Source organism: Mesorhizobium sp. 2RAF21, assembly GCF_052115345.1.
Lineage (GTDB): Bacteria > Pseudomonadota > Alphaproteobacteria > Rhizobiales > Rhizobiaceae > Mesorhizobium > Mesorhizobium terrae.
Window position 1 is genome coordinate 166,956 of sequence record NZ_JBFRGM010000010.1, and the last position, 85,961, is coordinate 252,916.

Annotated in this window: 88 protein-coding genes (1 of these 88 only partly in view); 56 read left to right on the plus strand and 32 right to left on the minus strand. The window is 62.2% G+C overall.

What is annotated here, in order from left to right; genetic code table 11:
- The 5 genes in view from hmgA to AB4136_RS18010 are tightly spaced (at most 13 nt apart) and all read left to right on the plus strand, a layout consistent with a single transcriptional unit that may run on beyond the window.
- Positions 1 to 52: the end of a homogentisate 1,2-dioxygenase gene (gene hmgA, locus AB4136_RS17990; protein WP_024926132.1), read on the plus strand. Its footprint begins 1,262 nt before the window's first position; only the last 52 of its 1,314 coding nucleotides appear in the window; its start codon lies beyond the left edge, outside the window; it ends in the stop codon at positions 50 to 52.
- Entirely contained in the window at positions 49 to 948 is a 900-nt protein-coding gene (locus AB4136_RS17995; RefSeq protein ID WP_024926133.1) for an MBL fold metallo-hydrolase, read from the plus strand. The genes hmgA and AB4136_RS17995 overlap by 4 nt, the downstream gene beginning before the upstream one ends.
- Positions 945 to 1,958, plus strand: coding sequence for a fumarylacetoacetate hydrolase family protein (locus tag AB4136_RS18000; RefSeq protein ID WP_137900503.1), 1,014 nt, complete (start codon positions 945 to 947; stop codon positions 1,956 to 1,958). Before AB4136_RS17995 ends, AB4136_RS18000 begins: the two co-directional genes overlap by 4 nt.
- Positions 1,959 to 1,971: 13 nt before the next feature.
- The gene (locus AB4136_RS18005; protein WP_024926135.1) at positions 1,972 to 2,520 is read left to right on the plus strand and encodes a hypothetical protein; all 549 of its coding nucleotides are present in this window, start codon (positions 1,972 to 1,974) and stop codon (positions 2,518 to 2,520) included.
- 12 nt (positions 2,521 to 2,532) lie between these two features.
- Positions 2,533 to 3,069: a DinB family protein gene (locus AB4136_RS18010; protein ID WP_024926136.1), complete on the plus strand. Its 537-nt coding sequence runs from the start codon at positions 2,533 to 2,535 to the stop codon at positions 3,067 to 3,069.
- Positions 3,070 to 3,093: 24 nt separating this feature from the next.
- Here AB4136_RS18010 and hppD read toward each other — a convergent pair whose 3' ends face one another.
- Positions 3,094 to 4,206, minus strand: a complete 1,113-nt coding sequence (hppD, locus tag AB4136_RS18015) for a 4-hydroxyphenylpyruvate dioxygenase (protein WP_024926137.1) — start codon at positions 4,204 to 4,206, stop codon at positions 3,094 to 3,096.
- Between the two features lie 123 nt (positions 4,207 to 4,329).
- Here hppD and AB4136_RS18020 point away from each other — a divergent pair, with 123 nt between their 5' ends.
- On the plus strand, positions 4,330 to 4,812 hold the full coding sequence (locus tag AB4136_RS18020) for an Lrp/AsnC family transcriptional regulator (RefSeq protein ID WP_373426413.1): 483 nt from the start codon (positions 4,330 to 4,332) through the stop codon (positions 4,810 to 4,812).
- Positions 4,813 to 4,824: 12 nt separating this feature from the next.
- On the opposite strand, the gene AB4136_RS18025 is transcribed toward AB4136_RS18020, so the two are convergent.
- On the minus strand, positions 4,825 to 5,163 hold the full coding sequence (locus AB4136_RS18025; RefSeq protein WP_024926139.1) for a TIGR01244 family sulfur transferase: 339 nt from the start codon (positions 5,161 to 5,163) through the stop codon (positions 4,825 to 4,827).
- Positions 5,164 to 5,294: 131 nt separating this feature from the next.
- Entirely contained in the window at positions 5,295 to 6,296 is a 1,002-nt protein-coding gene (locus AB4136_RS18030; RefSeq protein ID WP_024926140.1) for an aldo/keto reductase, read from the minus strand.
- A 116-nt stretch (positions 6,297 to 6,412) separates the two neighbouring features.
- Here AB4136_RS18030 and AB4136_RS18035 point away from each other — a divergent pair, with 116 nt between their 5' ends.
- Positions 6,413 to 7,309: a LysR substrate-binding domain-containing protein gene (locus AB4136_RS18035; protein WP_024926141.1), complete on the plus strand. Its 897-nt coding sequence runs from the start codon at positions 6,413 to 6,415 to the stop codon at positions 7,307 to 7,309.
- A 10-nt stretch (positions 7,310 to 7,319) separates the two neighbouring features.
- Here the strand turns inward: AB4136_RS18035 and aztD are convergent, their stop codons facing one another.
- The 4 genes from aztD to aztA form a co-directional block, all read right to left on the minus strand.
- Positions 7,320 to 8,528, minus strand: a complete 1,209-nt coding sequence (gene aztD, locus AB4136_RS18040) for a zinc metallochaperone AztD (RefSeq protein ID WP_024926142.1) — start codon at positions 8,526 to 8,528, stop codon at positions 7,320 to 7,322.
- 131 nt (positions 8,529 to 8,659) lie between these two features.
- Entirely contained in the window at positions 8,660 to 9,607 is a 948-nt protein-coding gene (gene aztC / locus AB4136_RS18045) for a zinc ABC transporter substrate-binding protein AztC (RefSeq protein ID WP_024926143.1), read from the minus strand.
- Between the two features lie 20 nt (positions 9,608 to 9,627).
- Positions 9,628 to 10,503, minus strand: coding sequence for a zinc ABC transporter permease AztB (aztB, locus tag AB4136_RS18050; RefSeq protein WP_024926144.1), 876 nt, complete (start codon positions 10,501 to 10,503; stop codon positions 9,628 to 9,630).
- Positions 10,500 to 11,345 (minus strand): zinc ABC transporter ATP-binding protein AztA, encoded by an 846-nt coding sequence (gene aztA, locus AB4136_RS18055; protein ID WP_024926145.1) that lies wholly within the window; start codon positions 11,343 to 11,345, stop codon positions 10,500 to 10,502. Before aztA ends, aztB begins: the two co-directional genes overlap by 4 nt.
- Positions 11,346 to 11,594: 249 nt before the next feature.
- Between aztA and AB4136_RS18060 the strand changes: the two genes are divergently transcribed.
- Complete coding sequence (locus tag AB4136_RS18060) at positions 11,595 to 11,936, plus strand: RidA family protein (RefSeq protein WP_024926146.1); 342 nt, start codon at positions 11,595 to 11,597, stop codon at positions 11,934 to 11,936.
- A gap of 15 nt (positions 11,937 to 11,951) precedes the next feature.
- On the opposite strand, the gene AB4136_RS18065 is transcribed toward AB4136_RS18060, so the two are convergent.
- Both AB4136_RS18065 and AB4136_RS18070 read right to left on the minus strand, forming a co-directional pair.
- On the minus strand, positions 11,952 to 12,986 hold the full coding sequence (locus AB4136_RS18065) for an alpha/beta hydrolase (RefSeq protein ID WP_024926147.1): 1,035 nt from the start codon (positions 12,984 to 12,986) through the stop codon (positions 11,952 to 11,954).
- 99 nt (positions 12,987 to 13,085) lie between these two features.
- The gene (locus AB4136_RS18070) at positions 13,086 to 13,910 is read right to left on the minus strand and encodes an SDR family NAD(P)-dependent oxidoreductase (protein WP_024926148.1); all 825 of its coding nucleotides are present in this window, start codon (positions 13,908 to 13,910) and stop codon (positions 13,086 to 13,088) included.
- 216 nt (positions 13,911 to 14,126) lie between these two features.
- Here AB4136_RS18070 and AB4136_RS18075 point away from each other — a divergent pair, with 216 nt between their 5' ends.
- The 6 genes from AB4136_RS18075 (at position 14,127) to AB4136_RS18100 (ending at position 18,596) form a co-directional block, all read left to right on the plus strand.
- Positions 14,127 to 15,161 (plus strand): cysteine synthase A, encoded by a 1,035-nt coding sequence (locus AB4136_RS18075; protein WP_024926149.1) that lies wholly within the window; start codon positions 14,127 to 14,129, stop codon positions 15,159 to 15,161.
- Positions 15,161 to 15,904 (plus strand): alanyl-tRNA editing protein, encoded by a 744-nt coding sequence (locus AB4136_RS18080; protein ID WP_024926150.1) that lies wholly within the window; start codon positions 15,161 to 15,163, stop codon positions 15,902 to 15,904. Before AB4136_RS18075 ends, AB4136_RS18080 begins: the two co-directional genes overlap by 1 nt.
- Before the next feature lie 35 nt (positions 15,905 to 15,939).
- Positions 15,940 to 16,794: a 3-mercaptopyruvate sulfurtransferase gene (gene sseA, locus AB4136_RS18085; protein WP_024926151.1), complete on the plus strand. Its 855-nt coding sequence runs from the start codon at positions 15,940 to 15,942 to the stop codon at positions 16,792 to 16,794.
- A 5-nt stretch (positions 16,795 to 16,799) separates the two neighbouring features.
- A complete protein-coding gene (locus AB4136_RS18090; protein WP_024926152.1) occupies positions 16,800 to 17,360 on the plus strand; it encodes a GNAT family N-acetyltransferase in 561 nt (186 codons plus the stop codon).
- A gap of 95 nt (positions 17,361 to 17,455) precedes the next feature.
- Complete coding sequence (locus AB4136_RS18095) at positions 17,456 to 18,013, plus strand: OmpA family protein (protein ID WP_024926153.1); 558 nt, start codon at positions 17,456 to 17,458, stop codon at positions 18,011 to 18,013.
- 112 nt (positions 18,014 to 18,125) lie between these two features.
- Positions 18,126 to 18,596 carry a DUF1203 domain-containing protein gene (locus AB4136_RS18100; protein WP_024926154.1) on the plus strand — a complete coding sequence of 157 codons (471 nt, stop codon included), beginning with the start codon at positions 18,126 to 18,128 and terminating at the stop codon, positions 18,594 to 18,596.
- A 202-nt stretch (positions 18,597 to 18,798) separates the two neighbouring features.
- Here the strand turns inward: AB4136_RS18100 and AB4136_RS18105 are convergent, their stop codons facing one another.
- The 4 genes from AB4136_RS18105 to AB4136_RS18120 form a co-directional block, all read right to left on the minus strand.
- Positions 18,799 to 19,590 carry a molybdopterin-binding protein gene (locus tag AB4136_RS18105; protein WP_024926155.1) on the minus strand — a complete coding sequence of 264 codons (792 nt, stop codon included), beginning with the start codon at positions 19,588 to 19,590 and terminating at the stop codon, positions 18,799 to 18,801.
- A gap of 1 nt (position 19,591) precedes the next feature.
- A complete protein-coding gene (locus AB4136_RS18110; RefSeq protein WP_024926156.1) occupies positions 19,592 to 20,470 on the minus strand; it encodes a cytochrome b/b6 domain-containing protein in 879 nt (292 codons plus the stop codon).
- 117 nt (positions 20,471 to 20,587) lie between these two features.
- Complete coding sequence (locus AB4136_RS18115; RefSeq protein WP_024926157.1) at positions 20,588 to 21,268, minus strand: DUF1345 domain-containing protein; 681 nt, start codon at positions 21,266 to 21,268, stop codon at positions 20,588 to 20,590.
- 15 nt (positions 21,269 to 21,283) lie between these two features.
- The gene (locus AB4136_RS18120) at positions 21,284 to 21,757 is read right to left on the minus strand and encodes a YaiI/YqxD family protein (protein ID WP_024926158.1); all 474 of its coding nucleotides are present in this window, start codon (positions 21,755 to 21,757) and stop codon (positions 21,284 to 21,286) included.
- Positions 21,758 to 21,828: 71 nt separating this feature from the next.
- On the opposite strand from AB4136_RS18120, the gene AB4136_RS18125 reads away from it, so the two are divergent.
- Positions 21,829 to 22,173 (plus strand): cupin domain-containing protein, encoded by a 345-nt coding sequence (locus AB4136_RS18125; protein ID WP_024926159.1) that lies wholly within the window; start codon positions 21,829 to 21,831, stop codon positions 22,171 to 22,173.
- A gap of 171 nt (positions 22,174 to 22,344) precedes the next feature.
- Positions 22,345 to 24,357: an acetyl-CoA carboxylase biotin carboxylase subunit gene (locus AB4136_RS18130; protein WP_024926160.1), complete on the plus strand. Its 2,013-nt coding sequence runs from the start codon at positions 22,345 to 22,347 to the stop codon at positions 24,355 to 24,357.
- A gap of 50 nt (positions 24,358 to 24,407) precedes the next feature.
- Here AB4136_RS18130 and AB4136_RS18135 read toward each other — a convergent pair whose 3' ends face one another.
- Together AB4136_RS18135 and AB4136_RS18140 are read right to left on the minus strand one after the other, a co-directional pair.
- Positions 24,408 to 24,623 carry a hypothetical protein gene (locus AB4136_RS18135; RefSeq protein ID WP_244431280.1) on the minus strand — a complete coding sequence of 72 codons (216 nt, stop codon included), beginning with the start codon at positions 24,621 to 24,623 and terminating at the stop codon, positions 24,408 to 24,410.
- Positions 24,624 to 24,864: 241 nt separating this feature from the next.
- Entirely contained in the window at positions 24,865 to 25,092 is a 228-nt protein-coding gene (locus AB4136_RS18140; RefSeq protein ID WP_024926162.1) for a hypothetical protein, read from the minus strand.
- A 271-nt stretch (positions 25,093 to 25,363) separates the two neighbouring features.
- Here AB4136_RS18140 and dnaE point away from each other — a divergent pair, with 271 nt between their 5' ends.
- The 3 genes from dnaE to AB4136_RS18155 all read left to right on the plus strand — a co-directional run bounded on the left by dnaE (position 25,364) and on the right by AB4136_RS18155 (position 30,284).
- Positions 25,364 to 28,843 carry a DNA polymerase III subunit alpha gene (dnaE, locus tag AB4136_RS18145; RefSeq protein WP_137901734.1) on the plus strand — a complete coding sequence of 1,160 codons (3,480 nt, stop codon included), beginning with the start codon at positions 25,364 to 25,366 and terminating at the stop codon, positions 28,841 to 28,843.
- Between the two features lie 61 nt (positions 28,844 to 28,904).
- Positions 28,905 to 29,702 (plus strand): potassium channel family protein, encoded by a 798-nt coding sequence (locus AB4136_RS18150; protein WP_137901733.1) that lies wholly within the window; start codon positions 28,905 to 28,907, stop codon positions 29,700 to 29,702.
- Positions 29,703 to 29,777: 75 nt separating this feature from the next.
- Positions 29,778 to 30,284 (plus strand): hypothetical protein, encoded by a 507-nt coding sequence (locus AB4136_RS18155; protein WP_137901732.1) that lies wholly within the window; start codon positions 29,778 to 29,780, stop codon positions 30,282 to 30,284.
- Positions 30,285 to 30,350: 66 nt separating this feature from the next.
- On the opposite strand, the gene AB4136_RS18160 is transcribed toward AB4136_RS18155, so the two are convergent.
- Together AB4136_RS18160 and AB4136_RS18165 are read right to left on the minus strand one after the other, a co-directional pair.
- A complete protein-coding gene (locus tag AB4136_RS18160; RefSeq protein WP_024926166.1) occupies positions 30,351 to 31,232 on the minus strand; it encodes a DMT family transporter in 882 nt (293 codons plus the stop codon).
- 75 nt (positions 31,233 to 31,307) lie between these two features.
- Positions 31,308 to 32,636: a DNA polymerase IV gene (locus AB4136_RS18165; RefSeq protein ID WP_137901731.1), complete on the minus strand. Its 1,329-nt coding sequence runs from the start codon at positions 32,634 to 32,636 to the stop codon at positions 31,308 to 31,310.
- Between the two features lie 64 nt (positions 32,637 to 32,700).
- On the opposite strand from AB4136_RS18165, the gene AB4136_RS18170 reads away from it, so the two are divergent.
- Both AB4136_RS18170 and AB4136_RS18175 read left to right on the plus strand, forming a co-directional pair.
- Positions 32,701 to 33,276, plus strand: a complete 576-nt coding sequence (locus tag AB4136_RS18170) for a GNAT family N-acetyltransferase (protein WP_024926168.1) — start codon at positions 32,701 to 32,703, stop codon at positions 33,274 to 33,276.
- A gap of 149 nt (positions 33,277 to 33,425) precedes the next feature.
- Entirely contained in the window at positions 33,426 to 35,036 is a 1,611-nt protein-coding gene (locus tag AB4136_RS18175) for a hypothetical protein (RefSeq protein WP_441931542.1), read from the plus strand.
- Positions 35,037 to 35,144: 108 nt separating this feature from the next.
- Here AB4136_RS18175 and AB4136_RS18180 read toward each other — a convergent pair whose 3' ends face one another.
- Together AB4136_RS18180 and AB4136_RS18185 are read right to left on the minus strand one after the other, a co-directional pair.
- Positions 35,145 to 35,798 carry a hypothetical protein gene (locus AB4136_RS18180; protein WP_024926170.1) on the minus strand — a complete coding sequence of 218 codons (654 nt, stop codon included), beginning with the start codon at positions 35,796 to 35,798 and terminating at the stop codon, positions 35,145 to 35,147.
- Entirely contained in the window at positions 35,795 to 36,097 is a 303-nt protein-coding gene (locus AB4136_RS18185) for a DUF3572 domain-containing protein (protein ID WP_024926171.1), read from the minus strand. Before AB4136_RS18185 ends, AB4136_RS18180 begins: the two co-directional genes overlap by 4 nt.
- 240 nt (positions 36,098 to 36,337) lie before the next feature.
- Here AB4136_RS18185 and AB4136_RS18190 point away from each other — a divergent pair, with 240 nt between their 5' ends.
- A complete protein-coding gene (locus tag AB4136_RS18190) occupies positions 36,338 to 36,709 on the plus strand; it encodes a response regulator (protein ID WP_024926172.1) in 372 nt (123 codons plus the stop codon).
- 33 nt (positions 36,710 to 36,742) lie between these two features.
- On the plus strand, positions 36,743 to 38,116 hold the full coding sequence (locus tag AB4136_RS18195; RefSeq protein WP_024926173.1) for a PleD family two-component system response regulator: 1,374 nt from the start codon (positions 36,743 to 36,745) through the stop codon (positions 38,114 to 38,116).
- Between the two features lie 398 nt (positions 38,117 to 38,514).
- Here AB4136_RS18195 and rpmG read toward each other — a convergent pair whose 3' ends face one another.
- Both rpmG and AB4136_RS18205 read right to left on the minus strand, forming a co-directional pair.
- On the minus strand, positions 38,515 to 38,682 hold the full coding sequence (gene rpmG, locus AB4136_RS18200; RefSeq protein WP_006201775.1) for a 50S ribosomal protein L33: 168 nt from the start codon (positions 38,680 to 38,682) through the stop codon (positions 38,515 to 38,517).
- 155 nt (positions 38,683 to 38,837) lie between these two features.
- Positions 38,838 to 40,736: an LTA synthase family protein gene (locus AB4136_RS18205; RefSeq protein WP_373426399.1), complete on the minus strand. Its 1,899-nt coding sequence runs from the start codon at positions 40,734 to 40,736 to the stop codon at positions 38,838 to 38,840.
- A gap of 273 nt (positions 40,737 to 41,009) precedes the next feature.
- Between AB4136_RS18205 and fabD the strand changes: the two genes are divergently transcribed.
- The 7 genes from fabD (at position 41,010) to gmk (ending at position 47,382) form a co-directional block, all read left to right on the plus strand.
- Positions 41,010 to 41,951 (plus strand): ACP S-malonyltransferase, encoded by a 942-nt coding sequence (fabD, locus tag AB4136_RS18210; protein ID WP_137901729.1) that lies wholly within the window; start codon positions 41,010 to 41,012, stop codon positions 41,949 to 41,951.
- Positions 41,952 to 42,003: 52 nt separating this feature from the next.
- Positions 42,004 to 42,741, plus strand: a complete 738-nt coding sequence (gene fabG / locus AB4136_RS18215) for a 3-oxoacyl-[acyl-carrier-protein] reductase (protein ID WP_137901728.1) — start codon at positions 42,004 to 42,006, stop codon at positions 42,739 to 42,741.
- A gap of 206 nt (positions 42,742 to 42,947) precedes the next feature.
- Complete coding sequence (locus tag AB4136_RS18220) at positions 42,948 to 43,184, plus strand: acyl carrier protein (protein ID WP_006203723.1); 237 nt, start codon at positions 42,948 to 42,950, stop codon at positions 43,182 to 43,184.
- Positions 43,185 to 43,218: 34 nt separating this feature from the next.
- The gene (fabF, locus tag AB4136_RS18225; RefSeq protein ID WP_024926177.1) at positions 43,219 to 44,481 is read left to right on the plus strand and encodes a beta-ketoacyl-ACP synthase II; all 1,263 of its coding nucleotides are present in this window, start codon (positions 43,219 to 43,221) and stop codon (positions 44,479 to 44,481) included.
- A 116-nt stretch (positions 44,482 to 44,597) separates the two neighbouring features.
- Entirely contained in the window at positions 44,598 to 45,812 is a 1,215-nt protein-coding gene (gene mltG / locus AB4136_RS18230; protein WP_024926178.1) for an endolytic transglycosylase MltG, read from the plus strand.
- 22 nt (positions 45,813 to 45,834) lie between these two features.
- On the plus strand, positions 45,835 to 46,725 hold the full coding sequence (locus tag AB4136_RS18235) for a YicC/YloC family endoribonuclease (RefSeq protein ID WP_137901727.1): 891 nt from the start codon (positions 45,835 to 45,837) through the stop codon (positions 46,723 to 46,725).
- A 3-nt stretch (positions 46,726 to 46,728) separates the two neighbouring features.
- Positions 46,729 to 47,382: a guanylate kinase gene (gene gmk, locus AB4136_RS18240; protein ID WP_024926180.1), complete on the plus strand. Its 654-nt coding sequence runs from the start codon at positions 46,729 to 46,731 to the stop codon at positions 47,380 to 47,382.
- A gap of 23 nt (positions 47,383 to 47,405) precedes the next feature.
- On the opposite strand, the gene rsmA is transcribed toward gmk, so the two are convergent.
- The 6 genes from rsmA to lptF form a co-directional block, all read right to left on the minus strand.
- Positions 47,406 to 48,230, minus strand: a complete 825-nt coding sequence (gene rsmA / locus AB4136_RS18245) for a 16S rRNA (adenine(1518)-N(6)/adenine(1519)-N(6))-dimethyltransferase RsmA (protein WP_024926181.1) — start codon at positions 48,228 to 48,230, stop codon at positions 47,406 to 47,408.
- Positions 48,227 to 49,255, minus strand: a complete 1,029-nt coding sequence (gene pdxA, locus AB4136_RS18250; RefSeq protein WP_024926182.1) for a 4-hydroxythreonine-4-phosphate dehydrogenase PdxA — start codon at positions 49,253 to 49,255, stop codon at positions 48,227 to 48,229. The genes rsmA and pdxA overlap by 4 nt, the downstream gene beginning before the upstream one ends.
- Before the next feature lie 6 nt (positions 49,256 to 49,261).
- The gene (locus tag AB4136_RS18255; RefSeq protein ID WP_024926183.1) at positions 49,262 to 50,194 is read right to left on the minus strand and encodes a peptidylprolyl isomerase; all 933 of its coding nucleotides are present in this window, start codon (positions 50,192 to 50,194) and stop codon (positions 49,262 to 49,264) included.
- 100 nt (positions 50,195 to 50,294) lie between these two features.
- Complete coding sequence (locus AB4136_RS18260; protein ID WP_036254018.1) at positions 50,295 to 52,682, minus strand: LPS-assembly protein LptD; 2,388 nt, start codon at positions 52,680 to 52,682, stop codon at positions 50,295 to 50,297.
- A gap of 32 nt (positions 52,683 to 52,714) precedes the next feature.
- The gene (gene lptG / locus AB4136_RS18265) at positions 52,715 to 53,800 is read right to left on the minus strand and encodes an LPS export ABC transporter permease LptG (RefSeq protein ID WP_024926185.1); all 1,086 of its coding nucleotides are present in this window, start codon (positions 53,798 to 53,800) and stop codon (positions 52,715 to 52,717) included.
- Positions 53,797 to 54,996, minus strand: a complete 1,200-nt coding sequence (gene lptF, locus AB4136_RS18270) for an LPS export ABC transporter permease LptF (RefSeq protein ID WP_024926186.1) — start codon at positions 54,994 to 54,996, stop codon at positions 53,797 to 53,799. The genes lptG and lptF overlap by 4 nt, the downstream gene beginning before the upstream one ends.
- Before the next feature lie 383 nt (positions 54,997 to 55,379).
- On the opposite strand from lptF, the gene AB4136_RS18275 reads away from it, so the two are divergent.
- The 6 genes from AB4136_RS18275 to AB4136_RS18300 all read left to right on the plus strand — a co-directional run bounded on the left by AB4136_RS18275 (position 55,380) and on the right by AB4136_RS18300 (position 60,144).
- On the plus strand, positions 55,380 to 56,873 hold the full coding sequence (locus tag AB4136_RS18275; RefSeq protein ID WP_024926187.1) for a leucyl aminopeptidase: 1,494 nt from the start codon (positions 55,380 to 55,382) through the stop codon (positions 56,871 to 56,873).
- A gap of 4 nt (positions 56,874 to 56,877) precedes the next feature.
- Positions 56,878 to 57,327, plus strand: coding sequence for a DNA polymerase III subunit chi (locus AB4136_RS18280; RefSeq protein ID WP_024926188.1), 450 nt, complete (start codon positions 56,878 to 56,880; stop codon positions 57,325 to 57,327).
- An 85-nt stretch (positions 57,328 to 57,412) separates the two neighbouring features.
- Positions 57,413 to 58,012: a hypothetical protein gene (locus AB4136_RS18285; RefSeq protein ID WP_441931543.1), complete on the plus strand. Its 600-nt coding sequence runs from the start codon at positions 57,413 to 57,415 to the stop codon at positions 58,010 to 58,012.
- A gap of 17 nt (positions 58,013 to 58,029) precedes the next feature.
- Complete coding sequence (locus AB4136_RS18290) at positions 58,030 to 58,884, plus strand: 23S rRNA (adenine(2030)-N(6))-methyltransferase RlmJ (RefSeq protein ID WP_137901726.1); 855 nt, start codon at positions 58,030 to 58,032, stop codon at positions 58,882 to 58,884.
- 91 nt (positions 58,885 to 58,975) lie between these two features.
- On the plus strand, positions 58,976 to 59,413 hold the full coding sequence (locus AB4136_RS18295; protein WP_024926191.1) for a hypothetical protein: 438 nt from the start codon (positions 58,976 to 58,978) through the stop codon (positions 59,411 to 59,413).
- Between the two features lie 134 nt (positions 59,414 to 59,547).
- Positions 59,548 to 60,144: a glutathione S-transferase family protein gene (locus tag AB4136_RS18300; protein WP_024926192.1), complete on the plus strand. Its 597-nt coding sequence runs from the start codon at positions 59,548 to 59,550 to the stop codon at positions 60,142 to 60,144.
- Positions 60,145 to 60,270: 126 nt separating this feature from the next.
- Here the strand turns inward: AB4136_RS18300 and AB4136_RS18305 are convergent, their stop codons facing one another.
- On the minus strand, positions 60,271 to 60,933 hold the full coding sequence (locus AB4136_RS18305) for an outer membrane protein (protein WP_024926193.1): 663 nt from the start codon (positions 60,931 to 60,933) through the stop codon (positions 60,271 to 60,273).
- 396 nt (positions 60,934 to 61,329) lie between these two features.
- Between AB4136_RS18305 and AB4136_RS18310 the strand changes: the two genes are divergently transcribed.
- The 5 genes from AB4136_RS18310 (at position 61,330) to AB4136_RS18330 (ending at position 65,568) form a co-directional block, all read left to right on the plus strand.
- The gene (locus tag AB4136_RS18310; protein ID WP_024926194.1) at positions 61,330 to 62,097 is read left to right on the plus strand and encodes an SDR family oxidoreductase; all 768 of its coding nucleotides are present in this window, start codon (positions 61,330 to 61,332) and stop codon (positions 62,095 to 62,097) included.
- Positions 62,094 to 64,142: an excinuclease ABC subunit UvrC gene (gene uvrC, locus AB4136_RS18315; RefSeq protein ID WP_024926195.1), complete on the plus strand. Its 2,049-nt coding sequence runs from the start codon at positions 62,094 to 62,096 to the stop codon at positions 64,140 to 64,142. Before AB4136_RS18310 ends, uvrC begins: the two co-directional genes overlap by 4 nt.
- A 103-nt stretch (positions 64,143 to 64,245) precedes the next feature.
- On the plus strand, positions 64,246 to 64,833 hold the full coding sequence (gene pgsA / locus AB4136_RS18320; RefSeq protein WP_024926196.1) for a CDP-diacylglycerol--glycerol-3-phosphate 3-phosphatidyltransferase: 588 nt from the start codon (positions 64,246 to 64,248) through the stop codon (positions 64,831 to 64,833).
- 11 nt (positions 64,834 to 64,844) lie between these two features.
- The gene (gene moaD, locus AB4136_RS18325; RefSeq protein ID WP_137901725.1) at positions 64,845 to 65,096 is read left to right on the plus strand and encodes a molybdopterin converting factor subunit 1; all 252 of its coding nucleotides are present in this window, start codon (positions 64,845 to 64,847) and stop codon (positions 65,094 to 65,096) included.
- 4 nt (positions 65,097 to 65,100) lie between these two features.
- Positions 65,101 to 65,568 carry a molybdenum cofactor biosynthesis protein MoaE gene (locus tag AB4136_RS18330; protein ID WP_024926198.1) on the plus strand — a complete coding sequence of 156 codons (468 nt, stop codon included), beginning with the start codon at positions 65,101 to 65,103 and terminating at the stop codon, positions 65,566 to 65,568.
- A gap of 140 nt (positions 65,569 to 65,708) precedes the next feature.
- On the opposite strand, the gene ndk is transcribed toward AB4136_RS18330, so the two are convergent.
- Both ndk and AB4136_RS18340 read right to left on the minus strand, forming a co-directional pair.
- The gene (gene ndk, locus AB4136_RS18335) at positions 65,709 to 66,131 is read right to left on the minus strand and encodes a nucleoside-diphosphate kinase (RefSeq protein ID WP_024926199.1); all 423 of its coding nucleotides are present in this window, start codon (positions 66,129 to 66,131) and stop codon (positions 65,709 to 65,711) included.
- Positions 66,132 to 66,214: 83 nt separating this feature from the next.
- A complete protein-coding gene (locus AB4136_RS18340; protein ID WP_024926200.1) occupies positions 66,215 to 66,907 on the minus strand; it encodes a glutathione S-transferase family protein in 693 nt (230 codons plus the stop codon).
- Positions 66,908 to 66,980: 73 nt separating this feature from the next.
- Between AB4136_RS18340 and AB4136_RS18345 the strand changes: the two genes are divergently transcribed.
- The 5 genes from AB4136_RS18345 (at position 66,981) to AB4136_RS18365 (ending at position 72,088) form a co-directional block, all read left to right on the plus strand.
- Entirely contained in the window at positions 66,981 to 67,490 is a 510-nt protein-coding gene (locus AB4136_RS18345; RefSeq protein ID WP_024926201.1) for a DinB family protein, read from the plus strand.
- Positions 67,491 to 67,844: 354 nt separating this feature from the next.
- Positions 67,845 to 68,438, plus strand: coding sequence for a hypothetical protein (locus AB4136_RS18350; RefSeq protein WP_441931544.1), 594 nt, complete (start codon positions 67,845 to 67,847; stop codon positions 68,436 to 68,438).
- Between the two features lie 201 nt (positions 68,439 to 68,639).
- Positions 68,640 to 69,905, plus strand: a complete 1,266-nt coding sequence (locus tag AB4136_RS18355) for an MFS transporter (protein WP_024926203.1) — start codon at positions 68,640 to 68,642, stop codon at positions 69,903 to 69,905.
- A 102-nt stretch (positions 69,906 to 70,007) separates the two neighbouring features.
- Positions 70,008 to 71,885 carry an ABC-F family ATP-binding cassette domain-containing protein gene (locus AB4136_RS18360; RefSeq protein ID WP_024926204.1) on the plus strand — a complete coding sequence of 626 codons (1,878 nt, stop codon included), beginning with the start codon at positions 70,008 to 70,010 and terminating at the stop codon, positions 71,883 to 71,885.
- A gap of 26 nt (positions 71,886 to 71,911) precedes the next feature.
- On the plus strand, positions 71,912 to 72,088 hold the full coding sequence (locus tag AB4136_RS18365) for a hypothetical protein (protein WP_161773090.1): 177 nt from the start codon (positions 71,912 to 71,914) through the stop codon (positions 72,086 to 72,088).
- A gap of 116 nt (positions 72,089 to 72,204) precedes the next feature.
- Here the strand turns inward: AB4136_RS18365 and AB4136_RS18370 are convergent, their stop codons facing one another.
- The gene (locus AB4136_RS18370; RefSeq protein ID WP_024926205.1) at positions 72,205 to 73,152 is read right to left on the minus strand and encodes an AraC family transcriptional regulator; all 948 of its coding nucleotides are present in this window, start codon (positions 73,150 to 73,152) and stop codon (positions 72,205 to 72,207) included.
- Positions 73,153 to 73,297: 145 nt separating this feature from the next.
- Complete coding sequence (locus AB4136_RS18375; protein ID WP_024926206.1) at positions 73,298 to 74,047, minus strand: IclR family transcriptional regulator; 750 nt, start codon at positions 74,045 to 74,047, stop codon at positions 73,298 to 73,300.
- A gap of 162 nt (positions 74,048 to 74,209) precedes the next feature.
- Here AB4136_RS18375 and AB4136_RS18380 point away from each other — a divergent pair, with 162 nt between their 5' ends.
- The 10 genes from AB4136_RS18380 to AB4136_RS18425 all read left to right on the plus strand — a co-directional run bounded on the left by AB4136_RS18380 (position 74,210) and on the right by AB4136_RS18425 (position 85,621).
- A complete protein-coding gene (locus AB4136_RS18380) occupies positions 74,210 to 75,610 on the plus strand; it encodes a transaminase (RefSeq protein WP_024926207.1) in 1,401 nt (466 codons plus the stop codon).
- A 3-nt stretch (positions 75,611 to 75,613) separates the two neighbouring features.
- A complete protein-coding gene (locus tag AB4136_RS18385) occupies positions 75,614 to 76,411 on the plus strand; it encodes an SDR family oxidoreductase (RefSeq protein WP_024926208.1) in 798 nt (265 codons plus the stop codon).
- A complete protein-coding gene (locus tag AB4136_RS18390; protein ID WP_024926209.1) occupies positions 76,408 to 77,181 on the plus strand; it encodes an SDR family NAD(P)-dependent oxidoreductase in 774 nt (257 codons plus the stop codon). Before AB4136_RS18385 ends, AB4136_RS18390 begins: the two co-directional genes overlap by 4 nt.
- A gap of 51 nt (positions 77,182 to 77,232) precedes the next feature.
- Positions 77,233 to 78,897 carry an amidohydrolase gene (locus AB4136_RS18395; RefSeq protein WP_024926210.1) on the plus strand — a complete coding sequence of 555 codons (1,665 nt, stop codon included), beginning with the start codon at positions 77,233 to 77,235 and terminating at the stop codon, positions 78,895 to 78,897.
- A complete protein-coding gene (locus AB4136_RS18400; protein ID WP_024926211.1) occupies positions 78,884 to 79,981 on the plus strand; it encodes a CobW family GTP-binding protein in 1,098 nt (365 codons plus the stop codon). Before AB4136_RS18395 ends, AB4136_RS18400 begins: the two co-directional genes overlap by 14 nt.
- A 28-nt stretch (positions 79,982 to 80,009) precedes the next feature.
- On the plus strand, positions 80,010 to 81,194 hold the full coding sequence (locus AB4136_RS18405; RefSeq protein WP_036254024.1) for an ABC transporter substrate-binding protein: 1,185 nt from the start codon (positions 80,010 to 80,012) through the stop codon (positions 81,192 to 81,194).
- Positions 81,195 to 81,254: 60 nt separating this feature from the next.
- A complete protein-coding gene (locus AB4136_RS18410; RefSeq protein ID WP_024926213.1) occupies positions 81,255 to 82,124 on the plus strand; it encodes a branched-chain amino acid ABC transporter permease in 870 nt (289 codons plus the stop codon).
- Entirely contained in the window at positions 82,111 to 83,826 is a 1,716-nt protein-coding gene (locus AB4136_RS18415) for a branched-chain amino acid ABC transporter ATP-binding protein/permease (protein ID WP_024926214.1), read from the plus strand. The genes AB4136_RS18410 and AB4136_RS18415 overlap by 14 nt, the downstream gene beginning before the upstream one ends.
- Positions 83,823 to 84,515, plus strand: a complete 693-nt coding sequence (locus tag AB4136_RS18420; RefSeq protein WP_024926215.1) for an ABC transporter ATP-binding protein — start codon at positions 83,823 to 83,825, stop codon at positions 84,513 to 84,515. The genes AB4136_RS18415 and AB4136_RS18420 overlap by 4 nt, the downstream gene beginning before the upstream one ends.
- Before the next feature lie 170 nt (positions 84,516 to 84,685).
- Entirely contained in the window at positions 84,686 to 85,621 is a 936-nt protein-coding gene (locus AB4136_RS18425; protein WP_024926216.1) for a sensor domain-containing diguanylate cyclase, read from the plus strand.
- Positions 85,622 to 85,961: the final 340 nt, after the last annotated feature.

The following is an 85,961-nucleotide window of genomic DNA, read 5'->3' on the forward strand; positions in this document are numbered from 1 at the left end:
GAAGGATCTGAAAAAACGCTTCAACGGCACGCCGGAGGGCGACTGGTCTTGAACGTGGGGCAGCGGAAAGGCCGGCTGGTCCTCCTCGGGTCCAAGGGCGGGCCGGCATTGCGACCCGGCGGCCCGTGGCCGACATCGTCTTTGCTTGAATTGGGCGGTCGCTCGATCGTCGTCGATTGCGGGCTGGGCGTGGCACGCGGCCTGACCGATGCGGGCCTTGGTCTCAAGACGCTCGATCTCATTTTCATCACCCATTTGCATTCCGATCACTATCTGGAACTCGGGCCGCTTTTGCACACCGCATGGACGGCCGGTCTCGCCACGCCGGTCACGGTCTTCGGTCCGGTCGGCATCGGACGCTACTGGCGGCTGTTTTGCGACGCGATGGCCTTCGACATCGATATCCGTATCGAGGATGAAGGCAGGCCCGATCTGCGCGCGCTCGTGTGCGTCGAGGAATTTGCCGAGGGGCGTGTTTTCGAAACGGACGGATTGCTGGTTACGGCCATGCGCGTCGACCACCCGCCACTGGTCGATTGCTTTGCGCTGCGCTTCGAAGGCGAGGGGCGCGGCATCGTCTTCTCCGCCGACACTGCCTGTTTCCCGCCGCTCGCCGATTTCGCAAGGGGCGCCGATATTCTCGTGCATGAAGCGATGCTGGAGGCCGGCGTCGACCGCCTCGTGGCGCGCACGGGCAATGGTGCGAGGCTGAAGCAGCATCTTCTGGCCAGCCACACATTCGCCGAGGACGCAGGCCGCATTGCTACAGCGGCAAATGTCGGTCGCCTCGTGGTCAACCACCTGATCCCGGCCGACGATCCCGCCATTGGCGAGGCCGACTGGGTGGCCGCCGTCAGGAAAACATGGGCGGGCGACTTGACGATCGCGCGTGACGGGCTTGTTGTGGGGTTGGGCGCCGGAAGTGCGTCGGGAGAGGAGATTGCATGAAGCTTGCCACATTGAAGGACGGGTCGCGCAACGGAAAACTGGTTGTCGTGTCCCGCAACCTGACGCGTTTCACCGATGCCTCGTTTCTCGCGCCGACCCTGCAGGCCGCACTCGACGACTGGCGTCGCATCGCGCCGCATCTGTCGGCACTGGCGGAAACGCTGGAACACGGCTCCGTCCCATCCGAGCGCTTTCACGAGCATGACGCGCATTCGCCGCTGCCGCGTGCCTATCAATGGGCGGACGGCTCGGCCTATGTCAATCATGTCGAGCTTGTGCGCAAGGCACGTAATGCCGAGATGCCGGCCAGCTTCTGGACCGACCCGCTGATGTATCAGGGCGGCTCGGACACCTTCATCGCGCCGCGCGATCCGATCCGCATTGCCGACGAGGCCTGGGGCATCGACCTCGAGGCCGAAGTCGCCGTCATGGTGGATGACGTCCCGATGGGGGCAAGCAAGGACGAGGCGCGCAACGCGATCCGCCTCATCATGCTGGTCAATGACGTGACGCTGCGTGGGCTCACCGCCCCGGAACTCGCCAAGGGGTTCGGTTTCTTCCAGTCGAAGCCTTCGTCGGCCTTTTCGCCGGTGGCGGTCACCCCCGACGAACTCGGTGGAGCGTGGGACGGCGGCAAGTTGCATCTGCCGCTGTGCGTCGATCTCAACGGCAAGCCGTTCGGCCGCGCCGATGCCGGCGTCGACATGACCTTCGATTTCCCGGCACTGATCGCGCACGCAGCCAAGACCCGCCCGCTTTCGGCGGGCACCATCATCGGCTCGGGCACAGTTTCCAACAAGAAGGATGGCGGCCCGGGCAGGCCCGTTGCTGACGGCGGCGCCGGCTATTCCTGCATTGCCGAGCAGCGTATGATCGAAACCATCGAGAGCGGCGAGCCCAAAACCCCGTTCCTGCGTTTCGGCGACACGGTGCGCATCGAGATGAAGGACAAGGCCGGACATTCGATCTTCGGCGCGATCGAGCAGAAGGTGGAAAAATACGAGAATTGACGGGGGCGGTGAATTGGTAGAATCCGAGGACGATTCCGCAAGAACCTACCTGGCTACAACCGCCTTCCTGAATGTCTTTTGTGTCGTCTTCATCCCGGCGGGGCTGTTTTTTGCGCACGCCGGGCTCGTGGCGAGGTGCGTCTCCTTCTTGGCTTTTGCAGCCTTTTCTACATTCAGCCTTTTTGTGCTTGTACGCAATTTCCTCAAGGAGGGGCGCCGCCGGCTCTCGGTATTTGCCGCTGCCAGTTTTATCGCCATGGTCATCATTGGTTGGCTTTGTATTTGGCCAAGCGTGCCCAGAACGTGGGCGGTAATCCAAGCCTATAACTTCATCGAACCGGCGTTGAGTTTTGTAGCCAAACAGCACAACCGAGCGTTGGATAGGCTTGTGGGGTACTTATTCCTGACTTCCGCTGTCATTGGCTATTTGCTCTTGTTTCTTCCCATAATGCTTGCCGCCATCGCCAACCAGCAATGGTCAGAGACGAAATCTACCCTCTCAGCGCGCTTGAAGATCATTGGTGTGGTTTTGGGTAACTCAACCAAGCGTGGTGGGATGTAGCGGAACGTGGCAATGAATCTACTCGACCATTTCCGTCGCATGGCCGCCAACAATCTCTGGTCCAATGACCGGCTCTACCGAGCGGTGACGGCGCTGAAGCCGGGAGAATTCGACGCCATGCGCGCCGGCTTCTTCCCGTCGATCAAGGCGACGCTCAACCACATTCTTTCGGTCGATCTCTATTATCTCGATATGGTCGAGGAGGGCGGTGTTGGCTTGGCCGTCTTCGATGCCTGGACGGATTTCGAGGACCCCGCTAAGTTGGCGGCTGTACAGGCCGAGGCCGACCGACGGCTGATCGTCTTTTGCAACGAGTTGAACAAGTCTGGCCTTGAACGCCGCGTGCCGACCGACCGTGGCGATGACGGCATCATCCCGGAGCGCATCGGCGACCTGCTGGCGCATCTGTTCCTGCACCAGATCCACCATCGCGGGCAGGTGCATGCCATGCTGTCGAGCACTTCGGTCAAGCCGCCGCAGCTCGATGAGTTCCTGCTCGACTTCGATATCAAGCTCAGGAAAAGGGAGGTCGAGCGCTTGAAACTCTGATCCGCTCGACCTCGTTGTTTCGGACTATTCGGCCGCCTGAACCTTCAGCACGCCGCGCTTGATCTGGTCCTGCTCGATCGATTCGAACAACGCGCGGAAATTGCCCTCGCCGAAACCTTCATCGCCCTTCCTCTGGATGAATTCGAAGAAGATCGGGCCGATCACGGTCTTGGAAAAGATCTGCAGCAGGATCTTGGTCATGCCGCCGTTCACCACGCCTTCGCCGTCGATCAGGATGCCGTGTTTCTTCATGCGCTCGATCGGCTCGTCATGGCCGTTCACGCGCGCATGAGACATGTCGTAATAGGTCTCCGGCGGACCGGGCATGAACTTCAGCCCGTTGGCGGCCAGCTTGTCGGTGCCGGCATAGATGTCGTCGGTGCCGACCGCGATGTGCTGGATGCCTTCGCCGTTGTACTTCTTGAGATATTCGGCGATCTGGCTGGTGTCGTCCTTAGATTCATTCAGCGGGATGCGGATCTTGCCGCAGGGCGAGGTGATCGCACGGCTGACCAGGCCGGTGATGCGGCCGTCAATGTCGAAGAAATGGATCTGCGTGAAGCCGAACAGGTCGCGGTAGAAATCCCACCACTTGTCCATGTTGCCGCGGTAGACGTTGTGGGTGAGGTGGTCGAGGAAATAGAAGCCGACGCCAGCCGGCTTCGGGTCCTTCTCGCCAAGCCAGTCGAATTCCGCATCATAGGTCGAGCCCTTGGCGCCATATTTTTCGACAAAATAGAGCATGGAACCGCCGATGCCGACGATGGCCGGCACGTTGAGCGTCTTGTCGTTGCCTTCATAAGGCGTGGCGCCTTTGGAAAGGGCGTGCTCGAAGGCATGCTTGGCATCGACTACGCGCCACGCCATCGACGGCGCGCATGGGCCGTGTTGGTCGACGAAGCGCATGGCGTGCGAGCCGGGCTCCGCATTGAGGATGTAGTTGATGTCGCCCTGGCGCCAGACCGAGATCTTCTTGGTCTTGTGCCTGGCGACTTCGCTGTAGCCCATGCGGGTGAACAGCTCGACGAGCTTTTCGGGCTCCGGATGGGCGAATTCGACGAATTCGAAACCGTCGGTACCGGCGGGATTGGCTTCGCTGATGGTGGCGGGTGGGGCGTCGTGCGGGAAGGGACCCATGGCATATCCTCCGGTTCGTCTCGACCCCTTTGGGGTCAGCTGCACCAATTATAGTGCCGGCGGCCCGCACGGTGCTTGCATTCACGCGCTTCAGGCGCGCATTATGTGCGCACTTCGTGCATGATGGTGGCAAAAATGGCGTCAGATACGCGCATCGATCAATTTGACCGCAAGATATTGGCTCTTTTGCAAGCCGACGCGCGGCTCACTAACAACGACCTGTCGGAGCGGGTGAATCTTTCGGCGTCGCAATGTTCGCGTCGTCGCCAGCGGTTGGAAGAGGAGGGTTACATCCGTAACTACCGGGCCGTGCTCGACCGCGACAGGCTGGGTTTTTCACTGGTCAATGTGATCACGGTGACGCTGGCCACGCACAATCGCGACAATGCCCGTCGCTTCGCCGAACTGATCATGCGTTTGCCGGAAGTGCAGGAAGCGCACGCGCTGACCGGCGAGATGGATTATATCCTCAAGGTGGTCACGCCCGACCTGAAATCGCTATCGGAATTCGTCAACAACGAACTGCTGCCGCACGAATCCGTGCAGCATGTAAAGACGGCGATTGTGCTGGAAACACTGAAGGAGAACGGCGCTCTGCCGATCTAGGAGAGTGCCGGGTCAGCCCTTCATCTGTTGTATCGCTGCGTAGAGATTGGTGCAGCGGGTGCCGGAGCGACAATAGGCGAAGACCGGGCGGGGCAGGGCGTCCAGCGCCTCGGCCTGCTCCTCCACATTCTGCATGGTCATCTGGCCGCTGACAACCGGCACCCAGCGGAACTCCAGTCCGGCGGCCTCGACCGCCGTCTTGATCGTGTCGGCGCTCGGCTGGCCAGGATCTTCATTGTCGGGTCGGTTGCAGATCACGCTCTTGAAACCGGCTGCCTTGATGGCCGCCACGTCTTCGACGCTGATCTGCGGCGAGACGGCATAGTTGTCAGCGATCTGGCGGATGTTCATGGGACTGCTCCGGGGAGGAATGGCATGTTTGCCCTGTCATGCCATTCCGCGCGGGCGGTCGCAAGCTTGGCCCGTTATGATAGCGACCGACGTCCCGCAGGGCATCGGTGCCTGGTTCGGATCGGAACAGCTCAGGCCGCGCGTTCGCTGTCCAATGACGCCATCTGAAGTTCGTTGTAGCGCGAGCCGGCCGCGGCGCCCTTGGGGGCTGCCTGTTCGATCGCCGCGATATCGGCCGCCGTGAGTGTGAAATCGAGCGCGCCAAGTGCCTCGGTCAACCGGTCGCGACGGCGCGCGCCGATCAATGGCACGATGTCGTCGCCTTTTGCCAACACCCAGGCGATGGCGATCTGCGCCACGCTGGCGTTCCTGCTTTCGGCGACCTGGCGCAGCGCCTCGACAAGGACGAGATTGCGGTCGAGATTGTCGCCCTGGAAGCGCGGACTGCGGTTGCGGAAGTCGGCGCCGGTCATGGTTTTCGTCTTGTCCCAATGGCCGCTAATCAACCCGCGCGACAGCACTCCATAGGCGGTGACGCCGATGCCAAGTTCGCGGCAGGTGTCGAGGATGCCGTCCTCGATGCCACGTGACAGCAGCGAATATTCGATCTGCAGATCGACGATGGGATGCACCGCCGCCGCGCGGCGGATCGTTTCCGAGCCGACTTCCGACAGGCCGATATGCTTGACGTAGCCGTCCTTCACCAGGTCGGCGATGGCGCCAATCGTTTCCTCGATCGGCACATTCGGGTCCAGCCGCGCCGGGCGGTAGATATCGATCGCCTCGACGCCGAGCCGCTTCAGACTATAGGCGGCGGCCGTCTTCACCGCTTGGGGGCGGGCATCGTAGCCCAACCAGTTTCCATCTGGACCGCGCTGCGCGCCGAACTTGACGCTGACCCTCACGGGGCCGGCGCTGCGTGTGGCGAGCGCTTCGCCGATCAGCATTTCATTGTGGCCCATGCCGTAGAAGTCGCCGGTGTCGAGCAAGGTGATGCCGGCGTCCAGCGCTGCATGCAACGTTGCCAGGCTCTCGGTGCGATCGGCCGGACCATACATGTCGGACATACCCATGCAGCCGAGCCCAAGGCTCGATACGACAAGTCCGTTCTTTCCCAGTGTGCGTTCGCGCATGGTGTCTTCCTTTCGCGGTTGATGGCTTTCGATTGAGCCTTGTCCGCAAAGATGGCACATGCTGAACTGTGCGATAAGATGGGCTTTTCAAAACGGACTATGCGGAAATTCGTACAATGCCTGTTGATATGAATCTGCTTGCGGCCTTTGCCGCGGTTGCCCGCCGCCGCAGCTTCCGTGCTGCAGCCGTGGAACGCGGCGTGTCGCCCTCAACGCTCAGCCAGCAGGTGCGTGACCTCGAGGCTGCGCTCGATTTGCGCTTGCTGAACCGCACGACGCGCAGCGTTGCGCCAACCGAGGCGGGCATGCGTCTGCTTGAAAGGCTGACGCCGGCGCTTGCCGACATCGCTTCCGTCGTGGATCATTTGCAGGCTGAAGGCGACACGCCAAGCGGCACTTTGCGCATCAACGCACCGCAGCCGGCGATCGACCTGGTGCTGGCGCCGCTCATCGGTCCGTTTCTCGCCGCGTGCCCGCGCGTGCGGCTGGAGATCATAGCCGAGACGGCTTTTATCGATATCGTGGCGGCCGGTTTCGACGCAGGCGTACGCTGGGGAGAAAGCCTTGCCCAGGATATGATCGCCGTGCCGCTCGGCCCGCAGCAGCGCTATGTCGTCGTGGCTGCTCCCTCTGTCGTTGCGGCCGGTTCGCCGATCCTGCAGCCGCGCGACCTGTTGGGCCGCCCTTGCATTCGCACGCAGTTTCCGAGCGGCATGAAGGTGGCCTGGGAATTCGAGCGCGACGGCGTTTTCGAAAAGATCGATCCGGACGGGTCGCTCGTTTCCACCAACATCGTCGCGCAGCTGCGCGCCTGCCTCGACGGTGTCGGCTTCTGCGCGACGTTCGAGGACTATGTGCGGGAGGACATCGCCGCCGGGCGGCTGGTCAGTGTGCTGGACGACTGGCTGCCACCATTTCCGGGGCCGTATCTTTATTATCCCGGTCGGCGTCACGTGCCGGCGCCGCTGCGCGCCTTCGTCGATTTCGTCAGGCGGCAGCGGCGCGGTGGCTAGCCTTGGGAGGCTATTCGGTGGCGTGCGCTTCGCCGGAACCGCCGACCGCCACAATATTGAAGGGCTTGCCGGCGAGCGGGATGTCGCCTGTCCTGGCAAAACTCGTCGCGTCGACCAGATGGAGCAGGCCTTTCAACGGATCGGTGACGACGATGCGGTCGCCGGCAACGGCGATGCGTGGGCGCGGGTCGCTCCAGTGGCCGTCCATCGAATAGGGGTCGGTTACCTTCACCGATTGCGCGATCTTACCGGCGATGATGTCGACCTGGTGCAACTGACCGTCCTCGGTGAACACGTGAGCAAAGCGCGGTCTTAAGGGATCGACCGCGAAATGCACGCGGCGGGTCGGCAGGTCGATCAGGCGGAACGCGTCCTTCGCGGAAGGGTCGACGAGCAACAGCCTGTCGGCGCCATAATTGCCGAGGAAATATTGCAGTCCCTTGCCGCCGAGCAGCGTCGTCGCTTTGCCGGCGGGGAGGCCGGCTGGATAAGGCACATGCTCGATGCCGGGGCCGCTTTCGCCATCGCGGACGAGTAACAGGCCGGTGGCGCAGGCAAAGGCCATCAGTTTGCCGGATGTCGCTTCGCCATGCAGGTCGGGGCAGGCGTGCACGTCGCCGACCTGCTTGCCCTCGGCATCGACCGCCCGGATGCCGACCGGCAGTTCGTCCGGTTTTTCCTTGTTGGGCTGCGATAGAAGCGCAAAGTCACCATAAGTGGCGGCAACGCCATGATGCGGGGCATCGGTCTTTACCGCCCGAAGCGGCGTCCCATCTTGGAGCGCTGCTTTCTCGTCGAGGATGCGAGCCGTGCCTTCGCCGTCGAAGAACAGAGTGAATTCGCCACGGTGTTCGACGAAGTGCGACGGCTTCGGCCCCTTGATTTCGACACCGGTCAACTTGGGCGCGGTGACCTCGATATCGCCGTGGTCGCCATGGTCGTCAAAGGTGACGCCGGTGGAAACGACCGAGACTGTGTCAGCCTTGCCTTGGACCGCGAAGACCGTCCGGCCGCTGGCGCTGCGATAGAGCGAGGCCGGCCCCTTGAGCGGTAGCGTGTCGAGTTTATTGCCGCTGATGGCATCGATGATGGTGATGATCGGTTCGGCGTGGTCCGAGACGAACAGGCGCCAGACGGTCTTTTCAGCAGCAAGGGAGGGGAGTGTAGCAACGCTGGCGAGAAGGGCGGCGATCGCAGTCGCCACGGCAAAGCGCTTCATAAAGCTCTCCATGTAACGTTATCTAATTACAAATGATTGAGTAAAAAAGGCGGAGAAATTGCCCTCCGCCTCGGGATGGTGCCGTGGCCGCTCGAAGCGACCACCTGGACGCCGATAATCTGGCGGACAGCTCAGCTGCCGAGAATGGCGCCTTTGATCTGCTTGATGTTGTTACGCATCAAATCGACGTAAGTCGCTGCAGGAGCATCCGTTTTCGACAGCGCGTCGGAATACAGCGTTCCACCGACCTTGATGCCTGTTTCGGACGAGATCTGTTCGATCAGGCGCGGATTGGTGATGTTTTCGACGAAGATCGCCGCCGCCTTGTCCTGTTTAACCTGCGTGACCAGCTTGGCGACATCTGCCGCCGACGGTTCTGCTTCGGTCGAAAGCCCTTGCGGGGCGAGGAAGGTCAACCCGTATTCATGTTCGAAATAGCCGAAGGCGTCGTGGGAGGTGATGACGACGCGCTTTTCCGACGGGATGGCGTTGATCGCCTCGCGCACTTCCTTGTCCAGCGCCTCGAGTTTCTCGGTATAGGCGGCGGCATTGGCCTTGTAGCTGTCGCAACCGGCACTGTCGGCGGCGCAGAACGCGTCCGCGATATTTTTCACGTAGATCTTGGCGTTGGGAACCGACTGGAAAGCGTGTGGATCGGTGGAGCCGTGGTCGTGGCCTTCGTGGCTGTTACCGCCTTCGGTGCTCTCGGCCTCGGCGAATTCCGGCTTGAACTCGATCGGCGTGACGCCCTTGGTCAATTCGACGATGGCGGCCTTGCTGGCGCTGGCCTCCACCAGACGCTGCAGGAAACCCTCGAAATGCAGGCCATTCACCAGCACCACCTTGGCCGAGGCCATCGAAACGGCATCGGCCGGGCTTGGCTCATAGACATGCGCGTCGCCATCCGGCCCGACGAGCGTCGTCACCGCAACCCGATCGCCACCGACGTTCTTGGCGAAGTCGCCGATGATCGAGAAACTGGCCACGACCTTCAGCGGTTCGGCAAAGGCAGTCGACGCAGTGATGGACATTAATGTTATAACGATCAATGTCAGCGCGCGACGGATCGATTTCAGCATTGCTGAATTCCTTTCAATGGTTAGGCGGTTCTGTGGCGGTGATGGACGAGGCGCGAACGCAGCACGCCGCGCGATCCGGCCAGGATGGAAAGCATGTAGGCTGCCCCGGCCGACAGGATGATGGCCGGACCGGACGGCAGCGCCGCGTGGTAGGACAGAAGCAGGCCGGCGACACAGGACGCGAAGCCGATCATCACGGCAAGCACGCACATCGGCCCGACGCGCTGGCTCCAGAAACGGGCGGCGGCCGCGGGCAGGATCATCAGTCCGACCGAGAGCAGGGTACCCAGAGCCTGGAAACCGCCTACGAGATTAAGCACGACCAGCCCCAGAAAGATGAAATGCACGGGGCTACCAAGCCGGCTCACGGAGCGCAGGAACAGCGGGTCGAGGCATTCGGCGACCAATGCACGCCACAAGACGGTTAGCGCCGCGAGCGTGACGACGGCAATGCCGCCGATCAACACCAGTGCCTCGTTGTTGAGCGCAAGCACCGTGCCGAACAGCACATGCATGAGGTCGACACTGGAACCGCGGATCGAAACCATCAGCACGCCGATCGCCAGCGAGATCAGGTAAAAGGCGGCCATCGAGGCGTCTTCACGCTGGATGGAAAAGCGCGAGACAGCGCCGGCGCCGAGGGCAACGACGACACCGGCGATCAGGCCGCCGATCGTCATCGGCAGAATTTCCAGCCCATAGAACAGGAAGCCGGCGGCTGCGCCCGGCAGAATGGCGTGGGCCATCGCGTCGCCGGAAAGGCTCATGCGCCGCAACATCAGGAAGACGCCGACCGGGCAGGCGCCGAGCGACAGCATCAACGAACCGGCCAGCGCCCTTTGCATGAAGGCGAAATCGGCGAACGGAGCGACGAAGAAAGCATACAGCGCGCTCACGATGCCGCCCTCTGCCTGGCCGTATGTGCGTGATGGTCGTGCCCATGATGGTCGTGTCCGTGCTCATGATCGTCATGCGCATGGTCATGGCGGTGATCGTGGATCTGGCCATCCGGCTCGCACCAGGGCGCGTCGTCCTCCCAGGCCTCGTGGAAACGGCGGGCGCGCAGCATATTCTCGGCGTTGAGAGCCGTGGCAGTCGCGCCCCAGGCCACGGTACGGCGGGCCAGCAGCAGCGTCTCGGGAAAATTCTGGCGCACCAGTTCAAGGTCGTGCGCAACGACCATCACCGTTCTATCCTCGCCGTGCCAGCGCTTGATCAGCGCGATCAGGTCGCCGACGGTCTTGGCGTCGATGGCGTTAAATGGCTCGTCGAGCAGGATCAGGTCGGCATCCTGCACCAGCACGCGGGCGAACAGGGTGCGCTGCAACTGGCCCCCGGAAAGCGTGTCGAGCGCGCGCTTTTCAAAGCCTTCGAGCCCGACGGCCATCAACGCCTCGCTGACGGTGGCGCGGTCCTGCGCCGTAAGCCGGCCAAGCAGCCCGCGTCGTGGCCACAGGCCGAGCGAGACCAGGTCAACCACCCGCGCCGGAAAGCTGCGGTCGAGTTCCGATTGCTGTGGCAGATAGGCGATGCGCATGCCGGGCATCTTGACGACACCGCCCGCCATCGGCCGCAGCACCCCGACAATGCCCTTCATGAGCGTGGATTTGCCGGAGCCATTGGCACCGACGATCGCAGTCAGCGAACCCTTCTCGACCGTGCCATTCAGATGATGGATGGCCGGGTGGCTGCCATAGCCCAGGGTAAGGTCGCGGAAGGAAAGGGCGGCTCGGCTCATGGCAGTCGGTGACTCACTGTGTGTGAAGGTCGTATGTTATGTTATTACATGTGTCAACACAGCTGGCGAGAAAAGACGTCCTGTCCCGCGAAACTTTCATGAACCCGTGCGCGGGAATGCCCATCGGCTCTGGCGCTATGGCAGCGGCGGGCGACCGATTGCACCTGTGGCGGGATTCGGCGGCCACGACCTTGTCGGCAAGCAAGACGCTCTCTAAAGAGGCCTTTCCACTCACGAAAGGATATGTCCATGAGCGTTCGTCGCATCGATGTCGGCCCCCGCATGAGCCAGGTGGTCATCCACGGCAACACCGCCTATCTCGCCGGTCAGGTCGGCGAGGGCAAGACCGTCGGCGAGCAGACCAAGGACATTCTGGCGACGGTCGATGCGCTGCTTGCCAAGGCCGGCACCGACAAGACCAAGATCTTGCAGGCGATCATCTGGCTCTCCGACATGAGCACCTTCGCCGAAATGAACAAGGAATGGGACGTCTGGGTGCCGCAGGGCCACACTCCGGCACGCGCCACCGGCGAGGCCAAGCTGGCCGGTCCGGAATATCTCGTCGAGATCATCATCACCGCCGCCATCTGAGGCAGCGATCGAGATCTAGCTTTTTGGAGCGCCGGTCGTCGCCGGCGCTCCATTTTTATGTGCCGCGGTTGGCGTGTCGGCGGTCAGCGCTCTGACCCAGACCACGATACGCTGCGCCAGGAAGTTCGTGGTCGAAGGCGAAAGCGCATCGCCGGCAATGACGTGATTGTCGGGATCGCCGGAGCCGTCCACCGGCACCTCCTCGTGCGGGCCGCCCCAGCGGGCGGCGATTTCCTTGGTGCGATCGGGGCGCACGACCTTGTCGTCGTTGGAAAAGATGAACAGAGCCGGGATGGTGGCCTTTTCGACCGGTGCCTCATAGGCAAGCTTGGCCAATGCCGCCATCGGCAGGGTCGCTGCCATCGGATATCGCCAGGTCCAGAACTTTTCCTGCAGCGCGCCGCGCGGCTTGAATGAGCGCTCCTTGCCGGCAATCAGTTCGGCAAGCTGCTTGCCCCACGGCCAGGTAAGGATCTGCGCGCCCGATGCCTGCACGCCGTAGTTCGGCGAGATCATCGCAATCGCCTCGACATCTTTCGAGGCGTTCGGCTGCGTTGCCGCCCATGTCGCCAGCGATCCGCCCGTTGAGGTGGCGATGACGATCACCTTGTCGCCAATGGCACGGCCTATGGCGAGCGCCTCCTCATAATCGTTGATCCATGCGTTGACGCTGCCGTCGGCCATCGCCGCGCCGTCCTGACCGTGGCCGGTCAGCCGCGTATAGAAGAGATTGGCGTCGAGTTCTTCCGCGACCTTGTCGGCGAGTGGTCGTGTCTCGCCCTTCGAGGCCGAGAAGCCGTGAATATAGACGATGGCGACCGGCGTTTTGGCGTGGATCATCGGGTCGGCCCAGACGATCTCCTTTTCGAGCCCGTCGCGAATGTTGGGCACCTTGGCTTCCTCGCGGGCGAGGTAGCCCAGCGGATCGTCGCCGATCTTCGATGCGTCGAAATGCATGGTGGTGTCGACGGGAACGCGCGGTCCTAGCAAAGCCATCAGGGCGATCAGGACCACCAGACCGAGGAACATCACCGCAATACATCGCCCCATGCCGAACTCCAGACAGATCAACGCAAAGTATTGCGGCGGCTTGCAACAGGCAACGGGTCGGCTTCTTTGGGTACGGGGTCGCTTGCCGTATGGCTGGCGCTAGATCGGCTGCCTTGGCTTGCGGCCGAAGCTGAGTGGCCTGTCGCCCCATCCGGTCATGCGGTTGAGGAACCAGTGGCGAAGCGGGTGCGGCAGCATGCCGAGCACCTTCAACCACAAGGTAAAGCGGCGAGGGAAGGTGATTTCGAAACCGCCGTTCTGGATGCCACGCATCATCTTGTCCGCAGCGCAGGCCGAAGAAATCAGCGCCGGCAGCCGCACCCCGTTCTTCTGGGTCATCGGCGTGTCGATGAAGCCGGGGTTCATCACCTGGATACGGATGTTCAGCTTGTCGAGATCGAATTTCAGCGACTGCGCCATGATGTTGATGGCCGCCTTGGTGGCGCCATAGGCGGCGGTCGTCGGCCAGCCGAAATAGGCGCTGATCGAACCCACCATCACGATGTGTCCGCGGCCGTGCCTGCGCATGAATTTTACCACGGGAACCAGCCCGTGAACGATGCCCATCACGTTCACATCGTAAGTGCGGCGGAATTTCCGGACCGACAGGTTGTCGCCCGCCACCTGCGTGTAGCTGCCTGCATTGAAGATCGCGAGCGCTATCGGTCCGATTTCGGCTTCGATGGTGGCCACCGTGTCGGCCATGCCCAATTCGTCGGTAACATCGCAGGGATAAGCGACGATCCGGCCGGGCAGGCTGGCCACCTCGGCGATCAACAGGTCAATGGGATCTTCCTCGCGCGCGGTGATCGCCACGGTGAAGCCCTTTGCCGCCAACTCCTTGGCAAGTTCCCTGCCAATGCCGGAACTACCACCGGTGATCCAGGCAACGCCGTCTTTCGGGCTGGCCCGATAGAGTGTCATACAGTGTCTCGAAAGCTCCCTCGTCTCGTGATCTAACGGGGCGGAAGTCGAAAGAAAAGCCTGTTCTTGGATCCTCACCATATTAGTCTCGGCTGACATTGCACTCCATGCGACGGCGTCGCTTGCCGCGAATGCGACTGGTCCAGGTTAAATCCAGCCTTGAAAGGGCGAGCCGGCATTTCTAGGGTCTGCCTGCAGACACGAGAAGGATTCCTCATGCACCGTTCGGTGATCGACGCCATCGGCAACACGCCACTGATCCGGCTCAAGCGCGCCTCGGAAGAAACGGGCTGCGAGATTCTGGGCAAGGCCGAGTTCATGAATCCCGGCCAGTCGGTCAAGGACAGGGCTGGTCTGTTCATCATTCGCGATGCAGAGCAGCGTGGTCTGTTGAAACCGGGTGGCGTGATCGTCGAGGGCACCGCCGGCAATACGGGCATCGGCCTGACCCTGGTTGCGAAGGCGCTTGGCTACCGTACGGTCATTGTCATTCCGGACACCCAGAGCCAGGAGAAGAAGGACACGATCCGGCTACTGGGCGCCGAGTTGATCGAAGTTCCGGCGGTTCCCTACAAAAACCCCAACAACTATGTGAAACTGTCCGGGCGTCTGGCCGAACAGATGGCGCGGAGCGAAGCGAACGGTGCCATCTGGGCCAACCAGTTCGACAATGTCGCCAACCGCGACGGCCATATCCGCACGACGGCAGAGGAGATCTGGGCGCAGACTGGCGGCAAGGTTGACGGTTTCGTATCGGCTGTCGGCTCGGGTGGCACGCTGGCCGGTGTCGCGGCCGGATTGAAAGCCAAGAGCCGGGACGTCAAGATCGCGCTCGCCGATCCGCTCGGCGCCGCACTGCACTCCTTCTACACCAGCGGTGAATTGAAGGCTGATGGAAGCTCGATCACGGAAGGCATCGGCCAGGGACGCATCACCGCCAATCTTGACGGCTTCGCTCCGGACTTTTCCTTCCAGGTGCCCGACGAGGAAGCGCTTCCGATCGTTTTCGACTTGATCCAGGAAGAGGGTCTGTGCCTTGGCGGCTCGACCGGCATCAACATTGCCGGCGCCATCCGCCTTGCCCGCGAATTGGGGCCCGGCCACACCATTGTGACGATCCTGTGCGATTACGGCACGCGCTATCAGTCGAAATTGTTCAATCCGGCCTTCTTGCGCACCAAGAACCTGCCGGTGCCGGGCTGGATGGAAGGCACAAGCACCATTTCGGTGCCGTTCGAGAAGGTGGCGTGATGGCCGGCAAGACCGAAACGCTGTTTCGCGACGATTCCTACCTGAAAACGACGGAAGCGACGGTCGTCGCCATCAACGAGCGGGGCGGGATCATCCTCGACCGTACCGTGTTCTACGCGACCTCCGGCGGCCAGCCGGGCGATACCGGCCATATCGAGCTGGCCAATGGCGACCGCATCGAAGTCGCGGCGACGGTGACGGGCGAGACCAAGGACGAGATTATTCACGTTCCGGGGGCAGGGCAGCCAGTACCCTCAGTGGGTGAGAAGGTGAAAGCCTCGATCGACTGGCAGCGCCGCTACCTTTTGATGCGCATGCACACCGCCTGCCATCTGCTGAGCGTCGTTTGCCCGTTTCCTATTACCGGAGCTTCGGTCGCCGAAGACGATTCCCGCGTCGATTTCGATCTCCCCGATACCGGTTACTCCAAGGAGGAAGTGACGGCGCGGCTGATGGAACTCGTGCGGGCCGATCATCCTGTCTCCATCGAGTGGATCACCGACGAGGATTTGGCCGCCAATCCCAGTCTCGTCAAATCGAAGAATGTGCGTCCGCCGACCGGTACCGGGCGCATCCGTCTGGTTCTGATCGGCGAAAACGCGTCCGTGGACAGTCAGCCTTGCGGTGGCACCCACGTCGCCCGCACCGGCGAGGTTGGCGAGATCCATATCGGCAAGATCGAGAAGAAGGGGCGCGAGAACCGCCGCTTCCGTATCCGTTTCGGAGCGATGCCCGCGGCCTGACGGCGCGGCGACAGCGAAAGATCAGGGAGAACAGCATGGCCGAGGACAGTCCTTTCACCGTCGATGCCGACTGGCTTGAGCAGCGGCTCGGCCAGCCCGGCCTGTCGATCGTCGACGCCTCCTGGTATCTGCCGGCGCAGAAGCGTGATGCGCGCAAGGAATACGATGCCGCGCACATTCCCGGCGCCGTATTCCTTGACCATGACGCTGTTTCCGACCGGAATTCGCCGTTGCCGCACACGCTGGCTGCGCCGCGCGACTTCGCCCAATATGTCGGCAGCATGGGCATCTCCGCCGACGACACCATCGTCGTCTATGACGGGCCTGGTTTCTTCTCGGCGCCGCGCGCCTGGTGGATGTTTCGCGTCATGGGCGTGTTCCAGACCTATATTCTGGACGGCGGTTTCGATCACTGGAAGGCTGCCGGGCGCCCTGTGACCGCGGAGCCGACCAAGACCGCGCCGGGTATTTTCCATGCTGACTTCGATGCCGCCCGGGTAGCGTCCCTGGCTGACATGCGCCGCATGGTGGCAAGCGGAGAGAGCCAGATCGCGGACGCCCGTTCGCCCGGTCGTTTTGCCGGCGCCGAGCCGGAGCCGCGCGCTGGCGTGCGCGCTGGCCATATGCCGGGCGCCCACAACGTTCCCTACAATCGCCTGTCGGAGAACGGCATGCTGTTGCCGAAGTCCACGCTGCGCGAAGTCATCGAGGATGCTGGCATTGACCTCTCGAAGCCGGTTGTTACATCCTGCGGCTCCGGTATTACCGCGGCCGTGATAACGCTGGCACTGGAGACGCTCGGCCACACCGACAACCGGCTCTATGACGGTTCCTGGACCGAATGGGGCGGGCTGGCGGACACGCCGGTGGTCACGGGCAAGGAGCGCTGATTGTAATGAGCGCCGATGCGCTGGAGCGGATAGACGTCACGGTAACGTTCCTCGAGATGGATACGCCGCCGGCATATTATCCATCCTTGCCCTACAACCGGCAGATCGCGCTGCTGAAGACACGGGCCATCCCGCTGCATTTCTATCGCTATCTGCAGGATCGCGTCGGCCGCAAATGGCAGTGGGTCAATGTGCTGAGGCTGAATGACGAGGAACTCTCGGCCGGACTTCATCGCGAAGATCGCGACATCCGCGTGCTTTATGTCGACGGTGCGCCGGCGGGCTTCTTCGACATCAAGCCGCATCTGCCCGACGAAGTCGAATTGGCCTATTTCGGCATGATGGAACACGCGACGGGGCAGGGCATCGGCCGCTGGTTTCTCGGGGCGGCGATCGAGGCTTGCTGGTCGCACAAGCCGAGGCGGGTCACCGTGCAGACCTGCACGCTCGACCATCCCGCCGCGCTGTCGCTCTATCAGAAACTCGGCTTCCGGCCGGTCGCGCAGAAAAAAGAGGTTGTTGTCCCGCTGTCTTTTGCCGATCGCTCGGCCAGCGTCATGCGTTAGGCACTCCTGAACGATCCATTCATGCCGGCTTCAGCTTGGCTCCGCCATGGTGCGGTCGACATCAATCCGATCGCGCCGAAATGAGGAGCCAATATATGATTTCCCGCCGTACTGTCGCCGCAGCACTCGTCGCCGCCATCGCGCTTCCCGGTCTTGCCCTTGCGCAGGCGCAAACGCCGTCGGCAGCCCAGATCGAGCGTACGCTGGAGGCTACGCCCCGCATGAAGCTGCGGCCCAGCGAACGCGTCACCATTCGCGAATTCAAGCGCCGGCCGGATCTGCGCCGCATGGCGCCGTCCATCGACATCCAGTCGATCAACTTCGCCTTCGGTTCGGCTGCCATCGCGCCGTCGCAATATGGGAAGGTCGAGAACATTGCCGACGGGCTCCATCGTCTGCTGCGACGTGACCGCCACGCCCGTGTTTTGATCGAAGGCCATACCGACGCGGTCGGTTCCTTCGCCTCCAACCAGGCATTGTCCGAGCAACGGGCAGCCTCGCTGAAGCGGACGCTGGTACGCGAATTCGGCGTGCCCGGCTACGCGCTGGAAACGGTCGGTTATGGCGAGGAATTCCTGCTCGTGCCGACGCAGAACGAGAATTGGCGCAATCGGCGCGTCACATTGCGCCGCTTCGACGACTTCATTCGATAACGTCGAACCGCCCGGTCGTTTCTTGCATGGCCGATTGCTATGCAGGAAACGGGTGGGAGGCGCCGGTTGACGATCATAGCTTGTGGTTCACGGAAATCGGAGAACCACAGCCATGTCCATCCTGTTCAAAGCCTTGCCGACCGATGCGGTGCGCGCGCTGCAATCCGGCGGCGCCGATGCCTATGGCCACGTGCCGGAGCGCGCGATCTCGGACGGCGATGGTGTACCGTGCCGGCATTGTCTCAAGAATGTCGCCGCCGGCGAAGCCTACCTCATCCTCGCCTACCGGCCGTTCGCAGAATTGCAGCCTTATGCGGAGACCGGCCCGATCTTCCTGCACGCCGAAGAATGTCCGCGCGCGGAGGAGGCGGCCGCTATCCCGGAGCTGTTTTTGAAGACAAAGGACTACATCGTGCGCGGTTACAGCGCCGATGACCGTATAGTCTATGGCAGCGGCGCGGTGGTGCCCACGCCGGATATTGCCGCGCGGGCAGCGGAGCTTCTGGAACGCGAGGAAATCGCCTATCTGCACATGCGCTCGGCTCGCAACAATTGCTACCAGTGCCGGATCGAGCGCGCCTGATGATGGCGGTAACGTGTGGTTAACCAAAATCGGTGGAAGATCATCCCAGCCTGTCATCTGGTCGTCGTATCGAGTGGCTATGAGGTGGGTGTCGAACGATTTCATCGACCGCGGATGAACCGGCGGTGAAACTCGACGGACGAGGAAGCGGGGTGCTAACCCCGCTTTTTTGTTTTCCAAGGTGCTTCAGGCGGGCGGCGGGTCAGATGCCGCCATACCAGTCATAGCCGTTGTCTTCCCAATAGCCGCCGCGACCACGCCCGAAAGCGCCGAAGGAATCGACCAGTTCGATGCCGCGCAGATATTTGGGCATCTTGTAGCCGAGCTGCCGTTCGACGCGAACGCGCAGCGGCGCCCCGTTTTCCACCGGAAGCGGTTTACCGTTCAATCCATAGGCCAGGATTGTTTGCGGATGGCGCGCGTCGATCAGGTCGATCGAGCCGTAATATTTGATGTCGCCGGACAGGTCGCGGTCGATCGTGTCGAGACAATGGAACATGACATACCGTGCTTGCGGCTTGACCACGGCCTGGTCGAGCACGAGCGACAGCGGCGTTCCCGTCCATTTGGCGATGCAGCTCCAGCCTTCCACGCAGTCGTGGCGGGTGATCTGGGTGCGGCTCGGCATGGCGATGAGCTGTTCGCGTGTCAGCGACAACGGCTTCTCCACCAGCCCGGTGACTTCGAGCCGCCAATCGACGAAATCGTTGGCAAGCAAGGCTTGGTAGGCATCGTCGTCCGGTGTGGTAACGCCGTTCGGACGCATTGGTTGGCGGATGTCGGCTTCGCCGAATTCCGGCGCCAGGGCATTGCGCCCGGCAAGCAGCCGCTGCGCCCGATAGGTCAGACCGTTAGCCCCCTCGAGGAAATTGCGCAGGCCCTGGCCCATGCCGAGTTGGTTATCGAAAGCATCGCAGCCCGAGAGCGCGATGCCGGACGCGCCAAGGCCGGCGGCGGTCAGGAACTTGCGGCGGCTGATCTGAAACTTGGCCATATCAGTTGCTCCGCTCGGCAGAAGAGGTTCCGTTTTCGGGCGGATCGGTCCGGTACCAGCCGGTGATGATGGAGCGCAGCTCGTTGATCGGGCCTGCGGCGAGGATCATCAGCATGTGGATGAGGAAGAACAGGACAAGCAGCACCATCACGGTGAAATGGATGGTGCGCGCCGTCTGCCGTCCGCCGAAGAGCTCGTTGAGGAAAGGCAGCACCGAATTCATCGATGGCGACATGGCGAGGCCGGTCAGGATCATCAGCGGCAAAGCCACGAACAACACCCCGCCATAAGCGAGCTTCTGCAGCGTGTTGTAACGACCGGTGTGATGGAAACGCAGGCGAGCATGGTCGAAGACATCGCGCGGAAGATTGCGGATATCGGCCAGGCGAGGGGCAAGGTCACGGCGAATGTGACCGTTGAACAGGCCGGCAATCAGCCACACCAGCAGCGTCGCGCTCAATGTCCAGGCAAAGAAGAAATGCACGACACGGGCGGTGCCAAGATCGTAGTAGGAGGGGATTGTCGCCCAGGACGGGAAGGCGCGGGCCGTCTCGTTGCCGGGCGGGCCCGACCAGCCGAGCACGCCGGTGGTGTCAAAGCGTCGACCGAAGATTTCGAGATAGCCGCGTGAGCCTTCATCGGCCTCGTCGGCGCCGATCTTCAGGATCGTGTTGTCGTAGCCGAAGCCGGATTCCTTGCCGATATAGAGCTGCGGCCGCGCATTGAAGATCTGCAGGCCGCTCAGCAGCAGGAAAAACAAGGCGAAGGCCCACACCCAATGCGTGAGCCGCGTCCATCGTGATTGCCGGTAGATGAGCGGGCCTTTTTGTGGCCGCCCGGTCTCGGCTTCTGCATTGCTGGTCTCGGCGGTTGCGTCCATCTTGCACCCCTTCAACCGCATTCCGCGGTGCGATTGGTCTCGCATCGTAATACGGACCATCGCCTCGTGATGTTTCACTCCATCACGATTTTGTGCTTCGTGCCTCGCTGCCTTGCATCAGCTTCCGCCGAGCGTAACGGCGAGATTGACCGCCGCCGCGACGATAATCGTGTTGAAGAAGAACGCGACCACCGAATGCACGATGACCAGACGGCGCATGCGTGTGGTGGTGACTTCGACATCGGCGGTCTGCGCCGTCATTCCGATGACAATCGCGAAATAGAGAAAGTCCCATCCTTGCGGCGGCGTGTCGCCACCCGGGAAGGAGAGACCACCGACCGGTTGGCGGACTGGCCTGCCTCTGGCGTCGCGCACTTCGTCGTCGCGCCAGTAGACATGGGCGTAGTGCAGCGCGGCCATCATGTGGATGGTGATCCAGCCAAGCGGCAACGACAGCAATGCCGCCAAGAGCTCCAGCGGGGGATGCTTGTGGTTGGCGTTGATGATGAGGAACAGGGAACCGATCGCCACGGCGATGACGACGGCGACCACAGCGAAGATAATGAAGATCGGCAGGTCGTCGCTGCGTGCCTTGAGCCGCAGATGTTCCGCCGTTAGGCCCGGCATTCGCCGCAGGATCATGACGATATACATCACGAAGAAGACGTCGGCGCCGATCGAGAAGGCGATGGCGATCTGGAAATAGCGCGCGACCAGGAATGTCGCGAGCCCTGTCGCAGCCGCGACCAGGAAAGGCAGGAGGCGGATCGCCGTGTTCTTGGTGAATGTCGTTTTCATGTTGGGCCGATGTCCTCAGCCGATTGCGGCTGATTTGAGAGCACGACGTAGGATGCGGTCCAGTTCGCCGAGGAAGCGCGAACGGTCCTGCGGCGTGAAGCCAGCATTGTAGCCTTTGCTTTCGCCGGTTTCGCGCAAATGCTGTTTCAGGTCGCGCATGGCAACCGCCATGCCGATGGTTTCAGGCGTGAAGGGCCGGCCGGTCGGGCCAAGCACATGGGCGTTGAGCGCCACCGCCCGCGCCGCCAGCGGAATATCGGCCGTAACTACGACATCGTTGGCTTTGGTGTTTTCGACGATCCAGTCATCGGCGGCGTCCGCGCCCTTGCTGACGACGACATTGCGGATCATCGGATCGCGCGAGGGCCTGAGCCCGCCATTCGAAACGAAGACGACCCCGACCCCGTGTCGCTCGGCGACCTTGATGACCTCCTCCTTCACCGGGCAGGCATCGGCATCGACATAGATGGCGGGGGCGGGTGGGGTCATCGTTTGCATCATGTTCCGGCAAGCGACTTCTTTGACTAAGGTCGATTCCGGCAGAAGGGAGTGAGGCAAGCATGGCACATGTGATCGAGCGCGAGCAATGGGCCGAGAAGCCGGATGTTTGGCATGGGGAGTTCCAGGGTGGGCCATACGGAGCGGAAGTTTCGGTGGTGTTCTACTCTTCCGACAGGATCGGCGGCGGTCCCAAGCTGCATAAACACCCCTATCCGGAGGTCTTTATCGTCAGGCAAGGCAGGGCGCTGTTCATCATCGGCGACAAGACGATAGAGGCCAGCGCTGGCCAAATCCTGGTTGCGCCGGCAAACACGCCGCACAAATTCTCCAATCTGGGTCCCGGACGGCTTGAAAGTACCGATCTGCATGTCGCCGGCGCCTTTGCAACCGACTGGCTGGAGTAATCGGGGATCATTTCTCGGCTTTCCTGTACATCGTTCGCGCCTGCAAGATTGCGCGGCTGGGCAGGCAAACCCGATTTGCATCCAACGAATGCCGGCACGGTGCATGCCGTAGCTTGAGCCCGGTCGTGGAAGTCCATAAAAGGTAAGGACTTACCGGAGGAAGCGGCGTCCATGTTCAACAAGATATTGATCGCCAATCGTGGCGAGATCGCCTGTCGCGTCATCAAGACGGCACGCAAGATGGGCATTTCCACGGTAGCGGTCTATTCGGACGCCGATCGCGACGCCGTGCATGTCGAGATGGCTGACGAAGCGATCCATATCGGCCCGGCCCCCGCCGCCCAGAGTTATCTCGTCGCCGACAGGATTATCGAGGCTTGCAAGGCATCCGGGGCCGAGGCCGTTCATCCCGGTTACGGTTTCCTGTCCGAACGTGCGTCATTCTGCGAAGCGCTTGAGGCGCAGGGGATCGCCTTCATCGGTCCGAAGCCCAAGGCGATCAAGGCCATGGGCGACAAGATCGAATCCAAGAAATTCGCCAACGCTGCCAAGGTGAGCACCGTCCCTGGTTGGCTGGGCGTCATCGAGAACGCCGACCACGCGGAAAAGATCGCCGGCGAGATCGGCTATCCGGTCATGATCAAGGCGTCGGCCGGGGGCGGCGGCAAGGGCATGCGCATCGCCTGGTCGCAGGCGGAAGTTCGCGACGGCTTCGACCGTGCTCGTTCCGAGGCGAAAAGTTCCTTTGGCGACGACCGTGTCTTCATCGAGAAGTTCGTTGTTGATCCGCGTCACATCGAGATCCAGGTTCTTGCCGACGCGCATGGCAACGCCGTCTATCTGGGCGAACGCGAATGTTCGATCCAGCGCCGCAACCAGAAGGTTGTCGAGGAAGCACCGTCGCCCTTCCTTGACGAGAAGACCAGAAAGGCCATGGGCGAACAGGCGGTGGCGTTGGCGAAAGCGGTCGACTACCAGAGCGCCGGCACCGTCGAGTTCATCGTCGACAAGGACAAAAACTTCTACTTCCTTGAAATGAATACGCGATTGCAGGTCGAGCATCCGGTGACCGAGCTCATCACCGGCATCGATCTTGTAGAGCAAATGATCCGCGTCGCCGCCGGCGAGGAACTGGCTTTCGGCCAGGGCGACGTGAAGCTCGACGGTTGGGCGGTCGAGAGCCGGCTTTACGCGGAGGATCCCTATCGCAACTTCCTGCCGTCGATTGGCCGGCTGACGCGTTACCAGCCGCCCGAGGAAGGCCGCTTCGGCGATATCGTCGTGCGCAACGACACCGGTGTCACCGAAGGTTCCGAAATCTCGATGTTCTACGATCCGATGATCGCCAAGCTGTGCACCTGGGCGCCGACGCGAGGGCAGGCGATCGATGCCATGTCGGAGGCGCTGGACGAATTCGTCGTGGATGGCATCGAGCACAACATCCCCTTCCTGTCGGCCTTGATGCAGCATCCGCGCTGGCGCGAGGGACGGCTTTCGACGGGTTTCATCGCCGAGGAATATCCGGACGGATTCGCGCCGATCGCGCCGGATGCGAAGGACAGGGCCGTTCTGGCGGCGATCGCCGCTTCGGTGGAATTGCTGCGCCGCGACCGGCTGGACCGGCTGAGCGGTCGGCTTGCCCCGCATTCGGGGGCATTGAAGCGTGATTGGGTGGTGAAGCTCGGCAAGGATTACCTGTCGGCGACGGTTCTTGAGGGCATGATCTCGATACCGATGGAACTCGATCTCTCGATCGAAGGCGGCAAGGCACTCACGGTGGCTTCCGACTGGCGGCCGGGCGAACCGGTCTGGCGTGGCACGGTTGGCAAGCACAGGGTCTCGGCCCAATTGCGGTCGCTGCCCAATGGCACGCGCATCGCCTGGAAGGGCATGTCGGTGACGGCGCTTGCCATGCTGCCGCAGACGGCGGCGATGGAACGGATAATGCCCGTGAAGCTGCCGCCGGACACTTCCAGGTTGCTGCTGTGTCCGATGCCGGGTTTGGTGGTCTCGATCGCCGTCGCCGAAGGGCAGGAGGTCAAGGCGGGCGACACCTTGGCCGTGGTTGAGGCGATGAAGATGGAAAATGTGTTGCGCGCCGAGCGCGATCTCAGGGTTACGAAACTGAATGCCAAGCCGGGCGACAGTCTGGCGGTCGATGCCGTGATCATGGAGTTTGCCTGAGGTCTGGCAAGTCATCCGGGGCGAGCCATTCGCCGCCCCGGATTTTGTCGTTAGGCCGAGACTTCCTCGACGCGCTGGTCGGTGACGACATAGATGCAGGCCCGGCAGGCCTCGCCGCCGCGTTGTGAATACCAGCGGCAACTGCCGCGGATGGCGCAGCGCGGCAAGTTGGCGGCCGGATCGATCTTCTGGTCGGCCATGCCCGCAAGCACCCGTTCGATGACGCCGCAGGAATTGCCCGTCCATTGCCGGCATTTTCCTTCCACGCACTTTCCAGCAAACCGAAAGCGCGCTTCCGGGGCACCGGTTTTGCCTGCCAGCGTTATGAAATCAGCGTCGATTTCCAGGCGTGTCGGGACAGGCTGCACGATGCCGTCGTCTCCGACGATGCCGATCAGAAGCGCGCCCGGTTCGGCAGGCGCGCTCGGGCACGATCTTTGACCGTCGTCCGAGCGCGGCGGTCTCGTTTGGCGTTGACCGGAAGGCTGCGCTGGAATGGGCATGGCATCAGCGCATCAGACCGCCGATTTCCTTTTCGATAGCGGGAAGCTGGCGCTGGTCCAGATGCAGGATCAGCCCCAGCCATTCCTTTGGAAAGCGCAGCACCATTTCAGGTTGAGTATGTGTTTCGGCCAGCCCGGTGAGGACCGCCTGCTGGATATTCCTGGCCAGTTTCTCTTCCATACCCTTGGCGAGCTTGACGCCTGACAGATCGACGACGAAACGATTGCTCATGATGATATCCTCCGTGAAGGTATTCTCGCAGGACTATCGTGCCGGCTTCGCGGTACAGGTGCTATGAAGCGCTTCACACAGGTTGAAGCGGACAGTTGTGCGCGGCGCGGGAGCTGTTTCTTGTGATCGAAGAGCGCGCGGTGACGACGAAGCTGGCAGGCAGCGGTGTGGCTGACTAGATTGATGGCAGCCGGATCGAGATTCGTTCACCAGATCGGAAATAGCCGTGACTAACGACGTCAGGACGCGAGATCCTCTCAAACGCGAGGCGATGATCGCAAGGAAGGGAGAAGCGCCGGCGCGCCCCTTCGTGCATTTGCGCGTGCATTCCGCCTATTCGCTGTTGGAAGGGGCCTTGCAGCTTGGCGCGATTGTCGGCCACGCGGTCAAGGACCAGGCACCGGCCGTTGCGATCAGCGACACCAACAATCTGTTCGGTGCGCTCGAATTCGCGCAGAAGGCCGTGAAGGACGGTATCCAGCCGATCATCGGTTGTCAGGTCGATCTGGCGTTCGTCGGCGAAACCAATGACGGCCAGCGGGATCGGCGCAGGCAGGGGCCGGACCTGAGGCCGGTCGTTTTCCTGGCGGCCAGCGAGGCAGGCTATGCCAATCTCGTTCGCCTCATAAGCCGCGCCTATCTGGAAACGCCCGCCGGTGAGCCGGTGCATGTCTCAACCGATATGGTTGGCGACTGCGCCGGCGATGTCATTTGTCTGACAGGCGGCCCTCGTGGGCCGATTGGCACCGCACTGTTTGACGATCGCAACGATCTGGCCGAGACACGTCTGCTTGCCCTGAAAACATTGTTCGGCAACCGCCTCTATGTCGAGCTGGAACGGGTGACCAACTACGATCGCGAGGTCGAACAAGCCACGATCGAATTGGCCTACCGCCACGAGCTCCCGCTTGTCGCCACCAATGAAGCCTTCTTCTCCTCACGCGAGGATTTCGAGGCACATGACGCGCTCATCGCGATTGCCGAGGGCTCGGTCGTTGCCGCCGATGAACGCCGACGCCTGACGCCGGACAATCACCTCAAGAGCCAGGCCGAAATGGCGCGCCTGTTCGAGGATTTGCCGGAAGCGGTGGACAACACGATCGAGATCGCCCGGCGTTGTTCCTACTACCCGAAGAACCGCAAGCCGATCCTGCCGCGCTTTACCGGTGCCGACGTTTCCGATGCCGAGGCGGCCGAGAGCGCTGAAGCGGAAGAACTTGCGCGCCAGGCCCGCGAAGGACTGAACGTGCGCTTCGCCACTCGCGGCCTCCACTCGGGTTTCACCGAGGAACAGTATCGCGAAAGGCTGGAGTTCGAGATCGGCATCATCCAGCGCATGAAGTTCCCCGGCTATTTCCTGATCGTGTCGGACTTCATCAAATGGGCCAAGCAACATGACATTCCTGTCGGCCCGGGCCGTGGCTCGGGTGCGGGTTCGCTGGTTGCCTACGCGCTTCTCATCACCGATGTCGATCCGCTGCGCTTCTCGCTGCTGTTCGAGCGCTTCCTTAATCCCGACCGCGTCTCGATGCCCGACTTCGACATCGACTTCTGCCAGGATCGCCGCGAAGAGGTGATCCGCTACGTACAGGCCAAATACGGCCGCGACCAGGTCGGACAGATCATCACCTTCGGTACGCTGCAGGCGCGTGCCGTTTTGCGCGACGTCGGTCGCGTTCTGCAGATGCCCTACGGCCAGGTCGATCGGCTCTGCAAGATGGTGCCGCAGAACCCTGCCAATCCTGTCAAGCTCGCCGAAGCAATCGCCAACGAGCCGCGCTTTGCCGAGGAGGCGGAAAAGGAGCCGATCGTCCAGACGCTGCTCGACATGGCGCAGAAGCTGGAAGGCCTCTATCGCCATGCCTCGACGCACGCCGCCGGCATCGTCATCGGTGACCGACCCTTGTCGGAACTGGTGCCGATGTATCGCGATCCGCGCTCGGATATGCCGGTCACGCAGTTCAACATGAAGAAGGTGGAGGATGCCGGGCTGGTGAAGTTCGACTTCCTCGGCCTGAAAACGCTGACCGTGCTGGAGAAGGCGGTAAAGCTCATCCGTCGCCGCGGCATCGACATCGACCTTGCCACTATTCCGCTGGACGACCCGCAGACCTACGCCATGCTGTCGCGCGGCGAGGTTGTCGGCGTGTTCCAGGTTGAAAGTGCCGGCATGCGCAAGGCGCTCATCGGCATGCGTCCCGACCGCATCGAGGACATCATCGCACTGGTCGCCCTCTATCGGCCGGGGCCGATGGAGAACATCCCGACTTACAACGCCAGAAAACATGGCGAAGAGGAAATCGCCTCGATCCATCCCAAGATCGACCATCTGGTGAAGGAGACGCAGGGCGTTATCGTCTACCAGGAACAGGTGATGCAGATCGCGCAAGAGCTTGCGGGCTACACGCTCGGTCAGGCCGACTTGTTGCGCCGCGCCATGGGCAAGAAGATCCGCGCCGAAATGGACCAGCAGCGCGGCATCTTCGTGTCCGGCGCCGTGGAACGTGGCGTCGCCAAGCCGCAGGCCGATTTCATCTTCGACCTTCTGGCGAAGTTCGCCGACTACGGCTTCAACAAGTCGCACGCCGCCGCCTACGCCATCGTCTCTTATCAAACCGCCTATCTGAAGGCGCATTATCCGGTGGAGTTCCTGGCCGCGTCGATGACGCTCGATATGTCGAACACCGACAAGCTGGCGGATTTCCGCCAGGATGCGATGCGGCTCGGTATCGAGGTCGTCGCGCCCTCGGTGATGACCAGCTTCCGCGATTTCGAAGTTGGCGAGAACAAGATCTTCTATTCCATGGCGGCGCTGAAGGGCGTCGGCGACGCGGCCGTCGAACACATTGTCGAAAGGCGTGGGGACGGTCCGTTCAAGAGCCTGGCAGATTTCTGCGAGCGGATCGACCCGAAAGTCGTTGGCAAGCGTGTCTTCGAAAGCCTGATCATGGCTGGCGCGCTTGATTGTTTCGGGCACGACCGCGCGCAGATGATGGGCGGTGTCGAGCGGATGATGGGGCTGGCGGCGCTGGCGCAGCAGAATGCCACTTCCGGCCAGGCCGACATTTTCGGCGCTTCGCTGGGAGCGCAGTCGCAAGCGCTCAACCTGCCGTTGAGCGAACCGTGGCTGGCTGCCGACCGCTTGTACCGCGAATTCCAGGTGGTCGGGTTTTATCTCTCCGCGCACCCGCTCGATGAATACAAGGTCGCGCTGCAGAAGATGCGCGTGCAGAACTGGGCGGAGTTTTCCGCGGCGGTGAAACGTGGCGCCTCGGCCGGACGCCTTGCCGGTACAGTGACCGCCAAGCAGGAACGCAAGACGCGAACTGGCAACAAGATGGGTATCGTGAACTTCTCGGACATGACCGGCCAATATGAAGCGGTGATGTTTTCGGAGACGCTGGCGCAATATCGCGACATGCTGGAAGCCGGCAAATCGGTCGTCATCACCGTCGCGGCGGAGGACAGGCCGGAAGGGGTCAATCTTCGCATCCAGACAGTGCAGTCGCTGGAGGATGAGGCAAGCCGCATCCAGAAAGCCCTGCGCATCTTCGTGAGGGATGCCGCCCCGCTCAATGCACTTGCTGGGCAGCTTGGCGTGAAGGGCGAGGGGCAGGTGTCCTTCGTGCTGATCAAGGACGGCGGGCAGGGGGAGGTCGAGATCGAGCTTCCCAATCGCTACCGCATCTCGCCGCAAGTGGCGTCGGCGATGCGGGCAGTGCCCGGAGTGATCGAAGTCGAGCTGGTTTAGGCAATCGGAACTCGTCCTGAAAACGCTGGACGAGCGGCATGGCTGACGCTACCCGATAGGCATGGCGTCTGAAGCGAAGCCCGAGAACGGTACCTCCCTGGCGACATTGCGTGATCGCTTGCGCCGGCTCTATCACGGGCGCACACCCGAGGCCGTTCGTTTTCAGGCGGCGGTGGTGCTTGTCGACATCGTCATCATCGCCTTCTTCATCGCCACGCCCTTGCTGCAGGGTACGGCTTCCTTCCTGTGGCTGGACTATGCGGTGGCGATCCTCGTCGCCGCCGACCTGCTTGCGCGCCTGCTTGCATCCACCGACATGGTTCGGCTCATGCGGCAACCGACATCCTGGGTCGATCTGTTCATCCTGCTGACGCTGCTGTTTCCGACGGCACTGGCCAATCTGAGCTTCCTGCGCATCCTGCGCCTGTGGTCGCTGTCGCGAAGCGGGGTTCTGTGGCGGCATCTCGGCGGAGGTCGGTTTCTGGCCTGGCGCGACACCACCCACGCTGTGGTCAATCTCCTGACATTCCTGTTCGTGGTAACGGGCTTCGTCTACACCTTCTTCTTCCGGCAGGCTTCTGGGCTCGTTGGCTATGTCGATGCGCTCTATTTCACCGTGGCAACCGTCACGACCACCGGCTTCGGCGACATCGTCTTGCCGGGCGTTGCCGGCAAACTCACCTCGATCGTCACCATGATCATCGGCATTTCACTGTTCGTGCGTCTCGCCCAGGCGATCTTTCGCCCGACCAAGGTCCTCTTTCCTTGCCCGCAATGCGGGCTCCAGCGCCACGAGCCGGACGCCGTGCATTGCAAGGCTTGCGGCCATGTCCTCAACATACCGGACGAGGGTAGCTGACCGTTTCGGAACGAAACTGGCGAGCGAACCGCAAGAAGTGACGTTAAAGTTCGTGCTTTGGAGAGAACAGAACGAATGTTGGTCCGCCTCTACCTGGGTGCAGTTCTCGTCGCCCTTTCCCTTGCGCAACCAGCTCATGCCGCGGAGCCGGGGTTCTTTGTCTCGATGGCCGGCAAATGGAGCGGCAAGGGCAGCTTCCGCATCAACACAAAGGCATCACCGGTCAGCGTTTCCTGCTCCTTCACCGCGAAATCCGGTGACGCGTTTCTAACGCTCGACGGCAATTGTCGCGGCTTGATACTGATTTCGCGCAGCATCGGGGTGCGGCTGAAGACCGATGGGCAACGCTATAGCGGGACCTATGTCGGTTCGCGAACCGGACCTGCGGCACTGTCTGGACGTCGCAAGGGGCAGGCGCTCAACCTCGCCATCCGCTGGGCGAAGCTGGTGAATGGCGACCGGGATGCAGAGATGCGCGTCGAGAAGATCGGCGCGGATGCCATGCGCATCGTCACCATCGACAAGGACCTGCCGAGCGGCAAATCGGTCGTCACCGCCCAGATCGACCTGAAGCGCAACTAGCGCGTCAGAACGAGAATCGACATCGGTTTCAGACAATCGGAGGGCGTAGTCGAAGCGCTGGACGCGTCAACTCGCCGCCACTTCGGCGGGTTTTGCCGGTCGCTTTTGCAGGTTGAGCAGGTTGCCCATCAAAATCAGCGCAGCGCCACCGGCGGTGAAGGCATCGATCTGCTCGTGATAGACCAGCCAGCCCAGCAGCGCCGACAAAGGCACGCGCAGGAAATCCATCGGCGAAATCAGCGTGGCGTCAGCATAGGTCAGGGCCCTCGCCATGCAGAAATGCGAGGACATGCCGGTGAATGCGATGGTGAAAATCCACGGCCACAGTGAGAGCGACGGATTGCGCCATTCGAGCAGAGCCGGAACGAGGCCGAGCACCGATTGCACGACGAGCATCCAGAAGATGATGCGCACCACGCTGTCGGTGCGCGTCAACGCCTTCACCATGACCACCGAGGCGCCAAAACAGGCGGCCGCGCCGAGAACAATCAGGTGGCCGGTATCAACCGAGCCGGTGCTCGGACGCACGATGATGACGACGCCGATAAGACCAAGCACGATCGAGGCGATGCGGAACTTGTTGAGGCGTTCGCCGAGGAACAAAACGGCAAGCAGGGCGGTCCAGATCGGGGTGGTGAATTCGATGGAGATCAGCACGCCGAGCGGGATCAATGTCAGCGCATAAAGCCAGGCACCCTGGCCGACATAGTGGATCACGTTGCGCGCGATATGCAGCGGCAGCCGTGGCGAGGCCATGGCGGCGAAACCACCCTGGCTGATGACCAGAGGCAGCAGGATGAACCAGCCGATCACCGAGCGCATCTCCAGAACCTGGAAGACGCTGAGCGCGCTTGTCGTCGCTCGCCCCGCGACCGACATCAGCAGGAAGGACGCGATCGACAACGCCATCCAGAACGCCGCTTTGGGGATCGAGGGAGCCGGTGCCATGAACGCTGTTTCGCAAGCCGACCGTTGTCCGGCAATCCATAGACCCGCCAATCTTCTGGGCCAGAGGATGCGGCGTCAGTCGTCGAGATGTTCCGGCGGATGGGCATTGCGCCCCTTGCCGAACGTATAGCCGGTTTCCACCGCCTTGCGTCCGAACTTGTCGCGCAACGTGTCGATTGCGCCCTCCGCCAGCGCCCGCTTGCGCGATTGCAGATCGACAAGATCAGGCGGATCGGCCTTCTCGTCGTCGGAAAGGTCGCTGACGCCGATGCCCAGAAGGCGATATCTGGTGCCGTCCGCCTCGCGGCGCAACAGATCGAGCCCGGTTGAAAAGATGCGGTCGGCGAGGCGGGTCGGATCGGCAAGCTGGCGGTTGCGGGTGCGTGTCTTGAAATCCTGGCTCTTGAGCTTGAGCACCACCGTGCGGCCGGCTATGCCGGCCTTCTTCAGTCGCGCCGATACTTTCTCGGACAAGGCCCGCAGTACCGGAACGAGGTCGTCCATCTTGGCGATGTCGGTATCGAACGTCGTTTCGGCGGATACGCTTTTTGCGTCATGGTCTGGATGAACGCGTCGATCGTCCTCGCCGCGCGACAGGCGGTAGAGCCGATCCCCCATCACCCCATAGCGGCCCATCAGGTCGCTGCGTTCCATCTTCTGCAATTGGCCGATCATGCGGATGCCGTCGCGGGCCAGCACTTCGGCGAAGGCCTTGCCGACTCCCCAGATCATCGTCACCGGCTGCTCGGCGAGGAACGACATCGCTTCCTTCTCGCCGATCACCGCGTAGCCGCGCGGCTTGCGAAAGTCCGATGCGATCTTGGCCAGGAACTTGCAGTAGGAAAGCCCGGCCGAAACAGTGATGCCGATCTCTTTCTCGACCGTCTGCGCGAAACGCGCCAGCACCAGCGCGGGCGGCAGGCCATGCAGCTTCTCCGTTCCGGCAAGGTCCAGGAACGCCTCGTCGATCGAGATCGGTTCGACCAGAGGTGTCAGCGCTAGCATCATGGCGCGCACCTCGCGTCCCACCCGCACATACTTCTCCATGTCCGGTTTGACGACGATGGCCTCGGGGCATGCCTCGAGCGCCTTGAACATCGGCATCGCCGAGCGTACGCCATGGATGCGGGCAATGTAGCATGCGGTCGAGACCACGCCGCGCTTGCCGCCGCCGACAATGACCGGCTTGTCGCGCAGCGCCGGATTGTCGCGTTTCTCGACCGCCGCATAGAAAGCGTCGCAGTCGATATGGGCAAGGTGCAGGCTGTAAAGTTCGGCATGGCGAACGATGCGCGGGCTGCCGCATCGTTCACAGCGCATCGCTCTGCTGCGCTGTGGCGTCAGGCAGTCGCGACAAAAACCATGCTCGGGATCGTTGACAGGTGCCGCCATCACTGCGAACATAAAGAGAACATTGTCAATGTAGTCTACACGGCCGGTCCATGCAAGGCGACTGGAGGGACGCGTCATGAGCATCGAAATCCACCATTTGACCCCGGATCTATGGCCGCAATTCGAAGATTTGTTCGGCAAGCAGGGCGCCTGCTATGGCTGTTGGTGCACGCATTTCCGGCTGCCTCCGGCGGAACGGCGGTCGGGCAGTCGCCAGAGCAACAAGGATCATATCAGGACACGCATCGAGGCTGGGCCGCCGCCGGGCCTGCTGGTGTTGGAAGATGGCGTGGCGAATGGCTGGATGCAGATCGGTCCGCGCGCCGACGTGCCCGAGTGGAACAACAAGGGCAGGGGATCGGCGCCGGTCGATGCAACCGATGCGGACGATCCAGCTGTGTGGGCAATCTCGTGTTTTTTCATCCGCACCAAGGCTCGTGGTCAGGGACTGACCCACCGGCTGGTGGCCGGCGGCATCGATTTTGCCCGTAGCAGCGGAGCCCGGATGATCGAAGCGTGCCCGATCGACCTGTCGCGCGATTCGCGTTCCGTCGGGCTGTTCGTTGGCTCTTCGCGCGTTTTCGAGCAGGCAGGCTTCCAGCGTCTTGTCGAACGCAAGGCGGGGCGACCGCTGATGCGGCTGATTCTGTAGTCCGTCGGCGCACCTGCAGCGCCATCGGCCTTCAAGCCACGCCGGCTGCGTTGGCCTTGTCATGTCGCCTTGTGATTGAGGCTGTAATTTCCTACGAAGGGTCCGATCGGATTGGGCTTTTCGTCCTTGAACAAAAGTGGAGACCATAAGTGCGCCGTGTTTTGACGACTGTTTCGGCTTTGGCGATCTGCGCCCCGGCCTTCGCACAGGGCATCGATGCCCAGGGTGCCGCCCAAGTCCAGAAGGACATTGCCCGCTATCTCGGAAATCAGGCTTTCGAGAAGGGCGTTGTAAAAGTGGAGCCTAAGGGTGACGCCTACCAGCTCACCGTCGATTTCAAGGCGCTCGTCAAGGCGATGCCAGAGCAGGATTTCGTCAAATTCGACCTGCCGCCCTATGTGCTGAATGTCAAACCGCGCCCCGACGGCACCTGGGATGTCGGCAGCACCTTCTCGTCGAAGGGAACGTTCGAGGTAAAGGGCCCCGAGGGACAACAGACCACCGAGTTCGATCTGAAGGACGGCAAGATGGCCGGCGTCTACGACCCGGCCCTCGCTGCCTTCACCAATCTGACGTCCTCGATGGCCGACATGACCATGGCTTCGAAGGATGCGAAGTCGAGCGTCGAGGCACGCGCCGGGGCGACAACGATGACCGGCACCGCGACCAAGGCGGCGGACGGTGGCGTCGATTTCGCCATGTCGCAGACGCTGGCCGACTTCAGCGAGACGGTGACGATCGACGATGGCGAAAGCGGTCTGAAGGTGCCGTTGACCTTCCATTCGCCGAGCCTTGCGGTGGATGCGACGGCCAAGGGGTTGCGCAGCCGCGCGATACTCGATCTCGTCGGTTTCGGCGTTGCCAATGAGGACGAAGCCAAGCTCAAGGCCAATCAGGCGGAGCTGAAGACGTTGCTTCTGGCGGCGTTGCCGGTCTGGCAGCGCTTTGACGGCACCTATAAGTTCAAGGATTTCAAGGTCGGCACGCCACTCGGCGAGTTCAACACGACCGAACTTGTGGCCAAGTTCGGTGCCGATGGCGTCAGCAAGAACGGTACGGTGAGCTACGGGCTGAAGGCCAGCGGCCTGACTGTGCCGGCAATAGCGGCGCAAATGCTGCCGACCTGGAGCGCTTCGCTGTTGCCCACCGATATCGAGCTCAATTTCGGCGGCGCCAATCTCGATCTCGATACCATGGCGCGCAAGTCCATCGACGCCTTCGACCTGACCAAGGAGCCGCCGCTGCCCGCCGAATTCGGCGACCAGATCGGAGCCGAGTTCCTGGCCAAGTCGCCCAAGGTACTGATCGAGCCCAGCGTCATCAAGAACAAGGACACCGAGATCGCGTTCAAGGGCGAGGTCCGTTTCCCGTATGACAAGCCGGACCCGACCAAGAAGCCGGACGTCGACATGACGGTGACCGTCTCTGGCTACGACAAGATCGTGGAGACGCTGCAGGAAGCTTCCAAGACCACACCGGATGCAAGCAATGCCGTTGCCGCCGCGCTGGCAATGAAGGGTTTTGCCAAGACCCTGCCGGACGGCCGCATCGAATGGGTGGTGAACGGCAAGTCGGACGGATCCGTCATCGTCAACGGCGTCACGGTCAAGGCAGCCGACCCGGTCGTGCAACCCGGCGAGGAAGGCGTGACGGACGACAACGCGACGGACGATCAGGCCACCGATCCGGCGCAGGACCCCGACCAGAGCGAGGAGGCGCCGCAGGATTCCGAACAGGAGCAGCCGGCGCCACAGCAATAGAGGCCACGCGGCTGCCGGTTCGACCGCGATAAAAAATGGAAAAGCCCCGCCCAGAGATCATGAGCGGGGCTTTTCTTTTGTGGGATATCCGCGCGTTAAGCGGTCTTTCTAAACGCCCAGCGCCTGGGCGATCTTTGGAGCGGCTTCGTGCCAATCCTGTACCACGATCAGGTCGTCCGGCAGCGGCGGCAGGAACGCACGCAGCGAATTGTCGGCCATCAGGTGGAAAAGATGCGCATCGGCAACCGAACCACGCGCCGAGATCAGATTGTTGGGCTGATCGTCGACGAAAGCGATCGGTCGCCCCTTGTCGCCGCGAAGTTTTGCCACCGCCGGGCCCTTGGCCATTTCGGTGGTGAGCAGCGGGTAACGGAGGCCGAGCTGGTCGAGATGGGCGCGCCGCGCGGAGCGATGCTTGTGCGGCATCGCCGTCAGCAACACGATTTCGGCCCGGTCCTCCAGTGATTTCAAGGTCTCAGCAGCGCCTTCAGCAACATACTGCCACTCAGCCTGGCCGGCGAAGAAGTCGTCCAGCAGCGTGTGCACTTCATGCTGCTCGGCCACCCGGCCTGTGCCACGCTCGGAGACATTGCCGGTCAGCCTGAACGAGGCGAAGGTCAGATCGTAGCCGCGCTGTTCGAGAAAGCGCGGAAACGGGCGGATGAATTCGAGGATCACGTCGTCGACGTCGAGCACCAGCAGCGGACGGTGGTCGCTGGCCAGTTCGGCGATCTGGCGGGCTGTCTCTGGATCGTCACTCATGTCGAACGCTCATAATCGTCTTGGTTTCCGAGCGGCAAGGCGTGCAACGCCTTGCCGACCGCTGCCGGCGGGGTGCCGGTCTCCTCGCAGAAGCGCATCAAGGTCGGTTCATGCGCCAGGATGAATTGCAATACTCCGGCCAGGAAGCCAGGTTCCGCCGCCGCGCGCCGGATCGAACTGGCTTCGATGCCGGTAATCGCAAGGAAGCGGGGCAGCAATTCTGCGTCGCTGGCAACAAAGGCCAACGCGCCGACGGCGAGGGCCTCTGCCTGCTCACGCATTGACGCTGCGTCTGCCATCGCTACCTTTGATTCCGACAATGGTGATGAGTCTGCATCTGGAAGTAGTCACAAGCGTCGCCAAGGGCAAGGCTTGTGTGATGTTGCTGTTGTCTTGTTGTGTGCAGACTGGTCGGATTTCACACCGCCGGTTTGCGTTTCGTCAATCATCTCGCGCTAATGTGGAGCCGGGTTTGGGCGCTTCGGGATGGAGTGCATCACGACGGTTTCCGCGCGGGAATGTCGTCGGAGCGGGAAAGAATGCCGAAGAAGGTAATGATCGTCGAAGACAATGAGCTCAATATGAAGCTCTTTCGCGACCTCATCGAGGCCAGCGGCTATGAAACCGTGCGCACCCGTAACGGTCTCGAAGCGCTCGATCTTGCGCGCAAACATCGGCCCGACTTGATCCTCATGGATATCCAACTGCCGGAAGTGTCAGGGCTGGAAGTGACCAAGTGGCTGAAGGAAGACGACGAATTGCACGTCATTCCGGTCATCGCGGTCACCGCCTTCGCCATGAAGGGGGATGAGGAGCGCATTCGCCAGGGTGGTTGCGAAGCCTATATTTCGAAGCCGATATCGGTGCCGCGCTTCATCGAGACCGTGAAATCCTATCTGGGTGACGCCTGATGGTTGTTCGCCACCAGCCCGGAGCCGCATGAAATGACTGCCCGCATCCTTGTCGTCGACGACGTGCCGGCCAACGTCAAGCTACTGGAAGTTCGGCTCCTAGCTGAATATTTCGACGTGCTGACGGCGACGAACGGCCCCGATGCGATCGAGACCTGCGAGAACGGCAAGGTCGATGTGGTGCTGCTCGACGTCATGATGCCGGACATGGATGGTTTCGAAGTCTGCCGCCGCTTGAAGAGCGATCCGGCCACGGCCCATATCCCGGTGGTGATGGTCACCGCTCTCGATCAGGTGACCGACCGCGTGCGGGGGCTTGAGGCTGGCGCGGACGACTTCCTCACCAAGCCCGTCAACGATCTTCAGTTGATGACCCGGGTGAAAAGCCTGGTGCGCCTCAAGATGCTGACCGACGAGCTGCGCCTTCGCGCTTCGACTACACGCAACATCGGCATCGAGGAATTGCTGGCGCGCAACATCGCCGACGACGATACCTTGCCGCGCGTGCTTCTTGTCGATGAGCGCGAAGCCTCTTCGGAACGCATTCGCAAGGCCTTGCGGGATCGGGTCGCGCTTGACACGGCGAAGGATCCGCATGCCGGCTTCTTCCAGGCAGCCGAGACGCCTTACGAATGTGTCCTCGTGTCGACCGATTTCGCCGACTTCGATCCGCTGCGGCTTTGCTCGCAATTGCGCTCGCTCGACCGCACCCGCTTCGTGCCGATCATATTGCTGGCCAACCAGGGTGAAGAGGACAGGGTCATTCGCGGCCTGGAACTCGGCATCAACGACTATCTGACCAGGCCGATCGATCCGCATGAGTTGATCGCGCGGTTGCGCACGCAGGTTCGCCGCAAGCGCTACAATGACCAGCTGCGCGCTTCCGTGACCCAGACCATCGAGATGGCGGTGACGGACGGGCTGACCGGCCTGCACAACCGTCGCTACCTGGATAGCCATCTGCAAACCTTGTTCGACCGGGCTGTGGCGCGGCGCCGGCCGTTGGCGGTGATGATAACCGACCTCGATCGCTTCAAGACCATCAACGACACTTTTGGCCATGACGGTGGCGATGACGTGCTGCGCGAGTTTGCCTATCGCCTGCGCAAGAACGTTCGCGGCATCGACCTTGCCTGTCGTTTCGGCGGCGAGGAGTTCGTCGTGGTCATGCCGGATACGGAAGGCGCGATCGCCGAAAAGGTTGCCGAGCGCATTCGCGCCGAAATCGCGAAGGTGCCGTTTGCAATCGGGCGAGACGGACAGACCGCGGAGATTACGATCAGCGTCGGCGTTTCCTCGCTGCTGCACGGGCGCGATACGGTCGAGGCCTTGATGAAGCGGGCTGATCTGGCCCTCTACGAAGCCAAGAACAGCGGCCGCAACAGGGTGGTGGCCAACGCAGCCTGACGGCAAGCAGCCGCTCCGTGCTCGCCGATAACGCTGACTGTTTACCTTAACCCCGGCGATTCGCGGTCCGTGGTTAAGAAAGTGTTGATTTTTGAATAAGCTTGGGCAAATGTGCTCGCGCAAATGAGGGACGGTCGGTGCGGGGGCAAATCCGGCAGTTCCACTGATACCCCATGATGCTCAGGTCCGCCGCATCTCCTGGGTCCGTGGGGTCGGCCGGCCGGCGCTGGCATATAGTGGCCTCCTCGTACCGCTGCCATCACGCCGACCGGCCCCCTTATTCTTCACTCTCGACATCAACAAAATGTCCTAGAGGGTGGAGAATGCCGGTTTTCCGTCCGCGCAAACAAAAACGCCGCCCAGAGGGCGGCGTTTTGCATTTCATGACGGAAACCAGATTACTTGATCTTGGTTTCCTTGAATTCGACATGCTTCTTGGCGACCGGGTCGTACTTGCGGAACGACAGCTTGTCGGTCTTGGTGCGGCTGTTCTTGCTCGTCACATAGAAGAAGCCGGTGTCGGCGGTCGAAAGAAGCTTGATCTTGATGTTCGCGGCTTTGGCCATGATGTTCGTCCGTTGATTTCGTGGAGTTCGAGCCGCTGGGACACGGGAAGAAAACCCCGGACGCGGAAAACTTGGCCGGACACATAAAGAAAGCGCTCGGAAAGTCAAGTCCGGCCAAGGGCTAGGCCGGATTTTCATGCGTCTGCCGGCGTCCGTCAGCTCGTATGCGCGACGAGTTTGTTCACCGTTTCCGGGAAGAAGTCGGGCGCGGACCAGCGCTTGCCGAACATCATGTCGTACTGCAGGTAGCGATAGTCGCGGATGAGCGGGGCGATCTCCTTCTGCCTCGCCCAGTCGGCCGTGGCGGCGCCGTCGGTGGCAAGCAGCAGGTTGCGGTCGACAACGTTGTATCGTTCGCTGATCTGGCCGAGGAAGTCCGTGTAGTAGGGGTGCGTGATGCCTGCGGCCTTGAGCAGATGATAGGGCAGGAAGGCCGGGCTGATCGAGCCGACGTCCTTCGCCGGCCCCGTCCGGTTGGACCAGACGACCAGCGGCGTTTCGCGGTGCAGGCGCATCTGATCGGGCGCTTCCTTGCGTGGCGCCACATTGTCCTTCAGGAACCCGGTCTCGACATAGACCGGACCGAGCGGCGGCAGATGATCGCCGAAGAACACGATGACAGTCGGCCGCTCACGCTTCTGAGCCCAGTCCATCAGCCGCTTGAGATTGATATCCGCGTCAGCCGCACCCTCGGCATAAGAAGCCAGCGAATCCCGTGCCCATTGGCTGATCGGCGCCTGCACGACACGCGTGGTGTCGGAGTAGCGGGTGGGTTCGTAGGGGCCGTGATTCTGCAGGCTGACCGCGAAGTAGAAGAACGGCTCCTCCGAAGCGTCCGCCGCGCTGATGAGCTGGTCGGTCATCGCTTCGTCGGAGGCGAGCGGCCCGCGCTTTGCCATGTAAGGCATGGTCTCTTCCGACTGGAAGTCGTCGAAGCCGAAATCGGCATAGACCGCGGTGCGGTTCCAGAACCAGTTGGTGCCCGGATGGAAGGCCCGTGCCGAATAGCCTTCGCTCTTCAGAAATGTTGCCAACGAAGGAACCGGCGCGCGCACATATTGCTGGTAGGGAATGGAGCCGGCCGGCAGGAAGGCATTCGAGAAACCGGTCAGTGCTTCGAATTCGACATTGGCCGTCATGCCACCGAACTCGGGCGAAAACACCGAGCCAGCGCGGGCCGCACGTACCGTCGGGATGGGGTCAGGCGTGACGGAGACGTTCGGCAGCGTCATCGGATCCCAGAAGGATTCGCTCATCACCATGATGATGTCGGGCTTGTCCTCGGGCACAACCGCGCCCACCTCGGGTCTGGCGATCGTCTCGATTGCCTTGTCTGAATAGCCCAGGGGAGCCACGACATGGGCCATAGGCACGTTGAGTGCGAAGGCCAGCGCGAAGCCGTTCGAATTGTAGTTTTCCTTCTGGTCCCACATCATCGGGATGATCTGCAGACGATCGCGCGTCCACGAGAAAGCGGCGTAGTCCATGATCGAAACGAAGAACGCCAACAGGGGAATAGCCACGGTGAGGCGGGCGAGACGGGCCTTGTAGCGCAATGTCGAGGTGCGGCGGCGCCAGCCGAGCCACAATGCGATGAGCAAGGCAATCGTCGCCAGGATGCCTGCGCCGAGCGCAACGCCTGTCCAAGGGCGTTCGCGCACCAGGAGCGGCATCAGTTCCACAATCTGCCGCGCGTAAAGAAAGTCCGTGGGATAGAGCGGATCGCCGAGATAGCGCGATTTCTGGTGGCCGATGAAAGCGAGCGCCAGCGTCACCGGCGCGAAGATCATCACGCCCTGGTAATTGCGTCCAAGCAGGGCATCGAGGCCGATGAGGATGAGGGTGAACAGAACGACCGTCGTCCAGCCGGGCTTGAATGGCTGCACGAAGAAGCCGAGTGTGCTGACGATGTCGCCGCGGAAGATGAGCTCAATGGCGAAAACCAGCACGGCCGACGCCACCAGGGTGACCAGGCAATACCGCATGGCACGCCTTTCTTCTCCCGGCTCGAAGCCGGGGAAGGCGCTGTCATACTTATGCTTCGGCGCAGTCATACCGCTCCCCGACAAACCTTTCGCCAATTCGTAGATCCCCACCTGCATTATGAATGCGTCATCAAACTGTCATTCAAATGTCACGGAAAGCTAGCGCCTGTGGCAAAATTTAGAAGAGCCAGCAAACGAATCGTGTTCGGTTTTTATCATGATTGATCGCTGCAAAACTGGCTGGCGCCGCTCCGCGTGTCTCGCCCGGCGGGCACGCTGGGCTCTTGACTTGTGGGCTGGGCTTGCGCACAGGCAGGCGTGATTAACCAGTTGGAGCTCTCTATGGCGGTGGCATTCACCTTTCCGGGGCAGGGCAGCCAGGCGGTCGGCATGGGCAAGGACCTTGCCGATGCATTCCCCGAAGCCCGGCGCGTCTTCGAAGAGGTCGATGAGGCCCTCGGTGAAAAACTGTCCTCCCTGATCTGGGAAGGACCCGAGGAGACACTGACTTTGACGGCCAATGCCCAGCCGGCCCTGATGGCCGTATCGCTTGCTGCCGTGCGCGCGCTGGAAGCCCGTGGCTTTTCGCTGAAAGATAAGGTCGCCTATGTCGCGGGTCATTCGCTGGGCGAATATTCCGCACTCGCCGCCGCTGGCTTTGTCTCTGTAGCCGATGCCGCCCGCCTGCTGCGCATTCGCGGCAACGCGATGCAGTCGGCCGTTCCGGTGGGCGAGGGCGCCATGGCTGCCATCATCGGCCTTGAACAGCCCGATGTCGAAGCTGCCTGTGCCGAGGCTGCAAAAGGATCGGTATGCCAGGTGGCGAACGACAATGGCGGCGGCCAGCTGGTGATTTCCGGCGCCAAGGCGGCAGTGGAACTGGCGGCCAGGCTTTGCACGGAAAAGGGCGCCAAGCGCGCGCTGATGCTCCAGGTGTCGGCTCCTTTCCATTCCGCGTTGATGGCACCTGCCGCCGAAGCCATGCGCGTGGCGCTGGCGGGAGTGGCAAAGAACGCCCCGGTCGTTCCCGTTGTCTCCAACGTCTCGGTGTCGCCGACGACGGACCCGGATACGATCGCCGCCCGTCTGGTCGAGCAGGTCACCGGCCGGGTGCGCTGGCGCGAAACGGTCGAATGGTTCGGCGCCAATGGCGTGACCACGCTTTATGAAGTTGGTGCCGGCAAGGTATTGTCCGGTCTGGCGCGGCGCATCAATCGCGATATCGCGACCGTTTCCGTTGGAACTCCGGCCGATATCGATGCCGCGCTCGCGGCGCTAGCTTAGAAAGCCTGATGACCCCACCCATATTAAGGGTGCGCTTGAGAGGGGACGAAACATGTTCGATCTGACTGGCCGCAAGGCGCTCGTCACCGGAGCCACAGGTGGCATTGGCGAGGCCATTGCGCGCCTGCTGCATAAGCAGGGCGCGGTTGTCGGCCTGCACGGCACGCGCGTCGAGAAATTGGAGGCACTCGCCGCCGAATTGGGTGACCGGGTGAAGATCTTTCCGGCAAACTTGTCCGACCGCGACGAAGTGAAGGCGCTGGGCCAGAAGGCGGAAGCCGATCTGGAGGGCGTCGATATCCTCGTCAACAATGCCGGCATCACCAAAGATGGCCTGTTCGTGCGCATGTCCGATGCCGACTGGGACAGCGTCATCGAGGTCAATCTGACCGCCGTCTTCCGGCTGACGCGCGAACTTACCCACCCGATGATGCGTCGCCGCTATGGCCGCATCATCAACATCACCTCCGTCGTCGGCGTTACCGGCAATCCCGGCCAGGCCAATTATTGCGCCTCGAAGGCCGGCATGATCGGCTTCTCCAAGTCGCTGGCACAGGAGATCGCTACCCGCAACGTGACCGTCAATTGCGTCGCCCCCGGCTTTATCGAATCGGCTATGACCGACAAGCTGAACGATAAGCAGAAGGAAATGATCATGGCCGCCATTCCGGCCAAGCGCATGGGCACGGGCGAGGAGGTTGCGTCGGCGGTCGCTTATCTTGCTTCGACGGAAGCTTCCTACGTCACCGGCCAGACGCTCCACGTCAATGGCGGCATGGCGATGATCTGACGTTCCGACGCGACCCGTGATCGCGTTGGAAAAACACCCTTACCGCCTTGGATGCCAGGCCGTTTTCGTGTAATGCGGCCCGCAACCCGGCGGTTCGGGCAAAAGCCGGCCAGTTATTGTTGTATTCAGCCCGGCCTATCTTTCAGCTTGATTAGCGGCATTGTGCCCGCTAACGAAGACAAGACAATAGAACGAAGGATGCCAAAATGAGTGACACCGCAGAGCGCGTCAAAAAGATCGTTATCGAGCATCTGGGCGTCGATGCCGACAAGGTGACTGAGCAGGCCTCCTTCATCGACGATCTCGGCGCGGACAGCCTCGACACGGTTGAGCTTGTCATGGCGTTCGAGGAAGAGTTCGGCGTTGAAATCCCGGACGACGCGGCAGAGACCATCCTCACGGTCGGCGACGCCGTGAAGTACATCGACAAGGCCTCGGCCTGATTTTTCCGGCTTACGTCTTCGGAGAGGGCATGCAATGAGGCGCGTCGTCGTTACGGGCCTCGGCCTGCTTTCACCATTCGGCGTTGGGGTCGAGCACGGCTGGCGAGAATTGCTCACCGGCCGTAGCGCCGCGCGGCGCGTCACCGAGTTCGAGGTCGAAGATCTTGCCTGCAAGATCGCGCACGTGATTCCACGTGGTAACGGCGAGGACGCCACCTTCAACCCGGAAGCCTTCCTGGAACCCAAGGAACTGCGCAAGATCGGCGACTTCATCCTGTACGGGATTGCGGCCGCCGATGAAGCGCTGAGGGATTCCGGCTGGCAGCCGAAGACGCATGAAGAACAGTGCGCGACCGGCGTGATGATCGGTTCGGGCATTGGCGGCATCGAAGGCATCGCTGAGAATGCGCTGATCCTTCAGGAAAAAGGGCCGCGCCGTATCAGCCCCTTCTTCATTCCTGGGCAGATCATCAATCTGGTCTCTGGCCAGGTGTCGATTAGGCACGGTCTGAAGGGACCGAACCATGCCGTGGTGACGGCTTGCTCGACCGGCGCGCATGCGATCGGCGACGCAGCCAGGCTGATCCAGTTCGGCGATGCCGATGTCATGGTTGCGGGCGGTGCCGAAGCGCCGGTCACTCGCCTTTCGCTGGCTGGTTTCGCGGCTTGCCGCGCGCTTTCGACCGAGCGCAACGATACACCTGAAAAGGCTTCGCGCCCCTATGATCGCGACCGCGACGGTTTCGTCATGGGCGAGGGCGCCGGTGTGGTGGTTCTGGAAGAACTGGAACACGCCAAGGCGCGTGGCGCCAAGATTTACGCCGAGGTCACCGGTTACGGTCTCACCGGCGATGCCTATCACATCACCGCGCCGGCGGAAGACGGCGACGGTGCTTTCCGCTGCATGACGGCGGCGTTGAAGCGTGCCAAGCTGACGCCTGCCGACGTCGACTACATCAATGCCCATGGCACCTCGACCATGGCCGACACGATCGAGCTCGGCGCCGTCGAGCGCCTGGTCGGCAATGCAGCTTCGAAAGTTTCGATGTCGTCCACCAAATCGTCGATCGGCCATCTTCTGGGCGCCGCGGGCGCCGCGGAAGCGATCTTCTCGATTCTGGCCATTCGCGACAACATCGCACCGGCTACCATCAATCTCGACAATCCTGAACGCGAGACGGCAATCGACCTCGTGCCGAATAAGCCGCGCGAGCGTCAGATCGATGTGGCGCTGTCCAATTCCTTCGGATTTGGCGGCACCAACGCATCGCTGGTTTTCCAGCGCTACAATGGCTGATTGACCGGCTCCCAACGGTCTTTCGACAGCTCCAGGGCGGACAAGTCCGTCATTTTTGCCACAATCCCCTCTACTGTCCCGAGGGGATTCGTCGATAGAACCTATGGCAGGGCGTTATGAACACCACACCGGCGAACAACGAAGACGGCGGCCAGGTCACCACGCAGCCGACGACGATCATACCGAAGACCGCAAGCGAGGCCTTGCGCCCGGAAGCCGGTACGCCGCCGCCGTCCAAGCGTTCGCGCGCTTCGCGCGGCCAGATCGTGGTTTTCATGAACTTCTTGGTATCCTGCGTCATGCTCGCCGTTCTGGCGACCGGCGCCGCCGTCTATTTCGGTCGGCAGGAGTTCTTTGAGGCAGGCCCGTCGGCCAATGGCGACACCTTCCTGGTCAAGCCAGCCACCGGTGTCCAGGACATTGCCGATCAGCTCGAGCGGCGCGGCTTCATCAGCGATGCGCGCATCTTCCGGCTCGGTGTGCGGGCCTATGGCAACGACCAGGCGCTCAAGGCCGGCGAGTATGAGATCAAGCCGCATGCGTCGATGCGCGAGATCATGAATCTTCTGAAAAGCGGCAAGTCGGTGATGTATTCACTGACCATTCCGGAAGGTCTGACGGTCGAGCAGGCGTTTGCACGCGTCGCCGCGGAGGATGCCCTGACGGGCAACATGCCGACGCAACTGCCTGCTGAAGGCAGCCTGGCCACTGACACGCTGCGTTTCACGCGCGGTGCCACCCGCCAGCAGATGGTCGACAAGCTGCTTGCCGATCAGAAAGAGCTGGTCGATGAAATCTGGAAGCGTCGTTCGCCCGATCTGCCGTTGGCCAATGCCGACGAATTCGTCACCCTGGCTTCGATTGTCGAAAAGGAAACGGGCCGTAGCGACGAGCGCTCGCGCGTTGCAGCGGTCTTCCTCAATCGCCTCAACAAGGGTATGCGCCTGCAGTCGGATCCGACGATCATCTACGGATTGTTCGGCGGCAAGGGCAAACCCGGCGACCGGCCGATCTATCAGTCGGACATCGACAAGCAGACACCCTATAACACCTATCAGATCAACGGTTTGCCGCCGACGCCGATCGCCAATCCCGGTCGCGCTTCGCTTGAGGCCGTGGCCAATCCATCCAAGACCAAGGATCTCTATTTTGTCGCCGACGGCAATGGCGGGCATGTGTTTGCCGAAACGCTCGACGACCACAATCAGAATGTCGCCCGCTATCGCGCACTCGTGAAGAAGCAGGCGGAGGACGCGGCGAAGTCCGGCAATTCCGAGCAACCTGCTGACAACGGCGACAATGCCGGCACCGGGGCCAACGCGGCCCAATAATATGCGCTTGGGGGCGCCTGGCATGAATCTGCAAAGTATGACGGGCTTCGCACGCGCGGTTGCCGACCATCAGGGAACTGCGATTGCCTGGGAAGTGAAATCGGTCAACGGCAAAAGCGTTGAAGTTCGCTTGCGCCTGCCGCAGGGTTTCGACCGGCTGGAGCCTCTCGTCCGGCAGGTCGTGCAGAAGCGTTTCGCGCGCGGCAATTTCCAGGCGACACTGACGGTCGGTCGTCCGAGTGGCTCATCCGCTCAGCCCGTAGTCAACGAGGCTTTCCTCAAGGACATTGCAGGTCTCGCCAAGCGATTGCAGGAACAGTTTGGCGTATCGCCCGCATCGGCCGACGGACTGCTTGCGTTGCGAGGTGTTCTCGAAGTTCCGGAAGCACTCGAGACGGAAGAAATGCGCGGCGCGCTTGATGCCGTCATTGAACATGCGCTCGATGAAGCACTGACAGGTCTTGCATCCGCGCGCCGGAATGAAGGCGAGGCGCTGCGCATCGTGTTGTCCGGCCATCTGGATGCGATCGAGGCGCTGACCCTGCGCGCCGAGGCCGATCCTTCGCGCCAGCCCGGCGTCATTCGCGAGAAGATCGCAGAGCAGGTACGATTGCTGATGGACACTGGTGCCGCGCTGGACGAAGCGCGCCTCAACATGGAGGCTGCCTTCCTTGCGACCAAGGCGGATATCCGCGAGGAGATCGACCGGCTGAAGACCCATGTGGCATCGGGCCGGACATTGCTGGCCGGCGGCGGCGCGGTCGGCCGCAAGCTCGATTTTCTGGCGCAGGAATTCAACCGCGAATCGAATACGCTGTGCTCGAAGTCGAACGCCGCAGCAGTCACCGCGATCGGATTGGAACTGAAGGCCGTCGTCGACCAGTTTCGCGAACAAGTTCAGAATCTGGAGTAGCAGATGGCCATCAAGGACACCGGTTCCCGCATCCGTCGCCGGGGCCTGATGCTCGTTCTGTCGTCGCCATCCGGTGCCGGCAAGTCCACCATCGCGCGCAATCTCCTGGAAGCCGACCATGGCTTCGAGCTGTCTGTCAGCGTGACCACCCGCCCGCGCCGCGGCAGCGAGATCGACGGTCGTCACTACCATTTCCGCACTAGGCGCGAATTCGAGATCCTGCGCGACAATGACGAACTGCTCGAATGGGCGGAGGTGCACGGCAATTTTTACGCGACCCCGCGGGAGCCGGCGGAACGAGCCATGGCCGAAGGCCGCGACATGTTGTTCGACATCGATTGGCAAGGTGCCAAGCAGCTGCGTGAGAAGATGCGCGGTGACATCGTGTCGGTCTTCATCTTGCCGCCGTCCATGGCTGAATTGAAGGCGCGACTGAAGCGGCGCGCCGAAGATCAGGAAGCCGTGATCGAAACCCGGCTGAAGAATGCTCGCGACGAGATCGAGCATTGGACCGAATACGACTTCGTTGTCATCAATGATGATCTGGATCGGGCTTTTACCGAAGTGAAGGCGATCATAAGCGCCGAACGGCTGCGGCGGGACCGCCGTCCCGGCCTGTTCGATTTTGTTTCCGGTCTGCTCGACGAGGCGCTCTGAGCCCCACGTCTTGCGATAGATCGCTAAAGCGAATTCGCCAGGCGCACAAATTCTTCGACACTGAGCGTTTCGGCACGGCGGGTCGGGTCGATACCGACACGATCCAGCAGTGCTTCACCGCCAAGGCTTTTCAGGCTTTGTCGCAGCATTTTTCGGCGTTGGCCGAAGGCCGCCTCGGTGACACGACCGAGCAATTTCACATTGACGGGCGAAGGCGCCGGTCGCGGCGTCAAATGCACCACCGACGACGTTACTTTCGGCGGCGGCGTGAAAGCCTGCGGCGGGACGTCGAAGGCGATCCTGGCTTCGGTGCGCCAGCCGGTGAGAACCCCAAGCCTGCCATAGGCATCGCCATTGGCCTTGGCCACGATCCGTTCCGCCACTTCGCGCTGGAACATCAGCGTCAGCGATTCGTAATAAGGCGGCCAAGTGTCGACGGTTAGCCAGCGAACGAGCAATTCCGTACCGATATTATAGGGCAGGTTGGCGACGATCTTGACGGGACCGTCTGGGACCAACGTTTCGAAATCGGTCTTCAGCGCATCGCCTGCAATCACTTCCAATCGACCCGGATAGTGGTTCGACACTTCCGCCAATGCGTCGAGGCAACGCTCGTCCCGCTCGATGGCGACGACGCGGCGGGCACCATTGAGCAACAATGCGCGCGTCAATCCACCAGGGCCGGGACCCACTTCGATAACCGTTGCTTGCGACAGATCGCCAGCGGTCCGTGCCACCTTGCTGGTCAGATTGAGGTCGAGCAGGAAGTTTTGACCCAGCGCCTTCTTTGCCTGAAGTCCGTGGCGCTCAATGACCTCGCGCAGTGGTGGCAGACCGTCAATGCTCATATCGTCACCGGCGCTCGGACATTATCGGCAAGTTTTCCAGCCAATGTCAGTGCAGCGATCAGGCTATCGGGGCGTGCGATACCCTTTCCCGCGATGTCGAAAGCCGTGCCATGGTCGGGCGAGGTACGAATGAACGGCAGGCCTAGCGTAACATTGACGGCTTCATCGAAGGCCAGCGTCTTGGCCGGGATCAGCGCCTGGTCATGATACATGCACAGTGCGACGTCGTAGCCGGAACGAGCCCGCGCGTGAAAAAGCGTGTCGGCCGGCAGCGGACCGCGCGCATCGATACCTTCGGCCCGTAAAATCTCAACAGCCGGGCGGACGATCTCCAGATCCTCCTTGCCCATGGAGCCATCCTCGCCAGCGTGCGGGTTGAGGCCCGCGACAGCTAGGCGCGGGTTCTTGATGCCGAAACGCGCCCTGAGATCCTGCGCCACGACCCGCGCGGTTGTCGTGATCAGATCGGTGGTGAGCACCTCCGGCACAGTTGCCAGCGCTATATGAATGGTGATCGGGACTGTGCGCAACTCAGGTCCAGCCAGCAACATGACTGGCGTCACCGTCTCGCCGGTGCGCCTGGTGGCGAGGTGCGCCAGGTATTCAGTATGGCCGGGGAAGCCGAAACCGGCGTCGTAGAGCGGCTTCTTGGCGATCGGGCAGGTGACCACGGCCGCTGCCTTGCCATCGAAAGTGTCGCTGACTGCCCGATCGATCGCCTCGATCACACCTTGCGCATTGGCAGGATCAGGCTGGCCCGGTGTGTCGACAAAACGGGCCGCCAGCGGCACGACAGGCAGGCTGTGCTCGAAGGCACGCGACGCTTCCTCCTGCGCAACTTCCTCGACCTTGACCCCGATGCCAACGCTACGCGCACGTGCAGCGACCAGTGCAGGATCACCAAGCAGATAAAACGGCCGAATGGAATGACGATGGCGGTTTTGCCAGGCAGCAAGGGCAATCTCGGGACCAACACCTGAGGGGTCGCCGATACTCAACGCGAGCGGTAGTTCGGTTGCGCCCACGGCCGATCAGCGCTGTACGATGACGGCCTTGGCCTTCAGCTCGGAAACGTATTTTTTGCTCAGTGCGTCGGCTGCGTCGTCCTTCTTGCCGCCGCCAAAGCCTTCGGTCTGCAGCACCATCTGGGCGACTTTGTCGTCCGAGACTTCGCGCGCCGAACACACGCCAATGAATTCGATGCCGCGATCGGTTTCGCGCACGCTGGTCGCGCCACCGGCCTTGGTTGCCTTGACCTGGTCGGCCCAATCCGCGGGCAGCTGCGGCGCCAACACGCGACCGAGATCACGTACTGTGACGTCGATCAGTCCCTTGGCGAATTCGCGCGTGGTGTTGCAACCATTGAACCGGGCGCGCATCGCTTCCGCTTCGCGCTTGCGTTTGGCCATCGACGAACCGCGTTCTGCAGGGGGTACGACGAAGATGATCTGCTGCAACAGATACTCGGTGGCGGAGGGCTTGCTGCCGCCTTTCTGCAGCATCTTGCGCACGGCATCCTGCTCGCTCAGCCCGCCTTGCTCGGAGCGGTTGCGCATGGTGAGCGCCTGATTCCAAGCCATCTGCGCGCGAATGAATTCCTTGAAATGCTGCTTGGTGACGCCGGACTTGTCCATGATCCCGTCGAGCTGGGCAAGTTGCATCTTGTTGGTCGAGGCAAAGCGCGCATAAGCGTCCTCCACCTGCTTGTCCGAGATGCGGATGCCCAACCGCCTGGCTTCGGCAAGACGCAGGGTCTGGTCGATCATCTCCTGGGAGGCGTCACCCTTGCGCTTCTGCAGGCGCAGGAAAGCGGCGCGATGCTGAATGTCGCCACTGGTGATGGCAAGGTTGTTGACGACATATTTGATTTCACTGGCGAAGACCGATTGCGTCGACAATGTCAGCGATATGCCGGCCGTTGCCACTAGGAGCGCCAAGCTCGCGGAAAAGAGCTGTTTCCTCATCGTCCGTTCCAAATCCAATCCGATTCCGGCTCAAATCTTAGCCAGATTTGTCGTTTGCATGCCTGTCCTATGCGGCGAAACCGTGTCCTGCAAGGGCTGGCTATTGGAAACTGCTGGTGGTCGAGCCGAAATCGCCGATCGTGCGGAACGAGATGTTGAAGCCGAAATTGCGAGTCACTTCCTTGGTCACGCGGTCACGGCTTTCCGAAACGGTCATCAGGTAGGTGAAGCACTCGTCGTCATAGGCAAAACCAAGACCATCGCTGGTCAGCACTTCGGCCTTGATGTCGTATGTGCTCGATCCGAAGATGCGCCAATTCTGGTTGAGGCGTGTCGAAGCACCGAATGTCACCTCATGGCGATCGACCGGGAAGCCATAGTCCGGCTGAGCCTGGATGAAGGCGTATTGCGCCGAGACCGAAATCGGCGACGAGCCGCTATAGGCCGTCCGCAGTTCTGTCCGACGGACTTCGAAAGTGCTGGCGTCGAAGCGCCCGCTGACTGACGCCGACAAACCACCGGGGCTAGTGAAGCCAGCCAGGCCGACGAAATCGGATGTGTCGGTCTGCAGGCCGGAATAGGCGCCGACATTGACGAGATCCGGCTGAGCGAAGGAATTCGTGCCCGACAGCTGATAAGATTGGCCAAACAGCGCGTTCGTCGTCCAGCCATTAGCGTAGCTGCCGGAATAACGCACACCCACATTGGCGCGGGTACCACCCTCGATCCGATCATAACCTGAGAATTTGTCGCGCTCGAACAGGGTCGTGGCGTCGAACACCATGCTCTGTGCGTCCTCATTGGGAACGCGCAGGCCACCGACATAAGGCTCGTTGGGGCGCAGGAACAGCTGAGCCATCGGCTCGACAACATGCGAGCCACCGGTCAGGCTGGAAAACAAAACCGGCCAGCGCATTTCAAGACCAGCCGTCGCCATGGTCCTTGCGAAGGACGAGCGCATGTCGGTAGCCACACCCTGTGCAACTGCCATCTGATTGATGGCGTTGATCGAACCCGAGGAGGCATTCAAGTAGTTTGCGTCCGCTTGGAAAGCGAGCAGCGGGGTGAGCACCAAACCGCCGTCGGTGACGAAACTACGCTTCCATTCGGCTTCTGCTGTCAGACGCCCGGATTCACCCTCGATGCCACGAACGCGCTGAACAGCCGACAGCGTATCGTAGGGCGTGACGAAGGCCTGATCGAGACGGTCGCGCCTGATAACGCGTGCATTCAGATTGACCGACAATTGGCCGCCAGCCAGCGGTGCGTCGGGGATGTAGGCATAGTCCAGCGACGGCAGTACCCACGGCTGGAATTCGTCGCGCGCACCGGTCTGATAGCGTGCGCCAGAGGTCTGCGGCAACGTCTTTTCTTGCACTTGGAAGTGCATCGCGCGCAAGTCGAAATAGTTCCTGTCGTTCAGGCCGGTCAAATAGACTTCCGACCGATGTACGGAGTCATTGTAGCCCTGAATATGATAAGTGCTCGAAAAGTTTTTATCCGTCTGTACCAGAATGTTCCAACCGAAATTCCAACGCGAATTGATCGCAAACTGGCCTTTGGTGCCCATCATGCCGCGGAGTTTGTTCGGGTCGCCATCTGGTCCGGAGTCGACGGTGTTCGCATCGAATTTTCCGGGTTGTTTCTGGTTGATGCCGGCAATGCGCAAGCTGTACTGGCCGTTGTCGAAACGCTGGCGCCACTCAGCCTCGCCCAGAAAGCCCTGATTCGTATAGTACGTGCCGCGCGCAGTGACGTCGTAGGTCGGTGACAGCGCCAAGTAGTACGGAATACTGATTCCCGTGCCAAGTTTGCTGTTGATAGAGATGCCTGGCATCAGGAAGCCGGTCTTGCGCTTTACGGTCGGGTCGGCGATTTCGAAAGCCGGCAGGAAGGCGAGGGGGAAGCCGAAGAACTCGAAATTGGAGTTCTCGAACCGCACCGTCTTCTTCTGGCCGTTCCAGATGATCTTGCGCGCCTTCACACGCCAAATCGGCGCCTTGTCCGGCTTGTCCTCACATGGCTCGCAGGCCGTATAGACACCATTGTGGAATGTGGTCAGGACGCCACCGATACGTTCGGCGCTTTCAGCGCCGAAATAGGTTTTGTCCGGGGTCTCGACACGCAGGGCGTTAACGAATCCGTCGGCGAAATCGTCGGTAAGATCGATGTGCTCGGAATTGATCTTGGTGCCATCGCTCTGCACCAACTGAGCGTTACCTGAGGCAACAAGGCGTTTCGTTTTGCGATCGTAGTCGACGCGCTGAGCGACAAGTTTGTTGCCGCCATATTCGATCTGGACGCCGCCGACCGCGGTCACCGTCTGCTTGTCGTTGTCGTAGACCAGCGTGTCTGATTCCAGGAGCATCTGGGAACCAGCCGGAACAGTGGGTGTCTCCACCTTTTGGGCCGCCGCCGGGGTGACAAAAACGCTGCCTGCAACAAGGCATGCCAAGACGCTCACGCCGCACAGCAACGCAGCGCGCATTGAATTACGGCCGTGCAAAACCGCCCTCACCACTAGCCGTCTTCCCTGTAAAGCAGGAACGTTACCCCAAAGAACATCGCCACGACCACCGGAAACCATGCAGCTACGATGGTCGGGACGAATCCCGCCACTCCAAACGCTTTGACCAAAACAGATACGACATAAAGCAGAAACCCCGCAACGACGCCACCCAGAATCATCGTTGCCGATTGTCCCATTCGTGCAAATCTCATCGAGACGGTTGCCGCAATAAGCGTCATCGCAATCAGAAGGAAGGGCATCGCGACCAACGAATCGAATTGCATGGCGAACGCATTTGCCTTCAGACCGAAAGATCGAGCAACTTCAATCTTCTGCGGCAGATCGTAAAATGGGATTGTCTCCGGCCGAGCCAACCGCTCTTGAACGAATTCCGGCCTGAGGTCGGTCGGCAGCCGGTCGGAATCCCGCTTGCTGGCGTTGCCGTCTTTCAGGATGGTTACGTCTTGCAGATCCCAATAGCCGTCGCGGAGGAATACCTTTTTGGCGTCCTTGCGTTCGATGATGTTGCCCTGGGGATCGAGCAGGAAGAACGACGCGTCCGCCATCTCCAATCCCTGGTTCAGGATGGCGCGAGCACCGATGATTGTGTCGCCTGCCGATGTTTTCTGCCGGATCCACGGGGCTGCGCTTGCCGAGACATCGTTGGATGAACCCGATCGAAGATCGCTTTCGATCTGCTCGGATTGAGAAAATCCATAAGCAGCCAGCGGGTTGAGCACGCCTACCGCGACGGCTCCGAACATCAGTGCGCCGATGCAGCAGGGGAGCAGGAACTGCCAGGCGGAAATGCCGGCGGAACGCGCGATCACCAATTCATATTTGCGGTTGAGCGACACGAGCGTGGCCATCGCCGAGAACAGACCGACGAACGGTACGGTCTGCAGCATGATCATCGGCACGCGCAGCGCCGAGATCGCGAAGCCGAGTTGATATGAAAAACCGGGCAGGCCGGCAATTCGGCCGGTCAATTCGGTAAAATCGATCAGGAAAACGAGCGCGAATAGCCCGAGGAAAATCCAGATGGTGATCCCGAGGTAACGGAAGAAGAAATAACGACCGAGCGTCCAACCCATCACGCTCTCCCTTGTCGGGAAGCGACCCGATTGGCCCACCAAAGTCGCAGGCGCGGACCGAAGTCACCCATTCGGGAAAACATGTTCGTCAGCCAGTCAGCCCAGCTTACCGGTAGCTCCATGCGATGATTGGAATAGATCACCCAGCCGGCCACGACCGACGCGGCAAAAGGCACGGCCAGCACAACATAGTTGTAAAATGGATTGGTGCTCGCTTTGCCGGCGGCGAAGAAACCCAGCCAACGCACGAACAATGCAATGCAAACGGCAGTGATCAGTGGATGGATGCGCGCCTCGCGATGCGATCGGGCATCGCCGGCGACGGCAAGGGCGATCATCGCGAAGGCCAGCGTATAAGCCCATTCCGAGAACCGCAGCGCCAGTTCGGCCCGGTACGTGTCCGGCGATTGCTGGTAGATCTTGTCGTTCGGGTTCGGATTGAGCAGGTACTGAGTCGTCTGGTCTTTTGGATAAAGCGTGGTTTGTGCCGCAGTCGCGAAGGCCGACAGGTCGAAGGCGTAGGATGTGAAACGAATGACCGAAACGTCGCCGGCTGGTGCCTTACGATGGACGACGCCATCGTTCATCAGCAGCACCTTTTCCTTGCCCTTGTCGATTACCGCCCCGGTCTTGGCGTAATACACCAGATCAGTCCCGGGCTGGCGGGAGTCCGCGACGAAGATGCTGCCCAGCCCGCCATCGGCAAAACGTTCGCCGATCTGCACGAACAGCCCATCTTCGATTTTCCGGAAGGTGCCTTCCTGAATGATCAGCGACAGGAAATCAGCGCGGGCGCTGGCGATGAGTTCCCGGTTCTTTTGACGGGCATAGGGCTCGACGCCATTATCGACGATGAAGGAAAATACGCCTGCCGCCAGCGCCAGGATCAGGATCGGCTTGATGACGGTCATACGCGACGAGCCGGCGGCGCTGATGACCACCAGTTCCGAATCGGAATTCATCACGCTCAGCGTCTGCGCGACCGCCACGATGAGGGCAAAGGGGACCACGATCGGTATGATCGTGGGCAAAATGAGAGCGGCGACCTGAAAAAAGGTAGCAGCCGACTGTCCGTTATCCGTGACCAGATTGATGCGCGTGAGGACCTGCGTCGTCCAGACAATTGCCAGCGTCCACGCCAACGCCGCGAGAAAGAGCGAGAGCGCACGCCGGAATATGTAGAGCTCGGCGACCTTCATTCAGGGCAGTTCTTCTCGATTGATCTCGACGTGTGTCGCTGGTTTGAAGTTATCTTTCCGGTGACACCCACACAACCGGCCTGATTTGGTTCCGTTTCAAGTCATCGTATCCCGTGAGCCGAGTCTGGTCGGCAATGGATAAGAAAAGGCGAAGAGGCATGGTTAACGACAAGCTCAGCCAGACATTTGTGCAATGCACAGTCGAACGTCAAGTGTCCGGTGCGGTCAAATCGTCTCGTCGGCATTGATGGTCCCCGCAGCCAACAGCTGTTGACCTATGGGCTCTCTTCATTACGCCAACCTTGCGCTGGCCAGTCTTGCCAAACGTCCCAAAAGCGCGAAATGTCGCAACTCGCTTCGAACAGAAAATCACGCAGGATCTCATGGCCGCCAGATACTCCATCGCCTTTTCCAAATTTGCTGCCGTGAAAAAAGGTGCGGTCTTCGTCCTGTCGGCGGAGGACGCCGGAATTTCGGAAACCGGCAAAGCACACGATCCTGCCAACACGCTTGCGCGGGCGCTGCCAATTGCCGACTTCTCCGGTAAATTTGGCTCTGTCGCCGAGGTGCTGGCACCTGAAGGTGCAGAAATCGGTCGATTGGCAGTGATCGGCGTCGGCAAGATATCGGCGCTGGACGAATATGCCTGGATGAAGCTTGGCGGGCAGATAGCGGCCTCGCTGCGCAAGGCGGAAGAAGTGGCGATCATACTCGATCTGCCCGGCGTGGAAGTTGGCGCAGCCGAAGCGGCCGGCCTGGCTGCCGGCATTCTTCTGCGCGGCTACTCCTTTGACAAATACAAGACGAAGAAGGGGGACGACGCCAAGGACGATAGCAAGGCTCCGGTGAAGATCACCATCCAGCTCTCGCATCCGAGTGCCGCCAAGAAGGCGTTTGCGGAAATCGAAGCCGTCGTGGACGGCGTGTGCCTGGCGCGCGACCTGGTCAACGAGCCGGCCAATATTCTGGGGCCGGTGGAATTCGCTGACCGGGCCAAGGAGCTGGAAGCGCTCGGCGTCAAGGTCGAAATCCTGGCCGAGAAGGAGATGAAAAAGCTCGGTATGGGATCCTTGCTCGGCGTCGCGCAGGGGTCGCCACGTGGCGCACGCCTGGCTGTGCTGCAATGGAATGGCGGCAAAGCCAAGGACAAGCCGGTGGCATTTGTCGGCAAGGGCGTGACCTTCGATACGGGTGGCAACTCGATGAAGCCGGCCTCCGGAATGGAGGAGATGAAGGGCGACATGGGCGGTGCCGCTGCCGTGACCGGCCTTATGCATGCACTGGCCGCCCGCAAAGCCAAGGCCAATGTGGTCGGCATTCTCGGCCTGGTGGAAAACAGCGTGGATGGCCATGCCCAGCGGCCGGGCGATATCGTCACCTCGATGTCGGGCCAGACCATCGAAGTGCTCAACACCGACGCGGAAGGCCGTCTCGTTCTGGCCGACGCGCTCTGGTATTGCAATGATCGCTTTCATCCCAAGCTGATCGTCGACCTCGCGACACTCACCGGAGCGATCATGGTGGCGCTTGGCCAGCATCATGCCGGGCTCTTCGCCAATGATGATGAACTTGCCAACCGGTTGCTGCAGGCGGGCACGGTCACGCAGGAAAAGCTCTGGCGCATGCCGCTCGGTTCCGAATACGACAAGCTGCTGGACTCAAAAAATGCCGATATGAAGAACATCGGCGGACGCTATGGCGGCGCCATTACGGCCGCGCAGTTTCTCCAGCGTTTCATCAAGGAGACCCCTTGGGCTCATCTGGACATTGCCGGTACGGCCATGGGGGCACCCTCCAGCGAGATCAATCAGTCCTGGGGATCGGGGTTCGGCGTCAGGCTTCTCGACCGGTTCGTGCGCGATAACTACGAAGGCTGAGTTCTTGGCCGAGGTTCTCTTTTATCACCTGACGGAATCGACGCTGGAGGAGGCGCTGCCAGGCCTGCTGGAGCGAAGTGTCGACCGCGGCTGGCGCGTCGTCGTGCAAACAGGCAGCGAAGAGCGTCGCGACGCGTTGGATCAGCACCTGTGGACTTTCCGCGACGACGCCTTCCTTGCGCATGCGACGGACCATGAAGCCCATCCCGCGGAGCAGCCGATCTTGCTAACTACCGGAGGGGCAAATCCAAACGGCGCGCAAATCCGTTTCCTGGTCGATGGTGCCTTGCCGCCTGATCTGTCGGGTTATGACCGAGCGGTCTTCCTGTTTGACGGGCACGATGCAGGGCAGGTGGAAGCCGCTCGCATGCATTGGAAAGACATGAAGGCGGCTGAGCATACCGTGACTTACTGGCAGCAGACCGCCGACCGGCGCTGGGAGCGAAAGGCGTGACCCGTTGAGTGGGTGAGTGCCTGCCTAGGCGCTTCCAGCAGCTCACCAAACGCTCTAAGGACACTCCATGCGCGCGTTCTTTCTGTTGATCATCGCTGTCGGTATTGCTCTCGGCCTTATTTATCCGTGGGCGGTCCGGAATTTTTCCGGGGACGCGATCGGTACCTGGAGTGTCTATGAAAATGGCCGCTTCAAGCCGGTTTCGGTGCCCCTGAAAGCCGACAACGGACCGGTGCGGATGTTGGTCGACCTGACAACCAATGCCGATCGCATCAATGCTTTTGACCGCACTGTGTTGACCCTTACAGCTGCTGTCGGAGGTCGCACGGTGCTCGCCAAGACGTTGCATTTCAGCGGCAACCCGACGCCACGTGAGCAGAGCCCGCAACTCACGGACAAGATCTTTCGCGAAGAGGTCGGACCATTCGATGTCGAGAAGCCCGGTGTCTACGTGTTCACCATCGGACCAGGCGACGCCGACAATATCCAGATCAAATCGGTCAGTCTCAATCTGCGCGCCGGCGCTGCGGTTCCGGATGAGAGAGGCAGCCAGATCGGATTCGGCATGATCGGAGTTGGTATCGTTGGCTTGATGCTGGCGATCCGCCTGGGCGGTCCGCGACGACCCAACGACCCGGACATGCCACCCAAGCCGCGCTGGGGCAGGGCGGGAAGCTCCGCTTGAGGTCATGAACTGAAGCCATGAACTATCGCCACGTCTATCATGCCGGAAATTTCGCTGACGTCGTCAAGCATGTCGTGCTGACGCGCCTGATCGAATATCTGAAACGCAAGGACAAAGCCTTCCGTGTCATGGATACGCATGCAGGCATCGGGCTCTACGATCTCTCGTCGACGGAAGCGCAGAAGACCGGCGAGTGGCGGGACGGCATTGGACGGCTGGCCGGCATCGATGCCGGTGCGGAGGTGGTGGCGTCGCTCGCGCCGTATCTCGACGCGGTGCGTGCCTGCAATCCCCAGGCAGGCCTGCAGTTCTATCCCGGTTCGCCATTGATCGCGCGGCACCTTTTGCGCAAGCAGGATCGCCTGACGGCCATCGAATTGCACCCGCAAGACGCGGTTCGCCTGAAGAGCCGTTTCGAAGGCGATTTTCAAACGCGCATTATCGAACTGGACGGTTGGCTGGCACTCGGCGCGCGTCTGCCGCCCAAGGAAAAACGGGGCCTGGTGCTGATTGACCCGCCTTTCGAGCAGGAGGGTGAGTTCGATCGTCTCTCGGACGGGGTAATCAAGGCCTACGGGCGCTGGCCGGGTGGCGTCTACGCGCTCTGGTATCCGATCAAGGATCGGCGCTCGATCGCGGATTTCCGCCAGCGTCTGGCAGAGTCCGGCATGGCCAGGGTGCTCGACGTCGTTTTCGAGGCCCGGCCGGATTCCAACGGCGAGAGGCTGGACGGCACCGGGCTTGTGGTGGTGAACCCGCCATTCACGCTGGAAGCGGAGTTGCGTTTGCTGCTGCCGGTCCTAACAGCGGCCATGGCGGAGCCGCGAGCGGCCGGCTGGCGGCTCGACTGGTTAGCGCGCGACGACGGCTAGATCGCCGATTTGATCGAAGTCGGTTCACTCCCAGCTTGACCGCCTCGCGGCAAATTCGCACAGTGCCGCCGATCATGAAGAGAGGCGTCCCATGACTCGCTCCATCAAACTTCTTCTCGCAAGCCTGATTGGTCTGAGTTCTGTCTCCGTCGGGGCGCCCGTGGCGCAAGCGGCGGATCTTTCGCATTACTCCGGCGATCCAGGCGTTTGCGGCGAGGCGTGGGTGCTCAATAAGATCACCAGCCGCTTCGCTTATCAGGTGCGCCACGTTCCGCATCTGCCCAATGTCCAGATCACCGATTTCCGCCGCATCAATGAGCGGCGCTATCTGCCGGCGGAAGAAGAGTGGCCGATCGGCCGTCGCTATTGCAACGCCAAGGTCGCGCTTTCCGACGGGCGCGAACGGACCATCTGGTATCTGATCGAAGAAGGGCAGGGCTTCGCGGGCATTGGCGACAATGTCGAATTCTGCGTTTCGGGCTTCGACCGCTGGATGGTCTATAACGGCGCCTGCCGCGTCCTTCGTTAGGCCGTCCGGCTTCTTGCGCTGGGTTGCAATCTTGATTGTCACCTGAACTGGTCTTGTTTATCCACGAGGCCTGTTCATCTTCCATGCCAGTAGGCGCCAGGCTGAAACAGCATGTGTGCCGCGACGAGGAAATCATGCCCAGTCTGCTCTATGCCTCAGCCTCGCCCTACAGCGCCAAGGTGCGCATGGCCGCGCTCTATGCCGGCATCGCCATCGACCTGAAACCGACCAAAACCGACGAGCAGCCCGCCGACCTTCTTGTCGCCAACCCGCTCGGCAAGATCCCGGTTCTGGTGCTGGATGATGGCAAGGCCGTCCATGACAGCCGCGTCATCACCCAATATCTCAACAGGTTGTCGAAAAACGCGCTGTTCCCGCGCAATGCCGAAAAGCGCACGGAGGCGGAAGCCTTGGAAGCGCTTGCTGACGGCATTTGCGATTCGGCCCTGTCGATGGTCTATGAGCGCCGTTTCCGGCCCGAAGACCAGATTTCGCAACCTTGGCTCGACAAGCAGTGGGCAAAGATCACGCGGGCGCTGGATCTGCTCAATGCAAATCCACCCAAGCTGCCGACGAAGATCACCGTCGGCCAGATGGCCCTTCGCGCAACGCTGGGTTATCTCGCGCTGCGTTTCGCCGGCAAATGGGAGAAGGGGCGTGGGAGGTTGGTGCGCTGGGCGTCGCGCTTCGACGAGAAGTTTCCCGAACTGAAGGGCTGCGTGCCGTCCTGATCCGAGACAGAGCGGCATCGCTCTGCCTGACTGAGGGCATTTGCTCCGCTCAATTCGCCTTTGGACACCAGATACAAAAAAGCCGGGCGAAACGCCCGGCTTTTTGCAGTTTCGATCGGAAGCCGATCAGAACTTCATACCGACACCGAACTGGATGCGGTTGTCGCTGTCCTTGACCTTGCCGATGTTGTCGAAGGTCTTGGAGCCGTAGTCGGTGTAGCGATACTCGACGCGACCGAAGACGTTGTCGGTCAGCTTGATGTCAGTGCCGACGCCGGCAGTCCAGCCGAGCATCGCCTTGCTGTCGCTGACACCGGCGAGCTGGTCGGTGACCTTCAGCTTCTCAGCCGCGCCACCTGCCGTACCGTAGAGCAGGATGTTCGGGCTGACCGAATAGCCGAGACGGGCGCGCAGCGAGCCTTCGAGACCCGACTTCGCCTTGAAGTCATTGCTGGAGCCCTTGGTGCCGTTGTAGCCGAGGTCGCCCTCGACGCCGTACACGAAGTTGTCCTGCTGCCAGTTGTAGCCGGCGAAAGCGCCGCCAACGAAGCCGTTCTTGTTGATGCGGGTGTCCTGGTCCTCAAGGCGGGTGCGGCCCGAGAAGCCGTAGCCGAGATTCACACCGGCATAGGCGCCGGCCCAGGAAGCGACGGGCAGTTCGGCGACAGGTGCCGGAGCCGGCGGCTCTTCCGAAACGACGTCCGCGGCGAAGGCGGGAACGGTGCCGACGAGAGCCAGCAACCCGAGTGCTGCAACGGCCGGCCGCGCGAATTTGTGGTTGATATGCATAGTTCTTACTCCATAAAGCCACAGACGCTGGCTTGTTCGTCGTGATACGTGATCCGCCGGGGGGATAAACGGATCAGGCGTTCAACGGTTCCGGAATTTGGTCGGCAAATGCGGCGGAAGCGAACCTGAAACTGGGTCATTCCCCGGCGCCAATGAGGCTGAACCGTGACGTTGCACTAGTGCAACAAAGTTGTCAGGAGCGTTGTGCCCAAGCACCGCTGTCCGGCTTGGTGCAAGGGGTTGCGGTCCCTATATTGGCCGTTCCATGAACTGCCCGGGTCCGAGTCGAGACCCCCAACGGGAGCGACTTGACACAATGCTGCCACATGAACGAACGGCATTTTACCTTTTTTGCCGGCTGTATCGGGCGCAAGCCGCTTACAGCAAGGAGGCCCGATGACAACCGCGGCCATTGGAACGGCTCTCGTCACCGGCGGAGCGAAGCGGATCGGCAGGGCGATCGTCGAAGACCTGGCTGCGAACGGATTCGCTGTCGCCATTCATTGCAACCGCTCGCGCGCGGACGCGGAAACCCTCGCTGCCGATATCGTTGCCAGTGGCGGTCGCGCCGCTGTCGTTTCAGCCGACTTGACCGATATGGATGCGGTGGGCGGTCTGATCGATGCGGCAGCCGAAAAGCTCGGACCGGTCGACCTTCTGGTCAACAATGCATCTCTATTCGAAGAAGACACGATCGAGAATTTCGACTGGGCAGGTTGGGACAGGCATTTTGCCGTCCACGTAAAGGCGCCCGCGCTTCTTGCGCAGCGATTCGCCAGTGCTTTGCCGGCGGGTCGCGAAGGGTTGGTCGTCAACGTGATCGACCAGCGTGTCTGGCGGCCAACGCCGCGCTATTTTTCCTACGCGCTATCGAAGTCAGCATTGTGGGCGGCCACCCAGACATTGGCGCAGGCCCTCGCGCCGCGCATCCGCGTCAACGCGATTGGGCCGGGGCCGACGCTGAAGGGCGCGCGTCAGAACGACCGTGATTTCCAGACGCAGCTCGATGGGGTGTTGTTGAAGCGTGGCCCGACGCTTGGCGAATTTGGCGCGACGATACGATATCTGTGGGGTGTGCGCTCGGTGACCGGGCAGATGATCGCATTGGATGGCGGCCAGCATCTGGCCTGGCAGACACCTGATGTGGCAGGCGTGGTGGAATGAGTTCCGGCAAACAAAAAAACGGACATGCGGCGGGCGAGGACCTGCCCGACGTCGATCTGGACGATGAAGACAGCGGCGAACTGGAGGTAACGCCGTCCGGTCCCGAGCTTGCATTCACGACAGTCGACTGGACGCAGCATGCCGGCGACACCGAAGGCATGGTGGGTGCCGAGGTCATCCAGACGCTCGTAAAGCGCCTGCCAAACGCGCCGGGCGTCTACCGGATGATGAACACCGCCGGCGACGTGCTCTATGTCGGCAAGGCGCGCAGCCTGAAGAAGCGCGTCACCCAATATGCGCAAGGCCGCTTTCACACCAACCGCATCGGCCGGATGGTGCGCGAGACGGCGACGATGGAATTCGTCGTCACCCGCACCGAAATCGAAGCGCTGTTGTTGGAAGCCAATCTTATCAAGAGATTGCGGCCGCGCTTTAACGTCCTTTTGCGCGACGACAAATCGTTTCCGTATATCTTGCTCACCGGCGACCATGCATCGCCCGGCATCTACAAGCATCGCGGCGCGCGCTCGCGCAAGGGCGACTATTTCGGCCCGTTCGCCTCGGCGCAGGCGGTGGGGCGCACCATCAATTCGCTGCAGCGAGCTTTTTTGCTCAGGAGCTGCACCGATTCTTTCTACGAGAACCGCACGCGGCCCTGCCTGCTCTATCAGATCAAGCGCTGCGCCGGGCCGTGCACCGGCGAGATATCGCAAACCGGTTATGCCGAGCTGGTCGATGAGGCGAAGGGTTTCCTGTCCGGTCGCAGCCAGAAGGTGAAGACCGAGATTTCCGCCGCCATGCAGGTGGCCGCCGAAAATCTCGATTTCGAGCATGCCGCGATCTACCGCGATAGGCTGGCGGCGCTGGCCCATGTGCAGAGCCATCAAGGCATCAATCCGCAATCGGTGGAAGAAGCCGACGTCTTCGCCATCCATCAGGAGGGCGGTCAGGTCTGCATCCAGGTTTTCTTCTTCCGCACCGGCCAGAACTGGGGCAACCGCGCCTATTTCCCAAAGGCCGATCCTGCCATGGAAGCCGCCGAAGTGCTGGGCTCTTTCCTCGCCCAGTTCTATGACGACAAGCCGACGCCGCGCACGGTGCTGCTTTCGCATGCTGTGGACGAGCAGGAATTGCTCGCCGAGGCACTTTCCACCCGCGCCGGCCGCAAGGTGTCGATCTCAGTGCCGCAACGCGGCGAGAAGAAGGATCTGACCGACCACGCCTTGCAGAATGCGCGCGAGGCGCTGGGCCGTCGCCTCGCCGAAACCTCGACGCAGGCAAGGCTACTGGCCGGTTTCGCCGAGACGTTCGGGCTCGAGAAGCCACCCGTGCGCATCGAGGTCTACGACAACTCGCACATCATGGGCACCAACGCCGTCGGCGCCATGGTCGTCGCCGGTCCGGAAGGTTTTGTCAAAAACCAGTATCGCAAGTTCAACATCCGCTCGACCGAGATCACCCCCGGCGACGATTTCGGCATGATGCGCGAGGTGATGGAGCGCCGCTTCTCGCGCCTGATCAAGGAACATGGCGACGAGCCGGCGGGCGAAGGGGATGCCGAGCCGGACGACATCGTCTCCGCCAGTTTCCCGGCCTGGCCGGATGTAATCCTGATCGACGGTGGCCAAGGCCAGATGTCGGCCGTGCGCAAGATTCTCGCCGATCTCGGCATACAGGATCGTGTCGTGGCCATCGGCGTTGCCAAGGGCCAGGACCGCGAGGCCGGCCGCGAACGGTTTTTTGCCGAGGGCAAGCCATCCTTCACGCTGCCGGTGCGCGATCCCGTGCTCTATTTCATCCAGCGCCTGCGCGACGAGGCGCACCGTTTCGCCATCGGCTCGCATCGCGCCCGCCGCAAGAAGGAGATGGTGAAGAGCCCGCTCGACGAGATCGCCGGCATCGGCCCTGGCCGCAAGCGCGCGCTGCTGCTGCATTTCGGTACTGCCAAGGCGGTCAGCCGCGCCGCAATCGAGGACCTGATGACCGTCGACGGTATCTCGGAACAGGTCGCACGACTTGTTTACAATCATTTTCACGAGAATTGACTGGCCCAGCGCGCTTTTGCGCTGGCCATACGATTTTCGGCGGTTGACCCCTGATATCGGCTTCTGATTTGAGTACGCAGGCAAAAAGGAAAACCTGGGCCGCATGGCAAGACGCGCATTCAACCTCCCGAATATGCTCACTTATGCCCGCATCGTCGCGGTGCCGATGGTCGTGGTGTGCTTTTTCCTCGAAGGCCATCTGAAATCGAGCGATTTCGCCCGTTGGCTGGCTCTGGCGATCTTCCTTGCCGCCTCCATCACCGATTATTTCGACGGCTATCTGGCGCGCGCCTGGCAACAGACTTCCAACATCGGCAAGATGCTGGACCCGATTGCCGACAAACTTCTGGTCTCGACCTGTCTGCTTCTGCTCGCCGCCGACGATGAGGGCATCGCCGGCTGGTCGCTTTGGGCAGCGATCATCATCCTGTGCCGCGAGATTCTCGTCTCGGGCCTGCGCGAATATCTGGCCGCGCTGAAGGTTTCCGTGCCGGTCACGCAGCTCGCCAAGTGGAAGACGGCGATCCAGATGGTGGCGATCGCCTTCCTTTTGGCCGGGCCTGCCGGCGACAAGATTTTCCCCTTCACCACCCAGACCGGGCTGGTGCTGCTCTGGATCGCGGCCGTGGTGACGCTCTATACTGGCTACGATTATTTCCGCGCCGGCTTGAAGCATATCGTCGACGAATAGCGGGAAGGGCGATGAAGCTCATCTATTTCGCCTGGGTGCGCGAGCGCATCGGCAAGTCCGAGGAAGACGTCGATCTGCCGGGCGACGTGACGACGGTGGCCGAACTGCTGACCTGGCTGAAATCGCGCGGCGAGGAATATGAAAACGCCTTGCGGCATCCGCGCTCCATCCGCGTCGCCATCAATCAGGAACATGTCGAGCACGGCGAGAGAATCGCGGGGGCACGAGAGATCGCGCTGTTCCCGCCGATGACCGGGGGGTGAGGCCGTGGCCGATCCCGTCCAACCGAAAATCAAAATCCAGGCGCAGGACTTCGATATCGCCGCCGAGATCGGGGAACTGACCGCGGGGCGTGCTGACATTGGCGCGGTCGTCACTTTTTCGGGCCTCTGCCGCGATGAGGCTGGCGCGCTGGTTGCCCTGGAACTCGAGCACTATCCTGGCATGGCGGAAGCCGAGATCGGCCGCATCGCGGTCGAGGCCATCGGCCGGTGGCCACTGCAGGGGCTCACCGTCATTCATCGCCACGGCAGGATCCGGCCGGGTGAGAACATCGTCCTGGTGGTGACGGCGTCGGCGCATCGGCTGGCTGCCTTCGAGGCCGCCAATTTCCTGATGGACTATTTGAAATCGCGCGCGCCCTTCTGGAAGAAGGAACATCGCGCTGACGGCTCCGACGGCGGCTGGGTCGAAGCCAAGGACAGTGACGAGGCGGCGGCTGCGCGCTGGCGTTGACTGACTGCTGGGCGCTCGGTTGCCTGGATCAATCGACCAAGGGCGGCGATCAGGGCTGGGCAATGGAAAAATGAAAAAGCCGGGCAGGGTGCCCGGCTTTTTCGTCGAGAGGCAAGCCTCGTGTCCGAGGCCTATCGGTATCAGCCGACGATTTCGGTGCCCGAGAACCAGTAGGCGATCTCTTCGGCAGCAGTTTCCGGCGCGTCCGAGCCGTGCACCGAGTTCTCGCCGATCGACAGTGCGTGTACCTTGCGGATGGTGCCTTCGGCGGCGTTGGCCGGGTTGGTGGCGCCCATCACTTCGCGGTTCTTGGCGATGGCGTTGTCGCCTTCCAGAACCTGCACGATCGTCGGGCCCGACGACATGAATTCGGTCAGTTCGCCAAAGAAGGGGCGGTCCTTGTGGACGGCGTAGAAGCCCTGGGCTTCGCGCAGGCTCATCCAGACGCGGCGCGATGCGACGACGCGCAGGCCGGCGTCCTCGAGCATCTTGGTGATGGCGCCCGTGAGGTTACGCTTGGTGGCATCCGGCTTGATCATCGAGAAGGTGCGTTCGATCGCCATGGGTCGTCCTTTGGTGATGGGGATTGAGGTGTGGCGGGCTCTATACAGGCCGTCCGACGCATTGCCAAGGGGAAGAGAGGCAGTCAGGCCGCCGCGGGAACGCCGGCACCCAACCCGCCGAACAGACCGAGGCAACGGCGGAACCATTCGTCGATCGGATCGTCGTGGTCGAGCAGCGAATAGGGCGAACTCACGCGCGCCCATTGCAGCGCGCCAAAGACGATATAGTCGGCAAACAAAGGCGAGTGCCCACCAAGATAGGGCTGGTAGGAAAGCGTGCTGCGCAGGGGTTCCAGGGAGGCCCTGAACGCGCCGAGGCCTGCGTCGCGCGCAGCGGAAACATCTTCGAGCCGCTTGCCCAGTCGTGCTTCGCGGCTGCTGCGGAAATAGGGCACATTGCGCTCATCCTGCATCTGGAAGATGTCGAACACGATGGCGGTGGTGATGAACGGGTGCATGGTGATCTGTGTCCAGCGCTCGACGAAGCGAGCCATCGCCTTGCCGCCTTCGCCGCCGAAAAGCGTCGGCCTGTCCGGATAGGCCCCTTCGAGGTGGAGAGCGATTGCGAAGGAATCCGCCACAGCCCGGTCACCGTCGCGGATAACCGGAACGGTCTTGGACAGTCCATTTTCGACCTGGGCGATATCGAGGAAGCGGGTCGGAAGCGTTTCGAACGCCAGTCCCTTGTGGGCGAGCGCCATTTTCGCCTTCCAGCAATGCGGGCTGTAGGGGAGCTTTTCGTCCCGGCCGACGAGATCGTAGAGCAAAATGGTCATGGCCTTGGCCTTTCGGACGTTCTAGAGCAGTTCCCGCATTCAGGCATTCCGTTGGCGGGAACCGAGGGTAGGGATGAAAAGGCATTTCATGATGTTCGCCGCCTATAATCAATGGGCCAACAACCGCCTCTACAACGCCGCCGCCGACCTGACCGACGAAGAATTCAACCGCAACACCGGCGCTTTCTTCGGTTCGATGATGGGCACGTTGAATCACCTGCTTGTCACGGACCGCATCTGGATGAAGCGTTTCACCGGTGAAGGCGACGCGCCGTCGGCACTCGATGCCATCATTCAAAAAGCCCTGCCGGCTCTGTGGGTGGCCCGCGAAACCGAAGACAAGCGTATTGTCGACTGGGTTGAACGACTGGGCGATGCGGATATCGCCGGCCGCTTTTCCTATCTGACGGCGGATATGCGGACAATCTCGCAGAGGCTGGCGCCGGCACTCGATCACGTTTTCAACCACCAGACGCACCACCGTGGGCAGGCTCACATGATCCTGACAGTTCTCGGACGCCCTTCCTTGTCTTTGGATCTCATGTATTTCCAGCGCGCAGAAGAAGGGCGCGCCTACGCGTAATCTTTACGCATGTTCTAATTTTCATATATAATAAAATTCGACGGCAATTGACCCGAAGTGGCAAACGCGTCGAAAGCTATAAATATTGAAACGTCAGCGTGTATTGTAGGTTCTGATATTCTCCTATCGTTTTGATTTCGTGCCGGCCATGAAGGCCATGCTGTCGACGAAGCGCGAAACCATAAGGAGGATGTTATGGCTAGTTTCGTAAAGAGTCTCGCCGGAACATTGGCGAGTGGTGCCGTAGTTGTTTGTCTGGCATTTCCGGCGAATGCCGCAAGTCTTGGCGTATCCGTCGGAGGATCTGGCGGTATTAACGCCGGTGTTGGCGCCTCTATCGGTGGGTCGGGCGGTGTGAACGCCGGACTTGGCGCTTCGGTTGGCGGTTCAAACGGTGTGAACGCCGGCGCCGGTGCCTCGGTCGGTGGAACCAGCGGTGTCAATGCGGGCGCGACGGCTTCCATCGGTGGTTCCAATGGCGTGAATGCCGGCGCTGGCGCCTCGGTCGGCGGCACGAATGGTGTCACTGCCGGTCTTGGTGCCTCCGTTGGCGGTACGAGTGGCGTGAACGCCGGTCTCGGCGCTTCGGTTGGCGGCACGAACGGTGTCACTGCCGGTCTGGGGGCTTCTGTCGGCGGAACTGGCGGCCTGGGCGTCGGAGTTGGCGTAGGGGCCGGTGGCGGCACGAGTACTCCTTCGAACCCGTCTGGACCGAGTTCTCCGCGCAACCCGCTGAGCCCGGTCGCGCCGAGCGGACCGATTGTCAGCAATCCGAGCAATCCGAGCACCGTCAATCCCAACAATCCGGCCGTGCCGCGGGCTATTGCCCAATTGTCCGGCACGCAATTGGCCAAGCTCAAGATCCGCTGCGCCGAGGTGTTGAGAAGCGGAAGCTATGACAGCGACCTGCATGCCTTGTGCCTGCTTCTGGGTAAGGTCAATCGCTGAACCATCGCATTTTCCTGTAACGGACGGCCCGCTTCGGCGGGCCGTTTCGTTGCCGGTCACAGCATTCGAGTTGGGCGGGACGACAAGTTGTCTGGCCTAAATGTTCCCTTCATGTTCTCCCTTGCGGATATCTGCGACCAATGCGAAGCGATGCGCAGTCGAGTTATTTTTCGGGCGATTTTTTCGGGGCATTGGGCATTCATGAACAGCTATTCCGAACAGACAGGCCGCCTGGTTGCCCTTTTGCTCATCGCCGGCTCAGGCATCGTCGCCATCGCCAAGGGCATGAGCCTTTCGTTTCTGGCGATCAGGTTGCAGCGTGATTTCGGATTGGGACCCGCCGGCATCGGTGCGCTGATCGGGATCGGACCGTTGCTTGGCGCGATGGTCAGTCCGCTCGCCGGCACGGTTTCGGATCGGCTGGGGCGCCGTATGGTGCTCGCCATCGCCATCTCCTTTGCCGGTCTCGGCATGATCGGGCTTGGCCTCGCCCAGTCCGTTGCGGCGTTCGCGCTCTCGCACATTGCCGCCTCGATCGCCGGTGCGGTCTACGAGCCGGTGTCGCGAGCGATGATGAGTGACGCGGCGCCCGAAAAATTGCGCCTCAAGGTCTTCTCGTGGCGATATCTCGCCATCAATGCCGGTTGGGCGATCGGCCCGATGATCGGGCTGGCGTTCGGCGCGACGTCCGATGTGCTTTTCGTCGTCGCAGGTGTCGTCCATCTGGGTTTTGGGGCGGTCATCTTTCTGTTCGTGCCGGAAATCGCAGCGAACACGGAAACCGCCGCTGAGCAGCGCGTTGGCGGCCTACGACGCCTGATTGGCGCGTTTCGCGACCAGCGGCTCATGTTTTTCGCCGGTGGCGGCACCTTGCTGGTCGCTGTCTACGGGCAGTGGTCGGTGCCGCTGTCGCAATACATCACCAAGGATTTCGCCAGGGGCGTTGAGATTTTCGCGTTGCTGGTCAGCACGAACGCCGCTGCCGTGCTCGTCACCAGCACGCCGGCGCGCCTCGTCATCGAGCGCATCGGAGCGCTGCGCGCACTCGTGCTCGGTTGCCTGATGTTCCTCATCGGAAATCTGGGCTTTGCAATGTCTTCCAGCGTCGAGATGCTCGTCGTTTCAATGATTGTCTTTACGATCGGCGAAGTTCTGGTCGTGCCGGCCGAGTATATGCTGGTCGACGGCATTTCCACGGCCGCCAATCGCGGCACCTATTTCGGCGCGCACTCGTTTTCTTCGATCGGCAATTTCTTTGGACCGCTGCTGGCTGGAATGGCGCTCGGCGCCTATGGCGGAACCGGTATGTTCCTGTTGTTCGCGCTGTTTTCGGCCGGCAGCGCATTGCTTTTCGCCATCGGCCACTCGCTGCCCCCGCCGCGCCCATTGGGTGCGGGCGTTACTGCCAAGAACCCTGACGCCGTCCTCGGTGACCTGTTGCGGGCCGGCCGCTTGGTCGGAACTTGAGCCGGTCGTTGCCCGCCAGGCCAACTGGCACTGCCTCGGATTTAACGGTGTCGACTGGACGCCCTTGCCATTGTGGTCTGTCCGGGCCAAATACGCGCCGCTATGCTTATCATCAATGATCTCTCGCTCCGCATCGCCGGCCGCCTGCTTCTCGACCATGCCTCGCTGACGTTGCCGGCGGGCACGAAGGCCGGGCTCGTCGGACGCAACGGCACCGGCAAGACCACGCTGTTCAAGGCCATCACCGGCGATCTCAGCTCCGAGACCGGGTCAGTCAGCGTGCCGAAGAACACGCGCATCGGCCAGGTCGCGCAGGAAGCGCCCGGCACCGAGGATTCGCTGCTCGAGATCGTGCTTGCCGCCGACAAGGAGCGTGCGGCTCTCCTCGAAGAGGAAAAGACCGCGACCGATCCGCATCGCATCGCCGAAATCCATATCCGGCTAGCTGACATTGATGCGCATACCGCCGAATCCCGCGCCGCCACCATTCTGGCCGGCCTTGGCTTCGACGAAGTGGCGCAGCAGCGTCCGGCTTCGTCCTTTTCGGGCGGCTGGCGCATGCGTGTGGCGCTGGCCGCGGTGCTGTTCTCGCAGCCCGACCTTCTGCTCCTCGACGAGCCGACCAACTATCTCGACCTGGAAGGCACGCTCTGGCTGGAGAACTATGTTTCGAAGTACCCGCATACGGTGCTTCTGATCAGCCACGATCGCGATCTTCTGAACCGCGCGGTCAATTCGATCGTGCATCTAGACCAGCAGAAGCTGAGCTTCTGGCGCGGCGGGTACGACCAGTTCGAGCGGCAATTGTCCGAGCAGCAGGAGCTGCAGGAAAAGGGCCGGGTAAAACAGGAAGCGCAGCGCAAGCATCTGCAATCCTTCGTCGATCGCTTCCGCGCCAAGGCCTCGAAGGCGAGGCAGGCGCAGTCGCGCATCAAGGCGCTGGAGCGCATGAAGCCGATCGCCGCGCTGGTCAACGATAGCGTCAAGCCGTTCTCCTTCCCGGAGCCGGTCAAGACGGTGGCCTCGCCGATCGTTGCGCTCTCCGGTGTCAACGTCGGCTACGCGCCGGGCCAGCCGATCCTGAAGAAGATGACGCTGCGCATCGACGCCGACGATCGCATCGCGCTGCTCGGCGCCAACGGCAACGGCAAGTCGACCTTCGCCAAGTTGCTCGCCGGCAGGCTGAAGGCCGAGACCGGCACGATGACGATTGCGCCGGGGTTGAAGGTGGCGATCTTCGCCCAGCATCAGCTCGACGATCTGCGCCCCGACGAGAATGCCTATGAGCATGTGCGCCGGCTGATGCCGGAGGCGCCCGAATCGAAGGTTAGGGCGCGTGTCGCGCAATTCGGTCTGGCGACCGAGAAGATGAACACCCCCGCCAAGGATTTGTCCGGTGGCGAAAAAGCGCGCCTTCTCATGGGGTTGGCGGCTTTTGATGGACCGAACCTGTTCATCCTCGACGAGCCGACCAACCATCTCGACATCGATTCCCGCGAATCGTTGATCCATGCGCTCAACGATTTTCCGGGCGCCGTGATCCTGGTTTCCCACGACCGCCACCTGCTCGAAGCGACGGCCGACCGGCTGTGGCTAGTCAAGGACGGCGTGGTCAACCCGTATGATGGCGACCTCGACGACTACAAGACCTTGGTGACCGGCGTGTCGGGCGACCGTCGCGAGAAGCGCGAAGCCGACAAGGCCTCGAAGGCCGACCGCCGCCGCGAGGCCGCCGCAAGACGTGCAGCGCTGGAGCCTCTGGCCAAGGAAATCCGGGCGACAGAAGGACTTATGGACCGTCTGCGCAAGCGAATCGATCTGATCGAGGACGAGCTCGCCAATCCGGCGCTCTACGAAAAGGACCCGATCAAGGCGACGAGGCTGGCCAAGGAGCGTTCCGAGCTTTCCGGCCAGCTCAACGGCCATGAGGAGCGCTGGCTGACGATGTCAGCCGAATATGAGGAAGGCGTCGCGGAATAGGCGGATCAGCCGCTCGCGGTCGAAAAGTGGATATCCGCGCCGAACGGCAGCCGGAGTCAAAAAACTTCGCTTTTTCTTTTCAAGCGCTTGCGCGGATTTTGAAAGGAACGGCGATGCTTTTTGTTCACATGGGCGAAATCTGTCCGAAAATGCCCGTGTTTCCTTCGCTCGAAGGCTTATTGGCCGCGCAAATTACGAAATGACCGTGTCACCCGACCTCCGTCGAGTCGCAGCGGCGTCGAAACGAGAATCAGGATCATGAATCTGGTTCGATGAACGACCGTCCCTCCGCGTAACGGACGGACGGCCGCGCCCGATCTCAATGCAGCTTGCCGAGCACTGTGTCGCGAAGCTCGCGCGGTGCGACTTCGTATTTGGCCTTGAAGGCTCGTGAGAAGTGCGCGCTCGAATTGAAGCCGCAGGCAAAGGCGATTTCGGAAATCGAGACGTCGGCCGAGGCCAGCAGGGCCTCGCGGCTGCGCTCCAGTCGCCGGTCCCAGACGAAACGCTCCAGCGTCATGCCTTCGCCCTCGAAGGCGCGATGCAGGTAGCGGCGCGAGCAGCCCATATGGCGGGCGATCTCGTCGGTCGACAGGTTGGAGCGGGCCAGATTGGCGTCGATATAGGCGACGATGCGCTCGCGCAGCGCTTCCAGCGGGGCGCGACGCGCTTCGACCGGCTGCGGCTTGCCGCGGATCAGGCCGTTGACGAGCTGGATAAGGCTTTCGCCGACACGCCGGCAGCCGATCTCGTCGAGACGGCGTGCCTCGCCGATCGCCATCTGCATGAGGCCGGAGACGATGTGGGTCAGGCTGTCGTCTTCGCCCGGCAGCGGCAGCGGCGCGGCAAGCCGGGCCAGCGTGTCGTCGGTGAAGGTCGAACGCGGCACCTGCAGGATGAGCTGGTTGACGCCGCTGAGGTTCTGCAGCGTGTAGGCGCGCACCGGGTCGTAGATGATCGTGGATCGCGGATTGAGGTCGACGGCGATCGATTGCTGTTCGAATCGGCTGCGACCGTTGAGCTGCACGAGGATCTTGATGGCATCGGGGTCGAAGCTGCGCCAATAGGCGCGGTCATTGACCACCAGATGCGACTTGGCCCTGATTTCCGACAACCGGCAGGGCCCCAGATTGACCGAGACCAGCTTGGGGATGGATTCGGCCGACCCGCGCGCGAACCGCTGCGTGATCGGGCCGAACAACATGCGCGACGTGGACAGGAAGGCCTCGCCGTCGGCAACGCTCAGATGATGGGCGGCAGCTTGCATGTCGTTCCTCCTAGAAGCAGCCTCCCGTCTTGGCGCGGGATGGTGCTGCAGCCTAGCGCAAATGCGAGCGCGGCGCAGCCATCAAGGAACTTAACACGCTAATCATCTTCGGGGCAACGGGGCGAAGACGCGGCCGATGTCCATGTCAGACGGGGTCGCCGGCCAGCCTTGCCGAGATCTGGCGCGCCGCCCGCATCGCCGCTTCGCCCTGGCTGGCCGCAACCGCGTCGCTGGCCCGCGACATGGGGCAGGCGACGGCCATCGTGCCGATCGGCGCGTTGTCCGAACCCAGTATCGCCACAGCAACGCTGTGCACGCCTTCCTCGTAACCCTGGGCGCTGCGCGAATAGCCGTGCCTGGCGGCGAGGCGTATGGCCTCGATCAATTGGTCGCGGTCGGTGACGGTGTGCGGGGTAAAGCGATCGAGCGGCCTGTCGACATGGGTTTGCAAGATGTCGGCTCGCGAGGCGGACAGGAAGGCGATGCCCGACGCGGTGCCATGGAGCGGCAGCACCTGGCCGACATCGACATTGACGCGATTGGCCTTGGTCGACAGTTCCACATGCACGGTCAGCAGCGCGCCGGCGCTGAATTCCGAAAGGTGGACGGTCTCGCCCGTCTCGACAGACAGATCGCGTACGATGGGGGCGGCGACCCGCACATAGGGAAAATGCGCGTCGCGGATGCGGCCGAGCCGAGACAGGCCGGCGCCGAGCCGATAGCGCCGGCTATGCGGCTCTTGTTCGATCAGGCGATGGCCGGCGAGCGCGACGAGCAGTCGCCGCGCCGTCGCCTTGTCGAGCCCCGCCTTGCGGGCAATGTCCGACAGGCCGATTTCGGGCTCGGCCAGGGTGAACAGTTCCAGCAGTGAGATGGCTTTGTGAACGGTGCTCATCGAGCAGGTCTCTCCGAGATAATTAGCGTGTGAATTAACTTGACAGCACGCGATTCAACCGACAGTCTGTCTACAACATATAAAACGTCGGTTCAAATAATGAACCGAAGCGAGTTGGAACGTGTTGCGGCGACGCAGGTCCGGGCAACGCCAAGGGAGACGATGATTGTGACGGCAGCCGCCCGAACCGATTCACATGCCGCGACGATCGACACGCTGCTGGACCGCGAGCAGGAACGCTTCCTGCGTCTTCATCCTCGCTCCGCCCAGGACTGGGAAGCTGGCAAGCAACATTTCCTCTATGGCGGACCGTCGCACTGGATGCGCCGCTGGGCCGGCGGCTTTCCCGTCTATGCCGCCGAAGCCAAGGGTGCCCATATCCGCGATGTCGACGGCAACGACTATGTCGACTTCGCGCTTGGCGACACCGGCGGCATGTGCGGCCATGCCCCGGAGGCGGTAACGCGCGCGGCCGTTCGGCAATTGCAGAACGGCACCACCATGATGTTGCCGACCGAGGACAGCCTCTGGGTCGGCGCCGAACTGACGCGCCGCTTCGGCATGCCTTACTGGACGCTGACCACCTCGGCCACCGACGCCAATCGCGGCGCCATCCGCATCGCCCGCATGATCACGGGCCGGCCGAAGGTGCTGGTCTTCTCCGGCTGCTATCACGGCGGCGTCGAGGAAGCGCATGTCGAAATCCGCGACGGGCGCGTCGGCCTGCGCAACATGATCCATCCGAACGGCGTCGATCATTCCACCGTCTCGCGCGTGGTCGAGTTCAACGATGTCGCGGCCCTTGAGCAGGCGCTGTCGGCCGGCGACGTCGCCTGCGTGCTGACCGAGCCGCTGATGACCAATTTCGGCATGATCCCGGTGGCCGACGGTTTCCACGAAGCGCTGCGCGAAATCACCCGGCGCACCGGCACGGTGCTGATCATTGACGAGACCCACACCATTTCCAGCGGGCCGGGCGGCTACACCAGCCAGCACGGCCTGGAGCCGGACATTCTCGTAGCGGGCAAGGCGATCGCCGGTGGCATTCCGGCCGGCGTGTTCGGCGTTTCCCAGGAGATTGCGGAACGGCTGTGGGCGATCGTGCCGATGGTCAACCCGCGCGTGCGGCAGTCAGCCCATCTCGGCATCGGCGGCACGCTGGCCGGCAATGCGCTGACGGTGGCCACCATGCGCGCGGTGCTGGAAGAGGTGCTGACGCCGGCGAACTTCGAACGGATGATCGCCAATGCCACACGCCTTGCCGACGGCGCGCGCGGCATCATCGAGGCGCGCAAATTGCCCTGGCACGTCACCCAGATCGGTGCGCGCGCCGAGATCATGTTCATGCCGAAGCCGCCGCGCAACGGCGCCGACGTGATCGCCGGCCGGCGCGGCGACCTCGAGACGCTGCTGCACGCCTATTACATGAACGAAGGCATATTGGTGACGCCGTTCCACACAATGTTCCTGATGTGCCCGGCGACGACGGCCGCTCAAGTCGACCGTCATACCGAGGTTTTCGGACGCTTCGTCGATCTTTTGGCCGACGCGGGAGTGTCCTGACCGATGAGCGCGCCCGCCTTCGATCTGAGCGGACGGGTCGCCCTGGTGACGGGCGGCGGACGCGGCATCGGCGCCGCGATCGCGACGCGTTTGGCCGAGGCCGGAGCTTCCGTCGTCATCGCCAACCGCACGCTCGATGTCGCGGAAGCGCTCGCCGCCGACCTCACCGCTCGCAACCTTTCGGCGCGGACCGCGCCGTTGCCGGGTCTCGGAAGGGCGGAGTTGCATGATCTCGTCGGCAGCGCGGCGGCAGGGGCGGGACGGCTCGACATCGTCGTGCACAATGCCGGCGGCTGTCCCTGGGCGTCGATCGACGAGCTGGACGAAGAGAAGCTCGAACAGGCGCTGTCGCTGAACCTCAAGGCCTGTTTCTGGCTGGCGCAGGCGGCGGCGCCGATCATGCGCAGGCAGAATTTCGGCCGCATCCTGGTGACGTCGTCGGTCTCGGCGCGTGTCGCCATGGCCGGCGGCGCGCATTATTCGGCGGCCAAGGCCGGCGTGAACGCCTTTATCCGGGGCGCCGCCTTCGAATATGCCCGCGACGGCATCACGGTGAACGGCGTCGAGCCGGGCTTCATCGCCAAGGATCGCGGCTCGATGAGCAAGCCTGAGGTGGCGGACAGGCTCGGCCAGTTCATCCCGGTCGGCCACTATGGCGAGGCCGACGATATCGCCTTCGCCATGCTCTATCTGGCGTCTGAGCAAGCCAAATACACCACCGGCCAGACCATCGTCGTCGACGGCGGCTCGACCCTGCCGGAAACCGGATACGCGGTCGAAAAGCATTGGGGGCTGTCGTGAGCGGGCGTTTGCAGGGGCGCAGGGCGCTGATCACCGGTGCCGCCACCGGCATGGGGCGGGCGACCGCCGAATTGTTCAGCAGGCAGGGCGCCGAGATCGTGCTGTTCGGCCTCGGTGGTGAGGCATTGGACGATGCGGCGAAGGCAAGCGGCGGCAGGGCCGTGCATGGCGACATCACCGAGAAAGCCGACGTCAACCGCGCCATCGATGCCTGCGATGGCCAGCTCGACATCGTCGTCAATGCCGCCGGGTTGATGATCCTCGACGAACCGGAAACGCTGACCGACGAGACCTGGGAGAAAAGCTTCGCCGTCAATGTCACCGGTTCGATGATGGTGTGCCGGGCGGCGCTGCCATTGCTGAAGAAAAAGGGCGGCGCGGTCGTCAACATCGCCTCGGTCGGCGCCTTCAACGCCAGCGCCCAGAACGCCGCATATTCGGCGAGCAAGGCGGCGCTCGTCTCCTACACACGCTCGCTCGCCTATGCGCACGGGCCGGACGGCATCCGCGCCAACGCGCTGGCGCCGGGCTGGGTGCGCACGCCGATGAGCGAGGAGGAGATGGAGGCCGCCGCTGCCCTGAGCGGCGCGACGCCGGAACAGGAATTCGCGGCGCTGACCGGACGCATCGCGCTGAGGCGCATCGCCGACCCCGCCGAGATCGCGTCCTGCTGCCTTTTTCTCGCGTCCGACGAGGCGTCGTTCGTGACGGGCGCGGTGCTGGTTGCCGACGGCGGAGGACGGGCGCCGACCCACAACAGGGCGGTGTGAGGAGAACACGGTCGGCAAACGGCCGAATGCATTGGGTGGAGGAAATTGAGAATGCCTGACAAAAGTGCCGACCTGGTTCTTGGGCAGGGCCGCATCTACACGATGAACCGCAGGCAGCCCTGGGCATCGCATGTTGCGGTGAAGGGCGGCCGCATCGTCGCGGTCGGCGACGCGGCGAGCGTCGCGCCTTTTACCGGCAAGAATACGCGTTCGGTCGATCTCAAGGGCACGATGCTGATGCCGGGCGTCGTCGACGTGCACGCCCATTTGATGATGGGCGGCCAGGCGGAACTGTTCGAGCTGCGTTATGCCTCGACCTCCAGCTTCGAGACCATTGTCGAGAAGGTGCGCGAGAAGGCGGCCTCGACCAAGCCCGGCAGCTGGATCATCGGCGGCCAGTGGGGCAGCGACCTGCATGCGAAGCTGAACAGCCTCGAAGCGCTGGCCAGGCTGGATGATGCCGCGCAAGGCCGTCCGGTGATGCTGCGCGACGACAGCTATCACAACCGCTGGGTGAATTCCGAAGCGATGCGGCTGGCCGGCATCACCCGGGAGACGCCGGACCCCGACAAGGGCTCGATCGGCCGCGACCCGGCAACCGGCGCGCCGACCGGCCTGATGATCGAATCCGCCTCGGGCCTGGTCGAAAGCGTGATCGCCAATTCCGGCTACTACACGCAGGAAATGGACCGGGCGGCGATGGCGCAATCCATCTCGACGCTGAATTCCTACGGCGTGACGGCCTTTCTGGACGCCGCCGCCATGCAGCCGATCCTGGCCGCGTTGAAGGGCCTCGACGATCGCGGCGAACTGACCGCCTGGTCGGTGTCGGCGATGCCGGCGGTGGAACCGTCCTTCATGTTCGGCATCGCCGGCGACGAGTTGATCGCGCTGAAGGAGCAGTATCGCAGCGCCCATGCCAAGCCGGACTTCGTGAAGGTCTTCCTCGACGGCGTGCCGGGCGCCAAGACCGCCGCCTTCCACGAGCCCTATGTCGCCGACCCGATCCTGGGCTGCTGTTTCCGCGGCTCGACCATCGTCACCGTGCCGGACCTGATCCGCTGGGTCGGCAAATGCGAAAAGCTCGGGCTGGCGGTGAAGATCCACTGCGCCGGCGATGCGGCGGTGACCCAGGCACTCGACGCCATCGATGTCGTGCGCTCCTTCAATGGCCCGACCAGGCTGATCCACCACATCGCCCATGCCAGCTATATCGCGCCCGCCGACATTGCGCGCTTCGCCGAACTCGGCGTCGCCGCCGATTTGTCGCCGTTCCTCTGGTATCCGACCAGCTTCCTCGAGGGTCACAAGCAGGCGATGGGCGTGGAGCGGGCGCTGCGCTTCTGGCCGAACAAGCAATTGTTGGCGGCCGGCGCGCTGCTGGCCGGCGGTTCCGACTGGCCGGTGATGCCCAATCCCGACCCGTGGAACGGCATCGAGGGCCTGGTGACGCGCCAGAACCCGAGCGGCGAGTTCGCCGGCGAAGCGCTCTGGCCGGAAGAGGCGATCGACGTCGCCACAGCACTCGAGATCTTCACCATCAACTCGGCCCGCGCCATCGGGCTCGGCGAGACGATCGGCTCGATCGAGGTCGGCAAGTCGGCCGACTTCATCGAACTCGACCGCAACGTGCTCGACATTCCGGCCGACGAGATCGCCGACATCAAGGTGATGACCACCTGGTTCGAGGGGAGGGTGGTGTATGAACGAAGCTGACGCTGGGCTCATCCCGGTCACCATCCTCACCGGCTTCCTCGGCTCCGGCAAGACGACGCTGCTCAACCGGCTGCTGAAAGAGCCCTCGCTGGCGGGTGCGGCCGTCATCGTCAACGAGTTCGGCGCGGTCGGGCTCGACCATCTGCTGATCGAGGCCAGCGAGGAGCAGTTCCAGTTGCTCGACAATGGCTGCGTGTGCTGCACGGTGCGTGGCGATCTGGTCGAGACGCTGAAGGCGCTGCACCGCCGCACCGCCGAGGGCGAGCTGCCGCAACTCAGCCGCGTCGTCATCGAGACGACGGGTCTGGCCGATCCCGCGCCGATCCTGCACACGCTGATCGCCGAACCGGAGCTCGCCAGCCGCTACCGCATCGCCGGTGTGGTCACCACGGTCGACGCCGTCAACGGTCCGGCGACGCTGGAGCGCCATGCCGAGGCGGCGAAGCAGGTGGCGGTGGCCGACCGCCTGATCATCACCAAGGCCGATCTTGCCGACGGCTGGACGGTGGAAGCGCTGGAGCGCCGGCTTGCGGCGCTGGCGCCGGCGGCGGAGCGGAGCCTCGTCGCGGATGTCGAGCTGGAGACCCTGCTCGACGCCGAGACGCTTGCGGGCGAGGCGCGGGCGGACAGGATCGCGGCATGGTTCGACAAGGCCGAGCAGTCGGTTCACGACCACGCGCATGAATGCGGCGCCGGTTGCGATCACCATGACCATGACCACCATCATGATCATGGCCGCCACCACGGCATCCAGTCCTACAGCTTCGTCATCGACGAGCCGGTCGAGTGGTCGGCCTTCGCCACCTGGCTCGACTACGTCGCGGCGTTGAAGGGGGAGGACCTTCTGCGCCTGAAGGGGCTGGTCTGCGTCGCCGACGATCCGGAACGTCCGCTGGTGCTGCACGGCGTGCAGCATGTGTTCCATCCGCCGGTCCGGCTCGACGCTTGGCCGTCTGAGGATCGGCGCACCAGGCTCGTCTTTATCGTCCGCGATATCGCGCGGGAGGTGATCGAACGGACGCTCGTGAAATTCGCCGGGGTTCGCCCGGCGGGACCGCAGGCGCCCGAAAGACATGCGGCATGACAACCAACAATCAAGGGGAGTGAGACACATGCATTGGAAATCAGCTTTGCTTTCTGGCGTCTTTGCCGCGATCGGCATCGGCGCCCTGACGGGAGGTGCCGCGGCCGCCGGTCCGACCTGCGCCAACGGCACGATCAAGGTCGGCGCGGTCTCGACCATCACCGGCCCCGCCGATTTCAGCGAAGTGCCGAAGGCGACGCAGGCTGCGTTCGATGCCGTCAACGCCGCCGGCGGCATCAATGGCTGCAAGATCGAATACACGATCGCCGACGACAAGGCCGATCCCGCCGTTGCCGCCCAGGCCGCGCGCGACCTGATCGACAACAAGGAAGCGGTCGCCCTCGTCGGTTCGGGCAGCCTGCTCGACTGCGCCGTCAACGCCGTCAACTACAGCCGCAAGAAGGTCCTGTCGGTGCAGGGGCTGGGTGTCGACGCCGCCTGTTTCTCCTCGCCCAGCGTCGCACCCGTCAATGTCGGCCCGTTCACGCTGTCGACCGCCATGGGCTACTACGCAACCAATGTGCTGAAGAGCCAGAAGTTCTGCGCTTTCTTCATCATCATCGGCGGCACCCAGGAAGCCTATAAGAAGGGTATCGAGGATTGGGAGAAGATCACCGGCCAGAAGGTGCATCTGCTCGATCTGACGCTGCCGTTCCAGGGCGACCTGACGCCCTACGTCATCAAGGCGCGCGATGCCGGCTGCGACACGGTGCTGACCAACCAGGTCGAGCCGCAGGTGGTGCAACTGATCAAGACGGTGGATGCGCAGAAGATCACCGGCATCAACTGGCTGTTCCTGGCGCCGGGCTACACGGTGCAGGTGGCGAAGGCGCTCGCCGACACCAAGCAGCCGATCTATGCCGGCACCGAATGGGAGCCCTTCACCGAAACCGGGTCGGCCGCCAACGCTCAATGGATCGCCGACATGAACAAAGCCGGCCGGCCGCTCACCGCCTTCTCGCAGGGTGGCTATCTGGCCGCCAAGATGTTCCTCAAGGTGATCGAGGGCATCGATGGCGAAGTGACGCGCGAAAGCGTGAGCAAGGCGCTTCTGCAAATGAAGCCGATCTCCGATCCGCTCGCCGGCTCGCCCTACGTATTCGGTGAAGCAAAGACCCATTCGCCGATGCGCGCTACCAAGGTCATGAAGCTCGAAATGGGGGCCTGGAAGGTGGAGACACCGGAATGGGTCGTGCTTCCTGACGCAAAGTAGCCGCTGGCTGGGGGGCGGCGGACAGGTTCCGCCGTCCTCTTTTTTCATTCGGGATCATCAATGAATTCGTTTCTCACACCCGCAATCGCGGGGCTGGCGGCAGGCGGCACCTATGCGCTGCTCGGCGTCTGCGCCGTCTTCACCTACCGGCTCGTCGCCGTGGTCAATTTCACCGGTGCCGCGATCGGCTCGGCCGGCACCTTCGCGCTGATCGCGCTGACCGAGACTGGTTATCCGACATTTCCGTCGGTCATCGCCGGCATCCTGGTCGGCGCCGCGGTCGGTGTCGCGATCGGTTTCATCATGACCCGCTGGTTCGCGGAAGCGAGCCCGTCGACCAAGGCGGCGGTGACGGCGGCCATGCTGGTCGGCCTGATCGCCATCGGGTTGCGACTGACCGGCGGCCAGCATCCGCGCGTCATGCCGGACCTGTTTCCGGGCTCGGCCTTCCGCATGGCTGGCGTCGAGGTGACGATCGCCTCCGTTCTCACCATCGGCCTTGCCGTGCTTTTCACCGTGCTGTCCGACCTGTTCCTTAACCGCACCCGCATTGGCCTGCATCTTCGCGCGCTGTCGGAGCGGCCGCTTGCCGCCGAACTCTTGGGCGTCAAGGTCAGGCTTTTGTCTCTCCTGGTATGGGGTGCGACCGGCGCCTTCACCACCTTCGCGCTGATGATCATCGCGCCGCAGCGCTCGCCGAACTTCATGACACTGAGCCTGCTGGTTGTTCCGGCGCTGGCGGCTGCCCTTGTCGGGCTGTTCCGCAGCTTCTGGCTGACGCTTGCCGGCGGCATTCTGCTCGGCGTCGCCGAGGGCCTGGCGAGCTCGGTCGATTCGATCAGCCAATACCGCAGCGCCATTCCGTTCCTGGTCATCTTGGCCGTGCTTCTGTGGTCGCAGAGGGAGGCCCGCTGGGATGAAGCGCGCTAGTATCCGGGCCTCGCTCGTCATTCTTGCCGCCGCCATCGTGCTGGGCGGTGTCATCGTCGGGCTTTTGCCGTCCTATTGGGTGTTCCTGGCGACATCGGTGCTGATCACCGGCGTCGCGCTGCAGAGCCTCGGTCTCGTCGCCGGTCGCACCGGCATGATCGCGCTGTGCCAGATGTCCTTCGCCGGTGTCGGCGCATGGACGGTGGGTTATCTCAACCTCGCCGAAGCGCCGGGCGGACTGGCGACATGGATCCTGCTCGGCGGGTTTGCCGCCGTGCCGCTGGGCGTCGCCATCGGCCTGCCGGCGCTGCGCCTGCGCGGCATCAACCTTGCCATCGTCACTCTGTCCTTCGCCGCCGCCTTCGACGTCATCCTGGCGACCATGACCTTTCCCGGCCAGACCGCCTTCATCCAGGTGCCGCGACCGGCATTGTTCGACAGCGACGAGGGCTATTTCATCTTCGCGCTGATCTTCTATGTCGCGATTGCCGTCGTGCTGGAATTCCTGGCGCGTTCGCGGCTGGGAGCTTCCTGGCTGGCGGTGCGCCATTCCGAGCGCGCCGCCGCCGCCCACGGCGTCAGCGTCGCCAAGGCTAAATTGTCCGCCTTCGCCATCAGCGCCTTCATTGCCGGTATCTCCGGCGGCTTGCTGGCCGGTTATCTCGGCACGCTGGTCGCCGAGAATTTCTCGATGATGCAGTCGCTCAGCCTCTATGCGGTGGCGGTGATGACCGGCGCGCATTTTGCCGAAGGCGCCATCATCGGCGGCATTCTGGTGGTCATGTTCCCCGAACTGCTGCGTCGCTTCAACCTGCCGCAGGATCTCGGCAACGTGCTGTTCGCGGTCGGCGCGGTGCAGGCACTGTCGACCGGCGAGACGATGAGCGAGACCTTCCGCCGCCTGTTTCGCAAGCTGGCGCGCCGGCCGGGTCGGGTCGGCGGCGCGAAGGGCGATGACGGCGGCCTGCCGGCGCGCGTGTCGCATCCGGCGGGTGCTGCCCTGCAGGTGGACAAGCTGACCGTGCGCTATGGCAGCGTGGTTGCTCTCGATGGTGTCGACCTGACCGTTCCGGCCGGCATCGTCGCGGGCCTGATCGGCCCGAACGGCGCCGGCAAATCGACTTTCATCGACGCGGTGTCGGGGTTCCTTCGTTCCTATGAAGGATCCGTGCGATTGGGCGGCGTTGCACTCGAGGGACGGTCCGCGCATGAGCGCGCCCGTGCCGGCGTGCGCCGCACCTGGCAGACCAACCGCATCGCGCCGGAACTGACCGTCGGCGGCTATCTGCGGCTGGCGGCGGGAAACCTGACGGAGACCGAGGTGCGCGCGATGCTGGACTGGCTGGATTGCCCGGACCCGGAAACACCTGTCGTTGCCGTCGATGCCGGCACGCGCCGTCTGCTCGATGTCGCCGGCGTGGTGGCGGCGAGGCCCGCCGTCATCCTGCTGGACGAACCCGCCGCCGGCCAGTCGCACGAAGAGACGTTGAGGCTTGGCAGGCGCATCGCCGAAATTCCGGCGCGCTTCGGCTCCTCCGTGCTGCTCGTCGAGCACGACATGGATCTGGTGCGCAGCGCCTGCAGCCAGGTGACCGTGCTCGATTTCGGCCGTGTCATCGCGTCCGGCCCGCCGGCTGTTGTGCTCGACCAGAGCGCGGTCAAGCGCGCCTATCTCGGCATTGAGGAGAGTGTCGCGGCATGAGCGAACTTGTCATTTCTTCGCTGTCGATCAGCCGGGCCGAACTGCCGGTTGTCACGGGCCTCGACGCGCGCGTCGAAAGCGGCTCGATCAGTGTCGTTTTGGGCGCCAACGGTGCCGGCAAGACGACCTTGCTGGAAGGATTGTCCGGCGTCATCCCGGTCAGCGGCGGCGTGGTTTCGATCGACGGCCGCGAAATCCAGAAGGCGAGGCCCGGCCAGCGCTCGCGCGAGGGGCTGGCGCATGTCGAACAGGGCCGCACCATTTTCAGCCAGCTGACCACCGAGGAGAATTTGCGCGTGGCGCTGCGCGACGGCAGCGGTCTTTCCGAAGCCTATGCGCTGTTTCCGGAACTTCTGCAGCGCCGTTCCGTGCGGGCCGGCCTGTTGTCGGGCGGCGAGCAGCAGATGCTGGTGATTGCGCGTGCGCTGCTGACCCGGCCGAAGGTTTTGATGATCGACGAGATGTCGGCGGGGCTGGCGCCGGTGATCGTGTCCAGGCTGATGGCGGCGGTGCGCCGGCTGGCCGACACCGGCCTCGCGGTCCTTCTGGTCGAGCAGTTCGCAGCGCTCGCTCTGTCGATCGGCGACCGCGCCTATGTCATGCGCCGCGGCCGCGTCGTCTATGACGGCGACTGCCCGAGCCTGCTGCGCGCGCCGGACGAATTGCACCGGCTTTATCTCGGAGGGTAGGGCGGTCCGCCGCACCCACTTCGCCGCCCGATTTTTGCACACGCAAGCCGGACGGCGTCTGGTGTAATGGGGCTAAGTCCCGGATGTTTTAGCCGCTTCGCAAAAACGACACGTGCACAAGCGATCCTTGTTAAGGATTTGTTAAATGCGCGGTCTTGCTATTGGCGGCCATGGACGACGTGTTTCTGAAACTGTCGGAAATTCAGGAGCGTTCCGGCGCGTTCATTGCGCTTTACGACGGTTCCGACTGCTTGCGCTTCGCCAACCGGGCCTTTCGGGAAGCCTATTTCATCGAACCGGACGAAACGCCGCTCTGGGCGGATCTGATGCGCCGCAACTTCGCCGCCGCGCGCGGCACGGTGATCCGCACCCATGCCTTCGAGGAATGGCTGGTCTCGACGCAATCCCGGCGCGGCAAGGTCGGCTTCAGGGCGTTCGAGACCGATCTCGCCGACGGCCGCTGGCTCTGGATGACCGAAACCGTCGACGACAATGGCTGGATGCTGTGCATCGCCTCCGACATCACCTCGATCCGGGCGGCCGAACGCAAAGTGCGGCAGGACCGCGACTTTGCCATGAAAGTTGCCCAGACCGATGAACTGACCGGCGTCGCCAACCGCCGTTTCGTCCTGGCCCGCGCCGAGGACGTCATCGCCAAGGCCGCCGCCTTGTCCAAGAGCGTCGGCTGCCTGGCGATCCTCGACCTCGACAATTTCAAATACATCAACGACCGTTTCGGCCATGCAGCGGGCGACATCGTGCTGCGCGACTTCGCCAGGAAGATCCACGGACAGGTACGCCGGCTGGACAGTTTTGGCCGGATCGGCGGCGAGGAGTTCGCCCTCGTCCTGCCGGCGACCCGGCTGGAAGAGGCCGAACTGATTGTCGGCCGCATGCTGCTTCAGGTCAGGCAATCGCGCCCGCTCAGGGGCAATGCGGAATTCACCTACACATTCTCCGCCGGGATTTCCGAAGTCCGCGGCAACGATACGCTCGACACGCTCTATGAGCGCGCCGACAAGGCGCTTTATTGCGCCAAGCTCGGCGGCCGCGACCGCATCCAGGTGGAAAAGCCGACCGAAGGCGAGCCCGCGGCGGTCGGTTGACGCGGGGAGGGGGCTGGCGCGCATCCCTGGGGAAAAAGATGTAGCCGGTTTCCGAGCCTTTTTGCCGCGCAAACCGGCGGATTTGCGGGCTTTTCGACCTTGTGTTGCGCTCCCGTCAGTACCGGGTCGCGGAAAAAAATCACAAAGACGGCAAAACTATCCACATCGGCTGTTGACAGTTCGAAGCACCCCCGACTATATACGCCTCAACAACGAGGGCGGTGCGCCGCTGGCGACCCCGGAGTTCGCTTCTAAGGAAGCCGCTTCGAGCCCTGGTTGAACGAATTCAAGAGAGCCGCGTAAGCGACACTCGATTGGGTCTGAAGGCGAAAGCGGCCGG

Excerpts from the sequence above, each read along its gene's own strand:
- AB4136_RS18205 (WP_373426399.1), bottom strand. The coding sequence starts at position 40,736 with ATGACTGCGCCGAAGCATAAGTATGACAGCGCCTTCCCCGGCTTCGAG.
- AB4136_RS18415 (WP_024926214.1), top strand. The coding sequence starts at position 82,111 with ATGAAGCGCGCTAGTATCCGGGCCTCGCTCGTCATTCTTGCCGCCGCC.
- AB4136_RS18115 (WP_024926157.1), bottom strand. The coding sequence starts at position 21,268 with ATGAAAACGACATTCACCAAGAACACGGCGATCCGCCTCCTGCCTTTC.
- AB4136_RS18010 (WP_024926136.1), top strand. The coding sequence starts at position 2,533 with ATGAATCTACTCGACCATTTCCGTCGCATGGCCGCCAACAATCTCTGG.
- AB4136_RS18235 (WP_137901727.1), top strand. The coding sequence starts at position 45,835 with ATGAATCTGCAAAGTATGACGGGCTTCGCACGCGCGGTTGCCGACCAT.
- AB4136_RS18160 (WP_024926166.1), bottom strand. The coding sequence starts at position 31,232 with ATGGCACCGGCTCCCTCGATCCCCAAAGCGGCGTTCTGGATGGCGTTG.
- AB4136_RS18260 (WP_036254018.1), bottom strand. The coding sequence starts at position 52,682 with ATGCGCGCTGCGTTGCTGTGCGGCGTGAGCGTCTTGGCATGCCTTGTT.
- AB4136_RS18065 (WP_024926147.1), bottom strand. The coding sequence starts at position 12,986 with ATGGGGCGATGTATTGCGGTGATGTTCCTCGGTCTGGTGGTCCTGATC.
- AB4136_RS18170 (WP_024926168.1), top strand. The coding sequence starts at position 32,701 with ATGAGCATCGAAATCCACCATTTGACCCCGGATCTATGGCCGCAATTC.
- AB4136_RS18165 (WP_137901731.1), bottom strand. The coding sequence starts at position 32,636 with ATGTTCGCAGTGATGGCGGCACCTGTCAACGATCCCGAGCATGGTTTT.
- fabF (WP_024926177.1), top strand. The coding sequence starts at position 43,219 with ATGAGGCGCGTCGTCGTTACGGGCCTCGGCCTGCTTTCACCATTCGGC.
- AB4136_RS18060 (WP_024926146.1), top strand. The coding sequence starts at position 11,595 with ATGAGCGTTCGTCGCATCGATGTCGGCCCCCGCATGAGCCAGGTGGTC.
- mltG (WP_024926178.1), top strand. The coding sequence starts at position 44,598 with ATGAACACCACACCGGCGAACAACGAAGACGGCGGCCAGGTCACCACG.
- AB4136_RS18070 (WP_024926148.1), bottom strand. The coding sequence starts at position 13,910 with ATGACACTCTATCGGGCCAGCCCGAAAGACGGCGTTGCCTGGATCACC.
- AB4136_RS18125 (WP_024926159.1), top strand. The coding sequence starts at position 21,829 with ATGGCACATGTGATCGAGCGCGAGCAATGGGCCGAGAAGCCGGATGTT.
- AB4136_RS18380 (WP_024926207.1), top strand. The coding sequence starts at position 74,210 with ATGATTGTGACGGCAGCCGCCCGAACCGATTCACATGCCGCGACGATC.
- AB4136_RS18300 (WP_024926192.1), top strand. The coding sequence starts at position 59,548 with ATGCCCAGTCTGCTCTATGCCTCAGCCTCGCCCTACAGCGCCAAGGTG.
- AB4136_RS18000 (WP_137900503.1), top strand. The coding sequence starts at position 945 with ATGAAGCTTGCCACATTGAAGGACGGGTCGCGCAACGGAAAACTGGTT.
- ndk (WP_024926199.1), bottom strand. The coding sequence starts at position 66,131 with ATGGCGATCGAACGCACCTTCTCGATGATCAAGCCGGATGCCACCAAG.
- gmk (WP_024926180.1), top strand. The coding sequence starts at position 46,729 with ATGGCCATCAAGGACACCGGTTCCCGCATCCGTCGCCGGGGCCTGATG.
- AB4136_RS18290 (WP_137901726.1), top strand. The coding sequence starts at position 58,030 with ATGAACTATCGCCACGTCTATCATGCCGGAAATTTCGCTGACGTCGTC.
- AB4136_RS18395 (WP_024926210.1), top strand. The coding sequence starts at position 77,233 with ATGCCTGACAAAAGTGCCGACCTGGTTCTTGGGCAGGGCCGCATCTAC.
- AB4136_RS18420 (WP_024926215.1), top strand. The coding sequence starts at position 83,823 with ATGAGCGAACTTGTCATTTCTTCGCTGTCGATCAGCCGGGCCGAACTG.
- AB4136_RS18310 (WP_024926194.1), top strand. The coding sequence starts at position 61,330 with ATGACAACCGCGGCCATTGGAACGGCTCTCGTCACCGGCGGAGCGAAG.
- AB4136_RS18400 (WP_024926211.1), top strand. The coding sequence starts at position 78,884 with ATGAACGAAGCTGACGCTGGGCTCATCCCGGTCACCATCCTCACCGGC.
- AB4136_RS18355 (WP_024926203.1), top strand. The coding sequence starts at position 68,640 with ATGAACAGCTATTCCGAACAGACAGGCCGCCTGGTTGCCCTTTTGCTC.
- dnaE (WP_137901734.1), top strand. The coding sequence starts at position 25,364 with ATGATCGCAAGGAAGGGAGAAGCGCCGGCGCGCCCCTTCGTGCATTTG.
- AB4136_RS18130 (WP_024926160.1), top strand. The coding sequence starts at position 22,345 with ATGTTCAACAAGATATTGATCGCCAATCGTGGCGAGATCGCCTGTCGC.
- AB4136_RS18120 (WP_024926158.1), bottom strand. The coding sequence starts at position 21,757 with ATGACCCCACCCGCCCCCGCCATCTATGTCGATGCCGATGCCTGCCCG.
- AB4136_RS18020 (WP_373426413.1), top strand. The coding sequence starts at position 4,330 with ATGGTGGCAAAAATGGCGTCAGATACGCGCATCGATCAATTTGACCGC.
- AB4136_RS18180 (WP_024926170.1), bottom strand. The coding sequence starts at position 35,798 with ATGAGTGACGATCCAGAGACAGCCCGCCAGATCGCCGAACTGGCCAGC.
- AB4136_RS18275 (WP_024926187.1), top strand. The coding sequence starts at position 55,380 with ATGGCCGCCAGATACTCCATCGCCTTTTCCAAATTTGCTGCCGTGAAA.
- uvrC (WP_024926195.1), top strand. The coding sequence starts at position 62,094 with ATGAGTTCCGGCAAACAAAAAAACGGACATGCGGCGGGCGAGGACCTG.
- AB4136_RS18305 (WP_024926193.1), bottom strand. The coding sequence starts at position 60,933 with ATGCATATCAACCACAAATTCGCGCGGCCGGCCGTTGCAGCACTCGGG.
- AB4136_RS18155 (WP_137901732.1), top strand. The coding sequence starts at position 29,778 with ATGTTGGTCCGCCTCTACCTGGGTGCAGTTCTCGTCGCCCTTTCCCTT.
- AB4136_RS18340 (WP_024926200.1), bottom strand. The coding sequence starts at position 66,907 with ATGACCATTTTGCTCTACGATCTCGTCGGCCGGGACGAAAAGCTCCCC.
- aztA (WP_024926145.1), bottom strand. The coding sequence starts at position 11,345 with ATGAGCCGAGCCGCCCTTTCCTTCCGCGACCTTACCCTGGGCTATGGC.
- aztD (WP_024926142.1), bottom strand. The coding sequence starts at position 8,528 with ATGAAGCGCTTTGCCGTGGCGACTGCGATCGCCGCCCTTCTCGCCAGC.
- AB4136_RS18150 (WP_137901733.1), top strand. The coding sequence starts at position 28,905 with ATGGCGTCTGAAGCGAAGCCCGAGAACGGTACCTCCCTGGCGACATTG.
- AB4136_RS18100 (WP_024926154.1), top strand. The coding sequence starts at position 18,126 with ATGTCCATCCTGTTCAAAGCCTTGCCGACCGATGCGGTGCGCGCGCTG.
- AB4136_RS18425 (WP_024926216.1), top strand. The coding sequence starts at position 84,686 with ATGGACGACGTGTTTCTGAAACTGTCGGAAATTCAGGAGCGTTCCGGC.
- AB4136_RS18370 (WP_024926205.1), bottom strand. The coding sequence starts at position 73,152 with ATGCAAGCTGCCGCCCATCATCTGAGCGTTGCCGACGGCGAGGCCTTC.
- AB4136_RS18410 (WP_024926213.1), top strand. The coding sequence starts at position 81,255 with ATGAATTCGTTTCTCACACCCGCAATCGCGGGGCTGGCGGCAGGCGGC.
- AB4136_RS18295 (WP_024926191.1), top strand. The coding sequence starts at position 58,976 with ATGACTCGCTCCATCAAACTTCTTCTCGCAAGCCTGATTGGTCTGAGT.
- AB4136_RS18255 (WP_024926183.1), bottom strand. The coding sequence starts at position 50,194 with ATGAGGAAACAGCTCTTTTCCGCGAGCTTGGCGCTCCTAGTGGCAACG.
- AB4136_RS18095 (WP_024926153.1), top strand. The coding sequence starts at position 17,456 with ATGATTTCCCGCCGTACTGTCGCCGCAGCACTCGTCGCCGCCATCGCG.
- sseA (WP_024926151.1), top strand. The coding sequence starts at position 15,940 with ATGGCCGAGGACAGTCCTTTCACCGTCGATGCCGACTGGCTTGAGCAG.
- AB4136_RS18375 (WP_024926206.1), bottom strand. The coding sequence starts at position 74,047 with ATGAGCACCGTTCACAAAGCCATCTCACTGCTGGAACTGTTCACCCTG.
- AB4136_RS18035 (WP_024926141.1), top strand. The coding sequence starts at position 6,413 with ATGCCTGTTGATATGAATCTGCTTGCGGCCTTTGCCGCGGTTGCCCGC.
- AB4136_RS18030 (WP_024926140.1), bottom strand. The coding sequence starts at position 6,296 with ATGCGCGAACGCACACTGGGAAAGAACGGACTTGTCGTATCGAGCCTT.
- AB4136_RS18025 (WP_024926139.1), bottom strand. The coding sequence starts at position 5,163 with ATGAACATCCGCCAGATCGCTGACAACTATGCCGTCTCGCCGCAGATC.
- pgsA (WP_024926196.1), top strand. The coding sequence starts at position 64,246 with ATGGCAAGACGCGCATTCAACCTCCCGAATATGCTCACTTATGCCCGC.
- AB4136_RS18185 (WP_024926171.1), bottom strand. The coding sequence starts at position 36,097 with ATGGCAGACGCAGCGTCAATGCGTGAGCAGGCAGAGGCCCTCGCCGTC.
- aztC (WP_024926143.1), bottom strand. The coding sequence starts at position 9,607 with ATGCTGAAATCGATCCGTCGCGCGCTGACATTGATCGTTATAACATTA.
- AB4136_RS18105 (WP_024926155.1), bottom strand. The coding sequence starts at position 19,590 with ATGGCCAAGTTTCAGATCAGCCGCCGCAAGTTCCTGACCGCCGCCGGC.
- AB4136_RS18190 (WP_024926172.1), top strand. The coding sequence starts at position 36,338 with ATGCCGAAGAAGGTAATGATCGTCGAAGACAATGAGCTCAATATGAAG.
- fabD (WP_137901729.1), top strand. The coding sequence starts at position 41,010 with ATGGCGGTGGCATTCACCTTTCCGGGGCAGGGCAGCCAGGCGGTCGGC.
- AB4136_RS18345 (WP_024926201.1), top strand. The coding sequence starts at position 66,981 with ATGAAAAGGCATTTCATGATGTTCGCCGCCTATAATCAATGGGCCAAC.
- fabG (WP_137901728.1), top strand. The coding sequence starts at position 42,004 with ATGTTCGATCTGACTGGCCGCAAGGCGCTCGTCACCGGAGCCACAGGT.
- rsmA (WP_024926181.1), bottom strand. The coding sequence starts at position 48,230 with ATGAGCATTGACGGTCTGCCACCACTGCGCGAGGTCATTGAGCGCCAC.
- AB4136_RS18080 (WP_024926150.1), top strand. The coding sequence starts at position 15,161 with ATGGCCGGCAAGACCGAAACGCTGTTTCGCGACGATTCCTACCTGAAA.
- AB4136_RS18140 (WP_024926162.1), bottom strand. The coding sequence starts at position 25,092 with ATGAGCAATCGTTTCGTCGTCGATCTGTCAGGCGTCAAGCTCGCCAAG.
- AB4136_RS18385 (WP_024926208.1), top strand. The coding sequence starts at position 75,614 with ATGAGCGCGCCCGCCTTCGATCTGAGCGGACGGGTCGCCCTGGTGACG.
- moaD (WP_137901725.1), top strand. The coding sequence starts at position 64,845 with ATGAAGCTCATCTATTTCGCCTGGGTGCGCGAGCGCATCGGCAAGTCC.
- AB4136_RS18405 (WP_036254024.1), top strand. The coding sequence starts at position 80,010 with ATGCATTGGAAATCAGCTTTGCTTTCTGGCGTCTTTGCCGCGATCGGC.
- AB4136_RS18110 (WP_024926156.1), bottom strand. The coding sequence starts at position 20,470 with ATGGACGCAACCGCCGAGACCAGCAATGCAGAAGCCGAGACCGGGCGG.
- rpmG (WP_006201775.1), bottom strand. The coding sequence starts at position 38,682 with ATGGCCAAAGCCGCGAACATCAAGATCAAGCTTCTTTCGACCGCCGAC.
- AB4136_RS18075 (WP_024926149.1), top strand. The coding sequence starts at position 14,127 with ATGCACCGTTCGGTGATCGACGCCATCGGCAACACGCCACTGATCCGG.
- AB4136_RS18195 (WP_024926173.1), top strand. The coding sequence starts at position 36,743 with ATGACTGCCCGCATCCTTGTCGTCGACGACGTGCCGGCCAACGTCAAG.
- hppD (WP_024926137.1), bottom strand. The coding sequence starts at position 4,206 with ATGGGTCCCTTCCCGCACGACGCCCCACCCGCCACCATCAGCGAAGCC.
- lptF (WP_024926186.1), bottom strand. The coding sequence starts at position 54,996 with ATGAAGGTCGCCGAGCTCTACATATTCCGGCGTGCGCTCTCGCTCTTT.
- AB4136_RS18220 (WP_006203723.1), top strand. The coding sequence starts at position 42,948 with ATGAGTGACACCGCAGAGCGCGTCAAAAAGATCGTTATCGAGCATCTG.
- AB4136_RS18360 (WP_024926204.1), top strand. The coding sequence starts at position 70,008 with ATGCTTATCATCAATGATCTCTCGCTCCGCATCGCCGGCCGCCTGCTT.
- AB4136_RS18090 (WP_024926152.1), top strand. The coding sequence starts at position 16,800 with ATGAGCGCCGATGCGCTGGAGCGGATAGACGTCACGGTAACGTTCCTC.